At 72.1% G+C, this 115,343-nt stretch carries 83 protein-coding genes (2 of these 83 cut by a window edge); 35 read left to right on the forward strand and 48 right to left on the reverse strand.

What is annotated here, in order from left to right; translation table 11 throughout:
- From CcI49_RS03595 to CcI49_RS03605, 3 genes are all read right to left on the reverse strand, one after another.
- Positions 1-241 carry the beginning of a LysR family transcriptional regulator gene (locus CcI49_RS03595; RefSeq protein ID WP_054567353.1) on the reverse strand. The gene continues 722 nt to the left of window position 1, outside the view, so 241 of the gene's 963 nt are visible here — the first part of the coding sequence; its start codon is at positions 239-241; its stop codon lies off the left edge, out of view.
- A 468-nt stretch (positions 242-709) separates the two neighbouring features.
- Positions 710-1,999, reverse strand: coding sequence for a cytochrome P450 (locus CcI49_RS03600; RefSeq protein WP_083749282.1), 1,290 nt, complete (start codon positions 1,997-1,999; stop codon positions 710-712).
- Complete coding sequence (locus tag CcI49_RS03605; RefSeq protein ID WP_054567354.1) at positions 1,996-2,502, reverse strand: PaaI family thioesterase; 507 nt, start codon at positions 2,500-2,502, stop codon at positions 1,996-1,998. Before CcI49_RS03605 ends, CcI49_RS03600 begins: the two co-directional genes overlap by 4 nt.
- Before the next feature lie 408 nt (positions 2,503-2,910).
- Between CcI49_RS03605 and CcI49_RS03610 the strand changes: the two genes are divergently transcribed.
- The 3 genes from CcI49_RS03610 (at position 2,911) to CcI49_RS03620 (ending at position 5,889) form a co-directional block, all read left to right on the forward strand.
- On the forward strand, positions 2,911-4,167 hold the full coding sequence (locus tag CcI49_RS03610; RefSeq protein ID WP_076824294.1) for a cytochrome P450: 1,257 nt from the start codon (positions 2,911-2,913) through the stop codon (positions 4,165-4,167).
- A gap of 244 nt (positions 4,168-4,411) precedes the next feature.
- On the forward strand, positions 4,412-5,701 hold the full coding sequence (locus tag CcI49_RS03615) for a cytochrome P450 (protein WP_054567356.1): 1,290 nt from the start codon (positions 4,412-4,414) through the stop codon (positions 5,699-5,701).
- Positions 5,701-5,889, forward strand: coding sequence for a ferredoxin (locus tag CcI49_RS03620; RefSeq protein WP_054567357.1), 189 nt, complete (start codon positions 5,701-5,703; stop codon positions 5,887-5,889). The genes CcI49_RS03615 and CcI49_RS03620 overlap by 1 nt, the downstream gene beginning before the upstream one ends.
- 113 nt (positions 5,890-6,002) lie before the next feature.
- Here the strand turns inward: CcI49_RS03620 and CcI49_RS03625 are convergent, their stop codons facing one another.
- Positions 6,003-6,641, reverse strand: coding sequence for a TetR/AcrR family transcriptional regulator (locus CcI49_RS03625; protein WP_054567358.1), 639 nt, complete (start codon positions 6,639-6,641; stop codon positions 6,003-6,005).
- A gap of 422 nt (positions 6,642-7,063) precedes the next feature.
- Here CcI49_RS03625 and CcI49_RS03630 point away from each other — a divergent pair, with 422 nt between their 5' ends.
- The gene (locus tag CcI49_RS03630; RefSeq protein ID WP_054567864.1) at positions 7,064-7,927 is read left to right on the forward strand and encodes an alpha/beta hydrolase; all 864 of its coding nucleotides are present in this window, start codon (positions 7,064-7,066) and stop codon (positions 7,925-7,927) included.
- 63 nt (positions 7,928-7,990) lie between these two features.
- On the opposite strand, the gene CcI49_RS03635 is transcribed toward CcI49_RS03630, so the two are convergent.
- Positions 7,991-8,851: an LLM class F420-dependent oxidoreductase gene (locus CcI49_RS03635; protein ID WP_076824295.1), complete on the reverse strand. Its 861-nt coding sequence runs from the start codon at positions 8,849-8,851 to the stop codon at positions 7,991-7,993.
- A gap of 235 nt (positions 8,852-9,086) precedes the next feature.
- Here CcI49_RS03635 and CcI49_RS03640 point away from each other — a divergent pair, with 235 nt between their 5' ends.
- The 4 genes from CcI49_RS03640 (at position 9,087) to CcI49_RS03655 (ending at position 13,487) form a co-directional block, all read left to right on the forward strand.
- Entirely contained in the window at positions 9,087-10,244 is a 1,158-nt protein-coding gene (locus CcI49_RS03640) for an acyl-CoA dehydrogenase family protein (RefSeq protein ID WP_076824297.1), read from the forward strand.
- Positions 10,245-10,418: 174 nt separating this feature from the next.
- Positions 10,419-11,285, forward strand: a complete 867-nt coding sequence (locus CcI49_RS03645) for a fumarylacetoacetate hydrolase family protein (protein ID WP_076824299.1) — start codon at positions 10,419-10,421, stop codon at positions 11,283-11,285.
- A 243-nt stretch (positions 11,286-11,528) separates the two neighbouring features.
- Complete coding sequence (locus CcI49_RS03650) at positions 11,529-12,413, forward strand: WD40 repeat domain-containing protein (protein WP_158230705.1); 885 nt, start codon at positions 11,529-11,531, stop codon at positions 12,411-12,413.
- Between the two features lie 225 nt (positions 12,414-12,638).
- The gene (locus tag CcI49_RS03655) at positions 12,639-13,487 is read left to right on the forward strand and encodes an SAM-dependent methyltransferase (protein WP_054567363.1); all 849 of its coding nucleotides are present in this window, start codon (positions 12,639-12,641) and stop codon (positions 13,485-13,487) included.
- A 91-nt stretch (positions 13,488-13,578) separates the two neighbouring features.
- On the opposite strand, the gene fabG is transcribed toward CcI49_RS03655, so the two are convergent.
- Positions 13,579-14,340, reverse strand: coding sequence for a 3-oxoacyl-ACP reductase FabG (gene fabG, locus CcI49_RS03660; RefSeq protein WP_054567364.1), 762 nt, complete (start codon positions 14,338-14,340; stop codon positions 13,579-13,581).
- Positions 14,341-14,760: 420 nt separating this feature from the next.
- Between fabG and CcI49_RS03665 the strand changes: the two genes are divergently transcribed.
- From CcI49_RS03665 to CcI49_RS03700, 7 genes are all read left to right on the forward strand, one after another.
- Positions 14,761-15,984, forward strand: a complete 1,224-nt coding sequence (locus CcI49_RS03665) for an RtcB family protein (RefSeq protein ID WP_054567865.1) — start codon at positions 14,761-14,763, stop codon at positions 15,982-15,984.
- Between the two features lie 140 nt (positions 15,985-16,124).
- Positions 16,125-17,687 carry an alpha/beta hydrolase domain-containing protein gene (locus CcI49_RS03670; RefSeq protein WP_241839876.1) on the forward strand — a complete coding sequence of 521 codons (1,563 nt, stop codon included), beginning with the start codon at positions 16,125-16,127 and terminating at the stop codon, positions 17,685-17,687.
- 1,154 nt (positions 17,688-18,841) lie between these two features.
- Positions 18,842-19,795, forward strand: coding sequence for an ABC transporter permease (locus CcI49_RS03680; protein ID WP_054567366.1), 954 nt, complete (start codon positions 18,842-18,844; stop codon positions 19,793-19,795).
- A complete protein-coding gene (locus CcI49_RS03685) occupies positions 19,792-20,799 on the forward strand; it encodes an ABC transporter permease (protein ID WP_198955443.1) in 1,008 nt (335 codons plus the stop codon). Before CcI49_RS03680 ends, CcI49_RS03685 begins: the two co-directional genes overlap by 4 nt.
- Before the next feature lie 231 nt (positions 20,800-21,030).
- Positions 21,031-22,602, forward strand: coding sequence for an ABC transporter substrate-binding protein (locus tag CcI49_RS03690; RefSeq protein WP_076824432.1), 1,572 nt, complete (start codon positions 21,031-21,033; stop codon positions 22,600-22,602).
- Between the two features lie 38 nt (positions 22,603-22,640).
- On the forward strand, positions 22,641-23,744 hold the full coding sequence (locus CcI49_RS03695; protein WP_235497985.1) for an ABC transporter ATP-binding protein: 1,104 nt from the start codon (positions 22,641-22,643) through the stop codon (positions 23,742-23,744).
- On the forward strand, positions 23,734-24,906 hold the full coding sequence (locus CcI49_RS03700) for an ABC transporter ATP-binding protein (protein WP_076824434.1): 1,173 nt from the start codon (positions 23,734-23,736) through the stop codon (positions 24,904-24,906). Before CcI49_RS03695 ends, CcI49_RS03700 begins: the two co-directional genes overlap by 11 nt.
- 82 nt (positions 24,907-24,988) lie before the next feature.
- Here CcI49_RS03700 and CcI49_RS03705 read toward each other — a convergent pair whose 3' ends face one another.
- From CcI49_RS03705 to CcI49_RS03715, 3 genes are all read right to left on the reverse strand, one after another.
- Complete coding sequence (locus CcI49_RS03705) at positions 24,989-25,972, reverse strand: acyl-CoA thioesterase domain-containing protein (protein WP_241839877.1); 984 nt, start codon at positions 25,970-25,972, stop codon at positions 24,989-24,991.
- Positions 25,973-26,175: 203 nt separating this feature from the next.
- A complete protein-coding gene (locus tag CcI49_RS03710; RefSeq protein WP_054567369.1) occupies positions 26,176-26,838 on the reverse strand; it encodes a nitroreductase family protein in 663 nt (220 codons plus the stop codon).
- 103 nt (positions 26,839-26,941) lie between these two features.
- On the reverse strand, positions 26,942-27,805 hold the full coding sequence (locus CcI49_RS03715; protein WP_076824308.1) for an alpha/beta hydrolase: 864 nt from the start codon (positions 27,803-27,805) through the stop codon (positions 26,942-26,944).
- A gap of 25 nt (positions 27,806-27,830) precedes the next feature.
- On the opposite strand from CcI49_RS03715, the gene CcI49_RS03720 reads away from it, so the two are divergent.
- Complete coding sequence (locus tag CcI49_RS03720) at positions 27,831-29,006, forward strand: amidohydrolase family protein (protein ID WP_076824310.1); 1,176 nt, start codon at positions 27,831-27,833, stop codon at positions 29,004-29,006.
- Positions 29,007-29,166: 160 nt separating this feature from the next.
- Entirely contained in the window at positions 29,167-30,657 is a 1,491-nt protein-coding gene (locus CcI49_RS03725) for a CoA-acylating methylmalonate-semialdehyde dehydrogenase (protein WP_054567372.1), read from the forward strand.
- A 132-nt stretch (positions 30,658-30,789) separates the two neighbouring features.
- Here the strand turns inward: CcI49_RS03725 and CcI49_RS03730 are convergent, their stop codons facing one another.
- Entirely contained in the window at positions 30,790-31,596 is an 807-nt protein-coding gene (locus CcI49_RS03730; protein WP_054567373.1) for a CoA ester lyase, read from the reverse strand.
- Positions 31,597-31,646: 50 nt separating this feature from the next.
- Positions 31,647-32,141: a MaoC family dehydratase gene (locus CcI49_RS03735; protein WP_006538464.1), complete on the reverse strand. Its 495-nt coding sequence runs from the start codon at positions 32,139-32,141 to the stop codon at positions 31,647-31,649.
- 406 nt (positions 32,142-32,547) lie between these two features.
- Here CcI49_RS03735 and CcI49_RS03740 point away from each other — a divergent pair, with 406 nt between their 5' ends.
- On the forward strand, positions 32,548-33,177 hold the full coding sequence (locus CcI49_RS03740) for a class I SAM-dependent methyltransferase (RefSeq protein ID WP_054567374.1): 630 nt from the start codon (positions 32,548-32,550) through the stop codon (positions 33,175-33,177).
- 62 nt (positions 33,178-33,239) lie between these two features.
- On the opposite strand, the gene CcI49_RS03745 is transcribed toward CcI49_RS03740, so the two are convergent.
- Both CcI49_RS03745 and CcI49_RS03750 read right to left on the reverse strand, forming a co-directional pair.
- The gene (locus tag CcI49_RS03745; protein ID WP_076824312.1) at positions 33,240-34,385 is read right to left on the reverse strand and encodes a thiolase family protein; all 1,146 of its coding nucleotides are present in this window, start codon (positions 34,383-34,385) and stop codon (positions 33,240-33,242) included.
- Between the two features lies 1 nt (position 34,386).
- Entirely contained in the window at positions 34,387-34,818 is a 432-nt protein-coding gene (locus CcI49_RS03750) for an OB-fold domain-containing protein (RefSeq protein WP_054567376.1), read from the reverse strand.
- 930 nt (positions 34,819-35,748) lie between these two features.
- On the opposite strand from CcI49_RS03750, the gene CcI49_RS03760 reads away from it, so the two are divergent.
- The 5 genes from CcI49_RS03760 to CcI49_RS03780 all read left to right on the forward strand — a co-directional run bounded on the left by CcI49_RS03760 (position 35,749) and on the right by CcI49_RS03780 (position 41,214).
- Complete coding sequence (locus CcI49_RS03760) at positions 35,749-36,783, forward strand: alpha/beta hydrolase (RefSeq protein WP_076824314.1); 1,035 nt, start codon at positions 35,749-35,751, stop codon at positions 36,781-36,783.
- A gap of 155 nt (positions 36,784-36,938) precedes the next feature.
- Positions 36,939-37,508: a heme-binding beta-barrel domain-containing protein gene (locus tag CcI49_RS03765; RefSeq protein WP_076824316.1), complete on the forward strand. Its 570-nt coding sequence runs from the start codon at positions 36,939-36,941 to the stop codon at positions 37,506-37,508.
- A 293-nt stretch (positions 37,509-37,801) separates the two neighbouring features.
- Positions 37,802-38,293, forward strand: a complete 492-nt coding sequence (locus CcI49_RS03770; protein ID WP_076824318.1) for a carbonic anhydrase — start codon at positions 37,802-37,804, stop codon at positions 38,291-38,293.
- Between the two features lie 608 nt (positions 38,294-38,901).
- Entirely contained in the window at positions 38,902-40,533 is a 1,632-nt protein-coding gene (locus tag CcI49_RS03775) for a GMC oxidoreductase (RefSeq protein ID WP_076824436.1), read from the forward strand.
- Between the two features lie 138 nt (positions 40,534-40,671).
- Positions 40,672-41,214: a DUF664 domain-containing protein gene (locus CcI49_RS03780; protein WP_076824320.1), complete on the forward strand. Its 543-nt coding sequence runs from the start codon at positions 40,672-40,674 to the stop codon at positions 41,212-41,214.
- Positions 41,215-41,281: 67 nt separating this feature from the next.
- Here the strand turns inward: CcI49_RS03780 and CcI49_RS03785 are convergent, their stop codons facing one another.
- From CcI49_RS03785 to CcI49_RS03800, 4 genes are all read right to left on the reverse strand, one after another.
- On the reverse strand, positions 41,282-42,661 hold the full coding sequence (locus tag CcI49_RS03785; RefSeq protein ID WP_347280099.1) for an LmeA family phospholipid-binding protein: 1,380 nt from the start codon (positions 42,659-42,661) through the stop codon (positions 41,282-41,284).
- A gap of 218 nt (positions 42,662-42,879) precedes the next feature.
- Positions 42,880-43,551: a TetR/AcrR family transcriptional regulator gene (locus CcI49_RS03790; protein ID WP_076824324.1), complete on the reverse strand. Its 672-nt coding sequence runs from the start codon at positions 43,549-43,551 to the stop codon at positions 42,880-42,882.
- A gap of 108 nt (positions 43,552-43,659) precedes the next feature.
- The gene (locus tag CcI49_RS03795) at positions 43,660-44,484 is read right to left on the reverse strand and encodes an SAM-dependent methyltransferase (RefSeq protein WP_054567384.1); all 825 of its coding nucleotides are present in this window, start codon (positions 44,482-44,484) and stop codon (positions 43,660-43,662) included.
- Between the two features lie 145 nt (positions 44,485-44,629).
- Positions 44,630-45,793, reverse strand: a complete 1,164-nt coding sequence (locus CcI49_RS03800) for a hypothetical protein (RefSeq protein ID WP_076824325.1) — start codon at positions 45,791-45,793, stop codon at positions 44,630-44,632.
- A gap of 265 nt (positions 45,794-46,058) precedes the next feature.
- Here CcI49_RS03800 and CcI49_RS03805 point away from each other — a divergent pair, with 265 nt between their 5' ends.
- Positions 46,059-46,913, forward strand: a complete 855-nt coding sequence (locus CcI49_RS03805; protein WP_083473337.1) for an ABC transporter permease subunit — start codon at positions 46,059-46,061, stop codon at positions 46,911-46,913.
- Between the two features lie 229 nt (positions 46,914-47,142).
- Positions 47,143-49,068, forward strand: a complete 1,926-nt coding sequence (locus tag CcI49_RS03810) for a hypothetical protein (protein WP_198955444.1) — start codon at positions 47,143-47,145, stop codon at positions 49,066-49,068.
- On the opposite strand, the gene CcI49_RS03815 is transcribed toward CcI49_RS03810, so the two are convergent.
- Positions 49,065-51,065 carry an anthranilate synthase family protein gene (locus tag CcI49_RS03815; RefSeq protein ID WP_076824330.1) on the reverse strand — a complete coding sequence of 667 codons (2,001 nt, stop codon included), beginning with the start codon at positions 51,063-51,065 and terminating at the stop codon, positions 49,065-49,067. The genes CcI49_RS03810 and CcI49_RS03815 overlap by 4 nt on opposite strands.
- A gap of 379 nt (positions 51,066-51,444) precedes the next feature.
- On the opposite strand from CcI49_RS03815, the gene CcI49_RS03820 reads away from it, so the two are divergent.
- Positions 51,445-51,843, forward strand: a complete 399-nt coding sequence (locus CcI49_RS03820; RefSeq protein ID WP_198955445.1) for a BlaI/MecI/CopY family transcriptional regulator — start codon at positions 51,445-51,447, stop codon at positions 51,841-51,843.
- A gap of 22 nt (positions 51,844-51,865) precedes the next feature.
- On the opposite strand, the gene CcI49_RS03825 is transcribed toward CcI49_RS03820, so the two are convergent.
- The 17 genes from CcI49_RS03825 to CcI49_RS03905 form a co-directional block, all read right to left on the reverse strand.
- Positions 51,866-52,954: an iron chelate uptake ABC transporter family permease subunit gene (locus CcI49_RS03825; RefSeq protein ID WP_241839878.1), complete on the reverse strand. Its 1,089-nt coding sequence runs from the start codon at positions 52,952-52,954 to the stop codon at positions 51,866-51,868.
- A complete protein-coding gene (locus tag CcI49_RS03830) occupies positions 52,951-53,997 on the reverse strand; it encodes an iron chelate uptake ABC transporter family permease subunit (protein WP_076824438.1) in 1,047 nt (348 codons plus the stop codon). The genes CcI49_RS03825 and CcI49_RS03830 overlap by 4 nt, the downstream gene beginning before the upstream one ends.
- Positions 53,987-56,071, reverse strand: a complete 2,085-nt coding sequence (locus CcI49_RS03835; protein WP_241839879.1) for an ABC transporter ATP-binding protein — start codon at positions 56,069-56,071, stop codon at positions 53,987-53,989. The genes CcI49_RS03830 and CcI49_RS03835 overlap by 11 nt, the downstream gene beginning before the upstream one ends.
- Complete coding sequence (locus CcI49_RS03840; protein WP_241839880.1) at positions 56,068-57,813, reverse strand: ABC transporter ATP-binding protein; 1,746 nt, start codon at positions 57,811-57,813, stop codon at positions 56,068-56,070. The genes CcI49_RS03835 and CcI49_RS03840 overlap by 4 nt, the downstream gene beginning before the upstream one ends.
- Positions 57,810-58,811 (reverse strand): TauD/TfdA family dioxygenase, encoded by a 1,002-nt coding sequence (locus CcI49_RS03845; RefSeq protein ID WP_083749284.1) that lies wholly within the window; start codon positions 58,809-58,811, stop codon positions 57,810-57,812. The genes CcI49_RS03840 and CcI49_RS03845 overlap by 4 nt, the downstream gene beginning before the upstream one ends.
- 17 nt (positions 58,812-58,828) lie before the next feature.
- On the reverse strand, positions 58,829-59,872 hold the full coding sequence (locus CcI49_RS03850; protein ID WP_054567389.1) for an ABC transporter substrate-binding protein: 1,044 nt from the start codon (positions 59,870-59,872) through the stop codon (positions 58,829-58,831).
- Positions 59,873-59,928: 56 nt separating this feature from the next.
- Positions 59,929-64,065, reverse strand: coding sequence for a non-ribosomal peptide synthetase (locus CcI49_RS03855; RefSeq protein WP_158230706.1), 4,137 nt, complete (start codon positions 64,063-64,065; stop codon positions 59,929-59,931).
- Complete coding sequence (locus tag CcI49_RS03860; protein WP_131830999.1) at positions 64,062-80,516, reverse strand: non-ribosomal peptide synthetase; 16,455 nt, start codon at positions 80,514-80,516, stop codon at positions 64,062-64,064. The genes CcI49_RS03855 and CcI49_RS03860 overlap by 4 nt, the downstream gene beginning before the upstream one ends.
- Positions 80,513-85,606, reverse strand: coding sequence for a non-ribosomal peptide synthetase (locus tag CcI49_RS03865; RefSeq protein ID WP_241839881.1), 5,094 nt, complete (start codon positions 85,604-85,606; stop codon positions 80,513-80,515). The genes CcI49_RS03860 and CcI49_RS03865 overlap by 4 nt, the downstream gene beginning before the upstream one ends.
- 109 nt (positions 85,607-85,715) lie before the next feature.
- Positions 85,716-85,952: an MbtH family protein gene (locus tag CcI49_RS03870; RefSeq protein WP_054567392.1), complete on the reverse strand. Its 237-nt coding sequence runs from the start codon at positions 85,950-85,952 to the stop codon at positions 85,716-85,718.
- 465 nt (positions 85,953-86,417) lie between these two features.
- The gene (locus CcI49_RS03875; protein ID WP_054567393.1) at positions 86,418-87,359 is read right to left on the reverse strand and encodes a M56 family metallopeptidase; all 942 of its coding nucleotides are present in this window, start codon (positions 87,357-87,359) and stop codon (positions 86,418-86,420) included.
- 336 nt (positions 87,360-87,695) lie between these two features.
- Positions 87,696-88,166, reverse strand: coding sequence for a hypothetical protein (locus tag CcI49_RS03880; RefSeq protein WP_054567394.1), 471 nt, complete (start codon positions 88,164-88,166; stop codon positions 87,696-87,698).
- Positions 88,163-88,909, reverse strand: a complete 747-nt coding sequence (locus CcI49_RS03885; RefSeq protein WP_235497993.1) for an ABC transporter ATP-binding protein — start codon at positions 88,907-88,909, stop codon at positions 88,163-88,165. The genes CcI49_RS03880 and CcI49_RS03885 overlap by 4 nt, the downstream gene beginning before the upstream one ends.
- A complete protein-coding gene (locus CcI49_RS03890; protein ID WP_347280100.1) occupies positions 88,906-89,595 on the reverse strand; it encodes an ABC transporter ATP-binding protein in 690 nt (229 codons plus the stop codon). The genes CcI49_RS03885 and CcI49_RS03890 overlap by 4 nt, the downstream gene beginning before the upstream one ends.
- 4 nt (positions 89,596-89,599) lie before the next feature.
- Complete coding sequence (locus CcI49_RS03895) at positions 89,600-91,723, reverse strand: ABC transporter permease (RefSeq protein WP_054567397.1); 2,124 nt, start codon at positions 91,721-91,723, stop codon at positions 89,600-89,602.
- A 3-nt stretch (positions 91,724-91,726) separates the two neighbouring features.
- Entirely contained in the window at positions 91,727-93,121 is a 1,395-nt protein-coding gene (locus CcI49_RS03900) for an ABC transporter substrate-binding protein (RefSeq protein ID WP_076824340.1), read from the reverse strand.
- Between the two features lie 828 nt (positions 93,122-93,949).
- A complete protein-coding gene (locus CcI49_RS03905; protein WP_076824444.1) occupies positions 93,950-94,795 on the reverse strand; it encodes a carbon-nitrogen family hydrolase in 846 nt (281 codons plus the stop codon).
- A gap of 211 nt (positions 94,796-95,006) precedes the next feature.
- Here CcI49_RS03905 and CcI49_RS03910 point away from each other — a divergent pair, with 211 nt between their 5' ends.
- Entirely contained in the window at positions 95,007-95,978 is a 972-nt protein-coding gene (locus tag CcI49_RS03910) for a phospholipid scramblase-related protein (RefSeq protein ID WP_076824341.1), read from the forward strand.
- A gap of 116 nt (positions 95,979-96,094) precedes the next feature.
- On the opposite strand, the gene CcI49_RS03915 is transcribed toward CcI49_RS03910, so the two are convergent.
- Complete coding sequence (locus CcI49_RS03915) at positions 96,095-96,682, reverse strand: DUF4333 domain-containing protein (RefSeq protein ID WP_054567400.1); 588 nt, start codon at positions 96,680-96,682, stop codon at positions 96,095-96,097.
- A gap of 443 nt (positions 96,683-97,125) precedes the next feature.
- Between CcI49_RS03915 and CcI49_RS03920 the strand changes: the two genes are divergently transcribed.
- Positions 97,126-98,190, forward strand: a complete 1,065-nt coding sequence (locus CcI49_RS03920) for an intradiol ring-cleavage dioxygenase (protein ID WP_076824446.1) — start codon at positions 97,126-97,128, stop codon at positions 98,188-98,190.
- 89 nt (positions 98,191-98,279) lie between these two features.
- Here the strand turns inward: CcI49_RS03920 and CcI49_RS03925 are convergent, their stop codons facing one another.
- Positions 98,280-99,032 (reverse strand): GntR family transcriptional regulator, encoded by a 753-nt coding sequence (locus CcI49_RS03925; protein WP_076824345.1) that lies wholly within the window; start codon positions 99,030-99,032, stop codon positions 98,280-98,282.
- Between the two features lie 416 nt (positions 99,033-99,448).
- Between CcI49_RS03925 and CcI49_RS03930 the strand changes: the two genes are divergently transcribed.
- The 6 genes from CcI49_RS03930 to CcI49_RS03955 all read left to right on the forward strand — a co-directional run bounded on the left by CcI49_RS03930 (position 99,449) and on the right by CcI49_RS03955 (position 104,270).
- Positions 99,449-100,369, forward strand: coding sequence for a fumarylacetoacetate hydrolase family protein (locus tag CcI49_RS03930; RefSeq protein WP_054567402.1), 921 nt, complete (start codon positions 99,449-99,451; stop codon positions 100,367-100,369).
- Positions 100,369-100,890, forward strand: coding sequence for a RidA family protein (locus tag CcI49_RS03935; RefSeq protein WP_083749287.1), 522 nt, complete (start codon positions 100,369-100,371; stop codon positions 100,888-100,890). The genes CcI49_RS03930 and CcI49_RS03935 overlap by 1 nt, the downstream gene beginning before the upstream one ends.
- Complete coding sequence (locus CcI49_RS03940) at positions 100,883-101,290, forward strand: cupin domain-containing protein (protein ID WP_054567404.1); 408 nt, start codon at positions 100,883-100,885, stop codon at positions 101,288-101,290. Before CcI49_RS03935 ends, CcI49_RS03940 begins: the two co-directional genes overlap by 8 nt.
- A 126-nt stretch (positions 101,291-101,416) precedes the next feature.
- Positions 101,417-102,448: an ABC transporter permease subunit gene (locus tag CcI49_RS03945; RefSeq protein ID WP_158230707.1), complete on the forward strand. Its 1,032-nt coding sequence runs from the start codon at positions 101,417-101,419 to the stop codon at positions 102,446-102,448.
- Positions 102,448-103,332 (forward strand): ABC transporter ATP-binding protein, encoded by an 885-nt coding sequence (locus CcI49_RS03950; protein ID WP_083473345.1) that lies wholly within the window; start codon positions 102,448-102,450, stop codon positions 103,330-103,332. The genes CcI49_RS03945 and CcI49_RS03950 overlap by 1 nt, the downstream gene beginning before the upstream one ends.
- Entirely contained in the window at positions 103,329-104,270 is a 942-nt protein-coding gene (locus CcI49_RS03955; protein WP_076824348.1) for an ABC transporter permease subunit, read from the forward strand. The genes CcI49_RS03950 and CcI49_RS03955 overlap by 4 nt, the downstream gene beginning before the upstream one ends.
- 55 nt (positions 104,271-104,325) lie before the next feature.
- Here CcI49_RS03955 and CcI49_RS03960 read toward each other — a convergent pair whose 3' ends face one another.
- On the reverse strand, positions 104,326-104,763 hold the full coding sequence (locus CcI49_RS03960) for an NUDIX hydrolase (RefSeq protein WP_054567407.1): 438 nt from the start codon (positions 104,761-104,763) through the stop codon (positions 104,326-104,328).
- 119 nt (positions 104,764-104,882) lie between these two features.
- Between CcI49_RS03960 and CcI49_RS03965 the strand changes: the two genes are divergently transcribed.
- Positions 104,883-105,572: an alpha-ketoglutarate-dependent dioxygenase AlkB gene (locus CcI49_RS03965; protein WP_116437331.1), complete on the forward strand. Its 690-nt coding sequence runs from the start codon at positions 104,883-104,885 to the stop codon at positions 105,570-105,572.
- Between the two features lie 71 nt (positions 105,573-105,643).
- Here CcI49_RS03965 and CcI49_RS03970 read toward each other — a convergent pair whose 3' ends face one another.
- The 10 genes from CcI49_RS03970 to CcI49_RS04015 all read right to left on the reverse strand — a co-directional run.
- The gene (locus tag CcI49_RS03970; protein ID WP_235497995.1) at positions 105,644-106,045 is read right to left on the reverse strand and encodes a DUF202 domain-containing protein; all 402 of its coding nucleotides are present in this window, start codon (positions 106,043-106,045) and stop codon (positions 105,644-105,646) included.
- The gene (locus CcI49_RS03975) at positions 106,042-106,485 is read right to left on the reverse strand and encodes a DUF202 domain-containing protein (protein WP_083473346.1); all 444 of its coding nucleotides are present in this window, start codon (positions 106,483-106,485) and stop codon (positions 106,042-106,044) included. The genes CcI49_RS03970 and CcI49_RS03975 overlap by 4 nt, the downstream gene beginning before the upstream one ends.
- A gap of 40 nt (positions 106,486-106,525) precedes the next feature.
- Positions 106,526-107,908 (reverse strand): MFS transporter, encoded by a 1,383-nt coding sequence (locus tag CcI49_RS03980; protein WP_076824350.1) that lies wholly within the window; start codon positions 107,906-107,908, stop codon positions 106,526-106,528.
- Positions 107,909-108,074: 166 nt separating this feature from the next.
- The gene (locus tag CcI49_RS03985; RefSeq protein WP_076824352.1) at positions 108,075-109,163 is read right to left on the reverse strand and encodes an ABC transporter substrate-binding protein; all 1,089 of its coding nucleotides are present in this window, start codon (positions 109,161-109,163) and stop codon (positions 108,075-108,077) included.
- A gap of 136 nt (positions 109,164-109,299) precedes the next feature.
- Complete coding sequence (locus CcI49_RS03990; RefSeq protein ID WP_076824354.1) at positions 109,300-110,502, reverse strand: aromatic ring-hydroxylating dioxygenase subunit alpha; 1,203 nt, start codon at positions 110,500-110,502, stop codon at positions 109,300-109,302.
- A gap of 2 nt (positions 110,503-110,504) precedes the next feature.
- Positions 110,505-111,653: a DMT family transporter gene (locus tag CcI49_RS03995; protein ID WP_076824356.1), complete on the reverse strand. Its 1,149-nt coding sequence runs from the start codon at positions 111,651-111,653 to the stop codon at positions 110,505-110,507.
- A gap of 68 nt (positions 111,654-111,721) precedes the next feature.
- On the reverse strand, positions 111,722-112,729 hold the full coding sequence (locus CcI49_RS04000) for a VOC family protein (RefSeq protein ID WP_076824358.1): 1,008 nt from the start codon (positions 112,727-112,729) through the stop codon (positions 111,722-111,724).
- The gene (locus CcI49_RS04005; protein WP_158230708.1) at positions 112,726-114,084 is read right to left on the reverse strand and encodes an aromatic ring-hydroxylating dioxygenase subunit alpha; all 1,359 of its coding nucleotides are present in this window, start codon (positions 114,082-114,084) and stop codon (positions 112,726-112,728) included. The genes CcI49_RS04000 and CcI49_RS04005 overlap by 4 nt, the downstream gene beginning before the upstream one ends.
- Before the next feature lie 7 nt (positions 114,085-114,091).
- Positions 114,092-115,075: an alpha/beta fold hydrolase gene (locus CcI49_RS04010; protein ID WP_083749292.1), complete on the reverse strand. Its 984-nt coding sequence runs from the start codon at positions 115,073-115,075 to the stop codon at positions 114,092-114,094.
- A protein-coding gene (locus tag CcI49_RS04015; RefSeq protein ID WP_131831000.1) for a hypothetical protein crosses the window boundary here: on the reverse strand, positions 115,072-115,343 show its 3' end. 838 nt of this gene lie beyond the right edge of the window; only the last 272 of its 1,110 coding nucleotides appear in the window; its start codon lies off the right edge, out of view; the stop codon is at positions 115,072-115,074. Before CcI49_RS04015 ends, CcI49_RS04010 begins: the two co-directional genes overlap by 4 nt.

Genomic DNA, 115,343 nt, shown 5'->3' on the forward strand with positions numbered 1-115,343 from the left:
TTTCGAGCGTTCGGCGCTTCAGCTCGAGGATTTTCTTGGCCTCACCCCGGAACGCGTGACCGGCGGGAGTGAGACGCACCTCACGCGAGTTTCTCGCGACCAGCTGCACACCGACCTCGCGTTCAAGGCGGGCCAGGTGCTGGCTCAGTGAGGGCTGGGTCAGGTTGAGCCGGCGCGCGGCCCGACCGAAGTGGACTTCATCGGCGATGGCGAGAAAAGAGACCAGATGACGGAACTCCACGAGCGTCCTCCCTCATTCCCCCGCTCGCCAGTCTAGTGTGGCTGCCTAACAGACGATGAAGCCCGAGTAAGCCACGAGTAATTCTTCGGCTGCCAGGGTGCGCCGGCACGCCTGCGGATCGGTGCGGAATTTATTCCGCAGCCGCACCGCAATGTGTCCTGCGCCGCTTTTTCGTCGACTTCGGGCGGATATCCCGACGACACGCTATGAAGAACCGGATGGGACGGGAATTTGCGCGAGCAATAGGGATGGGCAGTCGCACGGGCGGCTGCACGAGGCGTTCGCAAGCCGCGGGTCCGTGTCACGGGCCGCCTCCGCGGGCCGGCTCCGCCAGCCGATGCCGTCGATCAGTCGCCGACCGGCGACCGGCGACCGGCGGCCCGGATCAGGCCACAACGAGATCGGCCCTGGTCCGGGCATGCCCGGACCAGGGAATGCCCGGACCAGGGCGTGCCCGGTCCCGACGGGTCAGCCCGCGACGCGCACCGGCAGTGCCGACATGCCACGGACCACGATGTTCGGCCGGTACGGGGGCGGATCCGCCAGCAGCGTGATCCCGGTCAGCCTGGTCGCGACCGCGCGCAACGCCTCGCTGACCTCGAGCCGCACCAGCGGCGCGCCCAGGCAGTAGTGCAGGCCCATCCCGAGAGCGAGATGGCGGTTCACCCGGGCCCCACCCGCGTAGCGATCGATGCGGAACCGGTCGGCCTCGTCGAACGCCCGCGGGTCACGGTTGGCCGAACCGAGCACGAGAATGACCGCCTCGCCCGGGGTGAAGACCCTGCCGGCCACGGTCACCTCCCCGCGTGCGGTGCGTGTCGTCACCTGCGCCGGCGGGTCGAACCGCAGCATCTCCTCGACTGCGGGCAGCGCCAGCTCCGGCGCACGCCGCAGGGCGTCCAGCTGATCGGGGTTGCGCATCAGGGCGAGCACACCGTTCCCGATCAGGTTGACCGTGGTCTCATGGCCCGCGACCACGAGGATGAGCAGGGTGCCGAGCATCTCCGTCGTCGTGAGCCGGTCGCCCTCGGCGTGCACCTGCGCGAGCGCGCTGATCAGATCGTCGCGTGGGTCGGCCCGGCGGTCCGCCACGAGGGCGCCGAAGAACTCCCGGAACTCCCCGACCGCGGCGGTGCGCTCGGCGAGCTCGGCGGGTGAGAGAAGATCGTCCGGATCCAGACCGCGCGCGATCCCGGCCGACATCCGCCGCACCGCGGCGTGCTCGGAGGCGGGGACGCCGAGCAGCTCGCAGATCATGGTCAGCGGCAGCGGGTAGGCGAAATCCTCGATCAGGTCCAGCTCGCCGACGGCGAGCGCGCGGTCGAGCAGCTCGTCGACCACACGACGGGCCGTCGGGCGGGTCGCCTCGATCGTCCGCGGGGTGAAGGCCCGGCTCACCAGGCCACGCAGCCGGGTGTGGTCCGGCGGCTCCATCCACAGGAAGGATCCGGGCAGCTCGACGTCGCTGGCCGGGTGCAGCAGCTCGGATTCCTCGGCGTGGCTCCACACCGGGTCGGCCAGGATCGCGGCGCACTCGGCGTAGCCGGGCACCAGCGACGTGCCCAGCGGCCCCGGCAGGAAGGTGCCCGCCGCGCGCAGGATGCCGTATGCCCGGTAGGGGTCGTGCCGCCAGGCCGGGTCGAAGGAGTCGATCACCGCCTGGCCGAGCACCTCGGCGCTGATCCCCCCGGCCGGCGCGATCGGGGTCGCAGCGTCCGTGGGAGCCGGGCCCTCCGGGCCGGTCGCCGTGGCCGTCATGATGCCGGCACCGCCGGCTCGATCAGCAGGCAGGTCGATGTGCCGTGGGCCACCAGCGCGCCGGCCCGGTTGGTCACCCGGGCCTCGGCGGTCGCGGTACGACGTCCCACGTGCACGGCGGACCCGACGCAGGTGAGCAGGTCGTCGTCCAGCGCGACCGCTCGGATGAAGTTCACCTTCAGCTCCAGCGTCGTGTAGAGCACGCCCTCGGGCAGCTGGGTGTAGACGGCGCTGCCCATCGCGGTGTCCATCAGCGTGCTGATCACCCCGCCGTGGACGGTCATCATCGCGTTCGCCGCGGCTGGTGACGGGGTGAGCGTCCAGACCGACGAGCCGTCACCGAGCTCGGTCAGCAGCACGCCCAGCGAGTGACCGACGCCGATGCCCGCACGCAGGCCGTGGGTCACCAGGTCGGCGAGCTCCCGCAGGCGGCGGGCCTGGTCAGGCTGGTCGACGGTGACCACCGGTTCGGTGGCACGGTCCAGGTCCAGGGTGCGGTCCATGGTCGGCGGCTCCCCGCGCGTCGGTGTCGGCCAACTATGCGTCGGGCCGCATCGTGACCCCGGCCATCGGCGACTGACGAGATGCATTCGCAGCCCGAATCGATCGATCGGGTCCACCCACACCCTCCCGGCCGCCACAGCCGGGACGGACCAGGCTGCCGCCCGGGTGGCGCGGTCGCCCGACCGGCGCAGTCGCCCGACTGGCTCGGCTGGCGCAATCGCCCGATTGGACTGTGCCGCTCATGCTGTCGGTCGGCGGTGCGATCGGACATCGTGCGTCCCGTCGGCGCGGTCGCGCCGCCACGCCCCCGCGTACGACAGGCGTACGACGACAGTGCCGTTGCGGACGTGCCCGGTGCCGAGGTGCCGTGCGTACCTGCCGGCGCGGACGACAGGAGTGGGACAGCCATGGTCGCCGGAGACGTCTCCACCGAGCCCACCCAGGCCGAATCCGACCAGGTGGAGTTCACCGCATTCCACCCGGCCCACAAGGCCGATCCGTACCGCAACTACCGGCAGGTGCGCCAGACCCGGCCGTTGTGCCCGTTCATGCTCGGCGACATCCCCGTCACCGTGGTCACCCGGTACGCCGACTGCGAGGCCGTGCTGCAGAGCGACGACTGGGTGCACGGGTACGACGCCGGGATCAGCCCGTTCCGCGAGGGCAACGCCAGCGCGCCCCGCTCCTTCCTGCGCATGGACCCCCCGGACCACACCCGACTGCGCGGGCTGGTGAACAAGGCGTTCACCCCGCGCATCGTCAACGCGATGGAGCCGCGCATCCGGGCACACGCCGACCGGCTGGTCGCGGACGCCCGTGCGACCGGCACGCTGGAGGTCATCAGCGAGTACGCCGCACCCATGGCGAGCGCGACTCTGGGGCAGCTGCTCGGCGTGCCCGACGACGTCGGCGCGTCGCTGCGGGGATGGGCGCTGGCGATCGCCCGGGGCACCGACCCGGACAACCTGCTGAGCGAGGACGAGCTGGCGGCCCGCAAGAAGGCGACGCTGGACTTCCATCGCTACTTCGAGGAGCTCATCGCGCAGCGCCGGGCACACCCCACCGACGACCTGGTCAGCAAGCTCGCCGCGGCGCGCGACCGGGACGACGCCCTGAGCGAGACCGAGCTGCTGGGTGTCTCCTCGCTGATGGTCGTCGCCGGGATGGAGACGTCCATCAACTACATCGGGTCGGCGGTGCTCACCCTGCTTCGCCACCCCGACCAGCTCGCGCTGCTGCGCGAGCGGCCGGAGCTGCTGGCCTCCGCGGTGGAGGAGGTGCTGCGGTTCGACCCGCCGACCCAGTTCACGATGCGCACCGCGGCCCGGGAGACCGAGGTCGGCGGGCGCACCTTCCGGCGCGGCGACGGCGTGCTGCTGGTCAGTGCCGCGGCCGGCCGCGATCCCGATGCCTACGCGGAGCCGGACCGCTTCGACATCACCCGCTTCCACGGCCCGACGCCGGCTCGGCGCCATCTGGGCTTCAGCGTCGGCATCCACTTCTGCCTCGGGGCGCCGCTGGCCCGGATCGAGGCCGCGTCCGCGATCGGCGCGCTGCTCGCCGGATCCACCCACCTGGAGCTCGCCATCGACGAGAGTGAGCTCGTCTATCTCCCGAGCCTCATCCATCGAGCGCTGGCCACGCTCCCGGTCCGGATCAGCTGACCGCCGACCCAGCCCCGCTCCGCCCTGGCCGGCCCGGCTCCCAGCCCAGCCCAGCTCCCAGCCCGGCACAGAGCTCCCGCAGCCCATCCGGCGCCGCCCGGCGCCGGTCCGCAGCCGGGCTCTCCCGAAGTCCACTGGTACGTCCAGTTACAGTGAGGGAGAGTCCGGTTCTCGCGTCGTTTGTGTCGTGCCGAACCTGGATGGGAGACTAGTTCGCAGGACAGGGAAGGGAGCACCCCGCACTGTGAGTGACCTTGAGACGCCGGACTACTTCCGCGATGCGCAGCTCGTCGCCGACCCGTACCCGTTCCTGGAGCAGATGCGCGATCGCTGCCCAGTGCTGCGGGAGGACCATCACAACGTGGTGATGGTGACCGGTTACGAGGAAGCCGTCGAGGTCTTCCACGACTCGGCGACCTTCTCCTCGTGCACCTCGGTGACCGGCCCCTTCCCCGGCTTCCCCGTGCCGCTCGAGGGCGACGACGTCACCGCGCTCATCGAGGCGCACCGCCACGAGCTGCCGATGAGCGACCAGCTGCCCGTCATGGACCCGCCGACCCACACCGCGCACCGGGCGCTGCTGATGCGGCTGATCACCCCGAAGCGGCTCAAGGAGAACGAGGCCCAGATCTGGAACCTCGTCGACCAGATGCTCGACCCGTATCTGGCCAGCGGCGAGGGTGACTACATCTCCGGTTTCGCCGGGCCGTTCACCCTGCTGATCATCGCCGACCTGCTCGGCGTGCCGGAGGAGGACCAGGAGGAGTTCCTCGACCGGCTGCAGCGCCGGCCCGAGTCGCAGTCGGGCATCGGCAGCACCGGCGACGACCATCTCGCGCACAACCCCCTGGAGTTCCTCTACACCAAGTTCACCGCCTACATCGAGGACCGTCGCGCCGAGCCCCGCGACGACGTGCTCACCGGGCTGGCCCAGGCGACCTTCCCCGATGGTTCGACCCCGGAGGTCATCGACGCCGTCCGGGTGGCGGCGAACCTGTTCTCCGCCGGGCAGGAGACGACGGTGCGGCTGCTCAGCTCCGCGCTGAAGATCCTGGCCGAGGATCCCGAGCTGCAGGATCTGCTGCGCTCCGAGCCCGAGCGGGTCGGCAACTTCATCGAGGAGACGCTGCGGCTGGAGAGCCCGGTCAAGGGCGACTTCCGGCTTTCGCGGGTGCCGACGACCGTCGGCGGGGTCGACCTGCCCGCCGGGACGACCGTGATGGTCGTGAACGGCGCCGCCAACCGTGACCCGCGCCGGTTCGAGAACCCCAACGTCTTCGACGTGGCCCGCCCGAACGCGCGCCACCACGTCGCGTTCGGGCGCGGCATCCACACCTGCCCCGGCGCACCGCTCGCCCGGGCCGAGACGCGGGCCGCCATCGAGCGGATCCTGGAGCGGACCACCGAGATCCGAGTTTCCGAGAGCGTGCACGGCCCGGCCGGCGACCGGCGCTACAGTTACCTGCCCACGTTCATCCTGCGTGGGCTGACCCACCTCAACCTGGAATTCACGCTGGCGCCGAGGAACGTGTGATGAAGGTTTTCGTCGACGAGGACCGTTGCTGCGGGCATTCGACCTGCTGCACGCTGTGTCCCGAGGTCTTCTCCCTCTCCGATGACGGCTTCGCCGTGGTGATCGTGGACGAGGTTCCGCCGGATTTCGAAAGCGTTGTCCACGCCGCGGTCAGCAACTGCCCCGAGCAGGCCATCAGCGCGTCCTGACCCCTTTCGGCGATCCACGGCTGGCCGTTCACCGGTCGACTCACCGGTCGGCGGCCGCCCGCTCGTCCGGCCGTGGCGGAAGGCTCGGTGGCCGTGGTCAGTCCGCGGTCAGGTCAGTCCGCGGTCAGGTCGAGGACGGTAAGCGCGCGGCCCGGCAACCCACCGGGCCGTGCGCGCAGTCCGTCGAGAACGATCTCCCGGGCCCGCTCGTAGACGCGGTCGGCCACCTCGCCGGGCATCCGGTGCGACTCGTGCAGCAGCACCGCGAAGAGATGGGTGACGTCACCCGCCCCGACGTCGGTCCGCAGGGTGCCCTCCCGCTTCGCCGCCTCGACGAGCTCCTCGATCAGCGCGATGAGCTCGTGCCGGATACGCCCGACCCGCGGATCGGTCCGGATCGCCTCGGTGATCGCGGGCTGGAACAGGCTCGGGGTCCGCAGCGCGAACCTGAGCTCCGGCGAGCCGCCGAGGACGGCGATCAGGGCATCCCAGGCCCGCGGGCCCACCTCGACCGCGGTATGCGCCCGGGCGAGCATCGCCGCCAGGCTGTCCTCGACGACGGCCAGGACCAGGCTCTGGCGGTCCGGGAAATGCCGGTACAGCGTCCCCACGCCGACCCCGGCGAGTCGGGCGATCTCCTCCATGGGCAGGTTCGGGCCGTCCTCGGCGAACGCGGCCACCGCGGTGGAGATGATTTTGCCGCGGTTGCGCCGGGCATCGGCCCGTAACCGGACCGGGGACGCCGCGGTCATGCCGCCCGCTCCCCTGCCGGAATCCGGCCGCGGGCATGCGGGCATAACCCGATCGGCGGGCCCGATAAGCGAAAGCCGATGATGCGCGGCTGCCACATCGCTGCTCCCTTGATGTCTCGTGGTGCGTGATGGCCGTCTCGTGGTGCGTGACGGCAGGTGTCAGGTGACTGTGCGCCCGAGAGCGCGCGACGAGCGGTTGGCGATGGTGCTCCCCGCACCTGGCTACGGGCCGGTCGGGCGACGAGTGGGCAGGATTATGCCTGGCAGGCCCGGCCGGCGAAAGAAAACCCGTGGCCGGCCCGGCCCGGCAGCGACGGCGGCGCGGCCGGGAAACCGGGAAACCGCGGAACCGGTGCGGCCGGCGGCTCCCGGCAGCGCACGAACTGTTTCGCCCGCAGGCCGTTGCCGCTACTGTCCGCCTGGTGGCAAAGGCGATCGTCAACGGTCTCGGCATCGGCTACGACCTCGTCGGCGACGGCGACCGGACCTGGGTCCTCACCCTGGGCGGCCGGTTCACCCGACGGACTCCGGGGGTGCCCGAGCTGGCCGCGGCCCTCGCCACGCCCGGTAACCGGGTGCTGCTGTGGGACCGGCCGAACAGCGGCGAGTCCGACCTCTGCTTCGCCGGCGGAAGCGAGCCGCGGATGCAGGCCGACACCCTGGCGGCGCTGCTCACCGAGCTCGACCTCGGCCCGGCGGTGCTCGCCGGTGCCACGGTCGGGTCCCATGTCTCGCTGCTCACCGCCGCCTACCATCCCCAGGTGGCGGCCGGGCTGGCCGTGTGGTGGGTCAGCGGGGGTGTGCCCGGCCTGACGATCCTCGCGAACGCCTACTACACGGCGTCCGTCACGGCCGCGTGGACGACCGGGATGGAGGCGGTGGCCGCCCTGCCGGAGTGGGGCCCGTCGTTCGACGCCAACGCGCGCAACCGGCAGCGGCTGCTCGCCCAGGACCGCGCCGAGTTCGTCGCCACGCTCCAGCGATGGATGGCCGCCTTCAGCGCGCGGCCGGGCGAGGTGATCCCGGGCCTGCCCGACGATGTCGCGCGGTCGGTGCGGGTTCCGGCGCTCGTGCTGCGCAGCGGGGCGAGCGACCCGTTCCACCCGCGGGCCGTCTCGGAGGCACTCGCCGCGGCGCTGCCGCAGGCCCGGCTGGCGGAACCGCCGTGGGGGGACCGCGAGTACCTCGAGCGCCAGGCCGACATGGCCCGGGCCGGCAGCCTGTTCGTGCGCTGGCCGCTGCTGGCGCCGGTGCTCACCTCCTGGGCCGCCGACGCGCTCACCTGATCCGCGCGCCGGCGACAGCGATCGTCGTCCTGGAGCAGCCGTCGTTCCGGATCGACCGTCGTCCTACAGCAGCGCCGCGGCCAGGCGGCGCCACTGCTCGCGTGGGAAGGCCTGCTGGTCGGCCGTCAGCACCTGGATGCAGACGTGGTCCGCGCCGGCCGCGTGGTGCTCGGCGACGCGCCGCCCGACGGCCTCCTCGTCACCCCAGGCGATGAGGGCGTCGAAGAGACGGTCGCTCACGGAGGTGATGTCCTCATCGGTGAAGCCGAGGCGGCGCACGTTGTTCGCGTAGTTCGGCAGCCCCAGGTAGCCCGCGAGCCAGCCGCGGCCGATGGTGTGGGCCTCGTCGGCGTCGGTGGTGAGGATGACCGTCTGCTCCGGCAGCACGAGCGGCCCCGCGCCGAGGCGCTCGCGGACCTGGCGGGTGTGCTCGGGTGTGACCAGGTAGGGGTGGGCTCCACGGGCGCGGCTGCCGGCGAGCTCCAGCATCTTCGGGCCGAGCGCCGCCAGCACGCGGTCCTGCGCCGGGACGGGGGTTTCGGCCTTGTCGAGGCCGTCGAGGAAGGCACTCATCGCCGCCAGCGGGCGCCGGTACCGACCGGCCTCGGCCGCGTCGATCAGGGGCGCGTGGCTGACGCCGATCCCCATCAGGAACCGGTCACCGTGCGCGGCGGTCAGCGCGGCGAAGCCGGCGGCGACGTCCACGGGGTCGTGCATCCACAGATTGAGGATGCCGGTGGCGATCGTCACCCGACTGGTCGCGGTGAGCAGGGCGCCGACCGCGTCGAGGACCGGGCCGCCGACGTCGGGGATCCACAGCGCGCGGTAGCCGAGCTCCTCCAGCTCCGCCGCCGCCTCCGTCACCTCCGCCGGATCGCCGTAGCGCAGCTGCTGGCTCCACACGCCAATGCCTGACAGGTCCATCCCAGCCATCCCGTCCACTTGCCGGTCGCCCGGCGGCCGCCGTCGCTAGTGTGACTATCAGACGCCGGGCGGTGCCGCGACCGTGGCCGGATCCGCGCGGCTGGCGAGTGGGGCGATGCTTTAGATAAAGTATGCAATCGGGTGCCGGGCCTCGTACCAGGCCCGCCGCCTTCCGCCGCGCGTCGCGGGCCCCGCCGCGGGCTCGGTCGCGAACCAGTGCCTGAAGGGAGATCGCGTGCTCGACGACGATGTGCGCCAGATCATCGCCGCCACCCGCCGCTTCGTGCGCGAACGGGTCGTGCCGGCCGAGGCCGACATCGAGCAGTCGGACGCGATACCCCCCGACCTGCGCCGCGAGGCCGCCGAGATGGGCCTGTTCGGCTTCGCCATCCCCGAGACGTACGGCGGCCTGGGCCTGAACATGAGCGCCGAGGCCAGGCTGGTCTTCGAGCTGGGCTACACCACCCCCGCCTTCCGGTCGATGTTCGGGACGAACAACGGCATCGCCGGTCATGTGCTGCTCGAAGGCGCCACCGAGGAGCAGAAGAAGGCCTATCTGCCGCTGGTCGCCTCGGGTGAGTGGACGGCGTCGTTCGCGCTGACCGAGGAGAACGCCGGCTCCGACCCGGCGGGCCTGGCGACGTCCGCCCGCCGCGAGGGTGACGACTGGGTCATCAACGGCGCCAAGCGCTTCATCACCAACGCACCGGTCGCCGACGTCTTCATGGTCTTCGCCCGGACCGACCCGGACGCGAAGGGCGGCCGCGGCATCACCGCCTTCATGGTGGAGCGGGGCACCCCCGGCCTGAGCGTCGGCCCGAAGGACCACAAGATGGGCCAGGCCGGCGCCTGGACCGCCGACGTCACGCTGGACGAGGTCCGCGTGCCGGCCAGCACAGTGATCGGCGGGGAGGACGGGGTCGGGCGCGGTTACGCGACCGCGATGCGCTGCCTCGCCCACGGCCGCATCCACATCGCGGCACTGTGCGTGGGCCTGACCCAGCGGCTGCTGGACGAATCCGTGGCGTACGCCGCCAGCCGGGTCCAGGGCGGCAGCGTGATCGGTGAGCACCAGCTCGTGCAGGGCCTGCTCGCCGACTCCGCGACCGACCTGTACGCGGCGCGTGCGCTGGTCACGGAGGTCGCGGCCGGCTTCGACGACGGAAGCGACACCCGGATCGGGCCGTCCTGCGCGAAGTACTTCGCCTCCGAGGCCGTCGGGCGGGTCGCGGACCGCGCCGTGCAGATCCACGGCGGGGCCGGGTACATGCGCGGCGTGCCGGTCGAGCGTTTCTACCGCGACGCCCGCCTGTTCCGGATCTACGAGGGCACCAGCCAGATCCAGCAGATCGTGATCGCCCGCCAGCTGCTGCGCGACGCCGGCGTCCGCTAGCACCAGCGGCAGCCGATGGTCGGGGCGGTTCCGCGGAACCGCCCCGACCATCGGACCAGACGTGGCCGCCGTCATGGCTCGGGTCATGGCCGGGCAACGCGTAGCCACCTGCCCCGCGGCGGATAGCGTCGGGCGGTGCAGCCGGAAGGCCGGCGCGGCGGGAGGGCTTGGGCGATGCGTTTCGTGGGCGTACGGGACGGTCGGCGGACCGTGGTCGGTCTGGTGCTGGAACGCGCCGGGGTGTCGAAGCTGGCGCGGATCGCCGACGTCGACGACTTCTACGCCGATCTCCCCCGCTGGATGTCGGCGGCCAGCGAGATCACGGCGGGTGACCACGGCCGCGCCGACCTGGACGATCTCGCGGACGTCGCCGCCAGCCCCGGTCTGGCCCCGCCCGTGCCGGCCGGGGCCCGCGTGCTGGGCATGGGCCTGAACTACCACGCCCACGCCGCGGAGACCGGCCTCGAGCTGCCCCGCAAGCCCCCGATCTTCGCGCGCTGGACCGCGTCGCTCACCGTGGACGGCACGCCCGTGCCGGTGCCGCCCGGCGAGCGCGGGCTGGACTGGGAGGGCGAGCTCGCCGCGGTCGTCGGGACCCGGCTCGTCGACGTCGACGAGGCCACCGCCCAGCGGGGCGTCCTCGGCTACGCGGTGTTCAACGATCTCAGTGCCCGCCGGGCCCAGGGCGCCTCCGCGCAGTGGACCCTGGGCAAGAACTCGGACCGCAGCGGGCCGATGGGACCGGTGGTCACCACCGACGAGGCCGGCGACCCGGCCGCCGGCCTGCGCCTGGTCACCCGGGTCAACGGCGAGGTCATGCAGGACGGGAACACCAACGACATGATCTTCACGGTCGGCGCGATCCTGTCCTTCGTCAGCCGCACCATCCCGCTGGATCCCGGGGACGTCCTCATCACCGGGACGCCGGCCGGAGTCGGCTACACCCGCACCCCGCCCCGCTATCTCCTCCCGGGTGACGTCGTCGAGGTCTCGATCGAGACCCTCGGCACCATCCGCAACCCTGTCACAGCAGCGCAGTAACAGCAGCGCAGTAACAGTGCATCGGTCCCGGTCGGCGATCGGACGCTGATCCGACCGCCACATATCATCCGACGGATAGGATCCATCGCACCCAGCCGGTCCGAGCCAACCGAACCGCCGCGCTGGAGATGGGATGTCATGGAGCACTACCGGTCAGCCCCCATCGCCGGCGAGTCTGTCTGGCCTTCCGAGGCACACACCGTCGCGTTCTGCCCGGTGATGGACCGGGGGTTTCACTGGCCCGTGGCGGTCGGCCGCGACAACGGATCCATCGGGTTGTGGGTGGTGCCGCCGAAGGGCGCCACCGGCAACACAGCACGGAGAACGCAACTCGCGGGCCACCGCGACGCGGTGCGTGCCGTGGCGTTCTCCTCCGACGGTCGCCTGCTCGCCTCCGCCGCGGATGACCGCCAGGTGCTGCTCTGGAAGGTCGACGAGTTCCCGGAGCAGGCCACACCCGTGCGGCTGACGGGGCACACCGGCGCGGTCCGGGCCGTCGCCTTCTCGCCGGTCCGCCCGTTACTCGCGTATGCGGGCGACGACCGGACCGTCATCCTGTGGGACCTGTCGGACCCGGGCGCGCCACGTCTCGCGGCGGCGTGCGGCGGGCACGGCGCCACGGTCACGTCCCTCGCGTTCTCGCCGGACGGGACTGTGCTCGTCAGTGGCTGCGGCAACGAGGCCTTCCAGCTGTGGAACGTGGCCAGGCCCACCGAGCCGTCCCGGCTCGGCACAGCCAGCACAGGCCGCGGGGGCGGGGTGCACGCGGCGGCCGTCTCCCCGACCAGCCGGATACTCGCCACGGCAGGGGACGGCACCATCCAGCTCTGGAGCATCGACGGCGCCGCGGGTCCGGCCCGGTTGGGCAGCCCCCTCGTCGGCCACACCGACATCGTCACCTCGGTCGCGTTCACGCGGGACGGTCTTCGCCTCGCCAGCGCCAGCAGCGACCACACAGTGCGCTTCTTCGACGTCAGCCACCCGGCCGCGGCACACCCGCTCGGCGAGCCGATCCGCGGGGAAGGCCCGTTCAGGGCGGTGGCGTTCTCCCCGGACGGCGCCGTGGTCGCGGCGGTTGGCGCCGCGTCACGCGCATCTCTCGACCTCTGGGCGATCCGCGACCTGTGACAGCCGGCGCGCTCGGCCCGGCCGGTCATCGACACGTGCCCGCCGAGCACGCGCCAAGGTACCTCCGCACGGAGACGCACCCGCCTGAGGACCTACCCGAAAGTCCTATGATGTGCCGCGATGAGCCGGTGTCGTCACGCAGAACGACCGCCGCGGCGCGCGGCGCGCGGCACGGGCGCGACCGGCGACACGACGTATCAGCCGCGTACCGATGACAGGAGTCCCGTGAGCCAGGACAAGCCAGCCCAGAGTCCGCTGGTGCGTGCCATCCACGAGCCACCCGCCGGGTGGAGCCCGGAGGGAATCGACACCTCCGTCCCGAGCATCGCCCGGGTCTACGACGCCATCCTCGGGGGCAAGGACAACTTCCCCGTCGACCGCGCGGTGGCCGACGAGCTGATGCGGCTCGCGCCGCGGGGGCGACAGTCCGCTCTGTACAACCGGGCGCTGCTGGGGCGGGGTGTGCGGTTCATGGCCAGCCAGGGCATCCGTCAGTTCGTCGACCTCGGCTCCGGTCTGCCGACGGCGCAGAACACCCACGAGACGGCGCAGGCCGTGGCGCCGGACGCCCGGGTGGTCTACATCGACAACGACCCGATCGTGCTCTCGCACGGCCGGGCGCTGCTCGCCGAGAACGAGAACACCACCGTGCTCACCGCGGACTTCCGTAGCCCGGAGCAGGTGCTCAACCATCCCGAGCTGACCGGGATCATCGACTTCGACCAGCCCGTCGCGCTGCTGCTGTTCGCCGTCGTGCACCACATCGAGGACGCCGAGGATCCCGCCGGCATCCTCGCCACCTACCGCGAGCACCTGGCGCCGGGCAGCTACCTGTTCCTCACCCATTTCGTGACCCATGGGGAGGAGACCGCGGAGCTGGAGAAGGTCATGCTCGCCGACCTCGGGCGGGGCCGCTTCCGGACGATCGCCGAGATCACGGCGTTCTTCGACGGGTTCGAGCTGCTGGAGCCGGGAGTCACCTACACGCCGCTGTGGCGCCCCGAGGAGCCGCTGCCCGACCCGCTCACCCTCACCGAGCGGCTGGTCGCCGGCGGCCTCGCCCGCAGGCCGTGACCCGGCGGGCCGGTGACGCCGTCGCCCACGGCGAGGCGGCACCGGCCCGGGCCCGACCCGGCCCGTGGCCCGGCCTGACCTGGATCGCCGCTCAGGTCTTCGGCCCACCTGCGACGTAGATCACCTGGCCGGTGACGAACCCGGCACCCTCACCGACGAAGAACGACACGGTGTTGGCGATGTCGTCGGGCTCGCCGACCCGGCCCACCGGGATGTCCTTGGCCCGCGCGGCCGCGTACTCGTCCCAGGTGCGCCCGAGCCGCTCCGCGGTCGCCCGGGTCATCTCCGTCGCGATCAGGCCCGGCGCCACCGCGTTGACGGTGATGCCGAACTTGCCGAGCTCGATCGCCACGGTCTTGGTGAAGCCCTGCAGACCGGCCTTCGCCGTCGAGTAGTTGGCCTGCCCGCGGTTACCGACCGCGGACGTGCTCGACAGGTTGACGACCCGCCCCCAGCCGGCCTCGACCATGTACTTCTGGACCGCCCGGGTCATCAGGAACGTGCCGCGCAGGTGCACGCCCATGACGGCGTCCCAGTCGCTCTCCGTCATCTTGAACAGCAGGTTGTCGCGAGTGATGCCGGCGTTGTTCACCAGGACGGTGGGGGCGCCCAGCTCGGCCGCGACCCGCTCCACCGCGGCGGCGACCTGCTCGGCGTCGCTCACGTTCGCCCCGACGGCGATGGCCTTCCCGCCGGCCGCGACGATCGCGTCCGCGGTCTCCTTGGCGGCGGACTCCTCCAGGTCGAGCACCGCGACGGCCAGGCCATCGGCCGCGAGCCGCAGTGCCGTCGCGGCACCGAGCCCCCGCGCGGCACCCGTGACGATCGCGACGCGTTCCTTGACAGCGGACATACTGAAGTCCTCCCACTATGCGGGTGATGGCCCGAGTGCCCGCAGGCGGCCCTCGGGGGCAGATCAGGTCGTTGGTACCGAAGTCTGTCAGGCAGCACCGGCAGACGCATCGCGTCCCGAGCCCACCGGCCAGCGCGGGTGGGTGCCGCGGCGGGCGGCACGGCATGGCCGGCCCGGTTCGCGCCGGCTGCCCGGTGGTCGGACACTGGCTAGCCGGCCGGCCGGCCAGCTGACTGACCGGCTGGCCGGCCGGGACGCAGAAGCACCAGGAGCGCACGCAAAATCATTCGCCAACAGCCACGGCACCAGCGATCGTGGAACGCGACGCGAGGCGGTCCCGTCGAGAGACCATCGGCCCGCGAGAGACACGCGAGAGACGCGCGAGAGAGACCCACACGAGAAGACAAAGGAGTGATCCCCGTGCCCCCGGTTGACGAGCTGGCGGGAGCAGCGGCCCCGATCTGGATGTGGACCCATCCGCACGAGGTGGAGAGCGCCGCCCTCGACCAGCTCCGCACGATCGCCGACCTGCCCTACGTCCACCACCACGTCGCCGTCATGCCGGACGTCCACCTGGGCAAGGGCGCCACGGTGGGTTCGGTCATCGCGCTGCGCGACGCCGTCTCCCCCGCCGCCGTCGGCGTCGACATCGGCTGCGGGATGGCCGCGCTGCGGACCAACCTGACCGCGGCCGACCTGCCGGACGACCTCGGCCCGGTGCGGGCCGCGGTCGAGCGGGCCATTCCCGTCGGGCACCGCGGGCACACCGAGATCTCCCGGCGGGTCCGCGGTTACGGCGAGCTGTGGGCGGCGTTCGGTGATCTGCACCCGAAGGTGTCCGGGCGCAGCGGGGCCATCGACCGGGTGATGTCACAGCTGGGGAGCCTCGGCTCGGGCAACCACTTCGTCGAGCTGTGCCTGGACTCGACGGACGCGGTGTGGCTGATGCTGCACTCGGGGTCGCGCAACGTGGGCAAGACGCTGGCGGAGCTGCACATCGCGGCGGCCAAGAAGCTGCCGCACAACACCGGGCTGCCGGACCGGGACCTGGCGGTCTTCCTCGCCGGCACCCCCGAGATGGCCGCCTACCGGAACGATCTCACCTGGGCCCAGACCTACGCCCGCCACAACCGGGAGACCATGCTGGCGCTCTACGTCGACGCGCTGCGCACCCACCTCCCGCAGCTGCGGGTGCCGACACCGCCGACCGACGGCCCGCACGCGGGCGACGCCGCCTTCGCCGCCGTCAACTGCCATCACAACTACGTCTCCGAGGAGCACCACTACGGCGCCGACGTCCTGGTCACCCGCAAGGGGGCCATCTCGGCGCGGGCCGGTGAGTACGGCATCGTGCCGGGCTCCATGGGTACCCGCTCCTACATCGTGCGCGGCCTGGGCAATCCCGAGTCCTTCCACTCCGCCTCGCACGGCGCGGGCCGGCGGATGAGCCGTACCCGCGCCCGCAGGGAGTTCACCACCGAGGACCTCGTCACCCAGACCGCCGGCGTCGAATGCCGCAAGGACCCCGGCGTGCTCGACGAGATACCCGCCGCGTACAAGGACATCGACGCCGTCATCGCCTACCAGCGTGATCTCGTCGATGTCGCCGCGGAGCTGCACGCCGTGATGTGCGTGAAGGGTTAGCGGCACGGCGGCGGGGTGCCCGAACCCGACGGCGGGATGATCCCCGCGAACCAGGCTCCTCATGATGTCCGTCGCGGCACCGGCTCATAGTCTCCGCGTCTGCGCCACGAACGGGCGCCGACCGGAGGAGGCCGTGCCCAGTGCCGCATCGGAGGAGATCTGGACATCGTGGTGGAAACCGGGGGCTGACGGCCACGCCCGCCCTCGGTCTGGTGCTGGCACTCATCCTGGCGTTGCTCTCCGCCTGCTCAGGTGACGGCGAGGGCGCCTCGGGAAGCGCCGCCCCGGCCGGCACGGGCACAGCCGGCACCGGCCCGTCCGGCAGGTCGGCACGCCCGGCCGGCCCCGCGGCCGACCTCGCCACGGAGCTGTCCGGTGGCAACGGACCGTTCACCGCCGCGGGCACGCCGGCGGACCTGGGCAGCGCCGGGTACACGCAGCGGGAGCTGGCCGCCGCCGGCACCGCGTCGTCCTACCGGGCGGTGGGCGCGCTGGGGGCCGACGGCCGCTGGATGTTCGCCCCCGACACCAGCGCGCCCTTCCGGACCAGGGTCCTGGTCCGCCGTCCCACGGCGGCCGAGCGGTTCAGCGGCACGGTCATCGTCGAATGGCTGAACGTGAGCGTCGGTCTCGACAGCGACGCGGAGTGGACCACGCTGCACGAGGAGATCACCCGGCGCGGCGATGTCTGGGTCGGGGTGTCCGCCCAGCGGATCGGGGTCCAGGGCGGGCCGGTGCTCGTTCCGGTCACCGGGGCGGCCGGGCTCGCCGGGAAGGGCCTCACCGCGATCGACCCGGCCCGCTACGGCACGCTCAACCATCCTGGTGACGGCTTCTCCTACGACATCCTGACCCAGGTCGCCCGCGCGGTGCGCAGCGGCGCGGGCCTGGACGGGCTGCGGCCGCAGCGCCTCATCGCGGCCGGCGAGTCGCAGTCCGCGTACGCCCTGGTGACCTATCACAACGGTGTGCAGCCCCTGACTCGTGCGTTCGACGGCTTCCTCGTCCACAGCCGGGGCGCGACCGGGCTCGGGCTGGTCGGGCCCGGCGAGAACGCCGACCTGGTCAGCGTGCTCAACGACACGCCGACGATCTTCCGGACCGATCTGGACGCGCCGGTGCTGGACGTCCAGACCGAAAGCGACCTCACCGGGGTGCTGAACTCCGCTCGCGCCCGGCAGCCGGACAACCCACACCTGCGGCTGTGGGAGGTGGCGGGCACCGCTCACGCCGACGCGCGTCTGCTCGGCCCCGCGGCGGCCGTCGTCGACTGCGGCGTGTCGATCAACAACGGTCCGTTGCACTTCGTGGCCAAGGCGGCACTGCGGGCGCTGACGGTCTGGCTCACGACCGGCGCGCAGCCACCGGTGGCGCCCCGCATCGAGGTCGCCGCCGGCGGCGAGCCGCACATCACCCGGGACGCCGACGGCATCGCCGTCGGCGGAATTCGCACACCACCGGTCGACGTGCCCGTCTCGACCCTCTCCGGTGCCGGCGGCCCGAACACGTCGACGATCTGCGCGCTGGCCGGTTCATCCCGTCCTTTCACTTCCTCCCGGCTGGGTGAACTTTATTCGTCGGCAGCCGACTACCGTCACCGCTACGACGAGTCGGCCAAATCCGCGGTCAACTCCGGATTCATACTGACCGCAGATCTCGAATCACTGCGCAAAGCCGCCGACACGACCATGATCCCCTCCTGATCGAGGATAACCCGAAGTCACCAATCACGTTCTCAACCGCATTATCCGCAGCCAGCGGAAACCGTTCGGTCAGGGCCGCGACGGGGAGAGAATCCACGGCCTGGTCGCCGGCCGGCGACTGCGCCCCGGTCGACGCCGAACGCCACGTCGACGCCGCCCGCCACCGCGCCCTCCCCCGTCCGCGTCGCAACGCGCACGGCCCGGCGCGGCGCACGCGGCCCGGGGAGGCCGGGGACGCCCCCGCGGCCAGCCACCCGCGACAGCGACCACACGGGCGACCACACGGCCGCGCGCCGAATGCCGGCACCCCGTCAACTCAATGACTTCTCGGGCTTCCCGGCCGGTCCGCACCGGTCCGCACCACCGGCCGCAGCCGCCTCGGGCCCCGGTCCGGCGCCCAGCCCGGATCCCTGCGACCGACCCCGGCGGCGAACCCCCAGCCGACCTCCGCACCCGGCCGCCGCTCCAGCACCAACCGGCAGATGCGGGCTTCGGCGGACACCGACGCCGGTGCCGTGACATCACCTGCCTGTCGACGCCGCCAGGCTCGACATCGACAGCCATCCGGATGATCCGTCACCGTTTTTCCGGTCCGACGCACGTGGATCCGTCCACTATTTGGTGACCGCCGTCACTGCCGGGAAGGCCGGACCTGCGCTCACCCGGGACGTCGGAGTCGGCCACCCACCGACAAAACAGTGGCCTCGACCACATCCGCCCGCATTCCGGGTGCCGCCGCGAGTCCACCGCGGCCCGCTCCGAGGCCGGGCCCGACCCGATGGTCGAACCCGCCTCCAGAATCCATCCCAGCGCCATTCGCACGGCTTTCAAAAACTCGGGAACGCCATTTCCGAAGTTTCGATATCGCACTTCTCCAGGCGGAAATGCGATGTCCGAAATGTCGCCAAACGGGACCTTGACTTCCATGATCATCCATCGCGCGGCGACTCCGAAACTTTGGGCGAGCGCCCGATCCAAGGGCCGACAGACAGCTCTGCCTGCGAACGTCGACCTCCCCGAGGAATGTTGGCAACGGCGCCGTCTACGGCTATAACGGTGCCCACGCCATATCGCCGTATTCGCCCTCAGTGAGGAACTCGGGTCAGTTCGGTCGTTGTCCGTGCGACCTTCAGACGATCAAGGAAGCGAGCTGTATGCTGCTCACCGCTGCGCGCCGTATTGGCCGCGCCCTGCTCGTGGTCTTACTCGTGACCATGGGGGCCGTGGCACTTCTCAGCCTGGCTCCGGGGTCGGCGGCCTCAGTCATCCTCGGCGAGAACGCGACACCCGAAGCGATCGACGCCCTGAACGCCGAGCTCGGGCTCGATCGGCCCCTGTGGTCACAGTACGTGCACTGGATCGGCGACGCCGTCACCGGTGATCTCGGCACCTCGCCGATCACACACCAGCCGGTGCTGGACGCGATCACCGAACGTCTTCCGGTGACGCTGGAGCTCGCCGCGCTGGGCCTGCTCGTCGCGCTGCTGGTCGCCGTGCCCCTGGCGGTGGCCTCCGCGGCCTGGCCCGGCTCCCTGCTCGACCGGGCGATCACCGCCCTGTCCTCGGTCTTCCTCTCCGTCCCCGCGTTCATCGCCGGTCCGGTGCTGGTCTACGTGTTCGCCCTGCAGGCCGGCTGGTTCCCCGTGACGGGCTGGACCCGCATCAGCGAGGACCCCGGCGAGAACCTGCGCGGCGTCATCCTGCCCGTCATCGCCATCGCGCTCACCGAGATCGCCTCGTTCCACCGGCTGCTGCGCACCGACCTGGTCGGAACGCTGCGCGAGGACTTCATCGGCGCGGCCCGGGCCAAGGGCATGAGCCCCGGCTACGTGATGGCCCGCCACGCCCTGCGCCCCTCGTCGTTCTCCCTGGTGACGCTGGTCGGCATCAACCTCGGGCGCCTCATCGGCGGCACGGTGATCGTCGAGTCCTTCTTCTCCCTGCCCGGGCTCGGGCAGCTCGTCATCTACTCGATCACCGCCCGCGACATCATCACCGTCCAGGGCGTCGTCGTGTTCATCGCCGTGGTCTACGTGGCCATCAACATGCTCGTGGATCTCAGCTACGGCTGGCTGGACCCGCGCGTCAGGAAGGCGGCGACCGCATGACCAGCCCCGATGTCGTGGCGAACACCACCGCCGGATCCAGGACCGCCCCGGCCGACACCACAGCCGACGGCACCACAGCCGACGGCACCACACCTGACGGCACCACACCTGACGGCACCGCGCCCAACAACACCCCGCCGCCGGCCACGGCGGTGCCCGGCACGCTTCCCGACGTGCCCGCGGTGCGCGAGCGACGCTCGATCCTGGTCGCGCTGTCCTTCGGCTGGCTGATCGCGATGATCCTGCTGGCCGCCATCGCGGACCTGCTGCCGCTGGCGTCCTACTCGGTGCCGATCGGCCGGCCGCGCCAGCCACCGAGCCTCGAGTCGTTCGACATGYTGCTGGGCACCGACCAGCAGGGCCGCTCCATCCTCTCCCGCTGCATCCACGGCGCCCGGGTGTCCCTGCTCGTCGGCACCGCCGCCGGCCTCATCGGCGCGGCCATCGGCACCTTCTTCGGGATGCTCGCCGGCTACCTCGGCGGGCGTACCAAGGCCGTCATCGGCCTGATCACCGACGCCATGCTGGCCTTCCCGCCGCTGATCCTGCTGCTGGCCCTGTCCTCGATCCTCACCCCCAGCGTGCGGACGCTGCTGGTCGGCCTGACACTGCTGATCATTCCGACCTTCGTGCGCCTCGCGCTGGCCAACACCATCGCCTGGTCGTCACGCGAGTTCGTCACGGCCGCCCGGAACATGGGCGCCGGCCACGGCCGGATCCTGGTCAAGGAGATCCTGCCCAACCTGCTCCCCCCGCTGGGGGCGTTCCTGCCCGTCGTGATGGCGGCCCTGATCGTCGCGGAAKGCTCGCTCAGCTTCCTGGGCGTGGGCATCCCACCGCCGCAGCCGAGCTGGGGCGGCATGATCGCCGACGGCAAGGACGCGATCGAGAACGCCCCCCACATGGTCTTCGTGCCGGCCGCCGCCATCTTCCTCACCGTGTTCGCCCTCAACCAGGCAGGCGACCACCTCCGCCACCGTTTCGACCGCACCATGCGCGACTAACGCCGGGCGCGACCAGCGCCGGGCGCGACCAGCGCCGGGCGCGACCAGCCACCTCTTCGACCGCAGGATGCGCGGCCAGCCGCTGCGGCCGGACCCGGCCCGTGGGCGCGGTGTCGGCCCCGGTGCAGTCCACGCCTGCGGTTCACCGGGATGTCCGCCACCCCGGGCGACGGTCGGGACGCCGTGGCCCACCCGGACATCGACCCGATCCACCACAGCGAAAGGCAGCAGATGTTACATAGGACCCGAACTGTCGTGGCCGCCGTCGTGTGCGGCACGGTCCTCGCCCTGGGGGCATGCGGCGGGAGCAGCGACACCGCTGACACCACGTCGACATCCGGCGTCACCGGCCAACCGGTGGCCGGCGGCGAGGCACGGATCCTCGCGCTCAGCGAACCGAGCAGCCTCGATCCGGTGGTCAGCGGGAACAACGCGGTCATCGCCGGCGTCATCGGCAACGCGCTCTACGGCTCGCTGATGATCGACGACGCCGCCGGCAAGGTCGTCTACCGGATGGCGGAGTCGTTCGAGACGACCGACAAGGGCGCGAGCTTCACCCTCAAACTGCGCCCGGGCCTGCTCTTCTCCGACGGTACCCCGCTCGACGCCGCGGCCGTGAAGTTCAACTGGGACCGGTTCCGGGACCCGGCCAACCGCTCGACGTACCTCGCGGACKGATCACTGATCGCCTCCACCGAAGTGGTTGACGACGTCACGCTCAAGGCCACGATGGTGAGCCCGGTACCGTCCTTCGCCGGGGCGATCATCAACAGCTCGCTGAACTGGATCGCCTCGCCCGACGCACTGAAGAAGGGCCAGGCCGAGTTCGACAAGAACCCGGTCGGCGCCGGCCCCTTCAAGCTGCAGAGCTGGACCCGCCAGGCCGAGCTCCGCCTGGTGAAGAACCCGAAGTACTACGACGCGCCCAAGCCCTACCTCGACAGCCTCGTCGTGCGGGCGGTGACCGACGCCGGCCAGCGCATCAACACGGTGACCAGCGGCGGCGCCGACATCGCGATCGACTCGAACCCGGTCAACATCGACAAGGGCAACTCCGCGGACCTCAACGTCAACGTGGCCGCGCTCAACGGCGGCTTCTTCATGGCGTTGAACACCCGCCGGGCGCCGTTCAACGACATCCGGGCCCGCCAGGCGTTCAACGCCGCGATCGATCTGGACGCGGCCAACCTTGCCGTCTACAACGGCACCGGTGAGGTCCCCGAGACGCTGTTCACCAAGGACTCACCGCTCTACACGGACGTCCCGCTGCACAAGACCGACAAGGCCAAGGCCCAGAAGCTGTTCGACGAGCTGGCAGCCGAGGGCAAGCCGGTCACCTTCACCTTCACCTCGTTCGCGAGCACGGAGAACCGCACGCTGGCGGAGAACATCCAGGCGCAGCTCAGCGTCTACAAGAACGTCAAGGTCGAGGTCAAGGTCGTCGACTACGCGGAGGTGCCCAAGCTACGCAGCACCTATGACTTCGACATCCTGGTCAGCTCCGCCTTCTTCACCAACCCCGACCCCCGGCTGACCACGGCCTTCGCCAGCGGCTCGGCCGCCAACCTCTCCGGCATCGAGGACAAGGCGCTGACCGACGCCCTCGCCGCCGGGCGGGTCGCCACGACGGACGCGGAACGCAAAACCGCGTACACCACGGTGCAGAAGCGGCTGGCCGAGCTCTCGCCGCTGGTGTTCTACACCCGGCCGAACTTCGCCGCGATCGCCGGTACCGACGTCGGCGGTCTGCACCAGTACGGCAGCGGTTCGCTCCTGCCCGAGGAAGTCTGGATCAAGAAGTAGCCGGTCGTCCGCAGGGCGGAGGAGAGGTCCCGCATCCCATGAGCATCGAGCCCGTCAAGAGCGCTCCGCAGGCAACGAGCGCCGAGCCCACCGGCAGCGCCGAGCCCACCAACAGCACTGAGCCCACCGGCAGCGCTGGGCCTGTTCTGCAGGTGCGCAACCTGCGCGCGTACATCGGCACCCCACGCGGTGTCGTCCGGGCCGTCGACGACGTCTCCCTCGACCTCGACCACGGCCAGGCGCTCGGTGTGGTCGGCGAGTCCGGGTCCGGCAAGTCGGTGATGGCCCGGGCGATCATGGGGCTGATGCCCGGGCGGTCCGCCTGTTCGGGCGAGGTGCTGTTCCAGGGCCGGGACCTGCTCTCCCTCCCCCGCCGGCAGCGCGCCGAGATCTGGGGCAAGCAGATCGCGATGGTGTTCCAGGACCCCGGTCGCTCGCTCAACCCGGTCGTCCGGGTGGAGCGCCAGCTCACCGAGGGAATGCGACGCCATCTCGGCGTAAGCCGTACCGAGGCGCACACCCGGGCCCTCGACCTCCTGCGGGAGGTCGGGGTGCCCGACCCCGAACGGCGGCTGCGCAACTACCCGCACGAGCTCTCCGGTGGGATGCGCCAACGCGTCATGATCGCGACCGCGCTGGCGTGCGAGCCGACGCTGCTGATCGCCGACGAGCCGACCACGGCGCTGGACGTCACCGTCCAGCGCCAGATCCTCGACCTGCTGCGGCGGGTGCAGCGCAGCCACGGCATGTCCATGATCCTCATCAGCCACGACCTGGCCATCGTCGCCGGACGCACCGACCGGACCGCGGTGATGTACGCCGGCCGGCTCGCCGAGGCCGGCTCCACCGGTGAGGTCTTCGGCGCGCCGCGGCACCGCTACACCCACGCGCTGCTCGAGGCGACACCCACCCTCACCCACGAACGCCACGCGCCGATGCGCCTCATCACCGGTTCCCTGCCCGACCCCACCGATCCGCCGGCGGGCTGCCGGTTCGCGCCGAGATGCGCGCACGCCGACGCCGCGTGTTCCGAGCCGGGGCCGACGATGACCTCCGTCGGCGCTGACCACCAGGTCGCCTGTCTGCGCCCCGCGCAGACCGGCACCGAGAACCTCACCGGAGGTGAGCTCGTTGGCCGGTAGCGGGACCGCGCATCTGCGTGGCGAGGAAGCCCTGCTCAGCGTGCGGGAGCTGGTCGTCGAGTACCCGACGGGCGGCGGGGTCGTGCAGGCCGTCTCGAAGGTGAGCTTCGACGTCCTGCCCGGCAGGACGCTCGGCATCGTCGGCGAGTCCGGCTGCGGCAAGTCCACCACCGGTCGGGCCGTGCTGCGCCTGGACCGCCTCACCGCCGGCGAGATCACCTTCGCCGGCGAGCGCATCGACGGTGTGAGCGAGAACCGGATGCGCGAGCTCCGCCGCTCCATCCAGATGATCTTCCAGGACCCGGTGGGGTCGCTGAACCCCCGGCGCTCCGTCAGAGACATCGTCGTCGAGGGCCTCACCGTTGCCGGGGCATCGAAGTCCGAGCGCGCGACCGCCTCGGCGGAAGTTCTGTCGCAGGTGGGGCTCGGCGGCGAGCGGTTCGCCGACATGCTGCCGCGCCAGCTCTCCGGCGGGCAGGCCCAGCGGGTCGCGATCGGGCGCGCGCTCGCGCTGCGGCCCCGCCTGCTGATCTGCGACGAGCCCGTCTCCGCGCTGGACGTCTCCGTGCAGGCGCAGATCCTCAACCTGATCGAGGAGCTCAGGGCCGAGTTCGACCTGACCGTCGTGTTCATCGCCCACGACCTCGGGGTGGTGCGGGCGGTCAGCGACGACGTCCTGGTCATGTATCTCGGCAAGGTGTGCGAGTTCGGCGACGCCGACCTGGTCTACGACCAGCCCGCGCACCCCTACACCCGGGCGCTGCTCGACTCGGTGCCGCTGACCGACGCCGGTCGCGGCTTCACCGGCCCCGCGCTCGAGGGGGACCTGCCCTCACCGCTGGCGCCGCCGTCCGGCTGCCGCTTCCGGACCCGCTGCCCGTGGGCCGAGGACCGCTGCGAGGCCGAGGAGCCACCGGTCCTCGAGATCCGTCCCGGACAGTTCGCCGCCTGCCACTTCCCGCTGACGCCGGTGACGGTGGCCGTGTCGGCCGCACCGGCGGACACCGCCGTCGAGCCGGAGCCCACCCCGACCGCCGATGCCACGCCCACGCCCACGCCCGATGCCACGCTCACGGCCCAACCCACGTCCACGAACGAAGCCGAGCCGGCCACCGGGCAGAAGACGACCAAGGCGCTCGGCGGCCCGGACGCAGCCGGGTGAGCCACCGGGTGAGCCACCGGTAACCGCCTCGACCGGTTCCGCCGGAACCCGCGGTACCGGCTGAACCGGCGGCAGCGCGGCCTCAGCGGGCGGTGCGGGCGACGGTGGCGACGCAGTAGGGCTTGCCGGCCGGCCCGCGGGCGGTCACCTTGTACACGGCGACCGTGCGCCCGCGGTGCTCCGGCACGACGTCGTAGCTGACCGGGGCGTCCACCTCGGCCCGGCGCAGGTAGTGCACGGTGACCGAGGTCGTCCGCAGGAGGCCTTCGGGGTCGTCGGCCGCCACCGCGGCCTGCTCCACGCCGCAGAACAGGATGCCGCCGTGCACGGCACCGCTGCCGTTGCCGAACTCCGGGCGGGCCGGCACCACGATCCGCGTGCCGCCCGTGGTGTCACCCGGCCCGGCCACGGCGGCGACGGCAGCCGCGGACGTCCGGGCAGCTGCGGAGGAGGCGAGGGAACCGTTCGACGCGGCGGGCCCGAGGACGTCGAGAGCCGACAGATCGCTCGCCCCGGCCACGGTCGTCGCGCCGGTCCGCTCGGGCTGCGCCCAGCCGGCGGCGACGAAACGCAGCTGCGCACGCCCGGTGGCGACCAGCCGACCCGCGCCGTCGACGATCTCGCAGTGCGACAGCCCACGCGCCGCGTCGACGTCGATGACCGTGCCGTATGCCCGCAGCAGCGGCCCGGACCAGGGCGGCGGCGTGACGATCTCGACCGAGAGCTCGAACGTCACGAGGTGACTCCCGGTGGGGCGCGCCATGAAGACGGGCCGGCCGAGAACATCGTCGACCAGCACGCCGAGGGAACCGACCGCCGTGGTGGCGCCGACGCCGGTCAGCCAGGGGCCGACCCCCATGGTCAGCTCGGCGCCGTCGGGCCCCTGCCGGTAGCCGCCGACCCGGAAGATCGCCTGTGGCCCGCCGATCTCCTCATCCGCCGCGGCGTCCGTTGCCGCCGCGCTCACCGCGGCCGGGTTCGGGGTCGGGGTCGGGGTCGGCGTCGGCGTCGGCGTCGGGACAGACGGAACGGACGGGCCTGTCGCCAGGCCGAAACCACTGCTCACGAACGGATGCCCTCCATGCTCGTCCACTGCGGCGTCTCCGCCACGAGGTCCGGACGCATGGTTCGTGCCGCGGCAGCAGGATCAGCCTTCGCATCCTGCGGTCCGCTCGGCCGCCCGGACAAGCCGGGGATGCCTGCGTGTCAGCAAAGACACATTTCGGTCACCGGCCGGGCCGGGCAGCGGGCGAGGCGTCGGGCCGGGTGTCAGCTCGGCAGGAACGGGTTGTCCCAGGTGTCGAGAGCCGTCACGGTGCCCACCGGGCGGCGCCGCACCGGACCGTGCTTGCCCTCCGGCCAGCCGGCCGCGACCAGCGACGCGATCCGCCAGTCGTCCGGCATCCCGATGACCGACCGAAGCTTGTCCTCCCCGAAGGTGAACCAGGTGCTCGGCACTGTGCCGAGCCCCTCGGCCCGGGCTGCGAGCAGGAAGTTCTGCATGGCGGGGAAGATGGAGCCGGCCTCGATGAACTCGGAGACGAACCCGGACAGGCGGTAGCAGAACAGCACGTAGACCGGCACCTGCTCGAAGTTGTCGACCAGGTGCAGCATGGTGCGGGTGAGCCGGGCCTGGCGTGACATGTCGTCGGGGGCCGGCGGCTCGGCCGACTGGCCGTAGATGGTGCGGACCCAGTCCCAGCCCTCGCGGAACGCCGGGCCCAGCACGGCCCGCGCCTCGGGCGACCGCAGGACCACGAACCGCCAGGCCTGCGCGTTCGAACCGGACGGAGCCCAGGTCGCCGCCTCCAGGCAGCGGGCGAGCACCTCGTCCGGCACCGGGTCGGGGCGGAACCGGCGCAGCGAGCGCGCGGTGCGCATGGCCTCGCGCAGGTCGATGGTGGGCGCGGTCCCGGGTTCGGAATCACTCATTCGGCTTTACTCCTTCGGCACCGCGCCCCTGGACGGACACGACGCGGCATGAGGGAAACGACAGCGGTGACGACGTGGCGCAACGACAGCGGGGCTGTGCCGGTCAGGCCAGGGCCTCGTCCGCCCAGGCGAGCAGGGGCGGGGCGAGCAGGGGCCAGCGGGCGAACAGGCCCTCCTTGCGCGCCTCGGGGGTGTGCCGGTCGTTCCACTCGGTGTCACCCCACGGCGGCTCGGCGAGCACGGCCCGCGGGAGCAGTTGCGCGATGTGCTCGGAGGTCTCGCGCCGGTGGTGCAGGTCGCTCTCGCCGCTGCGGAACACCAGGGCCGGGATGTCCAGGCCGCGCGCGTCGTCGTCGGGCAGGCCCGGGACCAGCTCACCGTCGCGCGGGCTGTAGACCGCCATCCACCGCTCCATCGTCGCCAGGAACTCCCGGCGGTCCTGGTCGAGGATGCGCTGGCGGTTGGCCGGGTTGCGGGTGATGGGCTCCTCCCATTCCGGCAGGTCGGCCACGGCCTCCATCCCGTGGTGCCAGGCCGCGGTGAAGGAGCCCGCCGCGTAGTGCACGCCGATGCTCATCAGGCCGTACACGCCGCCACTGAGCCACCAGATCGCGAGCCCGGCGGCGATGTCACGGTGGCGCGCGGCGGTGAGCAGGGAGACCCGGGAGCCACCCGAGCCACCCGCGATGACGGTCGGGCCGAGGCCGAGGTGACGGATCAGCCCGGCGAGGGCATCGGCCTGCATCTGCGACTCGGACTCGCCGTCGAAGCAGACGTCCGACTCGCCGGTGTTGGGACGATCCCAGACCAGTACCCGCCGACCGGTGGCGGCGATCTCCGCCGCGAGCTCACGGATTCCCGGATCGTCCTTGCTGTACCGACCACCCGGAGTAATCACCCAGGGCTGCCCGGCGGTGCCGATCAGGTCGTAGGAGATCGATAACCCGTCAACCGTTGCTAGTGCCATGGCTCACATATTAACATTGATGTCTATGTCAAGTTCCTTAAAAGAGAGTGGCCTGTTCATCGTCGACGCGGACTCCCACTGGTCCGAGCCGCCGGATCTGTTCACCAAGCGCGCGCCGGAGGCGTACCGCGACCGGGTTCCGCGGGTGGCCGATGTCGACGGCACTCCTATGTGGATCTTCGACGGCAAGCCGGTGGGGCGATTCAGCGCCGCCGGTGTCATCGGGCGCGACGGCCGCAAGGAGGCCGCCGACATCGCCCTGCACCACTGGACGGTCGACCAGGTGCACGTCGGGGCCTACGACCCCCAGGTCCGCCTCGGGGTGCTCGACGAGTGCGGCATCGACGCCCAGATCATCTTCCCGAGCACCATCGGCCTGGGCGGCCAGGACCTCGGCGCCGCCAGCGACCCCGCGCTGACCAGGCTCTCCGTCGAGATCTACAACGACGCGATGGCCGAGATCCAGAGCGACTCGAACAACCGGCTGCTCCCGCTGCCGCTGATGCCCGCCTGGGACGTCGACCTGTGCGTGCGGGAGGCCAGGCGCGTGCACGCGCTCGGCGCCCGCGGGGTCAACATGACCTCCGACCCGCAGGACCTGGGCGCCCCGGACCTGGCCAACCGGGCCTGGGACCCCTTCTGGGAGGTCTGCACCGAGCTGCGGCTGCCGGTCCACTTCCACATCGGGGCCAGCGTCACGACGATGACGTTCTACGGCAAGTACCCGTGGGAGTCCCATGGCAGCAACACCAAGCTCGCCATCGGCGGCACACTGCTGTTCATCGGGAACGCCAGGGTGGTCACCAATCTCATTCTCTCCGGTATCTTCGACCGGCATCCGGGACTGAAGACGGTGTCGGTGGAAAGCGGCGTCGGCTGGATCCCCTTCATTCTCGAGGCCCTTGACTACGAGATGGCCGAGAACGCGCCGGAAGAGCTCGCCGCGATGGGCAAGGCACCCTCCGAGTACTTCCGCAGCAACATCTACGCCACCTTCTGGTTCGAGAAGAACCGGAACAAGCTACCGGCCCTCATCGAGGCCGTCGGCGAGGACAACATTCTTTTCGAGACCGACTTCCCGCATCCGACCTGCCTCTACCCGAACCCGCTGGAGACCGTCGGGCCCAAGCTGGCGACGCTCGCTCCCGAGACCCGGGCGAAGATCCTCGGGGAGAATGCACGCAAGCTGTACCGGCTCTGACCTTGCACCAGCCCTGACCTTGCACCAGCCCTGACCTTGCACCAGCCCTGACGTTTCGCCGCCGCGGTGGCCCGCTCCTCCCGTTCCCGGCCACCGCGGCATCCCCTGTCCGCCACCGCAGCAGGCCCGGCGCCTGGCTGCGAGTCAGGAGTACGCCCGCGTGAAGACGATCGGCCACTGGATCAACGGCACCGCCGCAGCCCCCTCGGACCCGAGCCGCCTCGGCCCGGTGTTCGACCCGGCCCGCGGGGTGCAGACCGCCGAGGTCACTCTCGCGTCACCGGCGGATGTCGACACCGCGGTCCGTGCGGCGGTGGAGGCGGCGCGCACCTGGGGCGCCTCCTCGCTCTCCCAGCGGGCGACGCTGCTGTTCCGGCTGCGTGAGCTGCTCGACGGCAGCCGGGACGAGCTCGCCGCGGCCATCGCGGCCGAGCACGGCAAGGTCCACTCCGACGCGCTCGGCGAGGTCGCCCGAGGCATCGAATGCGTCGAGTTCGCCTGCGGCATCCCGCACCTTCTCAAGGGCGCGCACAGCTCGGAGGTCTCCCGCGGGGTGGACGTCCACACCGAGCTGCACCCGGTCGGGGTGGTCGCGGGGATCACCCCGTTCAACTTCCCGGTCATGGTGCCGCTGTGGATGCTCTCGAACGCGATCGCCTGCGGCAACACCTTTGTTCTCAAGCCGTCGGAGAAGGACCCGTCGGCGTCGCTGCTGCTGGCCGATCTCGTCACCCGGGCCGGCTTCCCCCCCGGCGTCTTCAACGTGCTCCAGGGTGACGCGGAGGCGGTCCGCGGCCTGCTGGCCCACCCGGACGTCGACGCGATCTCCTTCGTCGGCAGCACACCGGTCGCCCGCAGCATCTACGAGACCGGCACCGCGGCGGGCAAGCGGGTGCAGGCTCTGGGCGGGGCGAAGAACCACATGGTCGTGCTGCCCGACGCCGACCTCGACGCGGCCGCCAACGCCGCCATCTCGGCCGGCTACGGGTCGGCGGGTGAGCGTTGCATGGCGATCTCGGTCGTCGTCGCCGTCGGCGACATCGGTGACAGGCTCGTCGAGGCGATCGCGGCCCGCATTCCGGACGTCGTCGTCGGTCCGGCTACGGACGAGTCCTCGCAGATGGGCCCGCTGATCAGTGCGGAGCACCGTGACCGGGTCCGCTCGTACGTGCAGCGGGCGACCGACGAGGGTGCCCGTGTCGTCGTCGACGGCGAGACCGCCGGCCGCCCGGACGGATATTTCGTCGGATGCTCGCTGGTCGACGGGGTGAAGCCGGGAATGCGGGTCTACGACGACGAGATCTTCGGCCCCGTTCTCAGCGTCGTGCGGGTGGACACCTACGACGACGCCATCGCCCTGATCAATGACAACCAGTACGGCAACGGCGTCGCGCTGTTCACCCGCGACGGCGGCGCCGCCCGCCGGTTCACCCGGCAGGTCGACGTCGGGATGATCGGCATCAACGTGCCGATCCCCGTCCCGGTGGCCTGGCATTCCTTCGGCGGCTGGAAGGCCTCCATCTTCGGCGACGCGCCGATCTACGGCCCCGAGGGAGTCCGCTTCTACACCCGCCCGAAGGTCGTCACCTCACGGTGGCCCGAGGCCGCCGCCGCCAGCACCGTCGACCTGGTCTTCCCCGCCAACCGCTGACAACCGCCGGCCCCACCTGCCGCACGCCCGCCGGAAACCGGTCGGCCGGCCGATCAGAGTCGATCGGCCGGCCGGCTCCCCCGCGCCTGCCGGCTCGTGTTCCCGGCTCCCGCGTTCCCTGCTCCCGCTTTCCTACCGCGGCGCGCGGCGCAGGATCTGGCGGGCCTGCGCGACCAGCGGCGCGTCGATCATCTGGCCGTCGAGCAGGAACACCGCGCTGTCGGTGCTGCCCGCCACGACCTTCTCCGCCCAGGCGACCTCGTCCGCGGATGGGCGGAACGCCTCACGCACCACCGCCGCCTGCGACGGATGAATGCAGGCCTTCGCCACGAAACCGGACGCGACCGCCTCGTCGGCCTCCGCCCGCAGCCCCACTGCGTCGGCGGTGTCGAGGAAGACCGTGTCGATCGCGGGCACACCGGCCACCGCGGCGTTGAGCAGCACCGTGGACTTGGCGTACCGCGCGACGTCGCGGTATCTCCCGTCGGCCAGCCGGCTCCCGCTGCCGCCGATCGAGGCCATCAGGTCCTCGGCGCCCCACATCACGCCCGCCAGGTTCGACGCCTGCACGATCTCCGGGGAGGCCAGCACCCCGCGGGCCGTCTCGCACAGCGCGACCACCTGGTACGGCGCCGCTTCCTCGACCTGGCGGGCGCTCTCCGCCTTGGCCAGCATGATCACGCGATACTCGGTCCGCCCGAGGGCGCGGAGGTCCTCGTCGTAGTCGGCGGTGGTGCGCGGGTTGACCCGCACGATCACCCGCGACGGATCCACCGGGTGCTCGACGAGCGCCTCACGGGCCAGCGGCCGGCGCGCCGCGGAAACCGCGTCCTCAAGGTCGAGGATCACCGTCTCGGCTGCGGCCAGCGCCTTCTGGTACCTGTCCGGCCGATCGGCGGGGCAGAACAGCAGGGATGCGCCCAGGGTCCACTCGGTCACGCTTTCTCCAACCTCGACAAGAACCGGCGAGAACTCATGCCCACCGGGATTCAGCCCGCCGCATCCGAATCGGCCTCGCCGGCCGGAACCCGCAACATCAGCGCGGTGCGCTCGGCGAGCGCCACCAGCTCACCCTTCTGGTTCAGGGCCCGGTGCTGGAAGACGACGATTCCGTTCGTCGGCCGTGACCGGGAATCCCGCTTCGACAGCACCTCGGTCTCCGCGTAGAGCGTGTCCCCGGCGAAGACGGGGGCCGGAAAACGGATTTCACCGAACCCCAGATTCGCGACGGTGGTGCCCTGGGTGAGCTGCGCGACGCTGAGCCCGACCAGGATGGAAAGGGTCATCATGCTGTTGACGAGACGCTCGCCGAACTCCGTCGACGCGCTGGCGGCGGCGTCCAGATGCAGGCTCTGCGGGTTCATCGTCAGCGTGGAGAAAAGGGTGTTGTCCGCCTCACCGACCGTGCGGCCCGGACTGTGGGCGTAGACGACGCCGGTCTGCAGTTCCTCGAAATATAGCCCTCGCTGCTGAATTCGCTTCACATCTCCACCCGAATGTATCCGCAGTTTTCCCAGCCGCACAACATCCTGTACTGTACGGAGGAGGCAAGACGACTGTCAACGTTTACACCGACCCGTCGACACGCGACCCGGCCCGACTCATATCAGTTTTTCCGGTGCCGGTCGAGCCGACCACCCTTCACGGTGGCCAATATCGCTTTTCGATGTCGGTCGTGATGTCAGCCCGTATTCGAATTCCCGATCGGTCCGGAGCCTGCCTGCGCCGGGTGGCCCGGCTCGCCCACACGTGCCGGGCCAGGCGGCCCGCCAAGACCCGCCGGGCCCGCGTTCGACCGGTTCGGCGGCGGTACCGGACAGGGCGAAGGACCGGCCCTGCTCGGGAAACAGGTCGCGGCCGGCGGGACCGCACCGAAACCGACAATGACTCGTGGCACGGACGGATGACTGCGGTGCGTTCTGGGAGAACCGCTACCGCGAGACGGAACGGATGTGGACGGGCGCTCCGAACGAGCTGCTGGTCCGCGAGATCAGCTCCGTCGGACCGACCACGGCGCTCGACCTGGGCTGCGGCGAGGGCGGCGACGCGGTCTGGCTGGCCGCGCGCGGCTGGCAGGTCACCGCGGTCGACATCGCGCCCACCGCGCTGGAGCGGGTGCGGGATGCCGCGCGGGCCACCGGCGTCGCCGAACGCGTGACGCCGATGTGCCGGGACCTGGCCTGCGGGCCGCCGCCCGGTGAGTTCGGGCTCGTCGTCGCGATGTTCCTGCACTCACCGGTCGGCATGCCGCGCGGCGAGGTGCTCCGCGCCGCGGCGCAGCGTGTCGCCGCAGGCGGCACGCTGCTCGTGGTGGGTCATTCCGGTGCCCCGTCGTGGCAGCCTCGGACCAGCCCGCACACCCGCCTCACGACCCCCGACGACGTGCTCGCCGAGCTCGGCACGACGGTGCGGGGGTGGTCGGTGGACCTGCGGGAGATGTACGAGGCACCGATGTCCCGCCCGAACGGGCAGGTGGGTTTTCGGGTCGAGAACGCGCTGCGGCTGGGCCGCCCGGTCTGAGACCGGGCGGCCGCGCCCGTTCGCCAGGAGGCGGATCAGGCGGTTCGAGCGGTTCTGGCGCGTCAGGTGGTCACGATCGACACACCGGCCGTTCCCGGCGCGCCGTAGAGCTGGGCGTAGCCCACCCGGGGGTTGCCGGGGACCTGCCGCTCGCCGGCCTGGCCTCGCAGCTGCAGGACCAGCTCGTGGATCTGGCGCAGACCGGAGGCACCGACCGGCTCGCCGTTCGCAATCAGACCGCCGTCGGTGTTGACCGGCAGCCGACCGCCGATCTCGGTCGCGCCCTCGGCGAGGAGCTTCTCCTGCTCACCGTCGGCGCAGAAGCCGTTCTCCGCCATGTGGATGATCTCGGCGCCGGAGTCGGTGTCCTGGACCTGGATGACGTCCACATCGCCCGGGGCGATTCCGGCCGCCTCGTAGGCCGCACGGGAGGCGTAGACCGTCGGCGCCTCGGCGGGCTCGACCGCGGCCCAGGAGCTGTGCACCTCGTGGGCCCCGTAGGTACGGGTACGCAGCACGCTCGCCCGCAGGTAGATCGGGCTCGACGTGTACCGGCGCGCGATGTCGGCCCGGCAGAGCACGACCGCGGCCGCCCCTTCGTCCGGGCTGCAGAACATGTACTTGGTGAGCGGGTAGTTCAGCATCGCGGAGGAGAGGATCTCCTCCTCCGAGATCGCCTTGCGCCGGAACGCGTTGGGGTTCAGCACACCGTTGCGGTAGTTCTTCGCCGCCACCCGCGCCAGCGTCTGGTGCGAGATCCCGTGGTCGTGCATGTAGCGGTTGATCTTCATGCCGAAGAACTTCGTGGTGAGGAAATGGCCGATATCCCCGTACCACGGCGGAGCGCTGTAGTGGACCGGGTCCGCGGTGAAGGCGCCGAACGCGTGCTTGTCCATGCCGACGGCCACGCCGATGTCGTACTTGCCGAAACGGATGGCGTCGGCGGTGAGATCCAGTGCGGTCGCGGCGGTGGCGCAGCCGTTGTAGACGTCCATGAAGGGGATGCCGGTCAGCCCGAGCAGGCCGACGACCGCGTCGGGGTTGTCCACCTCGCAGCTGCCACCGAAGGCGAACTGCACCTGCTTCCACTCCACGCCCGCGTCGGCCAGCGCGGACCGGATGGCCTCGGCCCCCATCTGGATAGCGGACTTGTCACCGAAACGCCCGAAGGGGTGGATGCCCACCCCGATGATCGCGACGTCCTCCATCTCAGTTTCCTTCCTCTGCCGGCGCGAACGCGTAGGACATCACCTGGGTGCCGTCGGAGTCGGTACGGAACGGGTAGATCACCAGCTCCAGCTTCATTCCGAAGCGAATCTGCTTGGGATCACTCACGGTCAGGCGGCCCTCGACGCGCACGTCGTCGCCGAGCTGCACCAGACCCATCCCGAACGGCTTGAAGGTCTGCGGGGTCTCACCGCTGGCGTAGGGCTCCTTCGGCAGGAAGTCCTGCGTCGTCCACGTCCACAGGGTTCCTTCCCGCGGCAGCAGGAGCTGCTCCATCTCCAGCTTTCCGCACCGCGGGCAGGAATCCTGGGCGGGAAAGGTCACCGCCGCGCAGCTCGCGCACCGCGCGCCGATGAGCTGTGGTTTCTCCGCGGGCCAGGTGAAGACGTCCGGAGCAAAGGGAACTTGGGCCATCAGAACACTCCTAGCATCTCGACCAGCCCGTAACGTGGTCACCGGCTTTGCCCAGGTGAATGAATGAGCCTTTTCCGTCGTCGACGCGAACCCGCGTCGCTCCTGACCGTGCGCCCTGAGCTGGAAAGGCCGGTGGGAGCGGAACCGCACCGCGCCGGAACGCGGCCGCCGGCGAAAGCGCACCGCCGACTCCCCTGCCAGGCACCCGGCCGCCCCTGCCCGCCTGGTGGTTGCGGCCGGYGCAGCACGGCCGGTGCGGGGACGGCATGCAACGGATTCCAACCCTCCGCGTGGTCAGCTTCGTTTCGCCGGACGACGGCGATCAGCAGCCGGCGAATGCCGGCCGCCTTCGGGTAGGAGGAGCATATGCGCATCCGACCCGCACCCGCACGATAAGGATCTCCGCCGCGGGCGACCGCAATCCAGGCCGGACCAGGGCGGATGCCCCTGGTACGCCACCGTGGTCCGGGCCGGCCCCGCACAGGCCCGGCAGCATCGTGACCATGCCGACATGCCAGGCCACGCCAACCCGATTCTGTGCTTTCCGCCTACCGAGAACGCTCCTCTCGGCCTGACGACCACGAGGCGCCGGCGGCGGCGCAGACGGCTCCCGCCAGCCCCGGCGCCACCCCAGACTTTCCACCGCCAAGGCCGGTCGCAACCCGCTGACCTGCGGGAATCCGTAGATGCGGTGGAAAATTCCTGATAGATTCGCAGATGCGGACCAAACCGTGGTGCCGTGGGAGAAGGAACGGCGGTCGCCGACACCGCTGCGGTCCCTGACCGGCCCGCCGGCCCGTCGCAGACCGGCCCGCCGGCCCGTCTCTCCCTCAGGTTTCGTCCGGAGCTGTGGAGTATGCGCGCCGTTCTCATCCCACCCGCGCACACGGGTGCCACCAGCACGACCGAACCGGCCGACGTGGCCCACCCGTGAACCGCGCGACCACGCAGCGCACGTGGGAGAACGACCGGGTCCTGCTCGACCAGGCCTATTCGCCCGGCCTGTACGTGCCGGACCTGGCCTACCACCTCGACGAGTACGCGGCACGATCGGCGCTCGCCCGGCGGACCCTGCGCTGGGAGGAGATCTCCTACGGCCCGTCCTACGCCGAGGCCCTCCATTTCTTTCCCGCGGTGGCCGGCTCGACGTCGGCGGCCAGGTCGAGCGCGGGCCACGCCCCGCGCTCGCCGTACTCGGCTCACCCCGGCACCCCACTGCTGATCTTCATTCATGGCGGCTACTGGCGGGATCCGAGCCGCTGGGAGTCATCCTTCGCCGCCGCGGAGTTCGTGCGCGCGGGCGCGGCCTTCGCGGCGCTCGGCTACGGCCCGGCGCCGGAGTTCCGGCTGGACGACATCGTGGCCCAGGTACGTCGGGGCGTCCTGTGGCTCTATCGGCACGCGGCCGAGCTCGGCGTCGACCCCGGCCAGATCTTTCTCGCCGGCGCCTCAGCCGGGGCGCAGCTGGCGGCCATGTGCCTGGTGGACGACTGGCTGCCGATCACGTTGCGGGTGCGCGACGTCATCCGGGGGGTCTGCCTGGTCAGTGGCGTCTACGAGCTGGAGACACTGCGGCACTCCTACCTCGGGGAGGCGTTCGGCCTCACCGCGGCCGAGGCCGCCCGCAACAGCCCGCTGCGCCACGTGTTCCGGGCCGCGAACCGTGCGCACCGGGCACACCAGCCCGGGGCGGGGCTTCCCCCGCTCGTGCTCGCCAGTGGGGACCGCGAGACCGTGGCCTTCGCCGCCCAGCACGAATGGTATGAGGCCGCACTGCGCCAGGCGGGCGCGCACGTGACCTCGCTGGTGGCCGCGGCGCGTCACCACTTCGACCTGCCACTCGGCCTGGGAGACCCGGCCACGTCCCTGGGCCGGGCGACGCTGGCGCAGCTGGGAGTGGGGCCGGGACCGGATCTCGGGCTGGGGCCGAACCAGCGGTCGGCGGGTGTCGCACACCGGCGGTGACCCATGACCCGGCCGCATGACCAAAGTCGCTGAGCACTGCTGCTTGTGACCCACAGAGAGTGATTCCGCCGATTCGCCACGTATCTTCGGGCGAAATAGCGAAATATCCGCTTCGTTCAGGTTGCGGGCGGTTCCGGTCCAAGGAGGGCTCGGCGGTGGCGGAGAAGATTGGTCCGGAGTTCGGTCCGTTGGCGGCTCTGGCCGGCGAATGGGAGGGCGACCAGGGCGTGGACGTCGCCTTCGGCAACGCCGAAGGCAAAATGATCACAACGCCGTTCCGGGAGAAGATGACGTTCAAGCCGTTCGGCCCGGTGAACAACGGCGCCCAGCAGCTCTACGGGCTGGACTACCACATGATCGCGTGGCCACTCGRCAAGGACAAGGCGTTCCACACCGAGATCGGCTACTGGCTGTGGGACTCCGTGCTCGGCCACGTCATGCGCTGCTTCATGGTGCCCCGAGGCCAGGCACTCATCGCCGCCGGCACCGTGGCGCCCGACGCGACCAGCTTCACGCTGCGTTCCGACCTCGGGTCCACCACCTACGGGATCCTCTCCAACCCCTACCTGGCCCGCGCGGCGAACACCACCGCCTACGAGGTGACCGTCACGGTCCGTCCGGACGGGTGCCTGGAGTACGAGGAGACCACGACGATCGACCACGCGCGGGTCGCCGACCCGGTCGCCCACACCGACCGCAACGTGCTGCGGAAGCTGTCCGCATAGGCCTGGGTATCTGACAACGGCGGCACCCGGGCCGACCGGGGCCGTGCCTTCTGAGCGTGGCCGGGAACTCACGACGGTTCCCCGCGCTCACCACGGCCCCGTCTCCCAGGTGCCCCGCGCGACGTCCCTCGCCCACACCCATCGGCCGGGAGCGTCCCGGCCGGTATCCCGCTGATCCACGACGGACCCTCGCGACGCCACAGCCTGCTCCCGGCACTGACGACGTAGGCTGAGTGCGTTTCCGACCTAACCGGTCGGGTATTCGTGGATTATGTCGTCAGGGGATACCGCTCATGAGCGCAACAGATGACCTGCTGGCCAACGCCGCCGTCTACGCCCGCGACTTCGACAAGGGCGACCTGCCACTGCCCCCGGCCCTCGGTGTCGCCGTCGTGGCCTGCATGGACGCCCGGCTGAACGTCTACGGCCTGCTCGGGCTGAGCGAGGGTCAGGCCCATGTCATCCGCAACGCCGGCGGCGCGGTGACCGACGACGAGATCCGCTCGCTGGCGATCAGCCAGCGCCTGCTCGGAACCCGCGAGATCATCCTTATCCACCACACCGACTGCGGGATGCTGACCTTCACCGACGACGGCTTCAAGGCCCAGGTCGCCGCCGACACCGGCATCCGCCCGCCGTGGGCGGCCGAGGCCTTCACCGACCTCGACCAGGACGTCCGCCAGTCGATCGCCCGGATCCGGTCCAGCCCGTTCATCCCGCACACCGACGCGGTCCGCGGTTTCGTCTACTCGGTCGAGAAGGGCACCCTCACCGAGGTCAGCTGACCTCGCCTCGAGACACCCTGACCGCAGCGAGGCATCCTGACGGCAGTACGCCGGGCGCCCGGCGCGGCACATCCGGCGCCCGGCACTGGTACGGGAGCCCGGCGCGACGCATCCGAACCCCGCGTATCTCCACGCCGCGCGGTCAGCCGCGCCAGGCCGCGCCCGCCGCCGCGGTACCGCTTCCGGCCCGCCGCCGGCTTCCTGCGCTGGGAATTCATGCGGACAGCGACAATAGCGCCGCCTTTACCAGCCGCACAAAGCGACACCTTTACCGAGCGCACAAACCCCACGAAAAGCCGCACATCTGTTGACAGATCGCCGGATTCTCACGAAGCTTGGTGACGCACCGAAGCCGAAGCCGAAACGGCCACCGCGTCCACCGGCATCCCGAGCCGTCGATCCCAGGCGTCGGTCCTGGATTTCCCGCCACCACCTCCCGCCCCCTCGGCGCGCTTTCCCTCCGTGCCGATTCATTTCCCGGCGTCCCGCGCCACGACCCTTCGCCGCGGATTTTCTCGTCACGCCGCCACGATGCCCGGTGGCACGCGTGCCCGTTTTGGAGAGGCGCTCGACCGAGCGCCGGACTTCCCGTGGAAACGGAGCCCAACATGGCCGAGCAGACAGTCGACACCCCGCTGGCCACCGGCGGTCTCAGCCGAAGGAGGTTATTCGGCACGGCCGCGGTCGGGGCCGCCGTCGCCGGCGGCATCGTCGGTGCCGGCGCGTCGCCGGCGCGGGCCGCGACCACGGCGGCGACCGTGCCCACCACCGTCACGCGGGAGCGTGCGGTGGTCGTCGGCAGCGGCTTCGGCGGCGGGGTCACCGCGCTGCGGCTGGCCCAGGCCGGTGTGTCGACCCTGGTGCTGGAGCGTGGGATCCGGTGGCCCACCGGCCCGAACGCCACCACGTTCTGTCGCTTCTCGAATATTGATAACCGGTCGTCCTGGCTGACCGACCACGCCACCATCGGTGGCGTCGTGAAGACCTGGGACCCGTATGTCGGTGTCATCGAGAGCGTGGCCGGCAACGGGATGACGATCAACTGCGGCGCCGCCTACGGCGGCGGCTCGCTGATGTACCACGGGATGACCCTGCAGCCCACGAAACAGTATTTCGCGAAATCCATGCCAGTGGCGGCCGGCCTGTATGACGAGCTCAATCTGTGGGCATATCCGCTGGTTGCCCGCATGTTGGGAATCTCGACCATTCCCAATGACATCCTGAACACCGACCCCTACAAGTCGTCCCGCCTCTTCCGCGATGTCGCGCCGCAGGCGGGGCTGGATCCGGTGGCGGTTCCGCTGCCCATCGACTGGAGCTATGTACGCGGTGAGCTGGACGGCCGTTACACGCCCACCTACACCACCAGCGACATCGCGTTCGGCGTCAACAACGGCGGCAAGCGTTCGATCGACGTCACCTATCTCGCCGCGGCCGAGGCCACCGGCCGGGTGCGGGTGGCGACGCTGCACGTCGTCCGGGACATCGCACTGGACGCGAACAAGCGCTGGGTGCTGTCGGTCGACCGCATCGACACCGGCGGAGTCGTCCAAGAACGCAAGACCATCGTCGCCGACGCGGTCTTCCTCAACGCCGGCTCCGCCGGCACGACCCGCCTGCTCGTGAGGTCGAAGGCGAAGGGCCTGGTGCCGGGCCTGCCCGACGCCATCGGCACCCAGTGGGGCAACAACGGCGACCGCATCTACGCCTGGATCGGCATGAACGGGGACCCGGGCACCATCCAGGGCGGGCCGGCCTGCGTCGGCGGTCGCGACCCGAACGCGACGATCCCCTACACGATCATTCATGCGGGCTCGCCCGCGCCGACGGGCGGGAACAAGGTGCTGACCATGGTCGGTCTGGGCATCGTGGACGCCGCGGGAACCTGGGCCTACGACGCGGCCAAGGACGACGCCGTCCTGACCTGGCCGTCCACCGGCGACGCCGCGCTGCAGGCGCTGATCGCCGCGAAGATGCAGCAGATCGCGCAGGTCGGCGGCGGCATCATGATGGACACCAACGCCCAGGTCCAGTCGACCTGGCATGCCCTGGGCGGCGTTCCGATGGGCTCGGCGGTCGACCTGACCGGCCGGGTGCTCGGCCAGCGCGGTCTCTACGTGCTGGACGGCGCACGCATCCCGGGCTCGACCGGTGCCTGCAACCCGTCGATGACCATCGCCGCCCTCGCCGAGCACAGCATGGCGAAGATCATTCTTCAGGACGTCGGCCGCGTCTTCTGAGGCCTTCCTCTTCCCTTCCCGGCTGCCCCGGGCCGTGACCCATCACCGCCGTCCGCGCCCGGCGGCCGGCGCGGGATGGTGGCGCGGCCCGGCACCGGGCATGGTTGCCCTGGGAGCCGATGCGACCAGGAGGTCCTCATGGCCAACGTCTCCGGTGCCGGCGCCGGGCTGCTCACCGACGCGTTCGGGCGGATCCGCGAGGTCGTGCACGAGGTCGTCGACGGGCTGAGCGTGGACGAGCTGAACAACCGCCCGGGTGGCCGCGCGAACTCCATCAGCTGGCTCGTCTGGCACCTGAGCCGGGTCCAGGACGACCATGTGGCGGACGTCGCGAAGTATGACCAGGTGTGGTTCTCGGGCGGCTGGGAGCAGCGGTTCGGGCTCCCGGCGACGGCCGGCCCGGCGAACCGGTACCGGTCGATCGGGTACGGGCACAGCTCCGCCGACGTCGACACCGTCCGCGTCACCGATCCCGCCCTGCTCGTCGGCTACCACGACGCCGTCCACGAGCAGACCGTGCGCTACCTGGCCGGGCTCGCCGACGCCGACCTCGACCGGGTCGTCGACACCTCCTGGGATCCGCCGGTCACCCTCGCGGTGCGCCTGGTCAGCGTCGTGTCGGACGACCTGCAGCACGCCGGTCAGGCGGCGTTCGTCCGCGGGCTCGTCCACCCAGGCTGATCACCGCCGGGCCGCCGCCGGCCCGCCGCCGAGCCTCGGCCGGACCGTCGGTTGGCCGCGGTACCGCCTACGGGCACTGGCGGGGCTCGGGCTTCTCCGCCGCGGGCATCACGACGTCGTAGGCCCGCGCGGTCAGGGACAGCCCGTCCGGGCCGCTGGAGGCCTCGACGATGTTCAGGTCGAGCGGCAGCTGGCCCACCGGGATCGGCAGCGCCGGCAGCAGCGAGCCACCCGGAATCGGGATGGAGAGGTTGATCGCACCGCGCAGCGCGACCTCGCTGGGTACCAGCGTCAGGACGTTGTTGCGGACCTCGAAGGTCGTCACCCCACCGACCTCCTGAGCCCCGAGCAGCGGGATGTCGACACGCCCGGAGATCTCGATCCGCCGACCGCCGTCGACCGGGTTGACCTGGATCTCACCGGGCAGCCCGGCCAGGTAGGTGTTCAGGTCGGCGTAGTCCAGCCGCACCGTCGCCCGGATGTCGTCGACGGGGACCTCGCCGACGTTCCCCGAGATCATGTCCCCGAGCGGCACGTGGATGCCGTTGAGCCTGGCCTGCACCCAGGAGATCCGCGGCCCCGGCGTGGGGATCCCCTCGATGGTCACGCCGATGTCCTTGAACGTGCCGGACAGGATCTGGGTGAGGAACGGGAAGCCGCCGATGGTGACATCACGCACCGTGGGCGCCGGCACGCCACAGTCCAGGCCCTCCAGCACCGCGACCTTGATCTGCTTGGCCATCTGGCCCTCGGCCACCGCGACCGCGGCGCGGTCACCCGCGATGAGCAGGACCAGAACCACCAGCAGCGCCACCACGGCGCGCACCCCACGGCGGCGACGCCTCGGCGTCGGTGCCCCCTGGACACCGACGGCCTGGGGACCGTCCGGAGGCATCCCGGCACCCGCAGGCGGCCCGCCGGCCTCCGCGGGCGGTGCTCCCCAGCCGGCTGACGGTGCTCCCCAGCCGGCGGGAGGGCTCTCACCACCCGGGTACGGTGCCTGCGCGACCGCGGCCGGAGCCCGTCCGCCGGGATGGGGGGCCCCCTCGTCGGGCGGCCGTGACCAGACGCTTTCCTCCGGGTGCTGCCACCCGCCATACCCGGGCCCGGGCCCGCTGACATCCGCGGACTCGTCCAACCGCCAGGTCGGCGTGGCTGCCGCCTGGCGGGTGGGCGGAATCTCCCCCACCGTCGGCACCCCGAGCTCCGCCGGATCCACCTGGTACCCCGGTTGAGCGGAATCCGCCTCGCGGCCGTAGTGCCCGGCATCCGAGCGCCCGGCATCCGAGCGCCCGGCATCGGAGCGCCCGGCGTCGGTGTTCCCGGCATCGGCTGGTGTCAGCGGAGCCTGCGGCTGGGCGCGACGCGGAAGACGCATCGTCGGATGGTCGGTGTCGGCATCGGTGGATGGCGGCGCCGACGCCGCCGCCGGGCTCGACGGATCCACGGGCTGCTCCCCGTCACCGCCGTGATCCACCGGAAGGTCTCCCGTCCTGTTCCAGTCCCCGAGACCTGGCCGCCGCCCGCGTTGCTCTGGGCACTGAGCCTACTGCGCTGCCGGCCCGATCCAGCCACCTCGACACCGCACGAGTTGACAGCATCCCGACTCCTTCGGGACCGGGCCGGCGACCTCCCCTGCCACCGGCGTGCCCCGGACCAGGCGCGTCAGAGCAGGGCTGGCCAGGACAGCCCGGCCGGGCTGGTGCGCCGCAGTGCTTCGACGGTCTGCGCGGAGACCGGTGCGGTCACAAAGCCGGCGACGCCGTCCAGCAGGTCCATCACATGCACTTCGAAGGGAAGCAGCGGCCGGTCGCTCGCCCGGGCGCGCTGCCGCTCGGCGGTCGCGTCGATGATGAGCGCCATCGCCTGTGAGATCCGGTGTGCGCGCATGTGCTCGGAAAGGAACGGCAGGTGGGCTCCCACCTGTTCCTGAAAAGCCCGTGTCGATGCCCGCATCGACGGTGACATGCAGTCGAAGACGTCACGCCGACCGTACTGCTTCAGCATTGCGACGAAAGTCAGGTAGTAGCTGTCCACCTCCTCGCTGTGCTCCATGAGGGTGCGGACCTGGCATTCCAGCAGGGAACGGAGGTCGTGTGACGCCCGGGTTGCGACGAGATCCGCCCGGCGCTCGTGCAGCCGGGGCAGCCGGTATTCGAAGATCGCCCGAATCAGCCGGTCCTTGGAGCCGAAGTGGTACTGCACGGCGGAGTTGTTTCCGTTGCCCGCCGCGGCGCCGATCTGCCGCAGCGAGATCCCGTCAATACCGTGAAGTGCGAACAGCCGCTCGGCGGAGAGGACGATCTGCTTCTTGYTCGACGTGGTGACCACCGGCATGGGCGGATGAAAGCATCAGCCGGCGCTCCCGGTCAAGCGACCCAACAGCTGATGACAGTGCGGCCTGCCCAGGTGACACCGCCGCCTGGACAGGCCACCGCGATACCTTCAGGGCTTCCTGCCGACACCGCAGGATTCCAGTGGCGCAAACGGCCCGTCCGGCTCCGGGTTGTTACGCCAGTATGGCGGCGAGACGATTCCCGGCGCGATGAGCTCAAGCCCGTCGAAGAAACGGGTGATCTGATCGACGGTCCGGTAGTGATATCCGTTTCCGACCGTGGTGACCTCGTTGAGGTCGTCCATACTGAGGTCTTTCTTGGTCGCCGGTACCGGTGCCGGGTCCGAGGTCCGGTCGTCGGAGCCGTCCTCCAGAACGAGGAAGCTTCCCGACGGCAGCTCGCCGAGCAGGTGGCGCACGATGGAGTAGGCCTCGTCGAGGTCCGCGATCAGGCCCATGATCGACATGAGCATCAGACCGACCGGCTGGGAGAAGTCCAGCGTCTGGCGGGCGAACGCGAGGATGCGCGCGGGGTCGCGCGCATCGGACTCCAGGTAGGTGGTGACGCCCTCGGGCGTCCCGGCCAACAGCGCCCGGGCGTGAATGAGCACCATCGGATCGTTGTCGACGTAGACGACCCGCGACTGCGGCGCTATCCGCTGCGCGACCTGGTGCGTGTTGTTCTCGACCGGCAGTCCGGTGCCGACGTCCAGGAACTGCCGCACCCCCTGCTCGGCCGCGAGGTAGGTGATGGCGCGGGCCAGAAACGCCCGTGACGCCCGCGCCACGTCCAGGATCTGGGGGAAGACGGCGATGGTCCGATCGCCGTGCTCCCGGTCGACGGGAAAGTTGTCCTTGCCCCCCAGGTAGTAGTTCCACACCCGGGCCGAATGCGGGCGGCTGGTGTCGAAGGTCGGGGGCGGATAGTCGGTCATGCGGTGTGGGCTCCCGTTCCGGACCAGGCCGGGCCGGGCGGTTCCTGACGGCACCGCCCGGCCCGGACCATGGTGGCTTCCGGCTCCATGCCGGCCTGGTTACGTGAGCCGGCCTGGGTTACGTGAGCCGGCTGTGGCGGGCCGGCTAGTTGAGCGAGATGCCGGTGTCGATGAACTCGTCGGTGACGACGTCGGCCGGCTTCAGCCCGGCCGCCGGCGGGGTCCCGGCCTCGGTGAGTCCGGGGGTCAGCCTCGTGATCAGCTGCTGGACCCGCGCGGTGTCGAAGGTGCCGTACACGCCGTCCGCACCGTTCCTGACGAGCCCGAGCTCACGCTGCTTGGTGTTGCCATCCGAGAGCAGACCGCTGGACAGCTCGTACCCGGCGGTGTCCAGCCGGGACGTGACCTCGATCATCAGGTCGTTCGCCGGCTTCGGGTCGGCCAGGTAGTCGACCATCGCCCGCTGGAACAGGGGCACGAGCTTGGACAGGCACTCCCGGTTCTCCGCCAGCTTGTCCTTGCGGATGCCCAGCACGTTGGCATAGGCGGGATACTCGTCGCCGACCATCAGATATTTCACCGGCTTCGCCCACTCGGCGACGTCGTGCTCCAGCCGGTACGGCTCGTCGGTGACGAAGCCGACCTGGACGAGCTTGCCGTCCTCGGCGACGAACCGCCGCAGGTCACCGTCGTAGGAGTTGTCGATCTGGGAGCGCTGGAACAGCCCTTCCCCGACGAGCGCGTTGAGATACGCCTCGTCCCCGACCAGCACCGTCCGGCCGGACCTGCCGATGTCGGCGAGCGTGCGGAAGTCCGACGACTGGTCGCCCCAGAAGAACATCAGCGGCGTCTTGGCGTACGGCSCCAGCACCCCGACGGACGGGTGCTCGGCGGAGTTGCGGATCACCTCGTCCAGGTCGAGGTAGCCCAGCAGGATGTCGTCGTCCTTCTCGAACAGCGCGGAGGTCGAGTCGAAGGACACCGCCGGCCCACCGGAACGGATCTCGAGGTTGACCCCGGTCGCGCCGAGCGGCCCGGACACCCGGAACCTGCCCTCGTCGATCTTCGGGTTGGCCCCGAGCAGCTGGTAGGTCGCCCCGTAGTCGACCTCCGGCCACCAGCTGGTCTGGACGACCACGGTGTCGGGGCAGATCCCCTTCAGCGGCGTGTTGTAGCTCGCCGACGCGGCGGTCCCGGCACCGGCGGATGCGGACGGTTCGGTCTCGGACGCGGAGTCCCCACACGCGGCCAGGCCCACGGCCAGGCCCACGGAGCAGACCCAGGCCGCCACCGAACGAAGTCTCGTCACGTGCTCTGCTCTCCTCGGTTCAGGAAGGACGGGCAGAAGGGAGGCACGGTCAGGCCCGGCCCGGGGACCGGCGAACCGCCAGCGTGAGCGCCCCGCCCGCATTCCGTGACCTCCACTTCCGGGCCAGCCTCCCACGCCCCACCAGACCTCCAGCAACCAGGTGTCTCCATCGCATTGCGTACCGAAGCCGACGGAGACTCACCGCAACCATCCGAAGCGGACCGAAATGGCGGATACCGACCGACCGCCGAGATAGGGTTCCGGCGTGCCAGACGGCCACCTCCCCCTACCGCCCGCGGCCACGCCCCCGACCGGTACCCCACGCCTGCTCGGGCTCGCGGCGAGAACCGCGCGGACGGTCCTGCCGCCGCTCGCCGTCCTCGGCGTGGTGCTGGCCATCTGGTACGTGGTCTCCTACTGCTTTCTGACCCCGCGGCGCCGTTTCCTGCTCCCGCCGCCCCACGAGATCGTCGCGGAGGGCTTTCTCGACCGCCGGGCCGCGGGCGAGATCCTCACCGCGCTGGGCGGCACCGCCCAGGTCGCCCTCGCCGGCCTCGCGATCGCCGCGGCGATCGGTGTCGGCGCGGCGATCCTGATGGCCCAGGCACGCTGGATCGAGAACTCGTTCTACCCCTGGGCGATCCTGCTGCAGACCATCCCCGTGCTGGCGATCGTGCCCCTGATCGGATTCTGGCTCGGCTACGGCTTCTGGTCACGCACGGTCGTCTGCGTCGTCATCGCCATGTTTCCGATGATCACGAACACTCTGCTGGGCATCCAGTCGGTCGACGCCGGCCACCACGACCTGTTCACCCTGCGCCGGGTCGGCCGGTGGCGCCGGCTGATCCATCTGGAGCTGCCCAGCGCGCTGCCCGCGATCTTCGCGGGCCTGCGCATCTCGGCCGGCCTGGCCGTGATCGGCGCGATCGTCGGGGACTTCTTCTTCCGCCGGGGCGACGTCGGCATCGGCGCGCTCATCGACAACTACACCCGCGACCTCTCCTCTGGCCGGCTGTTCGCCGCGATCATCGCCGCCGCGTTCCTCGGCCTGGTGGTGTTCTGGATCTTCGGCCTGGCCGCCCGCCTCGCCGTCGGCTCCTGGCACGAGTCCGCGCGCTGACCCAGGCCTCCGACTGTCAGCAACGCGATACGACGACCTTGCCGGAGGCGGCGAGAGATCATCCGGTGTGGGCGTGATGTCGCTAGCCTGATGCGGAGCGGCGCTGGACGCGTGGACGGAAGCGGCGCCCGGCCGGCGCGGGGGGTCTGCGGTGCGGGGTCTGCGGGGAAACACTGTGCGGCAGGGAAACACTGTGTGGCGGGGAAGCACTGTGTGGCGGGGAAGCACTGTGCGCGCCGGTACGGTCACGCTTGCCGCACTGCTCGCCGTGCTGACCCTCCTCGGTGTGCTGGGTACCAGCCCCGGCGCGGCGGTCGTCCGCGTCACCGACAGCGGCGCCTGGCTGTGGAGCGCGGCAAAAGGCTGGGTCACCCACGTGAACGGCCCCTCCGGCGCCCCCGACTTCAACGTCGAGCTCGCGGCGGCCCGCGGGCATCCCGTCGAGCTGGCGCAGGACGGCGTGTCGGTCCTGGTCACCGATCTGCGGACCGGAGTCGTCAGCCGCATCGACCCGGCGACGATGGACCTCGCCTCCCGGCGCTTCGGGTCGGCGGGGGCCGACGGCTCCACCGGTGCGGTGCGGGTGGTGGCCCGCGACGACCTCGCCTTCGTGATCGAGACCGACAGTGGCCTGGTGACCCGGATCGACCCACGAACCCTCGACATCATCGGCGAGCAGATCTCCGTCGGAGCGCGCGTCACCGGGGCCGGCATCGACGCGGACGGTGTGCTCTGGGTGGTGGTCGCCGAACGCGGCGAGGCCGTTGCGATCAGGGATGGCCAGCGGCTGGCCACGGTGCCGGTCGCCGCGCCGCGTTCCACGTTGGGCCTGACCATCGCCGGCGGGCGGCCTGTGGTCATCGACGCGACCTCACCCGCGCTGGTGCCGGTCACCGCCACCGGTGCCCGCCCGGCGGTCAGCCTCCCGGCACCGGCGGGCGGCAACCGCCGTCTGCTGGTGGCCCCGACGATCGAGGGACGTGTCGTTCCGGTCCTGGTGGAGGGCACCGGCACCGTGCTGCTCGTCGATCTGGACGCGCACGACGGCCGCGGGTCGACGCAGCAGGTGCAGCTGGCCGGGCAGCGACCGTCGCCGGACCTCGGCGCCCCGGTCATCGAGGCCGGCCGGTTGTACGTGCCGGACAACGGCACCGGCCGCGTTCTCGTCTACGACCGGTCAGCGGGACGATTCGAAGCTCCGATCCAGCTCGCCGGCGGCGCGGGCATGGTGACGTTGTTCGTCCGCAACGGCACCGTGTGGGCGAACAACACCGATGGGACCAGCGCCGTCGCGGTCGACCCGGACGGCCGCCGCCGCAATGTCGACAAGTACGCCCCGGACGCGACGGTGCCCGTGACGAACGCCAGCGCAAGCATYCCCCCGCCCCCGGTCGTCGTGCCGTCCGCGCCCCGGCGGCAGGTGCCTCCGTCACAACGCCCGAACCGCTCCGCCGGGCCGACCGTGACCGTCCCCGACCCGCCCCGGCGTGATCCCGATCCGAACCCGCAACCCGGCACGGGCATCAGGCCGCCGGAGACCTCGCTGTCGCCGCGCCCCACGTTGACCAGGACGGCAGGTCCGACGATCTCGCCCGCGCCAGGCCAGCCGTCCGTCACCGCGCGGTCCGCGGCCGGTGCCGTCATCTTCACCGTGGCCGCCGGAGCCGGCGGGCCCGCCACCACCTTCACGGTGACCACGAGCCTCGGCGCAAGCACCACCCTCGGCGGCCCGGGTGACCTGACCGTGCCCGCGACCGACTGTCAGACCGTCCAGGCCACCGCGACCGCGACCGGCCCGGGCGGCACCTCCGCCGCGTCCGCCCCGGCCCAGGCCATCGGCTGCGTGCCGCCCGGCCCGGTGCGGAACGTCCGCGCCACCGTTGTCGAGGAAATCATCGAAGGCGGGGGGTATCGATACACGACCCGGATCACGTGGCAGCCGCCCGCGGAGGACGGCGGCGCGCCCGTCGACTACATCGTCACGGTGACCGGCTCCGATATCGAGACGTCCACTTCGACGACAAGCGTGACGACCTTCGAGATCTCCACCGTGACCGGCGGTGTCAGTGTGTGCCAAGGATGCGACAGGATGGTCTGGATTCAGGCAAGGAACGCTGCCGGTACGAGTGCGAGGGAAGGCATCCATGCCGCCTAGCGCCGCACCTGGGCCCGCGCCGGCAGCAGCCCGTCGAGTACGGAGCCCAGCAGCTCGAAGCCGTCCTCGCTGAGCACCGACTCGGGATGGAACTGCAGGCCGGCGAACCCCGGCCCGCGCAGCGCGTGGACCGCGGCGCCGGGGCCGGCGGGATGCTCCTCGGTGTCCCGGTCGAGGTCGACGGTGCCGTACGGGGTGGCCAGCTGGCTGTGCGCGGCGACGGCGGTGAACGTCGAGTAGAAGCCGACCCGGCGTCGCTGCCCGAAGACGTCGATCTCGCGGGTCAGCCCCTGGCAGGTCTGCTCCCACCGGCGCAGGCGCAGCCCGAGCACGTCGGCGAGGATCTGGTGTCCCAGGCAGACGGCGAGCAGTGGCTGGCGGCGGTCCAGCGCCGCGGTGACGAGGGAACGCAGCGTCGTCATGCGCCGGTTGTCGCGCACGGTCGGATCACCGGGGCCGGGGCCCGCGACCAGCAGGTCGAAGCCCTCGGTGTCCCCGACCTCGTCCCAGCCGCGCACCGTCACCGCCAGGCCGAGGCCACGCAGCTGGTGCGCGAGCATGCCGCTGAACGCGTCCTCGCCGTCGGCGATCAGCGCCGATCGGCCGTCGAGCGCGGACCGGGTGCGCGCGCCGGTGCCGCGGTCACGCAGCCAGAAGCGGGCCAGCCGCTCGGTGCGGGCCGCGAGCGCGGTCACGATCAGCGGATCGTCCGCGAGCGACGGCGCCGCGAACGACCGTGCCGCGGGCGACAACGCCGCCGGCGACGGCGGCACCGCGGAACCGGGCGGCCCCGAGCGCCGTGGCCGGGGCTGGAGCTGGGGCTGGGGGCGTACGCCGAGGGCCGCGAGTATTCCGGCTGCCTTGGTGTGGGTCTCCGCGGTCTCGCCGGCGGGAGTGGAGTGACGGACCAGGGTGGCGCCGACCGGCACCCGCAGTTCACCGGTGGGTGAGATCTCCGCGGTGCGGATCAGGATCGGCGCGTCGAGGGTCTGGCAGCCGGCGTCGTCCCGGCCGAACAGGGCCAGCACGCCCGCGTAGTACCTGCGGCCGCGCCGCTCGTGCCGGGCGATCACCCGGGCCGCGTTCTCCAGCGGACTGCCGGTGACCGTCGGCGCGAACATCGTCTCCCGCAGGACGTCGCGCACGTCGAGGTGGCCCCGGCCGACCAGCAGGTACTCGGTGTGGACGAGGTTCGCCATCTCCTTCAGATACGGCCCCAGCACCTGACCGCCCGCCTCGGCGACCCGGGCCATCATCTTCAGCTCCTCGTCGAGGACCATGTGCAGCTCGTCGATCTCCTTGCGATCGGCCAGGAAGCTCAGCAGCGCGTCCCGGTCGGGGCCGGTGGCGGGCAGCCGGTGGGTTCCGGAGATCGGGTTCATCATGACGAGTCCGTCCGACACGCTGACGTGGCGTTCGGGGGTGGCCCCGACCAGCACCCGGGTTCCGGTGTGGACGACGAACGTCCAGTAGGTGCCCCGTTCGCCGACGAGCAGCCGGTGCAGCACCGCGAGCGCCGCGGCCAGCGGCGGGCCGGCGATGGAGGCGGTGTAGGTGCGGTGGATGACGAAGTTCGAGCCCTCGCCCTGGCCGATCTCGTCGCGCAGCACCGCGGCGACCGTGCGCGCGTACTCGTCGTCGTCGATGTCGAAGCCGCCGCCCGCGCAGACGACGTCCCGCTCGGGCAGGCCGCTCAGGGCGTGCAGGGCGACCGGCAGGGCGACCTGTTCGGAGCCGCCGATGCGCAGGCATTCCAGCGGGGTGCCGTCGTCGACGCAGGTGAAGCCCCGTTCGGCGAGCTGCCGGTAGGGGACCAGGGCCAGTATCTGCGGCCCGGCCGGGCCCGGTGGCAGGTCGATGTCGGCGAGGTGGGTGACGGTCTCGACCGTTCCGGTGAGCACGTCGAGGTGGTCGGCACCCTCGCGGCGGATCAACGCGAACGGGCCGGGATCGCGGCCGGTGGCGAGTGCCGCGAGCAGATCGTGGAGCAGGGGCATCGTCGTGTCCTCGGTGGCCGGGGGCCGCCGCGACCGGGCAGCCCGCCCGCGATGAGGAGACGACGGCGGCCGCCGGAGCGGCGGCCGCGTGAAGGGAGCTACGCGCGAAGAAGGTGGGCCGCCACCGGGGCGGGCCACCACAGGTTCGTCATCGAGCGCACGCGCCTACTATAGGCGACCGCGACGGCGCCGCGGCGGACACCCCTCCGGCGCCGCCCGACGGCACTGCCGGGCGGCGCCACAGGCCGGGCCGGCCCACGCCGGACCGCGGCCGACGGCACCGACGGCACCGACGGCACCGACGGCCGACAGCTTCTTTGCCCGGCCGCAACCGTGCGGACGTGGAAAACTACGATGATCGGCGCGACCCGCGGAGGTGATGACCATGATGATGGCCGGCGACCGGCGTGCCCCGGGCGACCTGGAGCGCACCGTCATGGAGACCCTCCGCTCGGCCGCCCGGCCGCTGACACCGCGTGAGGTGCAGAACCTGCTCGGCGGAGACCTCGCCTACACGACGGTGCTCACCATCCTCACCCGGCTGTACGACAAGGGCCTGCTGGATCGGCAGCGGGCGGGGCGGGCGCACGCCTACAGCCCCGTCACCGACGAGGCCGGCATGACCGTCCGGCGGCTCCACCAGGTGCTGGACGAGGCACCGGGCCGGGAGATCGTGCTGGCCCGGTTCCTCGGTTCGCTCTCCCGTCGGGACGGCCAGCTCGTGCGGGAGATGCTTCGCGAGCTCGACGCCCGCCAGGCACCCGACGAGGGCGCCTGACGGTTCGGCGGGCCGGGTCCTGTCAGGCCCGGCCGCCCGACCGCAGCTCGCGGCTGAGCAGCCAGATCAGGTAGACCCCGCCGATCGCGCCGGTGCTGAGCCCGACCGGCATCTGGATCGGGTGGAGCAGCCGCTGCCCGGCGAGGTCGGCACTCGTCACGATCAGCGCGCCCATGAGGGCGGCCGGCAGGAACACCGGAGCCCCGGTGCCCACCAGCCGGCGGGTGATCTGCGGCGCGGCCAGCGCGACGAAGGCGATCGGGCCGGCCGCAGCGGTGGCGACGGCGGTCAGCGCCACCCCGCACACGACCAGGCAGAGCCGCACCCGCTCGACCCCGATGCCCAGCGAGAGCGCCAGGTCGTCACCCAGCTCCATGACGGCGAGCCGCCGGGAGAGCAGCAGCGCGACCGGGAGCAGGACGGCGAGCGCGGCCCACAGCGGCCCGACGTAGTCCCAGCCACGGCCGTTCACGCTGCCCACCAGCCAGCGCTGGGCGTCCTGGGCGTCCTCGAGCGCGGCCCGGCTGAGCAGGAACGAGTTGGCGGACTCCGCGACGGCCGACACCCCGAGGCCGACCAGGATCAGCCGGTTTCCCTGCACGCCGCGACGGTAGGCGAGTGCGTACACCACCAGTGCCGCGACCAGCCCGCCGAGCAGGGCCCCGGCCGGGACGCCGACCGGGCTGTCCGGGAAGACCAGGATGACCAGGAGCGCGCCGGTCGCCGAGCAGGTGGTGAACCCGATGACGTCGGGGCTGCCCAGCGGGTTGCGGGCCAGGCTCTGGAAGATCCCGCCGGACACCGCGAGGGCCGCGCCCACTCCGATCGCGACCAGCAGCCGGGGCATCCGGAAGCGGTGCACGACGGTCTCCAGCCCTCGTGGGCCGTCACCGAACACCGTGCGGACGACCTGGGCAGGTGACGCCGGGTAGTCGCCGGTCAGCAGCAGCCACAGGGATGCCAGGAGCAACAGGGCGGCCAGCACGGCCCCGACGACCACGGTCCGTGGGCGCACCCGGGCCGAGACCCGCCCGTCCAGGATCCGCAGCACCCGCCCCGGGACCGGTGACCCGTCCGGTCGGACGGCCGGCGCCGCCACCGGCCCGGTCACAGGGCCACCATCCGGCGGCGGCACAGGAAGACGAACACCGGGGCGCCGAGGAACGCCGTGACGATCCCGACCTCGAGCTCGCCCGGAGCGACCAGCACCCGGCCGGTCACATCGGCGAGCAGCACGAGCAGCGGGGCGAGGACGGCGGAGTAGGGCATCACCCACCGGTTGTCCGGCCCGGTGATCAACCGGGCCATGTGCGGCACGGCGAGCCCGACGAAGCCGATCGGCCCGGCGATCGCCGTCGCGCCGCCGCACAGCAGCGTCACCGCGAGCGCGCCGCACAGCCGGACGCTGCCGGCCCGGACCCCGAGCGCCCGGCCGGCGTCCTCGCCCAGCGCGAGCGCGTTGAGACCTCGGCCCAGCCCGGCCGCGAGCACCACCCCCACCAGGATGAACGGCCCGAGCTGCCACACCAGGTCCAGCCCGCGGCCGGCGAGCGACCCGACCACCCAGAATCGCCAGCGGTCGAACGTCTGCCCGTCGATGATCAGGATCGAGCCGACGAACGCACTGAGAGCGGCGCTGACCGCGGCGCCGGCCAGCACCATCCGGTCCGGCGAGGTCACCCGGCCCAGCGAGCCCAGCAGGTAGACCAGCGTGGACGTCGCCGCCGCGCCGCCGAGGGCGAACCAGACGTACCCGGTGGGCGAGGTGACCCCCAGCAGGGCGATCGCGACGACCACGGCCATCGCGGCGCCCATGTCCACGCCGAGCAGGCCCGGGTCGGCCAGCGGGTTGCGGGTCAGCGCCTGCATGAGCGCGCCGGCGAGCCCCAGCGCCATCCCGACGCCGACACCGAGGATCGTGCGGGGCAGCCGCAGCTCCCGCACGATGTAGGCGTCCTCGCTGCCGTCGTCGTGGCCCAGCGCGCTCCAGACGGTGCTCAGGTCGATGTGCCGGGCCCCGACGGTGAGGCTGAGCAGGACCGCCCCGCCCAACGCCAGCACCGCCACGACCAGCCCGAGGCCGCGCGCATCCGGGCGGGCCCGGGTCGTCCGGGCCGCCTCCGTCGCCCCGGCGGCCACCGCCTCAACTGCCATCTGCTCCACCCCGCTCCGCCGGCGTGCCGGCCTCGGCCCCAACCTGCCCGTCGACCCCGTCGACCCCGTCGACCCCGTCGACCCGGCCGACCCCGCCGCCCTCCGCGGGCGTCGGCCCTCCGCCACCACCGTCCGCCGCGGTGGGCGCGCCAGCGCCGTCAGCCGCGGTGGGCCCGTCGCCGATCCGGGTGGCCGACCACGTCCGCCACAGCCGCGCGTACCGGCCGGCGGTGGCGACCAGTTCGTCGTGCGTCCCACGTTCGACGATCTGGCCGTCGTCGACGACGAGAATCAGGTCGGCCGCCGCGGCCTGGCTGAGGCGGTGCGCGACGACGATCGAGGTCCGGCCGCGCAGCACCCGGCGCGCCGCGGCGTCCAACAGGCGCGCGCCGCTGCTGCCTGCCTCCGCCGTCGCCTCGTCGAGGATGGCCACCGCGGGATCGACCAGCGCCAGCCGGGCCAGCGCCAGGTGCTGGGCCCGGGCCGGGTCCAGCTCGAGCCCGCCGTCGCCGACGACGGTGTCGAGTCCGTCCGGCAGGCCGCGGACCCAGTCGGCGATCCCTGCGGTGCCCAGCGCTGCCCACAGCTGCTCGGTGCCGGCCCGGGGAGCGGCGAGGAGCAGGTCATCGGCGAGGGTGCCGGCGAACACGTGGACCTCCTGGGTGACCAGCGCGATCGCGGCCCGGCGCCGCGCCGGGTCCAGCTCCGCCATCGGCACACCGCCGACCCGGACCACCCCGCCGGTAGGAACGTGCACGCCCGCCACCAGCTTGGCGAGCGTCGTCTTGCCACCCCCGCTGGTGCCGACCAGCGCGACCGAGCCACCCGCCGGGATGTCGAAGCTCACCCCGCGCAGCACCTCCTGCTCTGGCCGGTAGGAGAACCTCAGCTCGCGCACCGTCACCGCGCCGTCAGCCGGGCCCGGCGCCGCGACCGGCCGCGGTGGCCCGGGCAGCTCGATCACGCCGACGAGCCGGGCGAGGCTCGCGGTGGCGGACTGCAGGGTGTCCAGGAGGAACAGCACCGAGTTGACCGGGCCGAAGACGGCGGCGAAGTACAGTGCCGCGGCGCTCGCCGCGCCGATGGTCACCTCGCCGGCGTCGACCAGCAGGTATCCCGTCACCAGCACGGCGGCCAGGCCAGCCGCCTCGGCGATGTTGAGCCGGCCGAAGAAGCGGGTCTGCAGGCGGGTGACCGTGACCACCGCCGCGACGGTGCGGTCGACTCGGCTCGCGACCCGGGCGAGATGGTCGTCGGCGAGCCCGAACGCCCGCACGGTGCGCATCCCGCCGATCGTCTCCAGCAGCTGCTGCTGCTCACCTCYGGACGCCCGGCGGCGCTCCCCGTACACCGGGCCGGAGCGCCGCAGGTACCAGCGCGCGGTGGCGGCCTGTATCGGCACACAGACCAGCGCCGCGGCGGCGAAACGCCAGTCGAGGGCGGTGAGGCCGACCAGGGTCAGCGCGAGGGTCAGCGCCGACTGCGCGAACTCCGGCACCGGTCCCCGGACGGCCTCGCTGATCATCGCGATGTCCTCGGTGATCCGGGAGGAGAGGTCACCCGAGCCGCCACGCTCGACGCGTTCCAGCGGCAGGTCGAGGGCCCGGTCGACGAACGCCTCCCGGATCGTCGCCAGCACCTGCTCGCCCAGCCGGGCCACCGCCGTGAGCCCGCAGAAGGCCAGCAGGCCCTGTGCCACGGCCGCGACGACCAGCGCCAGCACCGGCCCGTCGACGCCGGCGGAGTCCCCGGCGGCGGCCCGGTCGACGACGCGGCCGAGCAGCGGCGCGGTGAGCAGACCGCAACCGGCAGCGGCGAACAGGCAGACCGCCGCGAGCACCGCCCGGCGCCGGTGCGCACCCAGCAGCGCCCGCACCGCCGTGCGGGTGGCCCGGGCATCCGCCACCGGCAGCAGCTCCGCCGGCGCCTGCCCCCCTGCCGCTCCGGTCGCGCCCGGTGCCATCGGCCCGTCGACCGGCCTGCCGGCCGGCCGCGCCACGGGCTCTCGCACCGGCACGGGCTCGGATGCCGGCACCGGCACTGGCACCGCGGCATCGTCCACGGGCGCGCTCACGCCAGCACCGCCTCTCGGTAGCCTGCGCTGGAACGTGCCAGGACGTCGTGGGCACCGGTGGCGGTGACACGGCCGTTCTCGACCAGGACGACCCGGTCGGCCGCGGTGAGCAGGGCCGGGCTGCTGGTGACGATCAGCGTGGTGCGCCCGGCCCGCAGCTCCCGCAGCCCGGCGGCGATCTCCAACTCCGTGACGGTGTCCACGGCCGTCGTCGGCTCGTGCAGCACCAGCACCGGTGGGTCGGCGTGCAGCGCCCGTGCGAGCGCGACCCGCTGGCGCTGCCCGCCGGACAGGGATCTCCCCCGCTCGGCGACCGCTCCGTCGAGGCCGTCGGGCAGCGCCGCCGCCACCTGGTCGGCGCGGGCGGCGCGGGCCGCGCGGGTGACGTCGCCGGGCCGGCCGGCGGCGATGTTCTCCCGCAGGCTGCCCTCGAACAGGTTGCCGTCATGCGGCGGCACGAGCATCGTCCGGCGAACCGCCGCCGGCGCGAGCGCGCCCAGTGGCGTCCCGTCGAGCAGGATGTGGCCCGCTTCCGGCTCGGCCTCCCCGGCCAGGCAGCGCACCAGCGTGGTGGCGGCGGCCGGGTCGGTGGTGACGACGCAGACGAGCCCGCCCGCCGCGACGGTGAGATCGACACCGTCGAGCCCGGGCCCGCGCACCCCCGACAGGACGATCTTCTCGCGGGCCGGGCGCGGAGCGGGGAGATCGCCGTCGCCATCGCCCGCCGGGACGCGGCTGTCGCCCTCGCCGGCCGGGTCTGGGACGCGGCCCGCCGCGTCGAGCATGCGGCCCTCGTCGTCGAGCAGCGCGCCGACCCGGGCCGCCGATGCCCGTCCGGCGGCCAGCGCCGCGATGATCTCCCCGAAGGTCGTCAGCGGAGTCAGCAGGAACTGGGCGAGACCGACCGCGGACACAAGCTCACCGATGGTGATCTCGCCTTTGGCGGCGAGCCGGCCGCCGACCAGCGCGACGAGCGCGAGGAACAAGCCGGTCAGGGCGGTCAGCGCGCTGGTGTGCCCCGCCTCGGCCCGGGTGGTCGGCAGGGTCGCGGCCAGCGACGCGCGGCTGACGTCCCGGTACCGGGCACGGCCCGCCGTCTCCACTCCGAGCCCCTTGAGCACGCGGATGCCCCGGATCAGATCGACGGCGACACCGGCCGCGTGCGCGGCACGGTCCTGCTGCTGCTCGGCCCGCCGTTCCAGCGGCACCGCCAGCCAGCGCGCCGCCGCCAGCAGGACGGGTGTGCCCACCAGCACGAGCAGCCCGAGCGGCACGGACACGATCACCAGAGCGGCACCGGCGACGACCGCGCCCACCATCGCGGCGACGCCGTGCGGGAGCAGGAAGTTCACCATCGTCATCCGCCGGACGTCCGCCGTGGCGATGCTCACCAGCGCCCCGGCGGGCAGGTCGGAGGCGCCTGCCGTGCCCCGGTCGTCGAGGAGCCGCTCCGTGACGGCGAGCCGGAACGCCCGGTCGGCCCGCACTCCCGCGAACAGCGCGACCCGCATCCCGGACCGCCAGCACAGCGAGAGGAAGGCGAAGTCCGCCATGAGCACACCGAGCCAGAGCAGCAGGCTCGGTGCGTCCCCGGCGGCGGTCGCCCGGTCGATGATCACACCGATGAGCACCGGTACGAGCGCCTCGCCGGCCTGGTAGCCGACGAACAGCGCCGCGGCGGCCAGGATCCGCCCACCGTGCGCCCGCATCGACCGGCGCAGCGTCCTCGTACCCGTGGTCACCGGGCCGCGCCCGGGTCCGACGACTCCGAGCGCCCCGACAGCTCCGAGGGCTCGGCCATCGCGACGGCGATGCGGCGCGGACCGGTGTAGGGCTCACGGCCGTGCGCGACAGCCATGTTGTCGACGACGAGCAGGTCGTCCTCCTGGTAGTCGAAGCGGACGGACACCGCGCGGTAGCACGCCCGCAGATGCTCGACGACCTCGTCGGGGATGACGCCGCCGTCCCCGTAGCGGGAGTTGTTCGGCAGCCCGTCAGGCCCGTAGGCGTCGAGGAGCACCTCGCGGACGTCCGCCGGCAGGCTGCTCTCGTGAAAGATCACCACATGGTTGAACCACAGCGGCAGCCCGGTGACGGGATGGCGGTGCACGGCGCGGCGCACGGCGGTGGTGCGCAGGCCGTCCGTGCCGGTCCAGGTGGGGGTCAGGCCACCACGGGCGCACTGCCGTTCGACCTCCTGGCGGCTGTCCGTGCCGAAGGCGGTCCGCCACCGCAGACCGACGTCCTCGCCATAGGTGCGGACCGCCATCCACCCGCGCCGGACGAACTCGGCGCGGACGTCCGGGTCGATCAGCTCGTGCACCGCGTGGACATGGGCCAGCGGGGTGGCGCCCTGGGTCAGGGGTGGGCGCACGCAGTGGAAGAACAGGGTCAGCGGCCAGACCGCCTGGTAGGACATCTCGTTGTGCAGCGGGATCTCGGCGGTGGGCGGGTAGTCCGTCGAGGTGTAGACGTTGCCCTTGATCACACTGCGCGGCGAGGACTGCTCGGTGTAGGCGAGCGGCTCGTCGGCGAGCGCGCGGACGGCTGCCGCCAGACCGTCGGCGCCGCCGACGTCGAAACCGCGCAGCAGGATGGCCCCGCTCGCGGCGAGCCGCGCACGCAGCCGGGCCCGGTCACGGTGCAGCAGGTCCGTGACAGGCCCGGCGCCCTCGACGACCAGCAGCGGCCCGGCGGGCGCCGCCGGCTCCGTGGATGTCAGCGCCTCAGTGGATGTCATGCGGTCGGCCAAGGCGGTCAGGCCTTGCCCGCCGCCGCGACCAGCTTCGGCACGATCTGCTCCAGCGCGTAGGGGATGCTCAGCGTGGAGGGGAACGCCATCGACAGCGCGGTCTCGACCTCCAGCGGCACGTAGGCACCGCGCTTCACCGCCGGCAGTGCCTGGAACAGCCGGTCCGACTCGACCTGGGTGCGCTCGTCGTCGTCGCGGAACGAGAACAGCACGATGTCGGCGTCGAGCAGGTCGGTGCGCTCCTGGGACACGACCGCCCGGCCCGCGGGCCCGGCCTGCTCCAGGTCCTTGACCTTCGACGACAGCGTCAGGCCGAGACTCGACAGGAACTGGGCCGAGGCGTCGGTCGGCAGGATGATCGTGGCCAGCTGGCCCTCGCCGTTGAGCAGGCTGAAGCTGAAGGTCTTCCCCGCCAGCGCCGCGCTGTTCTTCTCCTTCGCCGTGGCGATGCCCGCCTCGACCTCCGTCACCAGCCCGCTGGCGGCCTCCGACTTCCCGAGCGCCTTGCCGATGCGGGTCACCCGGGTCTGCCAGGTGTCCTCGGCGACGTCCGTCTCGTAGGACAGCGTCGGCGCGATCGCCGTCAGGTTCGCGAAGTCGTCGGCGAGGCTGTAGCTGTCGGTGGCGAGGATCAGGTCCGGGGTCAGCGCCGCGATGCGCTCGAAGGGCAGGTTGTCCTCGTAGCTGAGCTGCTCCGGCGCCTTCGCGCTGCCGAGCTTCGCCTCGACCCAGGGCGGCAGGCCGGAGTCGAAGTTCGTCGCCGGGGTGACCGCGACCGGCACGACCCCGAGGGACACCGCCTCGTCGATGTCACGCATGAACCCGACGGTGACGATCCGCTCCGGACGGGCCGGCAGGACGGTGTCCCCCTCCGCGCCCTTGATCGTCAGCGGGAAGCCCGCGCCCGCGCCGGCCGAGCCGCCGGTCACGGGATCGCCGTCGTCACCGCAGCCGGCCAGCCCGACCGCCACCGCGCCGGCCGACAGGGACAGCAGGAACGACCTGCGCGAGAGCGGGCCGCCGGGGAGGCGCTCGATCGAGTTCTTCATGGGAGGGATGCGCCCTTCTGGGATGTATACCGCCACGCGGCGGGGGTTGTTGTGGGTCACCGCGGCCGCAGCGCGGCCGCGACGAGCGGGCCGACGACGGCGAGCGCCGTCGGAGACATGAGCTCCTCGTGGACGACGTCCACGGGATGGATGCGCAGCCCGCCGGCGACATACGGCGCCCAGGCCTCGGGATCAGCCTCGGGCTCGCCTGGTTCGGTGGGCTCCGGCCGGGCGCGGWTGAACTCCACCCGGCCGCGGTACCGCCCCGGCGCGGCGCTCAGATCGACGTTCGCCACGGCCAGCAGGCTGCGCGCGAGCGCGGCGAGACGCCCTTCGCCGACACCGCGCAGCGGTCCGTCGGTCTGCCCGGCGATGGCGTGCGCGGCTGCCGGGGTGAGGCCGTCCGGGTCGAGCCCGCCGACGGGGTACCCGGCCCGTTGCAGCAGGGTGTGCAGGAAACGCGCCAGCGCGACGCCGTCACCGGCCTGCTCGGCGATACTCGGATCAGCGGCGCTCGGCGGCGGACCGACCGCGGGCCCGGTCTGGCTGCCGGCGGCCTGCGGGTAGCCGTCCAGCATCACGATCAGCGGGACCTCCCGGCCGCGCCGCTCCAGTTCGCCGGCGAGTGCGTGGGCCAGCACCGCGCCCAGCGACCAGCCCAGCAGGTGGATCGGCCCGACCGGCTCCGCCGCGACCACGGCGTCGGCGTAGCGCGCGGCGATCTCGCCGACCGCGGGCCGCCCAGCGCCGTCGAACCCGGTCGCCTGCAGCCCGTAGACGGCGCGCTCTGCGCCGACGTGCCCCAACAGCCCGGTGTACGCCCAGCTCAGCCCGAGTCCGGGATGCACGCAGAACAGCGGCGGCACCATGGCCGCGGCCGGCTGGCGGCGCGCACGCTGCAGCCGGAGCAGCAGGTCGAGCGCGTCGTGGGCCGCCGGGGCCGCACCTGCCCCGAGGGCGGCCCCGGCGCTGGCGGCGGCTCCGGCCCCAACCGCCCCGTCCAGCCAGGCAGCGAGCCCGGCCGGGGTCGGTTCCCGCAGGACGACACTCAGCGCCACGTCGACCTCGAGCTCACGGCGGATCCGCACGGCGAGGCGGGCGGCGAGCAGCGAATGCCCGCCGAGTGCGAAGAAGGAGTCGTCCGCCCCGACCGCGGGCAGGCCCAGCAGCTCGGCGAAAAGCGCGCACAGCGCCTTCTCGGTGACGGTCGACGGTGGTCGGGAGACGTCCGATGCGAAGGTGGGTGCGGGCAGGGCACGGCGGTCGAGCTTCCCGTTCGGCGTCGACGGGAACTCATCGAGCACCAGCACCACCGACGGCACCAGATACTCCGGCAACCGCTCCGCCACCGCCGCCCGCAGGGAGACCGGCTCCAGATTCCAGCCCGGCCGCCCGGTCACATACCCGACCAGCCGGGTGATCCCACCATCGCTCCGAGCGACGACAACCGCCTGGCTCACCCCGGGCAGCCCACCGAGCGCAGCCTCGACCTCACCGGGCTCCACCCGATAACCACGGATCTTCACCTGGTCATCGGCACGACCCAGGTACTCCAGGTTGCCGTCCGACCGCCACCGCACCACATCACCCGTGCGATAGAGCCGCCCGCCCGAACCAAACGGATCCGCCACGAAACGCGACGACGTCTCACCCGGTCGACCCACATACCCCCGGGTGACGCCCGCACCACCCACATAAAGCTCACCGGGAACACCCACCGGCACCGGCAGAAGCGCACCATCGAGCGCGTATACGTTGTCACCCGCGACCGGCCGGCCGATATGCGGGGAGACACCCGCCTCAATCTCCGTCCACGTCGCATCCACCGTGCACTCCGTCGGCCCATAGAAATTCAGACCCCACGTCCGCTCCGCGGAACCCAGCACCCCCCACAACCGCGAACCCACCGCCTCCGCACCCGTCGCCACCACCGACGGAACCCACCTCCCCGCAAGAAGCCCATCCCCCACCAGCAACTCCAGCAAGGAAGGCGGCACATCCACAAAATCAACCCGCTCTCCCCGAACCAACCGCACAATCCCCGCCGAATCCCCCATCAACCCATCCGACAGAACATGCATCGCATGCCCCGACAACATCCACACCAACGGATCCAACGAACCATCAAACGCAAACGAAAGAACATTCAACACCCGCAAACGCCGACCCCCCACCGCCCGCACGGCCCGCTCCACCACCGCGGCACGATGCGCCAACACCAGATTCACCAACCCCGCATGCGTCCCCACCACACCCTTCGGCCGACCCGACGACCCCGACGTGAACACCACATACGCCGCCGCATCCCCACCCACCCGAGAACCGGAGAAGGAACCCGGATCCGTGGGAACAACCGGCCACGAAGCCGGCTCATCCACCAACACCACCGGACCCGCAAAACCCCCCAACCGGCCCACCAGAGCCGACGCCGAAACCACCACCGACGCACCCGCCTCGCCCAGGATCGCGTTCACCCGACCCGCCGGAGCACCGGCATCCACCGGCACGAACACACCCCCCGCCTTCCACACCGCCACCATCACCACCACCACATCCACACCCCGCGGCAAAACCACCCCCACCCGCGACTCCACACCCACACCAAGAACCCGCAACACCCCCGCCAACCGACCCGCCAAACCATCCACCACACCAAACGACAACGACCTCCCCCCACACACCACCGCCACCTCACCCGAACCCCCCGCCACCACCGCATCCCACACATCGAGGAGATTCACCGGGGTATTCGACGAGGCATCGACGGCCTTGCCCGGCCCGTTTTCGGTGATGGTGACCTCGGCCGGGAAACACGGCGGTGCCGGCACGGCCAGACGGGCGATCGGGGTGCGTGCCGGGGCCACGGTCATGGCGGCGAGGACAGCGGCGAGCGTGCGCGCCACCTCGTCGGCCTTCCGCGAGGGCAGCAGTTCGGGGCGGTGTTCCAGTTCGAGGACCGGGCCGTCGGCGGTCTCGGCGACGAGGGTGAGTGGGTAGTGGGTGGCGTCCTCGGTGCGGACCGCGGCCACGTCGAGGCCGATCGCCGCCCGCACCCGGCCGATCTCGGCCTCGTCGACGGGATACGACTCGACCACCAGGAGGGTGTCGAACAGCGCTCCGAGCCCGGCGACCGCCTGCACCTCGGCCAGGGACAGGTAGTGGTGGTCGAGGGTCGCCGTCTGCGCCCGGTGCAGGCGGGCCAGCAGCCCGCTCACCGTCTCCCCCGGCCGCAGCGCGACCCGGACGGGGACGGTGTTGATGAACAGCCCCACCATCGACTCGACACCGGTGATCTCCGGTGGGCGGCCCGAGACGGTGGCGCCGAAGACGACATCCTGCCGGCCGACGGCGCGGCTCAGGGTGATCGCCCAGGCCGCCTGCAGGACCGTGCTCAGGGTGACGCCCCGATCGCGACCGAGCTCGACGAGCCGCCGGCGGGTGTCCGGGTCGAGCGGCACCGCCAGGCGGACCGGCGTAGCGGCGACGGCCGACGGCGCCGGCCCGCCCGCGCCGTCCACAGTGCCGGTGGCGGTGGCGGTGGCGGTGGCGGTGAGCAGGGTCGGCTCGGTCAGCCCGTCGAGGGCCTCTCGCCAGACCGCGAGGGAGTCGTCCTTGTCCCTGCCGGCCAGCCAGGCCAGGTACTCCCGGTAGGGCCGCGGTGGTGCGCTGCGCGTCCCGGCGTAGAGGTCGAACAGGTCCCGCAGCAGCAGGGGGCCCGACCATCCGTCCAGGAGGATGTGGTGCGAGGTGATGACCAGCCGGTGCCGGTGTGGCCCGGTCCGGATCAGCAGGAAACGGATCAGCGGGGGTGCGTCCATCACGAACGGGCGGTCCCGTTCGGCGTCCACCAGCAGCTGCGCCCGCGGTTCCGCGGAACCGCCCGCCGCGGCCTCCGCCGCGGGCACGGCCGCCGGTGCGCTGGTCACGTCGGCAGTGGACCAGGGGACGGTGACGGTGCGCAGCACCACCTGCACCGCTCCGGTGGGGGCGGTGATGAAGGCCGTCCGCAGGTTGGCGTGCCGCTCGACCAGCGCCTGCGCGGCGGCGTGCAGGCGGGCCTCGTCGAGATCCCCGACCAGGTCCAGGATGGTCTGCACCGTGTAGGCGGCGTCCGTCTCGGCCAGCGCGTGGAAGAAGAGGCCTTCCTGTAGCGGCGCGAGGGGGAGAACCTCCTCGATGTTCGAGCGGCTCACGGGGTACGCCACCTCTCCTCGAAGGCGTCGAGCGTGCTCTGGTCCAGCGCCACCAGGGCCATGTCCGACGGGGTGTGGCCGCCGCCGGCCCCGCGGGCGACATGGGTGGCGAGCGCGGTGAGGGCGTCCTGCCAGGCGGCGGCGAGGGCGTCGAGCTCGACCGCGGTGAACAGCCCGCCGGGTGCGGCGAAGGTCGCCCGCAGCAGGGGGCCGTCCGCGGTGTCCTCGGTGAGCGCGGTGATCTCCAGCGGGGCCGCGGCGACGGCCGAGGGGTCCTCGACTCCGGCCAGGTCGGCGAACTCGGCCGACTGCGTCCACGGACCGCCGGCCGCGGTGCCGCCGGCCGCGGTGCCGTCGTACCGGCCCAGGTAGTTGAAGACAATCTGCGGTTCGGGGGCCCGTGCCAGCTGCGGCGCGGTCCGCGGGTTGAGGACGCGCAGCAGCCCATGCCCCAGGCCGTGGTCCGCGATCGCGCGCAGGCGTTCCTTCGCGGCCTTGACCAGGTCGCCCGCCGCCGGACCGCCGGCCAGCGCGTCGTCCAGGTCGACGCCGCCGACGGCCAGTTTCACCGGGTACCGCGTGGTGAACCAGCCGACGGTGCGCGACAGGTCGCTGCCCGGCACCACCGGCTCCTCGCGCCCGTGGCCCTCCAGCAGCACCCGGACGTCCGCCGCGGCCCGGCCACGTTCCCGGTTCCAGGCGCCGACAGCCAGTCCCAGCCCGGCGAGCAGGACGTCGTCGACCCGGGCGAAGAAGGCCTCCGGGACGTCGGTCAGCAGCGCCCGGGAGACCGGCACGCCCAGCTCGCACCGCGCGGTGCGCACCGTCGCGGCCAGGTCGCGGGCCGGGTCCAGGGGCCGCGTCCCCAGCGGCGGCTCGTCGCCGGCGCCCATCTCCCGCCACAGCGGCAGTTCGGCGAGCCGCACGGGCTGGCGGGCCGCCTCGGTCAGGCCGAGCGCCCAGTGCCGGAACGAGGTGGCGGGCGGGCCGAGATCCGGCTGCCGGCCGGCGGCCACGGCCTGGTAGGCGGCGGCCAGGTCCGGGATGAGGATCCGCCAGGAGACACCGTCGACGGCCAGGTGGTGGATGACGATCGAGAGCCGTCCCGGCGCGGCCCCCGCGTCGAACCACACCGCCTGGATCATCCGGCCGGCGGCCGGGTCGAGCCGGTCCGCCGCCGCGCCGGTCTCGGCGCGGACCAGCGCGGCGGCCGCGGGCAGGCCCCACACCCCGGTGCCCGGCGCGGCCGCGTCGGCAGCCTCGGCGGCGTCGGCGGCGGCGTCGGCGGCGGCGTCGGCGGCGGCGGCGTCGGCGGCGGCGGCGTCGTCGACCCGGCACACCACGGGAGCACCCGACGCGGCCACGGCCGCGCCCACCGGCGGAACGGTAAGCGTCCAGCCGCCGTCGGCGTCCCTGCCGGCGACGGCACGCAGCATGTCGTGCTCGCGGCACAGCACGTCGACCGCGGCGCGCAGCGCGGCGAGGTCGAGGCCGGCCGGCACGGTGAGCACCGCGGCCTGGGCGAACCGCGGTCGCGGGCCACCGTCCCGGTCGAGGATCTCGCGCATGATCGGGGTGAGCGGCACGGCGCCGACGGCGGCGTGCTGGCGGGCGGCCGGCTCGCCGTCGCCCCGCGCGGCCTGGGCGGCCCGCGCGTCGGCGACCGCCGCCAGCTCGGCGACCGTGCGGTGGGTGAAGACGTCCGCCGGGGTGATCCGCAGCCGGGCCGCCCGAGCCCGGGCGACCAGCTGGATGGAGACGATGCTGTCTCCGCCGAGGGCGAAGAAGGAGTCGTCGGGACCGACCTGCGCCACCCCGAGCAGTCCCGCGATCAGCTCGGCGAGCAGCTCCTCCGTCGCCGAGCCGGCCGCCCGGCCGGTGCCGCGCAGGTCCGGCGCCGGCAGCGCGCGCCGGTCGACCTTGCCGGCGGGTGTCAGCGGGATGGCGTCCAGCCACTGGATGACCGTGGGCACCATGTGGTCGGGCAGCAGGCCGCCCAGCCAGGCGCGCAGCGCGTCACCGTCCGCCGGCTGCCCGTGCTCGGCGCCGGTGTGATCGGCATGGCCGGTCTCGCTGGTCTCGTCGGTGCGATCGGCATAACCGGTGTGGCCGGTGACGTAGCCGACCAGCAGGGTGGCCCCGCCGGCGGTGCGGTGCGTGACGACCACGGCCTGACGGACGTCCTCGTGCTCCCCGAGCACCGCCTCGATCTCCTGCGGCTCGACCCGCATCCCGCGGATCTTCACCTGGTGGTCCGCCCGCCCGATGAACTCCAGGGTGCCGTCGGGGGCCCAACGGGCGAGGTCGCCGGTGCGGTAGAGGCGGGCACCGGGCGTCCAGGGGTCGGCCACGAAGCGTGCCGCGGTCTGGCGGGGATCGCCGACGTACCCGCGGCCGAGCGGCAGGCCGCCGGCGTACAGCTCACCGGCGACCCCGACCGGCACCGGACTGAGCGCCTCGTCGAGGACGTACAGGCGGGTGTTGGGGTTGGGCCGGCCGATGCTCAGCGCGTCGCGGGCGGCGCCGCCGCGGTAGATGTCGTGGCTGACGCCGATCGTCGCCTCGGCCGGGCCGTACCCGTGGTACATGACCGCGTCGAGGCGGGCCCGGAACCGCGCGAACAGCTCGGGGGTGAGGGCCTCGCCGCCGCACCACACATGGCGTAGGGTGCCGGCGGCGGCGTCGATGCCGGGCAGGGCCAGCAGCATGTCGAGCATGGAGGCGACCAGGTAGGTGAACGTCACCCGGTGCCGGACGATCGTGTCGAGCAGGTAGTCGACGTCCCGCTCGCCGCCGGGTCGGGCGATCACCACCGCGGCGCCGGTGACGAGCGGCAGGAGGACCTCGTTGACGGAGATGTCGAAGCCGAGCGGTGCCTTGAACAGCGCCGCGTCACCGGGGCCGAAGCCGAGCAGCTCGCGTTGCCACAGCAGCCGGGCGGCGATGGCCCGATGGCAGATCATCGCCCCCTTCGGGGTGCCGGTGGAGCCCGAGGTGTAGATGACGTAGGCGAGTCCGTCCGGGTCCAGCGGCGCGACGGGCACCGGTGCCGGCGCCGGCGGCAGGTCACCGACGAGCAGGACGGGGACGTCCAGTTCGTCGGCGTCGGGCAGCCCCGTTCCGGTGGCGCTGACGACGGCGCGCAGCCGGGCGCTGCGGTGGATGTCGGCGATCCGCCGGGTGGGCCACGCCGGTTCCAGCGGGACGAACGCCGCGCCGATCCTCTGGATGGCGAGCAGGGCCGCGACGAGGTCGACCGACCTGTCGAGGTGGACGCCGACGACGTCCTCGGTGCCGACCCCGCGGGCCGTCAGCGCGGTGGCGACGGCGTCGACGCGCCGGTCCAGCTGCGCGTAGGTGAGCCGGTGGGTGCCGTCGATGACGGCCGGTGCGTCCGGGGTGCGCGCGGCCTGCGCCGCGAACAGGCCGGGCACCGTGTCGTCGCACAGCGGCGCGGCGGTGTCGTTCCACTCGACGAGCAGCCGGTGGCGCTCGGCGCCGTCGAGGATGTCGAGGCCGGACAGCATCGTTCCCGGTGCGGCGCCGAGCGTGCGCAGGATCCGCGTCAGGCGTTCGGCCAGCAGCTCGACGGTGGCGGCGTCGAACAGGTCCGCGTCGTACTCGACCGCCGCGTCGTAGCCGCCGTCGAGCGTCGGGGTGAAGGAGAACGCCAGGTCGAACTTGGCGCCGGCGGCCTGGTCGCCCGCGTGGTCGCCGCTGGGGTCGTCGCCGGGGCCGCTGTCGGTCAGCGGCGTGACGTCGAGCCCGGGCAGCCCGGTGGCCGCGCCGCCGGCGACCCGGAAGTCGACCATGACCTGGAACAGCGGATGCCGCCCGGCGGCCCGCGCCGGGTTGACCGCGTCCACGACCCGGTCGAAGGGCGCGTCGGCGTGCGCGTAGGCCCCCAGGGCCGTCTCCCGCACGCCGAGCAGCAGGTCACGCAGGGTCGGGTCGCCGTCGAGCCGGGTCCGCAGCACGACCGTGTTGACGAAGAAGCCGACCAGGTCCTGCAGCGCCTCGTCGGAGCGGCCGGCGGACAGCGCGCCCAGCGGGATGTCCCGGCCCGCACCGAGCTTGTGCAGCAGCACGGCCACCGCGGTGGTCGCGGTCATGAACTCGGTGGCACCGGTGTCCCGGCCCAGCGCCCGCAGGTCCGCCACGACCCGCTCCGGCACCCCGAACCGCGTCACGCCGCCCCGGTGGGACGTCTCCTGCGCGCGGCGCGGGCGGTCGACCGGTAGCCCGATCTCGTCGGGCAGGTCGGCGAGGGTGTCCGTCCAGTAGGCCAGCTGCCCGGCGAGGATGCTGTCAGGGTCGGCGGCGTCGCCGAGCAGGTCACGCTGCCACAGCGTGTAGTCGGCGTACTGGACGGGCAGCGGCGCCCACTGCGGGGTGTCGCCCGCCGCCCGGGCCGCGTAGGCGGTGCCGAGGTCGCGGAGCAGCGGGTCGGTGGACCATTCGTCGCCGGCGATGTGGTGCAGCACCAGGGCGAGCACATGATGGTCGGGCGCGAGGCGGAACAGGTGCAGCCGCAGCGGGGGCTCGGTCTCCAGGTGGAACGGCCTGCCGACGGCCTCGGCCACCAGCCGGGCCAGCGTCCCGGGCGCCGTGTCGACAACGGTCACCGCGGCCCGGGTGTCGGCCAGGATCCGCTGGTAGGGCGTGCCGGCCTCGTCGGGAAAGACGGTGCGCAGGGTCTCGTGCCTGGACACGACGTCGTCGATCGCGGCGGTGAGGGCCTCGATGTCGAGCGCTCCGCGCAGCCGGGCGACGAACGGGATCGTGTAGGTGGCGGACGGTCCTTCGAGCCGGTCCAGGAACCACAGCCGCTGCTGCGCCGCCGACAGCGGCAGGCGCTCGGGCTCCCCGTCCCCGGCGAGTTGGGCGGGCCGGGCACGGCGCAGCAGAGGTGGCCGGCCTGCCGAGAGCCGGCCGGCATCCAGGGCCGCGGCGAGACCGGCGACGGTCGGGCTGTCGAACACCGTCCGGACCGGTATCTCGGCGCCGGCCGCCGAGCGGAGGCGGGAAATGAGCCGGGCGGCGAGCAGGGAGTGCCCGCCGAGGGCGAAGAACGAGTCGTCCAGCCCCACCTCGGCGACACCGAGCAGCTCACCGAACAGACCGGCGACCAGGCGCTCGGCCGCCGTCCGCGGGATGCGCCCGCCGCCGGCCGCACCGCCGGCGAAGGTGGGTGCGGGCAGGGCGCGGCGGTCCAGCTTCCCGTTCGGCGTCGACGGGAACGCCTCCAGCACCAGCACCACCGACGGCACCAGATACTCCGGCAACCGCTCCGCGACGGAGGCCCGCAGGGAGACCGGATCCAGATCCCAGCCCGGCAGCCCGGTCACATAACCGACCAGCCGGGTGATCCCACCGTCGGTCCTCGCCACCACGACGGCCTGGCTCACCCCGGGCAGCCCACCCAGCACCGCCTCGACCTCACCCGGCTCCACCCGATAACCACGAATCTTCACCTGGTCATCGGCACGACCCAGATACTCCAGGCCGCCGTCCGACCGCCACCGCACCACATCACCCGTGCGATACAGCCGCCCACCCGAACCAAACGGATCCGCCACGAAACGCGACGAGGTCTCACCCGACCGACCCACATATCCCCGGGCCACCCCCGTACCACCCACATAAAGCTCGCCCACGACCCCTATCGGGACGGGGTGCAGCGCCCGGTCGAGCACGTAGACGTTGTCCCCCGCCACCGGCCGGCCGATATGCGGCGCCACACCCGCCTCAATCTCCGTCCACGTCGCATCCACCGTGCACTCCGTCGGACCATAGAAATTCAGACCCCACACCCCCACCGCGGAACCCAGCACCCCCCACAACCGCGAACCCACCGCCTCCGCACCCGTCGCCACCACCGACGGAACCCAGGCACCCGCAAGAAGCCCATCCCCCACCAGCAACTCCAGCAAAGAAGGCGGCACATCCACAAAATCAACCCGCTCTCCCCGAACCAACCGCACAATCCCCGCCGAATCCCCCATCAACCCATCCGRCAGAACATGCATCGCATGCCCCGACAACATCCACACCAGCGGATCCAACGAACCATCAAACGCAAACGAAAGAACATTCAACACCCGCAAACGCCGACCCCCCACCGCCCGCACGGCCCGCTCCACCACCGCSGCACGATGCGCCAACACCAGATTCACCAACCCCGCATGCGTCCCCACCACACCCTTCGGCCGACCCGACGACCCCGACGTGAACACCACATACGCCGCCGCATCCCCACCCACAGAAACCCTCGGAACAGCACCCACACCAGAATCATCAACCGGCCAGGAAGCCTGATCGTCCACCAGCACCACCGGACCCGAAAAACCCAAAAGCCGGCCCACCAGACCCGACACCGAAACCACCACCGAAACACCCGCCTCGCCCAGGATCGCGTTCACCCGACCCGCCGGAGCACCGGCATCCACCGGCACGAACACACCCCCCGCCTTCCACACCGCCACCATCACCACCACCACATCCACACCCCGCGGCAAAACCACCCCCACCCGCGACTCCACACCCACACCCAAACCCCGCAGCACCCCCGCCAACCGACCCGCCAAACCATCCACCACACCAAACGACAACGACGTCGCCCCACACACCACCGCCGCCTCGCCGGAACCCCCCGCGACCACCGCATCCCACACATCGAGAACCGACCGGTAGCCAGTCATTGGATGCGCGGCGGAAACAGCGAGAGAAGCATTCTTGGCAGGTGAATCCGCGGCTCCGCTCCATTCGTCCAGCAGCATGCGCCGCTCGGCCGTGGAGAGGAGATCGACGTCGGCCAACCGCAGATCATGGTTGTGCGCGAAGGCGGCGAGCACCAGGTTCAGGCGTGTCAGGAGGCGTTCGGCGGACGCGGTGTCGAACAGGTCGGCGTCGTATTCCAACGAGGCGARCAGGCCCTCGCCGCTCGGGTCCGGGGTGAAGGTGAAGCCGAGGTCGAACTTGGCGTTGGCCGCTCCGGCGGATTCCAGCGACGTCACGGCCAGGCCGTCGAGCCCGGGATTCGCCTCGGTGGGATTCCAGAAGTCGACGAGGGTCTGCACCAGGGGGTGGCGGCCCGCCGCCCGGGGCGGGTTCACCCTCTCGACCACTGTGTCGAAGGGGACGTCGGCGTGCGCGTAGGCGTCCAGCGTGGCGCGCCGGACGCGCAGGAGCAGCTCACGCAGCGTCGGATCCCCGGCGAGGTCGATCCGGACCACGACCGTGTTCACGAAGAAGCCGACGAGCGGCTCCAGCGCCGGATCGACCCGGCCCGCGACGAGGCCACCGAGCGGGATGTCGTCACCGGCGCCGTGCTTGTGCAGGGTGAGGGCGACCGCCAGGTGGGCGAGCGTCAGCTCGCTCGCGCCGGCCTCGGCCAGCAGCGGGCGCAGCGCCGCCATGGTCGCCGCCGGGATCGGCGCACGGACCCGCCCGCCGCCGGCGCCGGGAACGGTGGGCCGCGGCCGGTCGATCGGCAGCTCCACCGCCTCGGGCAGTCCGGCCAGGGCGCTCGTCCAGTGGGCGAGCTGGCGCTCGGCCGCCTCGGACGGTCGATCCGCCCCGCCGAGCAGGTCCTGCTGCCACAGCGTGTAGTCGGCGTACTGGACGGGCAGCGGCGCCCAGCCGGGGGCCGCGCCGCGGCGGCGCGCCGCGTAGGCGCTCGCCAGGTCACGCAGCATCGGCCCGGTGGATCCCTCGTCACCGGCGATGTGGTGCAGCACCAGCGCGAGAACATGCTCGTTGTCGCCCAGGCGCAGCACGGTGACCCGCAGCGGAATCTCCGACTCCAGCCGGAACGGTGCCTCCAGAACGTCGCGGAGCCGCTCGTCGAACGTCCACTCGGACGCCTCGACGAACGTGAACGGCACGTCGACGGCAGCCGCGTCGAGAACCTGCTGGACGGGGCTACCGTCCCGCTCCGGGAAGACGGTGCGCAGCGTCTCGTGCCGGGCGACGACGTCCGCGACCGCCGTGCGCAGCGCGGTCAGGTCGAGGGGGCCGGTCAGGCGCGCGGCGAACGGCAGGTTGTACGTGCTGCTCGGCCCTTCCAGCCGGTACAGGAACCACAGCCGGCGCTGCGCCGCGGACAGCGGCAGCACCGCCGGGCGGTGAAACGCCGCGAGCGCGGGACGTCCCGGTGTGGCCTCGAGGGTTTCGAGGTGGGCCGCGAGGGCGGCAACGGTGGGCGCGTCGAACATCGAGCGGATCGACACCGGCAGGCCTGTCGCCGCCCGGACGCGGGAGGTGAGCCGGGTGGCGAGCAGGGAGTGCCCGCCGAGGGCGAAGAACGAGTCGTCCAGCCCCACCTCGTCGACACCGAGCAGCTCACCGAACAGCGCCGCCAGCATTCGCTCCGTGGCGGTGCGCGGGGTACGCCCGCCGCCGGCCGCGCCACCGGCGAAGGTGGGTACGGGCAGGGCACGGCGGTCCAGCTTCCCGTTCGGCGTCGACGGAAACTCCTCCAACACCAGCACCACCGACGGCACCAGATACTCCGGAAGCCGTTCCGCGACGGAGGCCCGCAGCACCGCCGGATCCACCACCGCCCCGGCCCTCGCCGTCACATACCCGACCAGCCTGGTGATCCCACCATCGGTCCGGGCGACGACAACCGCCTGGCTCACTCCGGCCAGCGCCCCGAGCGCAGCCTCGACCTCACCCGGCTCCACCCGATAACCACGGATCTTCACCTGGTCGTCGGCACGGCCCAGATACTCCAACGCACCATCGCCCCGCCACCGCACCACATCACCCGTGCGATACAACCGCCCACCCGAACCGAAAGGATCGGCGACGAAACGCGACGACGTCTCCCCCGACCGCCCGGCGTACCCCCGGGCCACCCCCGCACCGCCCACATACAACTCACCGGGAACACCCACCGGCACCGGCAACAAAGCACCGTCCAACACATACACACGATCACCCGCGACCGGGCGGCCGATATGCGGCGCCACACCCGCATCAATCTCCGTCCACGTCGCATCCACCGTGCACTCCGTCGGCCCATAGAAATTCAGACCCCACACCCCCACCGCAGCACCCAGCACCCCCCACAACCGCGAACCCACCGCCTCCGCACCCGTCGCCACCACCGACGGCACCCAACCCCCCACAAGAAGCCCATCCCCCACCAGCAACTCCAGCAAAGAAGGCGGCACATCCACAAAATCAACCCGCACCTCCCGAACCAACCGCACAATCCCCGCCGAATCCCCCATCAACCCATCCGACAGAACATGCATCGCATGCCCCGACAACATCCACACCAACGGATCCAACGAACCATCAAACGCAAACGAAAGAACATTCAACACCCGCAAACGCCGACCCCCCACCGCCCGCACGGCCCGCTCCACCACCGCGGCACGATGCGCCAACACCAGATTCACCAACCCCGCATGCGTCCCCACCACACCCTTCGGCCGACCCGACGACCCCGACGTAAACACCACATACGCCGCCGCATCCCCACCCACCCGAGAACCAGCACCAGGCTCCGAACCGGCCACCGGCCACGAACCCGGCTCATCCACCAGCACCACCGGACCCGCAAAACCCCCCAACCGGCCCACCAGAGCCGATGCCGAAACCACCACCGACGCACCCGCCTCGCCCAGGATCGCGTTCACCCGACCCGCCGGAGCCCCGGCGTCCACCGGCACGAACACACCCCCCGCCTTCCACACCGCCACCATCACCACCACCACATCCACACCCCGCGGCAAAACCACCCCCACCCGCGACTCCACACCCACACCAAGAACCCGCAACACCCCCGCAAGACGACCCGCCAAACCATCCACCACACCAAACGACAACGAAACCCCGTCACACACCACCGCCACCTCACCCGAACCATTTGCCACCACCGCATCCCACACATCGAGAACCGACGGAAATCCAGTGGTAGGCGAATCGTTGGCAGCCTTCGGCACGAGCGGGGAATCCTCACCGGAAGCCGGGCGTGGTCCCAGCTCAGGCCGCGCCGCGGCCCCGCCGCTCCATTCGTCCAGCAGCAGCTGACGTTCGGCGGCGGTGAGGACATCCACCGCCGCGAGCCGCGCGTCGAGGTGGCCCGCGAAGAAGGTCAGCGTGTCCAGGATGCGGCGCATCGTCGCGTGCACCGCGTCGGCGGTGAACACGTCGGTGCGGTATTCGAGCTTGATGCGGATGACGTCCGCATCCGGCATCAGCATCAGGGTGAGGGGGTAGTGCGTGTAGCCGCGTGACCAGCCGACCTCGGCGGTCAGCCCGCCGCTGCGCCCGGCGTCGAGCAGGTCCGCGGTCTGGAGCGGGAAGGTCTCGAAGACCATGAGGGTGTCGAACAGCCGCCCGGCCGGCACCCCGGTGACCTGCTGAACCTCGTTGAGGCCCAGGTACTGGTGCTCGAGGACTGTTGTCTGCGCCTGCTGGAGGCGTTCGAGCAGCGCGCGCACGGTGTCCGCGGGCGACCAGTGCACCCGGGTCGGGATGGTGTTGATGAACAGCCCCACCATCGACTCGACACCGGTGATCTCCGGTGGGCGGCCCGAGACGGTCACGCCGAACACGACGTCGTCGCGGCCGGACATCCGGCCTAGCACCAGGCCCCAGGCGGCGCTGAGCAGCGTGTTGAGCGTGACCCCGCAGGCCCGGGCGGCGTCGCGAAGACGTGCGGCGAGCTCCGCCGGGATGACGTCGATCACCTCGGCGGGGAACACGGTGGGGTCGCGCAGGTCCGGGCCGGCGAGCAGGGTCGGCTCGTCGACCCCGGCCAGCACCTGCTCCCACGCGGCGCGCGAGGCCTCGCGGTCGCGCCGGTGCAGCCAGGCGAGGAAGTCCCGGTAGGGGCGCGGGCGGGCGGGCCCGCTCCCGGGCCCGAGGCCGGCGCCCGAGCCCGAGCCGGAACCCGAGCCGGCGGACTTGTAGATCTGGAAGAGGTCACGCACGACGAGCGGGGTGGACCATCCGTCCAGGACCAGATGATGGTTGGTGACCACCAGCCGGTGCTCGTGCGCGCCGAGCCGGACGAGGGTGAGCCGCAGCAGCGGCGGCTCGGCCAGGTCGAATCCGGCCGTCCGGTCGTGCGCGAGAAACTCCTCCAGCCGGCTGGCCGGGTCGGAGCCAGCGGGAGCGGGGCCAGCCGGGTCGGGGCCAGCCGGGTCGGGGCCGGTGAGGTCGAGCACGGTGAGCCGCGGCTCGACCTCGCCGAGAACGACCTGCACCGGGTCGTCCCCCTCGTCGGGAAAGGCGGTGCGCAGCACGGGGTGCAACGCGAGCAGCTCGCGCGCCGCCGCGCGCAGCCGGGCCAGGTCGAGCGGCCCGCGCAGGTCGACGACGAGCTGGACGGAGTAGAAGTCGACCGCGCCGGCGTCGAAACGCGCGTGGAAAAGCAGGCCCTCCTGCAGCGGCGACAGTCCCAGCACGTCGGCGAGCGCGGGATAGCGGGCCTCCCAGCGCTCGACGTCGGCCTGCGTCGCGCGCACGAGGGGCAGATCGGACGGGGTCCGCCCACCCGCGCCCCGGTTGACCACCTCGTCGGCCAGGGCGGCGAGGGTCTCGATCCACCGCTCCGCGAGTGCTGTCACCTCGTCGTCGGTGAACAGCCCGGCCGGAAACTGCAGGCRCAGCGCGAGCTCGGGACCGTCCGCCCCGTCGCTTGCCGCGACGTTCGTCACGAGCGCCGCCGCCGCGGGGAGCTCGGGGTCGGCCGCGGGTGCCACGCCCCCGAAGGAGATCCCGGCGAATCCGAGCTGTTCCACCGGATCGACCGATGCGGTCGGTCCCACCGGGCCCACCGGTCTCGCGTCGACGCGCCCGACGTAGTTGAACAGGATCTGCGGTTCGGGATGACGGGCCAGCTCGGCGTCCGCGCCGGCGAAACGGAGCAGGCCGTAGCCGATCCCGTTGTCCGGAATCGCGCGCAGGTGTTCCTTGACCCGCTTGACCATGGCGGCGGCCGCCACACCGCCGGCCGGCGCCCCACTGGTCGGCGTCCCACCGGTCGGCGCCGCCGTGAGGTCGAGTCCGGAGGTGTCGAGCCGCACCGGGTACTGAGTGGTGAACCAGCCGACCGTGCGGGAGATGTCCGCCCCGGGCAGGACCTGCTCCTCGCGTCCATGCGCCTCGATCGTGACCACGGTCGCCGCCGCGGGCACGCCACGCGCGGCCCGCCACCGGGCGATCGCGACGCCGAGGGCGGCGAGCAGGACATCAACGGTGCTGGCGTGGAACGCGCCTGGCACCGTGCCGAGCACCGGACCGGCGACCTCCGCCGGGACGCTCAGCGAGACGGTCCGCACGGTTGCCCGGGTGTCCCGGCGGTGGTCGAGCCGCCGAGCGCCGAGCGCCGGCTCCGGATCGGCGAGAACCGCCCGCCACAACGGCAGTTCGGGGATCCGCGCCGCGGCGAGCCGATCCAGCCGTACCGCCCATTCCGCGAACGCCGTCCCCGTCGCGGGCAGTTCCGACCGTTCCGACCGTTCCGCGCCAGGCTCCGCGTCCGCGGTGGCGGCGACCGTGGTCGGGACGAGGGCGGTCTCGAGATCCTCGGCCAGGATCCGGCAGGAGTAGCCGTCGGTCGCGAGGTGATGGCAGGTCAGCAGCACCGCACCGGGACGGGCGGCGCCGGCGTCGAACCAGGTCGCCTGCACAAGCACACCGGCGCTGCGGTCCAGCCTGGCGACGGCGGCGGCGTGCTCGCGGCGGAGCAGGTCCGCCGCGCCCGCGGCCGGCAGGTCCACCCGCCGCAGCACCTGCTCGGCATCGACGGACCCGACCGGACGCATCGAGAGCCGATGGACGGGTTGCTCCACAGGCTCGTCCGCGGAACCGGGAGCAGGCACGTCGGTGGTGATCAAGGTGGCCCGCAGCATGTCGTGCCGGTCGAGCAGCATCTGCACGGCCTGGCGGATGCGCGGGCGGTCCGCTCCGGCCGGGGCCTCCACCAGCACCGCCTGGGAGAACCGTTCGAAGGGACCGCCCCGGGCGAGGAACGCCCGCATGATCGGAGTGAGGGGCAGCTCGCCGGCCCCACTCGACACGGCCTCGAGCGCCGGGTCGGCGGCGGCCGCCGTACCGGATCCGGCCGTGGCCGCGCCAGCCGCACCCACCCCGGCGGGATCAGCCACCGCCATGGCGGCGGCGTCCGCCGCGGCGGCGAGCTCGGCGACGCTGCGCAGCTCGAAGACCTGCCGTGGGCTGATCGCCAGCCCGGCGGCGCGGGCCCGCGCGACGAGCTGGATGGACATGATGCTGTCCCCGCCGAGCTCGAAGAACGAGTCGTCCGCTCCGACCGCCTCCCGGCCCAGGACCTGTGCGAACAGGCCGGCGAGTACGCGCTCGGTGCCCTCGGCGGCGAGCCGCCCGGCCGGTTGGGCCGCGGTGAGGTCCGGCGCGGGCAGTCCGCGGCGGTCCAGCTTCCCGTTGGCGGTCAGCGGGAGCGCGTCCATCGCTACCAGCACCGCCGGGATCATGTGCTCGGGCAGCCGCCCGGCCAGATACTTCCGGATCAGCGCGATGTCGACCCGGCCGGCACCGCCACCGGCGGAACCGGCACCGACCACGTATCCGGCGAGGTAGGCGCCGCCGGGGCGGTCGGTCCGCACGGTGACCGCGGCGGCGGCGACGCCCGGCGCACCCGCCAGCGCGGACTCGATCTCGGCCAGCTCGATCCGGAAGCCGCGGATCTTCACCTGGTCGTCGGCGCGCCCGAGGTATTCCAGCTCGCCGTCGGCGCTCCAACGGGCCAGGTCCCCGCTGCGGTAGAGGCGCTGCCCGGTGCGACCGAACGGATCGGCGACGTAGCGGGTCGAGGTGAGTGCCGCCAGGCCCAGGTAGCCACGGCTGACCTGCGGGCCGCCGAGGTAGAGCTCACCGACGGTGCCGACGGGCACCGGGCGCAGCGCGCCGTCGAGCAGGTGCACGGTGAAGCCCGGCAGCCCGCCCCCAATCACGCTGGACGACGAGCCGAACGCCGCCGCGTTCAGCTCGCGGTGAGTGACGTGCACCGTGGTCTCGGTGATCCCGTACATGTTCACCAGGCGCGGGCCCCGCGGGTGGCGGGCGTGCCACCCGGCGAGCCGGGCCGGGTCGAGGGCCTCCCCGCCGAACACCACGGTCCGCAACGCCAGCCCCGGCGTCGACACCGGCCCGCCGTCCGACACCGGCCCGCCGTCCGACACCGGGGCGCCGTCCGCGCCGGGTACGGTTCCCGCCGGGTGTTCGGCGTCGGCGGCGGCAAGCTGGTAGAAGGCCGACGGTGTCTGGCTGAGCACGGTCACCTGGTGCCGGACGAGCAGCTCCCGGAAGTCGGCGGGGGACCGCGCGACGTCGTGCGGGACAACGACGAGCCGGCCACCGGACAGCAGCGGCCCCCAGGTCTCCCAGACCGAGAAGTCGAACGCGAACGAGTGGAACAGCGTCCACACGTCGTCCGGGCCGACGTCGAACAGCTCCCGCGCCGCGGTGAACAGCGCGACGACCGACCGGTTCGGGACGACGACGCCCTTGGGCACGCCGGTGGATCCCGACGTGTAGATGACGTACGCGACCTGCCCGGACCGCCCTGGCCCGCCCGGCCGCACAGGCCGCACCGTGGACGTCGTGTCGTCGGGCGCGAGGCACCGCGGCTCCTGGCCGGGCAGCTCGTGGCCGGGCAGCTCGTGGCCGGCTTCGGCGAGCACGGCCACCGGCTGGGCGTCACGCAGGGTGAAGGCGATCCGCTCGGTTGGGTAGGCGGGATCGATGGGCAGATAGCCGGCACCGGTCTTGAGCGCGGCGAGCGCACCGACGACCAGGTCGACCCCGCGGGGCAGCAGCAGCGCGACCAGCTTCTCCGGCCCCGCGCCGAGCGCGACGAGCCGCTGCGCCAGCGCGTTCGCACGCCCGTCGAGCTCGCCGTAGGTGACACGCCGTGCGCCGCTTTCGACGGCCACCGCGCCCGGGTCGCGGTCCACCACCGCCTCGAACAGGTCCGCGATCGTGGTGTCGGCGACGTCAAGCGGGCCGGCTTCGAGAGCCCGGCGCGCCGCACCGGCCAGCTCGTCCGCCGACAGCGCGTCGACGGTCGCCACCGCGGCGTCGGGCGCGGCGACGATCGCGGTGAGCACCCTGGTCAGGCGGGCGAGCAGCTGCCGGACCTGGTGCTCTCCCCCACCGAGCCCACGCGGGAGGTACTTCAGGGTGATCTCCAGACCGCCGGCGGTCGGCATCACCATCAGCGTCAGCGGATAGTGGGTGGAGATCGGGCGCTGGACCCGCGTCGCCCGCAGACCGCCGGCGCCCAGCGCGTCGTCGATCGCCGTGCCGTCGAACGGGAAGGACTCGAACACCAGCAGGCTGTCGAAGATCTCACCGGTGCCGAAGCCGAGGGCCTGCTGGATCTGGGCCAGCCCGCTGTGCTGGTGGTCGAGCAGGTCGGCCTGCTCGAGCTGGATCCGGGTGGCGAGCTGCGCGATCGTCTCGGCGGGCCGCAGGCGCACCCGCACCGGCAGCGTGTTGATGAACAGCCCGACCATGGACTCGACACCGGCGAGCTCCGGCGGTCGTCCGGACACGGTGGCGCCGAAGACGACGTCGTCCCGGCCGGTCGACCGCCCCACCAACATCCCCCAGGCCAGCTGGAACAGCGTGTTGAGGGTGACCCCGAGGGCGCGGGCGGTCCGGGTGAGCGCCGCGGCCAGGTCGGTCGGCAGCAGCTCGACGATCTCCTCGGGCAGCACGGCCGGCTCGCCGGCGGCGGCGGGTACCAGGTGGGTCGGCTCGGTGACCCCGTCCAGCGCCGCCCGCCAGGCGTCGAGCGCCGCCGCGGCGTCCTGCTCGGCGAGCCAGGCCAGGTGGTCGCGGTAGGGCCGGGCGGTGGGCAGCGCCGGTGCCGAACCGTCGGCGGCGTACAGCGCGAACAGGTCGCGCATGAGCAGGGGCGTCGACCAGCCGTCCATCACGACGTGGTGGTTGGTGAGGACGAACCTGTGCCGCTCGGGGCCGAAGGTCAGCAGCATCGCCCGCAGCAGCGGGGGCCGGCGCAGGTCGAACCGCCGCCGGCGGTCGGCCGCCACGAGCTCGGCGGCCTGTTGTTCACCGCGGGTGATGTCGACCTGGGACCAGGGGATCTCCGCCGTCCGCAGCACGATCTGGACCGGTTGGCCGACCTCCAGCACGAAGCCGCTGCGCAGCGCCGAGTGCCGGGCGAGCAGCGCGTTCGCGGCGCGGCGCAGTCGGGCCGCGTCCAGCGGGCCCGCCAGGTCGACGACAAGCTGGGCGACATAGACGTCGACACCGCCCTGGGCACCGCCGTCGGCCCGGCCCCCGGCACCGCCGTCCGCCTGGGCGGCGGCATCGCGGCCCTCCGCACGCGTGCCGTCGTCGGTGAGCAGCGAGTGGAACACCAGGCCCTTCTGCAACGGGGACAGCGGCAGGATGTCCTCGATCGCGGAGTTACCAGTGCTCACGTCGTCCTCCACATCGCCTCAAGGGCGTCGAGCTGGTCCTGGTTCAGCGAGACCAGGGAGAGATCGGAAGGTGTGCGCCCGCCGGCGTCCGCGCCGGCCGCGTGCCGGGCGATCGCCTCCAGCGCGTCACGCCACCGGTGCGCGAGGTCCGTGACGCCGGTGGCGTCGAAGATGCCCTCGGCGTACATCCAGTGCGCCCTCAGCCGGGGGCCCGCGGCGGTCTGCTCCGCGACCGCGTTGACGACCAGGCCGGCGGGCAGGGGCATGTCCGCCCCGTAGGCGGCGTCGAGGCCGGCGGCGTCGACCCGCCACCCCTGCGCACTCGGCGCTTCGAAGCGCCCGAGGTAGTTGAACCCGATCTGCGGGACGGGACGGGCGGCGAGGCCCGGCTCGGTGCCCGGGTGCAGGTGACGGAGCAGGCCGTAGCCGATGCCGTGGTCCGGGAGGGACCGCAGGTGCTCCTTCACCCGCCGCAGGACCGCCCCGGCGGACGGACCGGCGGCCAGCGCGTCGGCCAGGTCGATGCCGGTGGTGTCCAGGCGCACCGGATGCTGGCTGGTGAACCAGCCGACGGTGCGGGACAGGTCGCTGCCCGCCACGGCCTCCTCCTGGCGTCCGTGGCCTTCGAGCAGCACCAGCGCGCTGCGCCCCGCCGCGCGGCCAGCCGCGTCGCCGCGGCCGGCCGTCCAGGAGGCCAGCGCCAGTGCCAGCGCGGCGAGCAGCACATCGTCGACGCCCGCGAAGAACGCCGCCGGCACCGAGGTCAGCACTGGCCCGGCGACGTCGGGGTCGACGTGGACGGTGATCGTTCGGACGGTCGACCAGGTGTCGAGGGCCGGGTCCGCGTGACGCCGGCCCAGCAGGGCATCCGGGCCCGCGAGCACCTCGTGCCACCGCGCAGCCTCGTCGGTACGGGCTGCGGCCGCCCTCGTCAGCCCGGCGGCCCAGGTCCGGAAGGAGGTCGCCACCGGAGGGAGGTCGGCGGACGCGCCCGTCACGGCGGCCTGCACGGCGGTGGCGAGGTCGGGGACGATGATCCGCCAGGACACCCCGTCCACCACCAGGTGGTGGGCGACGAGCAGCAGCTTCGCCGCGGCGGCCGGGCCCGCGTCGAGCAGCACCGCCTGCAGGACGCGGCCCTGCGCCGGCGCGAGCCGGGACGCGGCCACGGCCAGCTCGGCGGCTGTCCGGTCCGCGACCGCCCGGTCAGCCGCCGCCCGGTCGCCCGCGGCCGGGTCGACGGTGACCCGGCGCAGCACCTCCGCCGCCCGCACGGATCCGACCGGGCGGACCGTCAGCTCGACGGGGTCGCCGGATCGGTCCAGCTGTGCCCGCAGCATGTCGTGCCGGTCCAGGAGAGCCTGCAGCGCCTGCTCCAGTACGACGTCCGGCGGTGGCTGCGGGAGATCGACGACGACGGACATCCGGTGGGCGTCGCCGAGCGGGCCGCGTTCGGCGAACGACCGCATGATCGGTGTGAGCGCGACCGGGCCGGTCCCGGTGGTGTCCCCCGCAGGGACGGCGGCACTGCCCACCCCCACGCCGCCCGCCCCCGTACCACCCGCCCCCGTGCCACCCGTGCCTGCACTGCCCGCCCCGGTACCGCCTGACCCTGCGCCGTCCGGCACGGCGGTGGCCGCGGCGGCCAGGGCCTCGACGGTGCGGTGCGCGAAAACGTCCCGGGGGGTGAACCGCAGGCCGGCCGCACGGGCCCGGCTGACCAGCCGGATCGCCAGGATGCTGTCCCCGCCGAGCTCGAAGAACGACTCGTCGAGCCGCGCCGACGGCACGCCGACGATCTCGGCGAACAGCCCGGCCAGGGTCGCCTCCGCGGCGTTGGCGGGTTCCCGGTCCGGCACCGGGCCGGCCACGCCCGCCGGGTCCGCTGGGTCCGCCGCGCCGGCGCCGGCGCCGAAGCGGGGCGCCGGCAGCGCGCGCCGRTCGACCTTGCCTGACGGCGAGAGCGGGAGCGCGGGCAGGAACGTCAGTGTCGCGGGCACCATGTGGTCGGGCAGCACCGCCGCGGCGTGTGCCCGCAGGCCGGCCGGGTCGGGCTCCGCGCCGTCCGCCGGCACCAGGTACCCGGCCAGGTAACGGCCGCCCGGCCCGTCGGTACGCGCCGCGACGGTGGCCTGGGCGACCCCGGGGTGGCCGAGCAGCACGGACTCGATCTCACCGAGCTCGACCCGGTAGCCGCGGATCTTGATCTGCTCGTCCGCCCGGCCGAGGAACTGCAGCGCACCGGTGGGGAGTCGCCGCATGAGGTCGCCGGTGCGGTAGAGCCGCGCGCCGGGCGGGCCGTACGGGTCGGCGACGAAGCGGGTGGCGCTCAGCCCCGGCCGGTTGAGGTAGCCGCGGGCGAGCTGGCTTCCGCCGAGATAGAGCTCGCCGGCCACGCCGACCGGCACCAGCCGCAGCCCTTCGTCCAGCAGATGGCCGACGGTGTTGTCCACCGGCACGCCGACCGGCACGGCACCCGCCAGCCCGTCCGTGACGGGGTGCAGCAGGGCCCCGACCGTCGTCTCGGTCGGCCCGTACTCGTTGATGACGGCGAACTGCTCGTCCGCCGGCCGGGCCCACTGCCCGAGCGCCTCGCCCCGCAGCTCCTCACCGGCGATCACCAGGGTGCGCGGGCCCTCGGTGGCGAACCGGACCTCGGGCAGCAGCGGGAGATGACTCGGTGTGATCTTCAGGAAGGTGGCGGCGCCCTGGGCGCGGGCGATGGCGTCCGGCGAGTCCTCGCACAGCTCGACCGCGCCGCCGCAGGTCAACGTCGCCAGCAGCGGGGTGACGGAGAAGTCGAACGAGATCGACGAGTGCATGAGGGTGTGCCCGGCGAGCCCGGGGAAGCACCGCACGGCCCAGTCCAGATGGTTCGCCAGTGCGCGGTGCGCGACGACGACCCCCTTGGGGACGCCGGTCGACCCGGAGGTGTAGATCACGTACGCGGGGTGGTCCGGCAGCAGCGGGGCCGTCCGGTCGGCGTCGGTGACGTCGTGGTCGGGCAGCCCGGCAAGCCGGCTTCGGGTGTCCTCGCCGTCGAGGAGCAGTGCCGTCAGCCCGGGAACCTCGGGGAGGGTGCCGACGTCCGCGGACCTGGTGATCAGCAGCACCGGGCGGGAGTCGGTGAGCATCCGGCGCACCCGGTCGGCGGGGTAGCCCGGGTCGACCGGGACGTAACAGGCGCCGGCTCTGGCGACCGCGAGCAGGGCGATCACCATCTCGGTGGTCCGCGTCAGGCCGAGGGCGACCGTCGACTCGGGGCCGGCGCCGTGCCCGGCCAGCAGTCTGGCCAGCTGGTTCGCGCGGCGGTCGAGCTCGCGGTAGCTGAGCCGGTCCCCGTCCGCGAGCACGGCCGGGGCGTCCGGCGTCGCCGCCGCCTGGGCCGCGACGCGCGCCGGCAGCAGCACGGCCTCGCCGGGAGCGCCATGGCCGGGGGTGCCGGGGGTGCCGGCGGGAGCGGTGGTCGCGGTGTTGTTCCAGGCGACGAGGAGCTGGTGGCGTTCCTCGTCGCTGAGCAGGTCCACGGTGTGCAGTGCCCGGTCCGGCCAGGTCAGTGCCACGTCCAGGATCCGGTCGAGGTGGCCCAGCATTCGGGCGACGAGCTCGCGCGCGGCGTCGGTCCGCGGATGGTTCGCCTCGACGGACATCGCGTCGCCGTCGGTCTCCACCGCCAGGGTCAGGTCGAAGCGGGCGTCGTCGCCGGGCACCGGGCGCCGGTGCGCCCGCAGGCCGACGGCGCGGAACGGGTCCAGCACCGAGGCCCGCAGCGAGAGCACGACGTTGAACAGCGCGGCGTCGCCGCGGGTCCGCTCGGGGTCCGCCGCGCGGCCGATGTCGTCGAGGTCGACGTCCTGGTGGGCGTAGGAGGCGAGGCAGACCTGCCGGGCCTGCGCGACCAGCTCGGCGAACGTCTCGGTGCCCTCGACACGCATCCGCAGCGGAACGGTGTTGCCCAGGTAGCCGATCACCTGGTCACCTCCGGGCAGATCCCGGTTGACCACGGGCACGCCGATCACCAGATCCCGCGCCCCGCCGTAGCGGCGCAGCAGCACCGCGACCGCGGCGAGCAGCACCATGAAGGACGTCGCCCCGGACTCACGTGCGCTGTCCCGGACCCGGGCTGCCATCCCGGCGCCCAGCGCGAACGTCTGGTCGGTACCGCCGGCGGCCCGGGCGGTGCCGGTGAGCTCCGGCAGGATGAGCCGTTCCGGCGCCGGGGTGAGCGTTTCGCGCCAGAACTCCAGGCCCGCCCGCGGCGACGGCGCTGGCGCCAGCGCGAGGTCGGCGTACTGCGGTGGCGGCGGCAGCACGGCGGCCGGGTCCTGCAGGAAGGCGACCAGCTCGCCGAAGAAGATCGTCGTGGTGCTGTCGTCCCAGGCGATGTGGTGGGCGACGACGATCAGCGTGAGGGCGTCGGCACCGGTGCGGTAAAGGCCGATCCGCAGCGGTGAGTCGGCCGCCAGGTCAAACGGGGTCGCCGCGAGCGCCGTGCACAGCTCGCCGGCGCGGGTGGCGCGTTCGCCGGCCGGAAGGCCGGTGAGGTCGATCCGCTCGACCAGTGGCGCCAGCAGCGGGTGGACGACCTGGCGCACGGCGCCGTCGTCACCCATCCGGTAGGTGGTGCGCAGGATGTCGTGGCGGGCGACGACGGCCGACGCCGCGGCGGCGATCGCCTCCGCGCGCACCGGTCCGGTCAGGTCCAGGGCGATCCGCACGTTGTAGCCGGTGGTGGTCGGATCCAGGTTCTGCAGCGACCACATCCGGCGCTGGCCGGCCGACAGCGGTCGGGCCACCGGGGCGCCACCACCGCCAGCGAGGCCGCTGCCGGCAACACCGCCGCCGGCACCACCGTTTTCGGCACCACCGCTGTCGGCACCGCCGCCCGAGAGGCCGCCGCCGGCCAGGCCCTGTGCGGCGAGCCTGCGCCGGGCCAGTTCACGACGGCGCGCCGCGGCCGAGTCCGTGGCCCCACCACCGGGGCCGGCCTGGCGGCGCTGGCCGCTCTGGCTGGCCTGGCCGCCGCCACGGATCTGGCTGACATCGCCGATCCGGGCCGGGTCAACGGTGCTGCTGTCGTCGGTGCTCACGCGGAGACGCTCCTTGCCCTGCGAGGCGGGCCACCAGGTCCGCTCGGTGATCTTTCTGATCGAGGTGGGCGGCATCTCGTCGAGAGGGGCGGTGCCGGCCCTGGCGGTCTCAGCCGGGGGCCCCGCCAGGGCGGTCGCGCCGCGTCCGCTCGATGAGGCTGGCGGGGCGCATGTCCGTCCACTGCGCCTCGATGTAGTCGAGGCAGGCCTGCCTCGACTCCGGCCCGTGCACGGCCCGCCAGCCCGCCGGGACCTGCGCGAACAACGGCCAGAGCGAGAACTGTCCCTCGTCGTTGAGCAGGGCGAGGAACTGGCCGTTCTCGTCGTCGAAAGGGCTGCCGGTCATGCCAGAAAGACCTCCGCACTCATGAGACAGCTGAATTCGGGCAGGAAGAAAAGACCTCTTCGGCGCACACCGAGGAAGGAATGGCAAACAAAACACACGAGTGGAGAACAGGCACGACAGACAAAGAGCGAGGGTCGCCACCCGGTGATGTCCGGCCGCCGGGGTTACCGACGATCCGTCACGCGATCCGGCCAGGTCACCAACGGTGGGTCCACCTGGGCCCACACGGCCCGGCGCAGGCCTGGGAAGGTCGCGCTGGGCACCTCCCGTCGCCGGCAGCCGTTCCGATTAGGTAAGCCTTAACTAAGCTCCTACAAGCTTGTAGTCGATCGCTCGGTTTGTCAAGCTACCGACCGTGCCGACCTGACGCACACGGCCGTCCGACGTACGCACAAAAAAGGCCGCCGGCCTCGGGGCCGGCGGCAGCGGTGGTCATGCAGCAGCGGTGAATCGTGCGGCCGGGAGCTACATTCCGGCGTGGACGAGCAGCTCGTGCAGATCGTAGGCACACTCGAAGGTCCACACGACGGTGCCGGTCGCGATGCCGAGCGGCAGGGCGAGCAGCCATCGCCGGCGGGCAGCGGGCGCCGCGAGGGCGGCCATCCGGCGCGGCACCATGCTGGGCGGGTAACCCATCGCCAGCAGGCCCTGGTGGCGCCGCCGCTGACCGGCGCGGTCCTCCTCGGCGTCCAGGACCGCGACCGCGGCCCTGCCCAGCGCCCTCGCGACGTCGTCACGATCGCCCACCTCGTGGGCGGCCGCCTCGTCCGCCGCCCGCTCGACCAGGTACTCGACCTTGGCGACCATCGGCCACAGCAGCGGCTGGCCCAGCGCCGCGAGACGCACCATCCAGGTCAGCCGGTGGTGGCCGCCGGCCAGGTGGGCCCGCTCATGGGCCACCACGGCGCTCAGCTGCCGGTCGTCGACGGCGCGCCGCATGCCCGAGGTGACGACGACCCGCCCGGTACGCCCAGACCGGGCCGGCACCGCGAAGGCCTCCACCCGGTCGTCGGCGATGATCGTAATCTCGGCCTCGCCGGGCAGCCCGTCGACGGCCGCCCAGGCCGCGCGCAACGAGCTCTGGTAGCGACTGCGGCCCACGACCACGGCGGCGAGCCCCACCGCCGTCCACACCGTCGCGAGGCCGGTCACCCAGGGAACGTGGGCCGTGTCCGCCCGCACGATCGCGGCCGACCAGCTTCCGATGCCCGCGACCCAGTGCAGCTCCGCGAGGGCCTTCAGCGTGAAGGCGACCAGGTTGACCGCGCTCGCGACCGACACGACCAGGGCGGACCAGGCGAACACCCGGGCAGCCGGTTCCGGCCTCATCCGCTCGGCGATCACCCATGTTCCAGCGAGGACCAACAGAGGTGCGATCACCACGGAAAAGGCGAAATGGTCGAACACCCGGACTCCTCGGGCTCTGGGACGCCTGCGACCACGTGTGCTGACTGACGACGCACCCGGGAAATCGACACAACCGCCTTGCCCGGCTACCGGTTGGACCATACCCCGTCCATTCACGGCGGCTGCGGAGGATCCCGGCATTGGCGCGCAGTCCGGCCGACCACGGCGCAGAAAAAAAGGCTCCGGGCATCCCCGACGGGTGGTCGGGGATGCCCGGAGCCTGGGCCTGGTGCGTACTCCGGCACCGGTGGCGGACGGTCCGGACGCGGCTGTCAGGACGGACAGCCGTCAGGGCGGCGAGCTCTCAGAACGGACGGCTCTCCGGACGGACAGCCGTCAGGACGCGACGGTCTCCTTCGCAGCTGCCTTGTCTCCAGCGGCGGCCACGGGAGCCGGGGCCGCCGGAGCCGAGGCCGCGGGAGCGGCGGCCTGCGGCGCGGCGGCGGGAGCCACCGCCGGCGTGGCAGCGGCGGGATCGATGATCCGGTCGCCGAGCACGGCCAGGTCGAACGACTGCCGCGCCATCCAGAACCGCAGGAAGCCGGTCAGGGAGTACCGCAGGAACAGAGCCGCGCCGGCGACAGCCGCGGTGACGCCTCCCAGTCCCAGCGTGATCGCGTCCCGCTGGACCAGCGGGTCGCGGGTGCCGTGTGACATCGCGTAGGAGGTGACGGCCAGTGCCGCGCCCGCCACCATCAAGACCACGCCCAGGCGCACCCACAGCTGCGGCCGGCCGGCCGCCGGGTCGGGGATCTTCAACTCCCCGAGCTCGCGGACGAAGCGGTCCGCGCGCGAGTCAGTCGTCATGTGGAACTCCCCAGATAGAGGGCGGATAGTTCGGCGCGCAGCTCGTCGGGGGCGCCCTCCCGTTGAACGCGGCCCCGCACCAGCACCGCCGCGTGGTCGGCGATGCCGAGCACCGCGGCGGCGAACTGCTCCACGACCAGGACGCCGACGCCGTGGCTGGCGATCTCGGCGACCTGCTCGTAGAGGCGGGCCACGACCAGTGGGGCCAGCCCCATCGACAGCTCGTCGAGCAGCAGCACGGCGGGGTCGGTGGCCAGGCCTCGGGCCAGCGCCAGCATCTGCTGCTCGCCGCCCGACATGCTGCCGGCGGGCTGGTTGGCCCGCTGCGCGAGGATCGGGAACCGTTCGAACGCGATGGTCTCGATCTCGTCGCGGGAGTGACCGGTGAAGGTCATCATCAGCAGGTTGTCGCGGACGGACAGGTTGGGGAAGACACCCCTGCCCTCGGGGATCAGGCACACGCCGGACCGCGCCAGATCACGCGGGTTGGCCCCGGTCAGGTCCCGCCCGCCGAGCATCAGCTGGCCGGACAGCGCCGGATGGGTTCCGGCAGCGACGTTCAGCGACGTCGTCTTGCCGGCACCGTTCGGGCCGAGCAGCGCGACCACCTGCCCGGCCGACACGCTCAGGTTCACCCCGTGCAGCACGGTGATCCTGCCGTAGGCGGCGCGGACGTCACGCAGCTCGAGCAGCGGGGGCGGCTGCGGCGCCGTCATCCCACCCGCTCCGCTCACACCGGTCATGCCGCATCCCCCAGGTAGGCCGCGAGCACGAGCTCGTTGCGCCGGATCTCCTCGGGACGCCCGGAGGCGATGACCCTGCCCAGGTCGAGCACGTGCAGGTCGTCGCAGACGCTCATGACCAGGTCCATGTCGTGCTCGACGATCAGCACGGTGGTCCCCTCCGCGGCGAGCGAGCGCAGCAGTTCGGCGAAGCGCTCGGTCTCCTCGGGGTCCTGGCCGGCGGCGGGCTCGTCGAGCAGCAGCAGCTTCGGCCGGGCGGCGAGCGCCCGGGCGACCTCGACGAGGCGGGCGACGCCGGTCGACAGGGTGTCGGCCGAGGCGTCCGCGAGCCGGGTCAGGCCGACCCGGTCGAGGATCTCGTCGACCAGCACCGCGGCCTGGCGCCGGTGCGCGCCGAGCTCGGCGGCGACCAGCAGGTTGTCCCGCACGCTGAGGCGACCGAACAGCTCCAGCCGCTGGAACGTGCGGGCCAGCCCATGCCGGCTACGCCGGGTGGGGCCCAGCCGGGTGACCTCGTGACCGTCGATGAACACCTGCCCGGACGACGGCCGGCGCAGGCCGGAGATCACGTCGAACAGCGTGCTCTTCCCGGCCCCGTTCGGGCCGATCAGGCCGGTGATGCGGCCCCCCTCGACGGAGATGGCGACGTCGCTGAGCGCACGCACCCCACCGAAGGCGACCGTCACATCCCTAACCTCCAGCAATGCCACGGGCCAGCACCTCCTCGTCCTCCCGGCGCCACCCGCGACGCACGCCCCACCATTCGACGGGGACGTCCGATGCGGTGGATCTGGCCTGCCGACCTTCCAGGGCCTGCGCGATGACCTGGGCCGCGACCAGCGCGAGCAGCGCCAGCCAGAAGGTCGTCCAGCCGTCCAGCACGTCCTGGAGCTGGAGCACCCACAGCGCCGCCAACGCGATGCCGAGCACCCCCAGAACGGGCTTGTTGCGGCCCACCGCCTCGTAGCCACCGCGCACCTCGGCAACCGCCCCGTCCGGGTTCTTGGAGAGCCCGAGACCGGCAAGGGCCGGCATGAGCGAGGTGAGGTTCTGCGCGAAGGTCCCCGCGGCGGCGATCACCGGGAAGGAGCCGCCCAGCGCCAGACCGGTGAACAGGCCGTTGCCGACCACGGTGAGACCACCGACGACCGCCACCAGGTACAGCGGCAGGCCCGCGACGAAACTGAACTGGTCGCCGCTGACCGAACGCTGCTGCATGCCGTAGAGCGCACCGCCCAGACCGGCGATGCCCGCGGAGAGCGCGAAGACCGCCATCTTGGCCAGCAGCAGGTTGCCGCCGAGGGTGGCGTACGCCGCCTCGGAGTCGCGCAGGGCGATCAGCTGACGTCCGAAGCGACCGCGCCGCAGCGCCATCACCGCGATCGACGCCAGCGCCAGCCAGACGGCGGCGAACACCATCAGCTCGGAGCCGTCGTCGAGGTGCCAGCCGAACAGCGACGGCCCGGCGACGTCGACCGCCCCACCGTCGAACAGCGAGATCTTCAGGCCTCCGATCTCGAACGAGGGCAGCGTGAAGATCCACCGGTCGAGGATGAACGCGAACGCGGTCGTGCCGAGCGCCAGGTACACGCCGGACAGCCGCAGCGCGGGCAGCGCGATCAACGCACCGACCACCCCGGAGACCACCACGGCCAGCGCGAGCGCCCACAGCTCCCCGTGCCCGCCGGCATGGGCCCAGACCGCCGCGCCGACACCGGCCACGCTGAGCTGGCACAGCGAGATCTGGCCCGCATAGCCCGCAAGGGGGATGTAGGACAGCGCGATCACACCGAAGGAGAAGATCTGCCCATAGGTGATCAGCTCACCCTCGCCGAGCAGCGAGGCGAGCACGAGGCCGAACACCACGATCGCACCGGCGAACAGCAGCGTCCCACGGACCGACGGCACCGGCACCGGGCGTGCCTTGGTGTCCCGGCCCCGCAGCCGCCGGTGCGGGAACACCAGCAGCGCCAGGAACAACAGCAGCGCGGGGGCCGCCAGCCGCAGACCGGGCAGGTACTGGTTCTGTGGCAGGTAGCCGGTCAGATAGCTCTCCAGGCAGCCGACCACGATCGCGCCCACGAAGGTCAGCGGCAGGCTGCGCAGCCGGCCGAAGATCGCCGCCGTGTAGGCGCTGACGATCAGCAGCGACAGCTGGGCGGCGTCCAGGGTGACCGCCGGGGCGATGAGGATGCCGCCGATGGCCGCCAGCTGGGTGCCGAGGATCCAGGCGACCTTGTTCGCGCGCACCGGGTTCGCCCCGGTGAGCCCGACCAGGGCCCGGTCGTCGACACTCGCCCGCATCTCGGCACCGACGCGGGTCCCGTAGAGCAGGACCCGCAGGCCGATGGCCACCACCACCGCCACGATCATGGTGATCGCCTGATGCCAGGTGATCGTGGCGGGGCCGAGGTCGATCGAGTCCGCGTTCTCGAAGAACTTCGGCAGCGACCGGGCCTCGTTCGGGTCCCAGACCCACCGTGAGACGGCGATCAGACCGCTGAGCATCGCGACGGTCATCACCAGCCGTTCGGCGTCGCCCAGGCCCTGCACCGGGCGCAGCACCAGGCGTTCGACCAGCAGGCCGAAGCCGGGCGCGAGCACCGCAAGGACAAGGATCAGCGCGAGCGGTACCGGCAGCCCCCAGCCCTCGGTGAGCTGCCAGTACGCGAACGCCGCCATCATGCCGGCCGCACCGTGCGCGAAGTTGAACACGCCGGTGGTGGTGTAGGTGAGCACCAGACCGCTGCCGATGACGGCATAGATCGCGGCGGTGCTCAGACCCACAATCCCGAAGGTGAGGAACTGTTCCATAATTTACTGGAAGTCGCTCAGGCTCTTGCCGACGCTGGCCAGAGTGAGCGGTTTCCCGTAGTCGCCGGTGAACTTGATCTCCGGCGCGTCGCACCGGTAGAGGTCATCGGTGTCGGGCTTGAAGTCGGCGATCTCCCAGCCGTCCGCCTTCAGCTGCACGACGTCGAAGCACTTGATCGGGGCATCCGTCTCGGAGATGTCCACATCGGCCTGCAGGCCGCCGGCCGTCCAGTCGGTCTGCTCGCGGGCGGTGTCGTAGAGGCATTTGCGGGTGAGGTCGTCACCGCACTCCTGGGCCGACTTCGCGAAAAGCAACCACGAGGAGAACGCGCGCAATGCCGGGAAGGTGATGTCGGCCTTCGGCGCGTACCTCTTGTACAGCTCCTCGACCTGCTCGAGGGCGGGGATGTCGTCCTTCGCCTCCAGCGGCGCCACGCCACTGAGGTCGGCGTAGTTGTTCTGGAAGGCGACCGCGTCGCCGCCGAGCTCCTGGAACGACGAGCCGTAGGCGTTGCTGTTCGCGTCGATCCAGTCGAGCTTGTAGTCGATCGACTTCAGCACCTGCTCCAGCTTCGCCAGGCTGCGGAAATCGCCCAGGAAGACCAGGCCCTTGACGCCCTTGCTCTTGATCGCCTGGGCGTAGGGAGTCCAGTCGGAGACGCCGACGGCCGGGTACAGGTCGTCGTAGACGACCGTGCCGCCCACCGCCTTCATCCCCTCGACGTTCTGGGCCCCGATGGTCTTGGTGACCGGCGAGTCACCGGAGATGAAACCGATCGCGCCCGCGGAGTCCGGGTGGGCCTCCGTGATCAGCCACTTGTAATAGCCCACGTAGCGGGCGTACGAGTGGCCGGCACCGATCGCGTCGATCTGCAGGTCCGAACCGATGTTGTCGACCATGCTGGTCTGCGCCGGGATGTCCGGGAGCAGGCACTTCAGCCGCTCCTCCACGCCGCCGGAGTCGAGTGCGGCGCCGCCGCCCACAATGGCGAAGTCGTCGCGACAGGCCTCGATCATCCGCTGGCGGACCTCGAGCATCTTCGTGTCGCGCAGGTTGTAGACGATCTCGCGACCGTTGATGCCACCCGCGTCGTTGCACCACGAGGTGAAGACCTTCGCGGCGTCGTCGAACTCCGAGTTCTTGGTGAAACCGACATCGCTGAAGACACCGACGTTGATCTCGCTCGCCGTGACGCCCTGCGCGGACGCGCTCTTCGCGTCGCCAGGCCCGCAGACGTCCTTCAGTGAGCCGAAGTCGCCCGCCGCGGCGGAGGCGGCCTCGGTGGCCGGCGCGTCCTCGGCGCCTAACTCGCCGCCCCCGCTCCGGCCGCACCCGACAGCGAACACGGACACCGCCGCAACGGCGGCGATGGCCGCGACAGTTCTACGCGGTTTCACGGAGTTCCTCCTCCTTGCTATCCCGATACGGCCGCAGACCGCCGCACCGCGCCAGCCCAGGCCAGGCCGCGTCAGGGCGCGGCGTCGCGGGCGGTGACGGTCGGTCTGGTCGGGTCCGGTCGGGTCCGGTCGAGCTGGGCATGGTGGAGCCGCCGAGCAGCACCGGGGACACACGAGCGCGCCATCTCGCGTCGTCGGTCAGGGCAGGTCCGACGACAGCCCACGCGGTTCGATCATGGCGTGAGCATCGCTCGCGGTTTCCGGAAGGGATCTTCTCGGTGTGAGGAAACTATCGGCTCCCATCACGAGAATCAAACCCCAATCGTGTAGTGCCGACAGGCCAGCACCCAGGAGAGAGGCACCCTACGTGGGCACAGAAAGCCGGAGAGTCACCTGCCGGTCGGCCGGCAGGTGCCGACACCACCACACCCACACACCGGCCGCCACGACCAACCCGAGGGCTAGCCGTTCGGCAAGCCACACCCCGCCAATGCGACATCGATCAACCACGCTGGCGGCCGACCCGCCGAGTGCCGGCGACAATGCGGCAATCTTGACTGCCACCGCTGGGATTCCGGCCACCCACCTGCGAGTCCGCACCCCACCACGGACGGCGCGAGCTCCGGGGGAATCTTCCGCGGGGCTACGCCGACGGCCGCCCTCGGCACCCATCGACCGGACGCCTGCCGCAGGAGATGCACCCGAACCCGGCGGTGTCAACGGCTACTCAAGGCGAAGTCGGCGCAGCTCATCCGGCCGGCCGTGACACCAACCAGTGGTGACGAAGCTCACACCAGCCACCCGAATCAATGCTCTCGCGTACGAGAACTACGTTTCCACTATCGGCACGGCCCGCTGGCCCGCGGGCGTGGTTGCGTGTCCCGTGGGCACGGCCGCAAGCCGACGATGAGTGAGGACGGGGAACTCGGCACGGACTGCCTCGAGCCGTGCCGGGTCGAGCTCCGCCCGCAGCATCCCCGCCGCGGTGTCACCGCGGGCGAGGACCACACCCCACGGATCGACGACAAGGCTCGTGCCGGCCAGCTCAACACCGGAATGGCTGCCGGCCGCGTTGCAGGCGACCACGAAGACCTGGTTCTCGACGGCTCTGGCCCGCACCAGCAGCTCCCAGTGCTCCAGGCGGGCCATCGGCCAGGCCGACACGACCACGACCAGTTCGGCGCCGCCGTCGACGAGCAGCCGGAACAGCTCCGGGAACCGAAGGTCGTAGCAGGTGGCAACACCCAGGCCGCCCCACGGCGTGCCCGCCACCAGCACCTCGTCGCCGGCGGTGAGCAGTCGCGCCTCCGCCGACTGGTATCCGAACAGGTGGATCTTCCGGTACCGGCCACGGAGGCCGCCGTCCGGCCCGATCACCGCGGTGGTGTTGTGCAGCGCTCCGCTCTCGCCGCGTTCGACCAGGCTGCCGGCGACGAGATGGAAGCCGCGCCGCGCGGCCATCGCACGCAACGCCGAGACTGCCGGGCCGGCCAGCGGCTGGGCGTCCGCCTCGTAGCGGTCGAAGTGGAAGTAACCGGTCGCCCACAGCTCGGGCAACACGACCAGATCCGTCTCGTCCGGATCGAGGCTCTCCAGCGCGGCCAGCATTCGTTCCGTCCTGACTGGCGCGCTCTCCCCGTCCGGTGAGGCGACCTGCAGGAGCACGGCCCGCAGGGGCGGCGGGCTCGCCTGATCCGTGCTGACCACATCGGCTCCGTTCGCTCACGTTCCGCGGCCGACACCCTATGTCGATGCCCCAACCGGCCGACAGCGCGCCGGCGCCGGGCACCGCCGCGGCCCGGATCGGCCCGGCGAGTCCTGCGGTCATCAGTCGGACAGCATCGCCGGTTCCGGTGGAAACACCGGAGATGGCAAAGTGGGGCCTATGTCAACACCACCCGGCTGGTACGACGATCCATCAGGGGAACCCGGCACCCGCTGGTGGGACGGCAACGCGTGGACCAGCCACACGCAGCCCGCGTCGCCGCCGCACCAGCAGGCCACCGCACCGGCACCCCTCGGGCCGGGGACCGCACCGGCGGGCCAGGCGCCGGTCCAGCAGCAGTACCAGCAGCAGTACGGGCAACAGCCGTACGGGCAGCCGCCGGCCCAGCAGGTTCCGGCGCAGCAGCCGCCGGGTGGCTGGGGCGGGCCGCAGGGCTACCAGCCTCCGCCCGTCCAGACCAGCGCCACACCGGAACGGATCCAGCGGCAGGTCCATGAGCGTGCCGGTGTGCACGTGCCCGCGCAGGGCGGCGGCACGTTGTTCAGCGAGCCCGTCCTGGTCGTCAACCAGAAGACGAAGCTCATCGAGCTGACCAACGAGTACGCCGTCTTCAACCAGCAGGGAACCCAGATCGGCTCGGTCGTGGAGGTCGGCCAGAGCGCGCTGAAGAAGGCCGTGCGGCTCGTCGGGTCGATCGACCAGTACTTCACCCACCGGCTGGAGGTGCGCGACATCGCCGGAGTTCCGCAGCTGGTGCTCACCCGGCCGAGGAAGCTGCTCAAGTCAAAGGTCATCGTGGAGCTGCCGGACGGCCGCGAGATCGGCCGCATCGCCCAGCAGAACGTCTTCGGCAAGATCCGGTTCAGCCTGGAGGCCGACGGCGTGAGYGTCGGCATGATCAAGGCCGAGAACTGGCGGGCGTGGAACTTCTCCATCGTCGACCAGACCGACACCGAGGTCGCCCGGGTGACCAAGACCTGGGAAGGCCTGGCCCGCACCCTGTTCACCTCGGCGGACAACTACGTCGTCCAGCTGCACCGCCCACTGCCCCAGCCGATGCTCAGTCTGGTCGTCGCCTCCGCGCTGACCATCGACACCGCGCTCAAGCAGGATTCCCGGGGCTTCAACTAAGCAGGTTCACCCCGCGGAGCAGGTTCATCCCGACCTGTTCCGGATGCCCTCGCCGCCCGCGGAGGTTCGGCGCGCCACCACGGCGCACCGAACCTCCGGTCGCCCTCACGCGGTCCTCAGGCGGTCCTCGCGTCGCCGAGCTCGAAACTGAAGCTGGTGCTGTCACCGTCGACACCGTCGACCGTGACGTTCACCGGGTAGCTGGTGGAGTCGGCCGGATCGGTGAGCGTGCACTGCAGGGTCGCTCCCGCCTTTGCCCGCAACGCACTCGGGCAGTCGACAGCGAGGTCGGTGCGGTCGAACTGGCTGCCGAAGTTCGTCGTGATCTGCTGTTCGACCTCCTCCTCGCTGACGGCCGTCAGACCGACCAGGTCGAGCCCGAACTTCGTGTCCGCCCCGTCGACGGTGTTGACGGTGACGTTCACCGGGTAGTTCGTGCCATCCCCTGGATCTGTCAGCTGGCACTGCATCGTCGTGCCCACCTCGGCCCGCAGCGAGTCGGGGCAGTCGACAGCGGGATTCTGGCCCGGGAACAGCGCACCGAACTTCGCGACGATCTCCTGCTCGACGTCCCCCGAGGCCACCTCGCGCCCGCCCAGGGAGACCGAGCCCTCACAGCCCACCAGCAGCAGTGCGGCCAGCAGGCCGCCACCGACCACCGCGAACCGCGCCCCACGCCGAGTGGTCCGGATGTTCCCAGTCATTCCAGTCCCCTTCCCAGTCAGCCGAAACTCCCACCGGGATGGATTTCGGCATACGCCGGTCCGGCACCCACGCAGAATGCGCCGGACCGAACCGTCGAAGAATTCGCCGCCAACGGGGCGGACTTTTGACCGCGACCCCCACGCGGCGCCCCGTCGTCAAGGTAGCAGGAGATAAGAGCGGTTCAGCCGGTAAAACAATGTCACTACTGCGACAACAGCAAAAGGAAACCGGCAGCCGACATCCTCGCTGTCGGCTGCCGGATGGACAGGGCGCGCGGGCATTCCGGCCGCCCGCCACGCGTGCACCGAGGCTCACAGCGACCGCACAGCCTGCGCACAGCGCGACCTCGGGTGCGCCCGGCACCCTTCGAGGTGGCAGACACCGGTGACGGGACACGAACGACCGACCCGGCCCGACGGACGACATGCGAAGTGGAGTAATGATGCAGGAGCGCGACCCCGCCAGAAGGCCGATACTCCCGGGGCTGGCGCAGCGCCCCGCCGCGGCTGCTGTCGACCAGGACACCGCCGCCGGCCTCGGCGTTCTGGTGAACCGGCGCCGGATGCTGACCTTCCTGGGTGTGGGGGCCGCGGCAGCGGGACTCGCCGCCTGCGGAGGATCGACCGACTCGTCCGGCACCGGCGGCGCCACCGCGGCGAGCTCCGACAGCGCGGAGATACCGGAGGAGACCGCCGGCCCCTATCCGGGTGACGGGTCCAACGGGCCCGACGTCCTGGAGCAGGACGGCATCATCCGCAGTGACATCAGAAGCAGCTTCGGTGACGCCAGCGGGACCGCCGAGGGAATCCCGATGACGCTGGAGCTGACGATCACGGACCTCGCCAACAGTGCCGCGCCGTTCGCCGGAGTGGCGGTGTACGTATGGCACTGCGACCGCGACGGAAAGTATTCGCTGTACAGCGAGGGAATCACCGGCGAGAACTATCTGCGCGGCGTCCAGGTGGCAGACGAGAACGGCGTGGTCCGCTTCACGAGCATCTTCCCGGCCTGCTATTCCGGGCGCTGGCCGCACATCCACTTCGAGGTGTATCCCGACCAGTCCTCCATCACGGACTCCACCAAGGCGATCGCCACCTCACAGGTCGCGCTGCCGAAGGAGATCTGCGACGCGGCCTACACCGAGGCCGGGTACGAGCAGTCGGTGACCAATCTGGCCCAGGTCACCCTCGACGACGACAACGTCTTCGGTGACGACTCCGCTGCCCGCCAGCTCGGGACCGTGACCGGCAGCGCCACCGCGGGCTACCAGGTCTCGCTCACCGCCGGCGTCGACACGACGACGGCCGCGGGCGGCGGAGGCCAGGCCCCCGCGGGAGGCGGCTCCCAAGGCAGCGCAGAAGGCGGAGCAGGAGGCGGCCAGCCGGGTGGCTACGGCGCACCCGGCGGACAGCCCCCCTCGGGAGCGCAGGGAGGGCAGGCCGGCTACGGTGCGCCCGGCGGACAGCCGCCGTCGGGAGCGCCCGGCGGGCAGGCCCCGAGCGCCTGAGGTCGCAGGGTCCTGGGGCGGTCCTCCGGATCGCCCCAACCGGCAGGTCGGACGTCGGGCGGCTGGTCAGGGGGACGTCGGGCAGCTGGTCAGAGATCGGGGCCTGACGACCGGTCGCCGGCGTCGCCGTCCAGCTCGCCACCCATGAGCGCGGGCGCGGGCCCGCGCAGCAGCGCGGCGCGCGCGTCATCCAGTGTGTCGGCCACATGCTTGAGCGAGACGGTCACCGCTCGGCCCACATCACGCGCCCGGTAGGCGCTCACCAGTTCGTGGTGGTCGTGGTCCCCGCGTTCCCGCCGCCCGCTGTCGCCGTCGAGCGAGACGCCGACGTAGAGCGTCGACAGATCGGACATCCGGGTCAGGATCTCCAGCAGGTGGGCGCGCCGGCACGGCGCGATCAGCACCGCGTGGAACCTGCGGTTGAGGTCCACCCACTCGGCCGGGTCGCTGGTGGCCTCCATCGCGGCGCCCAGCGCCTCGGCCTCGGCGAGATCGCTGTTCGTGGCGCGGTCGACCGAGCCCTGCACCGCCGGCGGGGTCAGGCGGGTGCGGATCTCGTAGATCTCCTCGAGCTCGGCGAGCGTCGGTGAATGCACGGTGGCGCCCCGGTAGGGGTCGAAGTCGACGAGCCCCTCCCCGACGAGGTCCCGCAGCGCCTCCCGCACCGGCGTCACGCTGACCCGCAGCCGCCTCGCCAGGTCCGCCTGGACGAGCCGGGTGCCGGCCGGCAGCACGCCGATGAGGATCGCACGCCGCAGCCGGTCGATGACATCCCGGTGCGTGGTCCGAGCAGTCCCGACCCCGAGGTCGCCCACTGCCGCCATACCGTCCAAGGCCGCCACGCGACGCCCCCTCTCCCGTGCAAGCGGACGGATGCCATTTCATATCAGATTTCATGCACCAACAAGCCGCCCGGCGGTGTCGGTCAGGTTACGGGCCAGGTCGTGAGCGATCCGCCTGCGCAGCAGAACGGCTACCCACAACCGCCCGTCCACTGACCCGCCGCCATGCCGGGCTCACCGGGCGCCGCGCCGGCCACCCCGTCGAGCGCCCGGCGGGCCCGGGCGCCAGCACCGCGAGTCGAGGCGGCGAAGCCGTTCGGACGAAGCCGTGGATCGATCCGACCAGCACATATTATATGATGCATCGCCATCGGGTACATCGCGCGCGACACCGCCGTTGACGCCGTTCGAGCCCATCGCGCACCACCGCTTCTGCCATCGCCTTCCCCCCACCGTCTTCGCCAGGAGGTCCGTCTGTGAGGCTCGCCAGGATCGGCGCGGAACCGGAACGCTGGGCGCTCGTCGAGGGCGACGGACTCGTCGAGATCGCCGAGACGCTCACCGAGCTCATCTCCGGCGCGGCGCCGACCGCGACCGGTCGCCGGCTCGACCCGGCCCACACCACCCTGCTCGCGCCCGTCTCGGGACAGTGCCGCGGGGTGTTCTGCACCGGCATCAACTACATAGCCCACCAGCAGGAGTCCGCCGAGGCGTTCGCCGCCACGGTGCCGCCGCATCCGATCATCTTCTTCAAGACGGTCTCGGCACTGTGCGGCCCGTACGACGAGCTTCCGCTCGACCCGGCGGTTTCGCCGGAGTTCGACTGGGAGGGCGAGCTCGGTGTCGTGATCGGCACCGGCGGCCGTGACATCCCGGTGGCACGCGCACTCGAGCACGTCTTCGCCTACACGGTCGTCAACGACATCACCGCGCGTGACGTCCAGCGCCGTCACCAGCAGTGGCACCTGGGCAAGAACGTCGACGCGGCCACCCCGGTCGGGCCCTGGCTGGTCACCGCCGACGCGTTCGCCGACGGTGCCCTCCCCGCGGACACCGTCGTCGAGCTGCGGGTGAACGGCGTCACGAAGCAGCGCGCGGTCACCGCCGACATGATCTTCGATGTCGCCACCCAGATCTCGGTGATCTCCGCGACGACCGCGCTGCTGCCCGGGGACGTCATCAGCACGGGCACACCCGCCGGCGTCGGCTTCACCCGCACGCCCCCGGAGTTCCTCGCCGACGGCGACATCGTCGAGACCGAGGTCACCGGGGTCGGTCTCCTGCGCAACGTCGTCCGGGCCGGGGCGCGCACCCCCGTGACCGCCGGCGCCGCCATCTCCCTCCCCTCCGCTCCCACCGCCTCCTCCGCCCCCACCGCACGAAAGGTCAGCGTGTGATGAGCGTCGACAGCGCCACCGCCGAGCAGACTCCGCCCGCCGCGGTGCCGGCCCATCGCCCCGTGGACGCCGTCACCGTCGGGCTGCCCTCGCTCGGGCTGTACAGCCACGCCGTGCGCGCGCCCCGGGACCACCAGCTCGTCTGCGTGAGCGGGCAGCTCAGCGTCACCCCGGACGGCGTCTCGGTCGGAGTGGGCGACTTCGACACCCAGATGCGCACCGTCCTGGGCAACCTGCGGTCCGTGCTGGCCAGTGCCGGCGCGGCCCCGACGGACCTGCTCAAGATGACGACCTACCTGGTGAGTGCCGACCTGATCGACGACTTCTACCGGGTGCGCGAGACCGTCTTCGCGGACTGGTTCCCCGACGGGGTCTTCCCGGGGAACACCCTGCTCGTGGTGTCCCGCCTGGTTCGGCCCGAGTTCCTCATCGAGATCGAGGCGCTCGCCGTCGCTCCGGACTCCCCCGGGCCGGCCACGACCGGGCCGGCCGCCCCGGCCCAGGCGAGCACCGATGCCTGAGCCGGTCGTCACCGAGTTTCCCAGCGGCGCCCGGGTGGTCTCCGGAGGCCTGGAGGCCGACAACTCCGCCGCGGCGGCCGGCGGCTCCGGGGGCCTGGCCAGGGGCAGCGCCCTGTCGGAGGGCGGCATGTGGCTGGGGATCAGTGAGCTGCCCGCCGGCCATGCCTCGACGCTGCACCATCACGACGGCCAGACCACCATCGTCTACCTGGTCCGCGGCGAGATGACCTTCCTGGTCGAGCGCGGGGACGGCGGGACGGACGAGTTCACCGCGCGGGCCGGCGAGATCACCGCGATTCCGGGTGGTCTGCGTCATCGCGAGGAGAACCGCGGAACGGGTCCGTGCCTGTGCGTGGTGGTGCGCAACGCCGACCAGCCGCGGGTGGTGAACCTCGAGTAGCCGCCGTGCGGGCGTCCTGTCACCGCGTCACGACCCGTCCAGCCGGATCGGACTTTCTTCACGACCAGGCAACGATCCGGAAACTCTGCACCCGGATCATATATGAAACATCGTGAAGGAGGTCTCGTGTCGCGGACGCCCGCAGTCACCGCGAGCCCCACGGCGCGGGGGGCATCCCCCTCCGCGCCGGTTCTCCCGCCCGCGGGAACCCCGCCGCCCACCGGGCCGTCATCCACCAAAAGCCCGCCGCCCGCCGGCAGCCCGGGCGCCGAGGCCGGTACGGGAGCTGTAGCCGGTACCGGCGCTGTGGCCGCCACGGCGGGACCTCGCAGCCACCTCCGGGCAACGCTCATCACGGTGGGCTACCGGACAATACTCGCCGTCGCTCCGATCATCGTCCTCGCCGCCCTGTGGGAGCTGCTCAAGGCTCTCACCAGCACCGAGGACGCCCGGCTCCCCCACACCTGGCAGGTCCTGAGCTACTTCGCCTCGGAGGGCAGCACCGGCGAGGGCGAGCTGCGGCTGCTGCTCACCAACCTCGGCACGACCATCCAGGAGGCGTTCGTCGGGCTGGCGATCGGCATCGCCGCCGGCGGCGGGCTCGGCATCCTGACCGCCAGGTACGCGACGTTCGGGCGCAGCATCCGCCCGCTGCTCGTCCTGACGCAGACCCTGCCCGTGGTCGCGATCGCGCCCGCTCTGATCATCTGGCTCGGGCATTCCTGGGTGTCGAAGGCGGTGCTCGCCGCGCTGTGCTCGTTCTTCCCGATCGCCGTGAGCGTCGCGCGCGGCATCGAGGACATCCCCGCGGAGGCCCGCCGGGTCTTCGCCAGCTTCGGTGCCGGCCGCTGGCAGGTCTTCCGCAGCCTGGAGCTGCCCAGCGCGCTCACCCAGGCCAACGCCGCCGTGCACACCGCCGCCGCGCTCGCGGTGGTCGGCGCCGTCGTCGCCGAGCTGCCCGCCGGGTCCACCGAGGGCATGGCCGTCCTGGTGCTCTCCTCGGCGCAGTTCTACAACTTCGAGCCCGCCGCCCTGTGGTGCGCCGCGATCACCACCGCGATCGGCGGCCTCGTCACGGTCTACCTCGCCCAGGCGATCTTCACCCGCCTGGCGAAGCTCGCCCTGCGGACATCCAGCCTGCCGACCGGAGACCACTGATGCCGAGGACCACCACCGCCGCACCGGCCGCACCCGCGCCGGCACCGGCACCCGCCGCCCCTGCCACACCCGCGCCCACATCCGGCGCCCCCACGGGCACAGCCGGTGACGAGCGCGGCGCCATCGAGCTGCGCGGAATCTGGAAGTGGTTCGGCGATCCGTCGGCACCCGTGCTGCGGGACGTCTCGTTCCGGGTCCCGGCCGGCTCGTTCGTCTCGGTGATCGGTGCGTCCGGCTGCGGGAAGTCGACGATGCTGCGGATGATGGGCGACCTCGCCCGGCCCAGCCGCGGTGAGGTCCGCACCGGCGGACATCCGGTCTCGCAGGCCCGGCAGGCCCACGAGATCGGCTTCGTGTTCCAGGCCGCGAACCTGTGTGCCTGGCGGTCGGTGCGGCGCAACGTCGAGCTGCCGCTCGAGGCGATGAAGGTCGGGCGGGCCGAGCGCCGTGAGCGGGCACTGGCCGAGCTCGACCGCGTCGGCCTGGCGGCGGCGGTGAACCAGTACCCGGCCGAGCTCTCCGGCGGCATGGCGCAGCGCGTCGCGATCGCCCGCTCGCTCGTCACCGAGCCACCGATCGTGCTGATGGACGAGCCGTTCGGCGCCCTCGACGAGATCACCCGCGACCGGCTCAACCTCGACCTGCACGAACTGTGGCGGCGCACCGCGAAGACGATCGTGTTCGTCACCCACAGCATCCCCGAGGCCGTCCTGCTCTCCACCCAGGTCGTGGTGATGGGCCGCCGCCCGGGACGGATCGACCGCACGATCGACATCACGCTGCCCGACGAGCGCACCGCCGAGACCTCCCGGACGCCGGAGTTCTTCGAGGCCGTCACCGAGGTCCGCGACGCACTGTTCGACGTGATGGGGCGTGACCTTTGAGCACCACGACCAGCACCCACCCCACCGGTGCCACGCAGACCGGCACCACGCCGACCGACACCGCACCGACCGGCACCRCACCGACCGGCACCGACGGCACGGTCGCCGGAACGGGCGAGACCCCGCTCCCGGCTCGCACCGGTCGCGGGCGGTCAGCGGGCCGGCTGGTCCTGAGCGCGGCGGTCACCGTCGCGGTTCCGGCGGCTGTGATCGCGCTGCTGCTCGTGCTGTGGGAGCTCGCGATCGAGGCGTTCGACGTCAGGCCGTTCGTGCTGGCCAGGCCGTCCGCGATCTGGGACGCCTTCGCCGAGAAGCCGGACGTCTACCTCGAGTACGGCTTCCACACGCTACGCGAGGCCGTGCAGGGGCTGGCCTTCGGAATTGCCGTCGGTGTCGCCGTCGCGGTGGCGACGTTCCGGTCGAAGCTGCTCTCCGAGCTGGCGCGGGCCTACAGCGCGGCCCTGCTCGCCCTGCCGGTCGTCGCCGTGATCCCACTGTCGAACGTCTTCTTCGGGCTGCAGCCGGCGTCGCGGGTGTTCGTCGTCGCCGTGGGCACCACACCGATCATGCTCACGTACACGCTGACCGGGCTGAAGGCGACCGACGCCGGGCTCGCGGAGATGTTCCGCGCCTGCGCGATGCCGCGCTGGCGGTCGGTGCTCTCGCTGTTCCTGCCCTCCGCGCTGCCGTACTTCATCAGCGGCGTCCGGGTCGCGCTGCCCAGCGCGTTCTCCGTCGCCATCATCGGCGAGTACTTCGGCGGCGAGCGCAACACGCTCGGCACCTACATCAAGACGGCCGCGGTGCAGTCCAAGGTCGCCGACCTGTGGGGCGCGGCGATGACCGCCTTCCTCTTCGCCGTCGCTCTGTTCGCCCTGGTCGCGCTCGCCGACCGGCTGCTGCTGCGCTGGCACCCGTCCCGGGCCCGCCGCGGCTGACCCACCACGCCGGGCAACGCGCCCACGACGCCGGGCAGCGCGGGCCGGCGAGCGGTCAGCCGGCGGCCTGTCGGCCGCGGAACCGGTCCACCACCTCGCGGTCCAGGCCGTAGCTGAGCAGCCCGGCCGCCGCCTCGAGCGACAGCCAGCGCAGCTCGTCCACCTCCTCGTTGGGGACGAACGTGCCGCCGGTCGCCCGCAGCGCCCAGTAGCGCACGATCTTGGGACTCCTGGTGCCGTGCCGCTCGACCTCGTACGTCACGTCGCCGAGGGACTCACCGACCTCCACATCGAGCCCGGTCTCCTCCGCGACCTCGCGGACGGCGGCCGCGAGCCAGGTCTCCCCGTCGTCCAGCTTCCCCTTCGGCAGCGACCAGTCCTCGTGCCGCGGCCGGTGGACGACCACGATCTCCACCCCGCCGGGCACGGCGCGCCACACCACTCCCCCGGCGGCGCGCACCAGAGGTCCGTCCGGTTCCGGCTCGTTGCCCATCATCGCTCCTTCGTCCGGCCGGTCCCGGCCCCCGCGGATACTTTCATGTGCGCGCTCGGGAGCATTCCGCGCCGTCCACCGGGACCGCGATCGAACATGTGTTTGATATCGTCGGGAGGGTGAGGGCAGCCCCGTTCCAGGCGTCGCTGCTCGACGTGCTGCCCGACGGGCAGGCCGATGCCGTCGTGGAGCCGCTGCGCGAGGGCCTGCGCCGCCGCGAGCTGGCCGCCGGCGCGTGGGTCGACCTGCGCCGCCGCTGGGTCACCGGCGCCGACTCGCTGTTCGAGCGCCTGTGCGCCCAGGTTCCCTGGCGCGCCGAACGCCGCCCGATGTACGACCGGACGGTCGACATCCCCCGGCTGCTGTCCTTCTACGAGGAGGGTCAGCCTCTGCCCGACCCGGCGCTCATGGCTGCCAGGCGTGCGCTCGACCTGCACTACGCCCCGGAGCTGGGTGAGCCGTTCGCGACACTAGGCCTGGCTCTCTACCGGGATGGTCGCGACAGCGTCGCGTGGCACGGCGACCGGATCGGCCGTGGTTCCAGCCACGACACGATGGTGGCGATCCTCGTTCTCGGCGCTCCCCGCGCCCTGTTGCTACGGCCGCGCCCCGGTGGGCCTGCGGCCACGAGCACAGCCACGGCCACGAGCACGAGCACGAGCACGACGATCCGGCTCACACTCGGGCACGGCGATCTGCTGGTCATGGGCGGCAGCTGCCAGCGCACCTGGGATCACGCCGTGCCGAAGACCACCCGCCCCATCGGCCCCCGGCTGAGCGCCCAGTTCCGTCCCCGCAACGTGCGCTGACAGTGACGGAGCACCGCTGGCCCAGAGGCCCTCGCCGCGCCACATAGTGCGCGCTTGCCAGGCGCACCGGCTCAGCTGGCGACGAGGGCGAGGGCCAGCAGCCCGCACACCACCGCGGCCAGGGTCAGAAGCGGAAGAGCCCGTCCCGGGTGCACCCAGCGGCCAGTGGGGTCGACCATGCCCTGGTGGTAGCGCCGTGAGGCGGTCAGCCACGCCGTCACGCCGCCGGCGGTCGCCGCCGCCGCGGCTGCCCAGCCCAGTGGGCCGCCGCCGTAGTCGTGGGGGTTGTGCATCAACAGTGCGGCCAGTCCGAGGAAGGCCAGCCCGGTCCGCCGCCAGGCCAGGTAGGTCCGTTCCGGCTGGGTCTCCCCCGCGAGCAGATCCGGTGCCGTCGGGATGTCGCCACGTGACGGCTCCGCGGAGCCGCGCTTCGAACTGCCCGCAGGCCCCACGTCACCCGGGTTGGTGCTCACTGGGGGCCTTTGCCGGCCACCAGCACGAAGATCAGCGCGACCAGGCTCAGCGCTGCCACGCCGGCCGCGAGCACGCGCGGCAGCCCCGAGACGGGCAGCGACCTCCGTTCGCGCATCGCCCTCTCGACGAGTGCCCACCGGCGGTAGCTGGTCGCGGCGACGGCGATGCTGAGCAGGATGAGCGGTACGCCCAGCACGTGCCGGGCGCCGGAGAAGCTGAAGTCGGGCACGACCTGCACCACGGCCACGCCGCCGGCGAGCAGGGCGAGCGAGGTCCGCAGCCAGGCTAGGAACGTACGCTCGTTCGCGAGGCTGAAACGCACGTCCGGATCCTGCCCGACCTGGCCGATGTCCGCCGGGCGGCGCCACCAGGCGCGCACCGCCGACATCCAGCGCTTTCCCGGGCGGCGGGCGTCCGCATCGTCGTCGTCGCTGCCCACGGGCCCACCGTACTGTCCGCAAGGTGAGGGACCCGGCCGGTCACCCACCCGTCCGGGCCGGTCCCGCGCCGGTGGCCACCTCCCCGGGGATGTGCGCCGACATGCCGACCGACATCCCGAAGGAGTCGGCGTCCCCAGCGGAGTCGGCGGGCTCGACGTCCCCAGCGGGCTCGGCGGGCTCGGTGCCGCGGTACCCCAGGAAGGACGGCATCGCCGCGAGCAGCACGGCGAGGCCGACCAGGCAGGCCACGCCACCGGCGACGACACTGAACTGGGCCGAGGTGAACCCGGCGACCAGGCCGGACTCCAGGTCACCGAGGCTGGGCCCGGCGGTGACCGTCACCATGAACAGGCCCGCCATCCGGCCACGGACGGCGTCCGGGGCGGCGACCCGCAGGATCGTCGTGCGCAACACCGCGGAGACCGTGTCGGCGCCACCCGCGACCGCGAGCAGCAGCAGGGCCAGCGGCAGCGTCCCGACCAGGCCGGACAGGGCGATGGCCGCACCCCAGACGGCGATGGACACGGCCACCACCAGGCCCTGACGGCTCACCCGGGACAGCCAGCCGCCGGTCACCGCGACGATCGTGCCGCCGATGGCCATCGCCGCGTAGAGCAGACCGGTGGTCCGCGGGCCGCCGTGGAACTGTTCGACGGCGAGCACCGCGAACAGCACCCGGGGCATTCCGAACAGCATGGCGTTGATGTCGACCAGGAAGGTCATCGCGAGCACGGGACGTCCCCGCAGGAAGCGCAGCCCGTCGACGACGCTGCGCAGCCCGGCGTGGGTGCCGCCGCCTTCGGGCCGCATCGGGGGCAGCAGCCAGGTCGCGGCGAAGATCGCGGCATAGGAGACGACGACCACCGCGTAGGACGTCCCGTAGCCCGCGCCGGCGACGAGTACGCCGGCGAGCAGCGGTCCGCCGGTCATCGCCACGGTCGTGGTCACGCCTTCGAGCGCGCCGACGGCGGGGAGCTGGTCGGCGGGCAGCAGCCGGGCCGCGAACGTCTGGCGGGCCGGCGCGTCGATCGCCGACAGTGCCGCCTGCAGGCCCATCAGCGCGAACAGGACCCCGACGGGTGCGTCCAGGACGGCCTGCAGGGTGAGCAGCGCCGGGGTGAGCGCCATCCCCGCGGAGGTGAACAGGACGACGACCCGGCGGTCGAACGCGTCGGCCACGGCGCCGCCGACGATGCCGAAGACCAGCAGCGGGACGAACGTCGCCGCGCCGGTCAGTCCGACGGCGAACGCGGAGTCCGTGTCGGCGTAGATCTCCAGCAGGGCGGTCGTGAGGACGACCTGGGTGCCGGTGAGACCGATGCCCTCCGCGAGCCAGAATCTGCGGAACGCGACGGACTGGCGCAGCGGACGCAGGTCCGCGGAGAACGTGCGGGCGAGCCTGCCCGGCCGACCTTTGGCCATGACTTCCCGGGGGATGGAGTCGAAGGGGGATGGAGCCGGAGTCGGGCCGCGTGGCGGACGCGGCCGGGGCGGGTCCGGAGGTCCGTGGCATGGCTCGCGAGCCGTGCCACGGACCTCCGGATCGCCGGTCAGGGACGGAACACCGCTGCCCGGGTCCGCGAGGAGATCAGGGCTCGACGTCGAGCGGGGTGTAGGAGGAGCCCTTCAGGTCGACGTCCGAACCCAGCAGGCCGACAGCGGCGTCGTAGACGTCGGACCTGATGAGCGAGCTCACGTCCGGGGCGGTCCTGATGACGTCGTTGTCGAGCAGGATCTTCGCGGTCGCCTCGAATCTGTCGGCGTTCATGACGCCCATCTCGCCCTGGGAGGCGGCAGCCGGCCAGAGCACCTTGTTGTACTCGTTGACGCTCCAGGTCATGAAGTCGACCGGGGTGACCGAGCCGTACTTTCCGGGGAGCTTGGCGCATTCGTCCGCGTTGTCGCGGCAGTATGCCCAGCCCTTCAGCGAGGCGGCGACGAAGGCGGCCGCGGTGTCCGGGTTCTTCGCCGTGTAGTCGGAGTCGGCGAAGATCTGCATCTCCAGGGTCGCGGTGTCGTCGTCCTCGTAGGAGTACACGTTGAGGTCGGAGGCGGGCACACCGCCGGCGATGACCTGGCCGACCTCGTTGTACGAGTAGCCCGAGGCCATGTCGAGCTCACCGGAGAGGAACGCCGACATGTCCGCGCCCTGCTCGACGAGGTTCACGTCGGTGTCCTGGTCCAGCCCGTGCTTGGCGAGCGAGGCGTAGAACGAGTTGACGCTGGAGAAGATGCCGATCTTCTTGCCCTTCCAGTCGTCCGGGGAGGTGATGTTGTCCTCCTTCCGGGAGACTAGGCGGATCGCCGAGTGCTCGGTTAGCTGGGCGAGCGAGACCAGCTTGGTGCCGGCGTCGTTGGCGGTCAGCACGTTGGTGAACGCGTCGGCGGAGAACTGGGCCGCGCCGGATCCGACGAGCTGCTCGGCGTTCACGTCCGGGCCACCGGCCTGGATGTCGACGTTGAGGCCGAGGTCGGAGTAGTAGCCGAGTTCCTTGGCGGCGAGGAATCCGACGTTGTCGGCGCCGGGCAGCCAGCTCAGGACCATCTTGACGTCGGTGAGCTTGGCGCCGGACGAGCTGGCGCCGTCGGTGCTGTCGTCATCCGAGGAACAGGCGCTCGCCGCGCTGAAGGCCAGCGCACCGGCCAGCGCCACGCCCAGGTAACGGGAAGACTTCACGACACTCCGTTTCGCAGATGGGCGCCCTCACCGAACAACCCATCCAGTCGGGAAAATATATGATGCATTGCCTGTAGGTGGACGTCCCCCATGGCAGCGCTGAACACGGGGGCGGGCTTGCCAGCAGTGGGGCTGACTACACCGGGCTGCGCTCGCCGGCCTGTTCCAGGTAGGCCTCGTAGCGCTTCACCAGCCAGCTGTTGAACTGCGGCAGCGTCGACTCCAGATGGCTGTAGCGGCCACGCTTGGCGTACCGGGAGCGCTGCCCGAGCTGCATCCGGCGGTTGGTGACGAAGTCCTGCTCGTTGATGACACCGTTGATGGTGTTCTGGACGTCCAGCGCCCATTCGAACGTAGGTTCCTTGATGGAGCTCTCCGGGAACAGCCAGGTGACGCGCAGCGTCATCGACTCGGCCGACTCCGGGAGCACCAGGAAGACGAAGACCTGGTCCGGGCTGAACGCGAAGAAGACCACCGGCGGAATGGACGCGAACATGACCCGGCTGCGGCGGGTCTCGTCCAGGCCGGCGATGATCGGAAGTATCGGCTGGCCGCTCGGCGTGAACGCCGCGTCCATCTTCCGGAAGGCGGTCGGGTGCATCACCTGGCCGTCGTTGTCGTCCCACTCCAGGAACGTGGCGTTCTGCGCGGGTGCGACGTCGTGATAGCCCGCGTGGACGAACAGGGTGTGGTACGGCTCCAGCGCGTTTTCGTGCATTCCCTTCCAGTTCCACGGCTGGTTGGGGTAGTCGACGGTCTTCACCGCCCTGAGGTTGACCGTGTCGAACGCCTCCATCTCGGGGGCGAGCTTGTCCAGGGTCGGCCCGAGCGGCGGCTGGTCGGGATTCATGGTGGCGAAGATGAAGCCGCCGAACAGCTCCACCTTCAGCGCCGGCAGCGCGGTCTCGTCCTTCAGCTCGGCGAGCGGGCAGGTCCGGGTCATCTCCGGTGCCGTCGCGAGCCTGCCGTCGAGCTCGTAGGACCAGAAGTGGTAGGGGCACCGCAGCCGCTTCGCGTTTCCGGTCTCGCCGGCCTCGACGATCGGATAGCCCCGGTGCTGGCAGATCGCCGACAGCACCCGCACCTCGCCGTCCTCGGCGCGGGTCACGATGAGCGGCTCCGGGCCGACGTTGATCGCGAAGTAGTCACCGATCTCGGGAATCTGGCTGACATGTCCCAGGCAGAGCCATTCCCGGGCGAAGACCGACTCCCATTCGAAGCGGAAGAACTCCTGGGAGGTGTAGACCTCCGGCGGCATGGTCCGTGCGGTGCGGAAATCACCGGTGGAGGCCCGGATCTCGGACAGGATCTCGCTGACCTGTGGCGTCACGACGTTCACGGCTACTCCTCACCTGCCAGAGCCACCGGAGCATCGAGGGCGGCAGGCGCCGCTGGTCCGCTGGTTGGCTGACTGAGCGGAAATACGGGATTCGGCGGGCGGGGGTGACGGGACGGAGAACGGGCGGACAAACGAGCTGGGAAACTGGCGGGGGAAGAGGACGCGATTCGGCCCGGCGGCCACGGCGGCGCCCCGCATTCGGAGACCGCCACCCCGGCGACGATGAGCACGCCGCCACCCACGACGGCGGCGGTGAGCGGGTCACCGACCACCAGCCAGGCGGCCACCGTGGTCATCACGGGGATCGTCGTGAGGATCATGACGGCCTGGCCGCCGTCCAGCCGACGCTGAGCCATGACCTGCAGGGACAGCCCCACGGCCTGCGCGACGCCGGTGTAGCCCGCGGCGAGCAGCGCCGGCCAGGTCACCGCGCCGACACCGACGACGGCGGTGGCGAGAGAGGCGAGCAACGCGACGACGCCGAGCTGGCCGAGGTTGAACCACGGTCCGCGCAGCAGCGGCGCGAAATGGCTGGTCGCCATCACATGCAGGCTTCCGCCCACGGCGGACAGCAGCGCCAGGGCCTCACCGGCGCCCAGGTCCAGCTCCGCGCCGGTGAGCACGAAACTGCCGGCGACGGCGAGCGCCACACCGGCGATCCGACGCCCGGCCGGCCAGTGCCGCGACGCGAGTGCCAGCAGCACCGGGACGACCACGACGGACATGCTCGACAGGAACGCGACGGTGCCGGCCTCGGCACGGTCGAGCGCCGAGTTCTGCAGGACGAATCCCACCGTGTTGACGCCGCCTGCCAGCACCGATCCCGTCACCAGCAGACGGGTGAGCACCTTCTGCCCGCCGTCGGTGCCGGCGCCAGCGGCGGCACCGGCGCTGGCGGCACCACTGGCACCGGCGAGCATCTCCGCGCCGGCTGCGGCCCCCACCGCCGCGGTGCGCCGCCAGGCCACGGCTGCCAGCGCCAGCCCGACCAGAACGGTCGCGACGACGAATCTGACCGCCACCGCCGCGGCGGGACGCAGATCCCGGACCGCCCACTGGGCGGGCAGGATGGACGACGCGAAGAAGCCCGCCGAGACGAGCAGGATGAGCGGTGGTGGCGCTGCACGGAGGGAACGCGTTGCCGCCTTCACTCCCGTTTGCACCTTCGCACCCCACACACGTTGGAACATATATGAAGTGCGCTCAGGCCGGATTGCGGTCAGGTAACGGACTGTTCCAGGAAGTGTTCCTTCTGTTCCACCGCGGCGAACACGACCCGGTTGCCATCCGGGTCGTGCAGTTCCAGAGTGCGCGTAGGCGTGTCGCCCGTGGCTTCCTGGAAGGGCGTGCCGCTCGCGGCCAGTCTGTGCCGGCCGCGGTTGAGTTCGTCCACACTGTCGACGCTCAGCACGAACGCGTCGAGGCCCGGCGGGCGACCGCCGGCCGGGCGCAGCGTCAGATCGGGGCGGCCGGCCGACCCGCCGAGCATCACCTGCCCCGGCAGCGCCCCCGGCCCCGGCAGCGCCACGGCGCTCCCGGTGAGCGGCCGCAGGCCCAGGACCGCGCGGAAGAAGCGCTCGGCGCGGCCGACATCGGTGACCCGCAGCGCCGCCCAGGCCGTGCGCACCGGATGCAGCGCGGCGGAGTCCACCCGCGCGGTCACCGGCGCGGCCTCCCAGTGCGGCACCGGGTCCGCGGCGGCCGCATGCGGATCCCAGCCTCCGGTGATCAGCTGGTTCTCGTTCGCCCGGTAGATCTCGCGCCAGTCCGTGGCGGCGTCCGCGTACAGCTCGTGGTAGGCCCCGTCCGGGTCGAACAGGTAGGCGCTGCGCGAGATCTGGTGGTCGACGGTGCGGTGCAGCCGCACCCCCGCCGTGCCCAGCGCGCCGATCGTCGCGACGAGGTCGGCCTCACTCGCCATCTCCCAGCCCAGGTGGTTCAGCCCGGGGGCGCGGCCCCGGCCCCGGGAGACCTGGACGTGACCGTCCCGCCCGACCCGCGCCTCCTCCGAGACCTGCATGAGGGCGAGGTCGTGGTGGCTGTGTCCGTTACTGAGGAAGCAGGCGCCGATGCCCGGTTCGGAGAAGACGAGCTCCAGGCCGCAGATCCGGGTGTAGAAGTCCAGTGACACGGCGAGATCGGCGACGAACAGGTTGACGTGGGCGAGTCGCCGCGGCGGTAGCGCCCCGTCCACGAGGCTCGTCCCGGTGAACGCCGTCCCGGTCACGCCGCACCGTCCATGCCCTGGTGACCACCGGCAGGATTCGGTTGCCCGTCGGCGAGCCAGGACGTCATCTGCCGCAGCAGCCATGCGTTGAACTGCGGCAATGTGGCCTCCTGGGGCGAGTACGGGCCACGAACCGCGCCGCGGGCCCGCAGGCCCCGGTACATCCGCTCGTTGGCGGCCATGTCCTGGCCGTTGACGATGTCGAAGAAGGCGAGCTGGCGGGCCATCGCCGCGGCGAACGTCGGGGCGGCCACCGTGGCCGGCGGAAAGAGCCAGGTCACGGTCAGCGTCATCCGGTCCACCGCGTCCGGCAGAATCCGCATGATCATGGCACTGTCGGGCTTGAGCGAGGCGAACATGAGCGGCGGAACAGCGGTGTAGAGAATGCGTCCGCGCTGCTCGTCCCGCAGATGCGGCAGAATCGGGAAGGCCGCCGTGCCGTCGTCGGTGAGAAATCCGCCGTCCGGTCGGACGAGGCCGGCGTGCCGCAGGATCGCGCCGTCGGTGGCCGGGTCGAAGTCGAGGAACCGCACGAGGCGTGCCGGGGCCGTGTCGTGGTAGCCGGCGTGCAGAAAGCTCGTGTGGTACGCCTCCAGCGCGTTCTCCAGCATGTTCTTCCAGTTCCAGGGCAGGTCCGGCAGCGTCAGCCGATGCCCGACCACGAGGTCCTCGGTGCGGTAACCGGCCAGCTCCGCTTCGAGTGCGGCGAGCGTCGGCGCCAGCGGCGGCGGCTCACTGCCGGGGATGCCCAGGCCATCCGGGCTGCCCAGGCCTCCCAGGTGGGTGAAGACGAAGCCGTGGAAGATCTCCACCGGGAACGACGGCAGGTTCGCGGTGCGCCGCAGCTCGGCGAGGGGGTGCCCCGGCTCCATCGTGGGCGCCGCCACCAGGCAGCCGTCCAGGCCATAGGCCCAGTAGTGGTACGGGCAGCGCAGCTGGCGGGAGTTGCCGTCCTCGACGACCAGCGGATACGAGCGATGCCGGCACAGCGCGGAGAGCACCCGGATCGCATCGTCCTCACCGCGGGTGACGACCAGTGGCTCACCGGCCACCGTGACGGCGAGGTGGTCACCGGCCGCCGGTAGCTCGCTGACGTGGCACAGGTACAGCCACGTGCGGCCGAACACGGCGTCCCGCTCGGCCTCGAAGAACAGCGGCGAGGTGTAGCAGGCCGGCGGCGGGGTGATCGCCGTCGCGACCGGCCCGGCGGACGCCGCGAGCTCGCCGACCAGCCCGGCGACCAGCGGACGCAGATCGTCCGGCGCCGCGGGACGCGCTCCGGGACGCCCGGTTGCCCGCCCGGTTGACCGCTCGATGGGGGCGATGCCCGCGGCCGGGTCCGAAATAGCGGTCACGTACCAGTCACCTTTCCGTTGTACGAGAGGCGCGAGGGCTCGACGGGCCGAGCGCCGTTCGCAGGAACGGAACGCTGACCTCGGCGAACCGGGTCGGATCCTCGAACTGCGGCCAGTGGCCCAGGTCGGTGAGCGCCTCGAACCGGGCGCCGGGAATCCGGCGGGCGAACGCGGCACCGGTCGCGGCGGGGCCGGTCGGGTCCTCCGTCCCCCACAGCACGAGCGTGGCCGCACCGATCGACGCGGCCTCTGCCTCACTGATCATGTTTCGCCGACGCACATCGGGGTCCTGCAGGCACAGCAACCCCGCCATCCGCTCGGCGGCGCCGGGCTGCCGGTAGAGCCGCAGCCGGGTCGCGACCAGCGCGTCCGTCACCGCGGCCGGATCAGCGACGAGCCATTCCAGCCGGTCCCGCACCGCCGCCTCGCCGGGCCGCTCGACCGCGGCGGACGACAGCGAACGCAGCGCGCCCATCACCGCCGGATCAGCCCGGACACCGCCGGGAGCGACGAGCACCAGCGCGTCGACCCGCCCGGGGCGGGCGGCGGCGTGGCGGGCGGCGATCCACCCACCGAGGGAAACCCCCACCAGCGCGAGCCGGTGCTGGGCGTCGCCCGGGCCACGGCCGGCGGCCCGTCGGGGCTGGTCGACATGGTCGAGAACCGCGTCGAGGTGGTCCACGTAGGCGGGGATCTCATAGCCACCGTCGGCCACCGCCGGTGGCCCCGACCAGCCATGGCCGGGCAGGTCGTAGGCCACGCAGTGGAACCAGCGCGCGAACGGGGCGAGCACGTGCGCGAACGCCTCCAGATGCCCGCCGGTGCCGTGCAGGAGGACGACGGTCGGCAGCCCCGGGTCCCCGACCTCGATCAGCCGCGTGCGGACTCCCCCAAGAGCCGGTTGGGTGATCTTCGCACCGGCGGTCATCGCGACCGTGAGCAGCCCGAACGCGTCATCCAGGGCGGGCGAGGTCTCGGTCGTGTCGGTCAAACCAGTTCCGCGTGGTCGCCGGAGCCGATCGCGAGGACCCGGCCGGGCAGGGTCAGCCCCACGAAGGCCGCCCGGTCCGCGGCCTGCATCGGCCACGGCGACACCTGCTCCCGGTGGGCGGGGTCGACCACCACCCAGCCCTGCGGGTGGACGGTGCCGAACACCTCCGTCGGGGCGGTGGTGACCTTCGGCCACAGCTGCGCGGGCGTCCAGCCGTAGACGTCGCACAGCGAGAGCAGYAGCGGCAGCAGATGCTGCTGGGCCTGCA

This window comes from Frankia sp. CcI49, from assembly GCF_001983215.1.
In the GTDB taxonomy this organism is placed as follows: Bacteria; Actinomycetota; Actinomycetes; order Frankiales; family Frankiaceae; genus Parafrankia; species Parafrankia irregularis.

What these genes read in the sequence shown, in the direction of transcription:
- CcI49_RS03695 (WP_235497985.1), top strand. Translation starts at nt 22,641, where the DNA reads ATGAGCATCGAGCCCGTCAAGAGCGCTCCGCAGGCAACGAGCGCCGAG.
- CcI49_RS03750 (WP_054567376.1), bottom strand. Translation starts at nt 34,818, where the DNA reads ATGGCCCAAGTTCCCTTTGCTCCGGACGTCTTCACCTGGCCCGCGGAG.
- CcI49_RS03645 (WP_076824299.1), top strand. Translation starts at nt 10,419, where the DNA reads ATGCGTTTCGTGGGCGTACGGGACGGTCGGCGGACCGTGGTCGGTCTG.
- CcI49_RS03775 (WP_076824436.1), top strand. Translation starts at nt 38,902, where the DNA reads ATGGCCGAGCAGACAGTCGACACCCCGCTGGCCACCGGCGGTCTCAGC.
- CcI49_RS03720 (WP_076824310.1), top strand. Translation starts at nt 27,831, where the DNA reads ATGTCAAGTTCCTTAAAAGAGAGTGGCCTGTTCATCGTCGACGCGGAC.
- CcI49_RS03635 (WP_076824295.1), bottom strand. Translation starts at nt 8,851, where the DNA reads ATGGACCTGTCAGGCATTGGCGTGTGGAGCCAGCAGCTGCGCTACGGC.
- CcI49_RS03980 (WP_076824350.1), bottom strand. Translation starts at nt 107,908, where the DNA reads ATGGCCAAAGGTCGGCCGGGCAGGCTCGCCCGCACGTTCTCCGCGGAC.
- CcI49_RS03715 (WP_076824308.1), bottom strand. Translation starts at nt 27,805, where the DNA reads ATGGCACTAGCAACGGTTGACGGGTTATCGATCTCCTACGACCTGATC.
- CcI49_RS03880 (WP_054567394.1), bottom strand. Translation starts at nt 88,166, where the DNA reads ATGACGACTGACTCGCGCGCGGACCGCTTCGTCCGCGAGCTCGGGGAG.
- CcI49_RS03935 (WP_083749287.1), top strand. Translation starts at nt 100,369, where the DNA reads ATGAGCGTCGACAGCGCCACCGCCGAGCAGACTCCGCCCGCCGCGGTG.
- CcI49_RS03600 (WP_083749282.1), bottom strand. Translation starts at nt 1,999, where the DNA reads ATGACGGCCACGGCGACCGGCCCGGAGGGCCCGGCTCCCACGGACGCT.
- CcI49_RS03625 (WP_054567358.1), bottom strand. Translation starts at nt 6,641, where the DNA reads ATGACCGCGGCGTCCCCGGTCCGGTTACGGGCCGATGCCCGGCGCAAC.
- CcI49_RS03680 (WP_054567366.1), top strand. Translation starts at nt 18,842, where the DNA reads ATGCTGCTCACCGCTGCGCGCCGTATTGGCCGCGCCCTGCTCGTGGTC.
- CcI49_RS03710 (WP_054567369.1), bottom strand. Translation starts at nt 26,838, where the DNA reads ATGAGTGATTCCGAACCCGGGACCGCGCCCACCATCGACCTGCGCGAG.
- CcI49_RS03870 (WP_054567392.1), bottom strand. Translation starts at nt 85,952, where the DNA reads ATGACCGGCAGCCCTTTCGACGACGAGAACGGCCAGTTCCTCGCCCTG.
- CcI49_RS03845 (WP_083749284.1), bottom strand. Translation starts at nt 58,811, where the DNA reads ATGACATCCACTGAGGCGCTGACATCCACGGAGCCGGCGGCGCCCGCC.
- CcI49_RS03830 (WP_076824438.1), bottom strand. Translation starts at nt 53,997, where the DNA reads ATGGCAGTTGAGGCGGTGGCCGCCGGGGCGACGGAGGCGGCCCGGACG.
- CcI49_RS03960 (WP_054567407.1), bottom strand. Translation starts at nt 104,763, where the DNA reads ATGGGCAACGAGCCGGAACCGGACGGACCTCTGGTGCGCGCCGCCGGG.
- CcI49_RS03610 (WP_076824294.1), top strand. Translation starts at nt 2,911, where the DNA reads ATGGTCGCCGGAGACGTCTCCACCGAGCCCACCCAGGCCGAATCCGAC.
- CcI49_RS03770 (WP_076824318.1), top strand. Translation starts at nt 37,802, where the DNA reads ATGAGCGCAACAGATGACCTGCTGGCCAACGCCGCCGTCTACGCCCGC.
- CcI49_RS03795 (WP_054567384.1), bottom strand. Translation starts at nt 44,484, where the DNA reads ATGACCGACTATCCGCCCCCGACCTTCGACACCAGCCGCCCGCATTCG.
- CcI49_RS03950 (WP_083473345.1), top strand. Translation starts at nt 102,448, where the DNA reads ATGCCGAGGACCACCACCGCCGCACCGGCCGCACCCGCGCCGGCACCG.
- CcI49_RS03885 (WP_235497993.1), bottom strand. Translation starts at nt 88,909, where the DNA reads ATGACCGGTGTGAGCGGAGCGGGTGGGATGACGGCGCCGCAGCCGCCC.
- CcI49_RS03620 (WP_054567357.1), top strand. Translation starts at nt 5,701, where the DNA reads ATGAAGGTTTTCGTCGACGAGGACCGTTGCTGCGGGCATTCGACCTGC.
- CcI49_RS03915 (WP_054567400.1), bottom strand. Translation starts at nt 96,682, where the DNA reads ATGACTGGGAACATCCGGACCACTCGGCGTGGGGCGCGGTTCGCGGTG.
- CcI49_RS03850 (WP_054567389.1), bottom strand. Translation starts at nt 59,872, where the DNA reads ATGAAGAACTCGATCGAGCGCCTCCCCGGCGGCCCGCTCTCGCGCAGG.
- CcI49_RS03745 (WP_076824312.1), bottom strand. Translation starts at nt 34,385, where the DNA reads ATGGAGGACGTCGCGATCATCGGGGTGGGCATCCACCCCTTCGGGCGT.
- CcI49_RS03780 (WP_076824320.1), top strand. Translation starts at nt 40,672, where the DNA reads ATGGCCAACGTCTCCGGTGCCGGCGCCGGGCTGCTCACCGACGCGTTC.
- CcI49_RS03605 (WP_054567354.1), bottom strand. Translation starts at nt 2,502, where the DNA reads ATGGACCGCACCCTGGACCTGGACCGTGCCACCGAACCGGTGGTCACC.
- fabG (WP_054567364.1), bottom strand. Translation starts at nt 14,340, where the DNA reads ATGTCCGCTGTCAAGGAACGCGTCGCGATCGTCACGGGTGCCGCGCGG.
- CcI49_RS03820 (WP_198955445.1), top strand. Translation starts at nt 51,445, where the DNA reads ATGACCATGATGATGGCCGGCGACCGGCGTGCCCCGGGCGACCTGGAG.
- CcI49_RS03920 (WP_076824446.1), top strand. Translation starts at nt 97,126, where the DNA reads ATGCAGGAGCGCGACCCCGCCAGAAGGCCGATACTCCCGGGGCTGGCG.
- CcI49_RS03895 (WP_054567397.1), bottom strand. Translation starts at nt 91,723, where the DNA reads ATGGAACAGTTCCTCACCTTCGGGATTGTGGGTCTGAGCACCGCCGCG.
- CcI49_RS03815 (WP_076824330.1), bottom strand. Translation starts at nt 51,065, where the DNA reads ATGCCCCTGCTCCACGATCTGCTCGCGGCACTCGCCACCGGCCGCGAT.
- CcI49_RS03940 (WP_054567404.1), top strand. Translation starts at nt 100,883, where the DNA reads ATGCCTGAGCCGGTCGTCACCGAGTTTCCCAGCGGCGCCCGGGTGGTC.